This window comes from Salinicoccus hispanicus, assembly GCF_009831115.1.
Lineage (GTDB): Bacteria > Bacillota > Bacilli > Staphylococcales > Salinicoccaceae > Salinicoccus > Salinicoccus hispanicus.
Window position 1 is genome coordinate 288,358 of sequence record NZ_WUUK01000001.1, and the last position, 115,343, is coordinate 403,700.

Below are 115,343 nucleotides of genomic sequence, written 5' to 3' on the forward strand. Positions count from 1 at the left end.
CAGCAATGACCTTTGAACAGGTCAAGGCAGCGGCAGAATTCGTCTACGCTGACAAGTTCATATCAAAGCTGCCGGGTGACTATAGCCATAAGGTGATCGAAAAGGGCAGTGCCTTCTCAAGCGGAGAGCGTCAGCTCCTCGCCTTCGCACGCACCATGGCAATCGATCCGAAAGTGCTGATTCTTGATGAGGCAACAGCCAATATCGACTCCGAGACGGAGGAGCAGATCCAGCATTCTCTTGAGAGGATGCGCAGAGGCAGGACAACACTGGCCATCGCCCACCGGCTGTCGACCATCCAGGACGCAGACCAGATTCTCGTTCTCAATAAGGGTGAAATTGTGGAGCAGGGCACACATGATTCACTGATCCGCTACGGTGGCATCTATCATAAAATGTACCAGCTTCAGAACGGACAGCAGTAAATGTCATAGAAAGTTCTAAAATAATAGCTTAATGTATGCATGTACCTCCATCATGTCTGTTAGAATGACATCTGAATGGAGGTATTTCTATGGGTAGCGAAGTCACTTTTCTCCTCGCATTCGGAGCCGGCGTACTGAGTTTCGTCTCACCGTGCGTACTTCCGGTTTTCCCAGCGTTCATCTCCTATATAACAGGGATGAGCTATAATGAAGTTGAAAGTCAGAAATTCAATTTCCGTGCAATTCTTCATACATTATTCTTTCTAGTCGGTTTCAGTCTTATCTATATTGCGCTCGGATTCGGTACGGCATTCTTTGGCGGCCTGTTCATCGAGCATTCAAATCTGATCCGTCAGCTCGGCGCGATACTGATCGTTATATTCGGGCTGATCGTCACAGGTGTGCTCAACTTCGATTTTCTGATGAAGGACAGGAAAGTCCATTTTAAAAATAGGCCATCCGGCTTCATCGGCTCCATCCTGATCGGCATGGCATTCGGTGCCGGCTGGACACCGTGCAATGGCCCGATCATCGGTGCCATATTCGCCATGAGTGCAACCGAGCCGAATAATGCACTGATGCTGATGGTCGTATACTGCCTCGGTTTCGGAGTACCTTTCTTCACATTGAGCTTCTTCGTGTCGAGAACCAGGTGGATGTTGAAGTACTCGAACCATATCATGAAAGCCGGCGGAATCGTCATGATTCTGATGGGTATATTGCTCTATTTTGATGGCCTGACACAGATCATCATCTGGCTGCAGCCGCTCTTCGGCGATTTCCAGGGGTTCTGATCATGAGTATCGAAAGCATACTGTTCACTGCCGCCTCCATCATGGCGGTCATCATGGGACTCATTGCAGTTTTCGTCAGGCAGAAGGCGGCCAAACGGCCGCTGACACTGCCTAAAATCATCATTCCGCCGGTCATGATGTCGACCGGTGCACTGATGTATGTATTTCCGTACTTCAGGCTGACGCCATTTGAAATCGGAGAAGCGATTGTCATGGGTCTGATCTTCTCGATTGTACTCGTCGTCACCACCCGCTACGAAGAGAAGGATGGCAGACTCTATGTCAGACAGTCCAGAATGTTCCCGGTCATACTGATCGGCCTTCTCGTCCTGAGAATCATATTAAAAGCAATACTCTCCCTGAGCATTTCACCGGGAGAGATTGGTGGCATGTTCTTCCTTCTGGCGTTCGTCATGATCGTCGTCTGGAGGATATCGATGTTCATCCACCTGCAGACATTCAATAAGCAGCAGATCAAGTCACTTTGATCTGCTGCTTATTTTTTCTGTCTGTTCAAATATGGAGAATTTCTGCTTTTCATCATCTGCATACTGGAAGAGATCCTCGTACGGCGTGTAGTCGATTTCGAGTTCATTCAGCTTCTTCTTCATGAACTTATGATCCCTTTTCGGGGTCGCGATGATATAGCCCTTCATGATGTGGTCGAGTGTAATGTCATCTGCGCCTTCATCGAGCGCAATCTTTGATATGCGGCCGGCAATCCGTTCCTTGGCTACGTCCCTGAATATCTCGGGGACCGGCATGACCAGTTCATTCAGCAGATTTCTTGCCTCGTCGTTCCACAGGGGCAGTGCCCGGTCGATGTACAGGTCCTGCCAATCCAGTTCACTGTATCCGTCCTCTTTAGGCATGCGTTTCAGAAACTTCCGGAACATGAAATATCCGCCGATGATCATAAGACCCAGCATGACGAAAGTCCATAGCGCAATGAGCCACATGATTATATCGTTCATTCCCTCACCTCCCAGTCATTATAGAAAATATATATTCGATTGTCCATCGAATCATTTGTGACGATATATAGGGTGAAGGAGGTGAAAGCCATGCTTAAGAGTACAAACGCAAAGTTCTATTTCTTTGAAGCGGATGAGAGCGGTAAGGAAAAACTCCGTTTCAGATCCGTCAGAAACCTGGATACGACGTCAACAGACGAAGCCATCAATACACTGGCAAGCATCTATCAGAACCTGACGAATGATGTGTATCCGATTGTCGAGAAAGAACAGACCTACGTCATCAACTAATAATGAAAAGGAGGAAGAAAAATGACCAAGAAGCTTGTAATTGTATTCGACACGGATCTAAGCCGCCGTTTCACACTCACAATCAATAATCCGAAAGAAGATCTGACTGAAGCGACACTTGTGGCTGAAGCGGAGCGACTCATCGAGTTGGGCGTCCTCGCACCGATGCAGGGTAGACCGGTATCCGTGCATTCGGCGAAGATTGTAGAGCAGAACGTTACAGAGATCATCTAGCAATGGAATGGGTAACACTGGTCAGCGATGTTGGATTTCCGGCTGTGATCACATTCTTTCTGCTCCATCGTATGGAGCAGAAACTGGATGACCTCATCATATCCATCAGGCAGCTGCACTGAAAAAAACCATCCCCAAATTTACTTGGGGATGGTTTTTCTTGTATAATCATATTCAATGAGGTGGTTTAAATGAAAATTCTACATACAGGAGACTGGCATATTGGAAAACGTCTGAACGGCGTGGATATGATAGAGGATCAGCGGCATATGCTGGACCAGCTGCTGGACCATATCGATGAATCATCAGTCGACCTGGTCGTTGTGGCAGGGGATGTGTTCGACCGGAGCAATCCTTCGCAGTCCGCACTGAAACTCGTCAATGAATATCTTTATAGGATCAATATAGAAAAAGGCATACCGGTGCTTGCCATCAGCGGCAATCATGACAGCCGCTCACGGCTCGACTACGGCAGCTACTGGTTTGAAAAAAGCAACTATCATATGCGGACGTCACTTGAGGATATCACGACACCTGTAGTAATCGATGATCATCATTTCTATATGGTTCCCCATATGGATGTACTTGAGGCCAAGGTGTTCTTTGATGATGATTCAATCAGATCCCATCATGATGTCTACAAAAAGGTTACAGAGGAGATTGCCACAGTCATGGACAAGGATGCCTACAACGTGATGATCGGACATATGTTCATTTCAAATGGCAAAGCCTCCGACTCCGAGCGTCCGCTGTCCATCGGACTGTCTGAAGAGGTCGGGGCGGATCTGTTTGAAGCCTTCGACCTGGTACTGCTCGGACACCTGCATCATCCGTTTGCGATTACGCATGAACGCATATTCTACAGCGGATCGCTTTTGAAGTATTCTTTTTCGGAAGTGAAGCAGCCGAAAGGCTTCCGCATGGTCGAGACCGACAATACGAAATGCAGGTTCATTCCACTGCATCAGCAGCGGGATCTCGTCCACTACCAGGGCACATTTGAAGAAGTGATCAATGAGACAGTGATGTTCGAGGACAAGGCAGCATACTTCAAATTCGAACTGTCCGGAATGAGCCATATCAACGATCCGATGGCAAAGCTCAAGATGATCTACCCGAACGTCATGGAGCTGCGGCCGCTCGTTGAAAAGCGTGAGCATGTCCGGGCACAGATTGATGTCCACCAGTCGAGTGATCGTGAAATATTCGAATCGTTCATCGAAAGCGTGCATGGTGAGCCGCTGACAGAGTACCAGGGGCAGATTTTCAATACTTATTTCAAAGGTGATGCAGATGAAGCCGATTCAGATTAATATGCAGTACTTTGGTCCTTTCGAGAACCAGACCATAGATTTTGATGATGTATCCGACAGCATGTTCCTGATCAGCGGCCGCACAGGTTCCGGCAAAACGATGATATTCGATGCCATCACCTACGCACTCTATGGCACACTGTCGACAAGCGACCGGGCAGAAGGATCGGTCAGAAGCCAGTTCGCCACGGACGATGATATCAGCGCCATCCGACTGTCATTTGAAATACGCGGCAGAAGATACACGATCGAGCGGACGCTCTCCTACCAGAAAGCGGGCAGGAAGACGCCCGTGCCGCCGAAGGCGGTGCTCTATGATGCGGATGGGAAAGTGCTTGAAGGCAGCATCAACGGGGTAAAATCGATGATCCTTGAGATCCTCCAGCTGAATGCCGACCAGTTCAGGCAGATTCTGATCCTGCCGCAGGGTGAATTCAAAAGACTGCTGACATCTTCAAGCGAGCAGAAGCAGGAAATATTGAGGACACTGTTCCGGACCGAACGCTTCGTCAAGTTCGAACATAAGCTGAACGAACTGAAGAAGGAGAAGCTTAAAGGCAGTGAAATGGTGGAAACGAAGATCGCCGAGCGATTCAATACGATTACCGGCGAGGAGCACCCGGAGGTGGCCGAACTGCTCAAGGTCGAGTTCCCGACATTCGCCAGAAGGATGGAGACGATCGACAAGGTGCAGGCGATCATCGAAAAAAGGAAGGCAGAGGTCGAGCGGGCTCTCGTCACAAATAAAGACAGGCTCGATACATTGGGAGAGGTACTTAAAAAGAAGAAAGACAATAACGCGCGGATCGAAGAAGTGGAGAAAATAAAAACCAATCTTGCATCACTTGAAGATGACGCCTCCCGTATCCAGTCGCTCGAAACAGAAATCGAGTCCTACCGTACGATCAAGGAAATGGAGTATACACTGCGGACGGAGTCGGGTGCACGAGAACAGAAATCACGGATCGAAACTGAACTATCGGACTTGAAAACGCAGTTCTCACGTGTGGATAAAGCACTTGAAGTCATCGGGCAGAAGCACGGCGAACTGCAGGAGAAAAGTGATTTCTATCAGCGGGCGGAAACATGGCTGAATACGACGGAACGGTTCATGCATAATGAAGAGATAGAAAATATCCATGAGACGATGGCTTCACTAAAAGCACGCAAATCGGAGATATCCAAGGAGAACAGTGCAATTTCCGAAAAACTTGAAGCGGTTGCTGAAACACTTGGCAAGGATGCATGGAATCGTGAACAGTCGGAGCAGCTGAGTCGGGAGCGATACGCAGTCGACAATGAGATATCTGCACTCGAACAGGCCATTGGTACGGAGAATGAGTTGAGACAGTATGATGCTGAAAAAGCCACTCTGACGGATGTGATCAAGAAGATAGATCAGAAGCATGCACGCATCGAGTCAGAACGTAAGGAAAAGCAGGATGCTCTTAAAAGCCGCTATTCTGCAGAGGATGGTGCCCATATTGAACACCTGATCGGTCATCTCGAAGTTGGCGCGCCATGTCCGGTGTGCCAGCAGACGGTACAGGCGCTACCTGAAGCCCATCAATATCTTTCAGCAGAGGAAGAGGAGGCCTTCAGAGCGTTAGAAGCGGATCTTGAGGCACTCTCAAACGATAGAAGTGGCAAGGCGCGTCGTTTGGACGTAGTCGATGCACTGCTGGCTGATAAAACGCGCAAGGATCTGGATGCATTAAACGCCTCGCTTGAAGAGTACAGGCAGAAGGAGAAGGATCTCAAGCAGCGTATTGAGGAAGAGAAAAGGCGATTTGAAGAGAAGCAGCAGCTCGAAAAACAGCAGAACACGCTGAACAGCAGACTGAACGACAACAGGCTTGAACAGAACAATGTCGATCACAAGCTCAGCCACGCCGAGTCGCTTCTATCGGAATTCAGATCTCAGACAAGCTATGATGACTACAGGACATTCGCCGAAATGCATCATAAATGCCAACGGTCTCTCGAGGACTATAAGGCGCAGGTTAAGGAAAATGAACAGAAGCAGCTCCAATATCGCGAACAGAAATCACGGCTTGAAGAGAAGCTTTCCTATCTTCAGAAACAGCTTGATGAAGTAGCTGAGCAGCTCAGAACGCTGTCTCCGGAAATCGATGCCTTTGCAGGCAGGATGAACAGTGACCGATCACAGATGCTCACACTGCTCGAGCGCTCGGACATCCAGTCCGTGGAGCAGACGGTCAAGGAACACCATAGCCGGAAGTCACTGCTCGAAACAAGGCAGAACGTCCTGATGGAGACACTTGAAAGTGAGTCGATGCAGGATACTGCAGAAGAACAGAATGAAATTGAACAGCTCACCGCGCAAAATGAAACATTGACGAATCAGAGAGTCCGATTGGAAACCCAGCTCGAGCAAAATAGGAAGACAGCCGACTCGATCAGCAAGCTGATTGCCGAGTATGAAGCGGCACTGGGTGAGATCCAGTCGCTGATCGAACTGGTCGACGTCGTGTCAGGCAGAAACGAGCAGAAAGTCTCGCTGGAGCGCTATGTGCTTACCTACTATCTCGACCGCATACTCGATATCGCCAATATCAGGTTGCTTGAAATGACGAACCACCGTTATGAACTGAGAAGGAGTACCAACAGAAGCAACCGCAAAACTGGTTTGGATATTGAAGTGTTCGACTTCTACAACAATCGCTCCCGCCACATCACTTCACTATCCGGCGGAGAATCCTTTCAGGCGGCACTGACTCTGGCGCTTGCCATGAATGAAGCACTGCAGCAGGAATCCGGCGGTATCAGTCTCGACACGATGCTGATTGATGAAGGGTTCGGAACACTTGATCCCGAGACGCTGGATATGGCTGTGAACACACTGATCGAGCTGCAGACGAGCGGCAAGATGGTCGGCATCATCTCCCATGTTGAGGAACTGAAGGAACGCATGGAGAATATACTCGAGGTCAGTGCAGTCAACGAACGGAGTACGGCACGATTCAAATAAAACAATGGGGAACCATGAGGAAGTAGTGAAGCAATGCAAATTAGAATGGCCTACAGACCGAGCCAGAAGTCAGTATTGATCGCCACATTGATGATGGGATCGTTTCTTGTTCTGCTCAACCAGATGCTGCTTGTCACCGTCGTGCCCCCGATCATGTCGGCATTCGACATCCCATTCAGTACGGCGCAATGGCTGACGACGGGATTCTTTCTCGTCAATGGCATCATGATTCCGGTATCGGCATTTCTGATTCATAAGTTCACTTCGAGGCGCCTGTATCTGCTCGGGATGATGATTTTCATCATCGGTACGATACTTGCCGCCGTAGCACCCATCTATCCGGTACTGCTTTCGGGCAGAATTCTGCAGGGCATTGCCGCAGGCATCATGATGCCACTGACCCAAGTCATCCTGCTGACCCAGTTTCCACTGGAGCAGCGGGGCCGGGCGATGGGCTACTATGGACTCGTCATCGGTGTGGCGCCGGCAATAGGTCCACCGCTTGCCGGATACATCGTCGGCTTCTGGCCATGGCGTACACTGTTTCTGATCGTACTGCCGCTGGTGCTGGCCAACTTTATTCTGGCGTACTTTTCTATGCGCAACGTCACGCATCAGACAGATCCGAAAGTCGATATTCCATCCATCGTTCTATCCACACTCGGTTTCGGTGGCCTGCTCTACGGCTTTTCTGTAGCTGGCACAAGAGGGTGGGGCGATCCGCTTGTTCTCACATCCATCATTGCAGGTATGATTCTGGTGTTCATCTTCACCAGGCGCCAGTTCGGACTGCGCCAGCCGATACTTGAGATGAGCGTATTCAAAAACCGCTACTTTCTCATCAGTTCACTGGTCGGTGTCATCGTCTTCACTTCCATGGTCAGTGCCAACAATATTCTGCCCGTACTGATGCAGGACATGCTCGGCTACACGCCATTCGAATCGGGACTCGCACTGCTTCCCGGGGCGCTGGTGATGGGCGCGACCATGCCGATCGCCGGTGTGCTTTTCGACAAGTTCGGCATACGGATTCTGACATTCCTGGGCATGGCACTGATACTTGTCACTTCCATCCTGATGTCATTTCTGAATCAGGAGACGACCTTCACGTACCTGGCTGTCGTCTATACATTCAGACTGCTCGGGACTGGACTCACACTGATGCCGCTCACCACCTTTGCGATGAATGCACTGCATGACGATCTCATTCCGGACGGCACTGCCATGAACAATACGATGCGCCAGATCGGCGGCTCGATATTTACAGCCGTCATGGTCACCATCATGACTGGAGTAGCACTGAATCTATCATCAGGTGCACCTTCAGTCACACAGGAGATTACCGGTGTAAACATGTCCTTCGTCTTCTCGGCTGTGATGGCTGGCGTGGGACTCGTACTTACTTTATTCATGAAAGAGCAGAATTGACGTCTTAGTTCACACGATAGTAGGGAATGCGCCATACTCTTTTCACAAAATATGCCTTTTTGCATATTGTCCTCTGGAATTTATTTGATATAGTTAAAGTCAAAGAATAATCGGAGGGTTTTGAATGAGGAAGTCGATTTCCATTATATTTGTTTTAGTACTCGCATTATCAGCATGTAATTCCTCCGGAGTGGAAGTCATGTCCCGCTATGGGAATACGATCGATGATTTTGAAGTGACCAATCAGAATGAAGAGACATTTACGAAGGCAGACATGGAAGGTAAAGTATGGCTGCTGGACTTCATATTTACAAATTGTGCAACAGTATGTCCGCCGATGACAGCAAATATGACACAGGTCGTGAATGAACTAGAGGATAAAGGCATCGAGGACTACGGCGTCCTCAGCTTCTCGGTCGACCCGAAGACCGATTCACCAGAAGTGCTGACGGACTATCTTTCATATTATGACGTACCGGAATCAACAGAGTGGCAGATGGTGACAGGATACGACTATGACTTCATCAGAAACTTCGCCGAGAACAACTTCAAGACCATCGTGGCACCACCGCCGGAAGGCAGCAACCAGGTGACCCATGGCATCAGCTTCTATCTGATTGATCAGAATGGGAAGATCATCAAAGACTATGCCGGTGTTGATACCGGAGATACCGAATTCGCTCTCGATGATATTGTTTCAGATGTTGAGACACTTGTTGAAGAAGGGCCGGAATAAAAATTCCATATGAACAGAAAAGTACCAGATTCTGAACTCAGGATCTGGTACTTTTTAAATTTGTTTTAATGATAAATGTCTTTAAACAAAGTCAATATAATTATCGAATATCTGGATAGATAGACCATTTGAAGTATATCAAGAAAGCATGTTATTACCTGTTGCTATTGAAACAATGATCGTATATTCAAGAGCGAAACAAAACACAAAAAAGCACAGTTCAGAAGAACTGTGCCAACAACGTATCTTATTATTTAACTTCTAACTGAATAGATTCAGTCCGAGGGGAGAGCCCTCATCATTGTTCCGGTTTTTTTCTATCAGTATAGGTCTTCTCTTGCTCTCTCTGAAATTTCCTTCCGTTTTGAATAGATGTTGGTCACAATGGTTTTTAAAACTGCATAGAAAGGCACTGCAAGTATGATGCCCCAAATCCCGGCAATGTTTCCGGCAGCAAGTATTATTGTAATGACTGTCAGAGGGTGGACGTTCAGCGCGTTGCCCATGACATTCGGTGTGATCAGATTTCCTTCGATCTGCTGGGCAATGATCATGATGATTGTCACATATACCGCCATAATCGGGTCCTGTACCAGAGCGACGATCACTGCTGGTATGACCGCAAGATAAGGACCGAGAAATGGGATGACATTGGTCGCTACACCGATAAGCGCCAGCAGAAATGCATAATCAAGTCCGATGATCAAGTAGCCGATCAACAGCATGACACCGACACATAGACTGACAAATAGTTGTCCGACGATGTAGGACTTCAGAGTTTCATCCACATCATGCAAAGTTTTACGTAGCCATGTGCGTCTTTCTCCGGAGAAGAAATGGGTTACAAACGGTGCGAACTTCTGATGATCGATCAGAATGTAAATCAGGAAAAATGGAACCAGAATTAGCGTAAGTACCCCAGAGAACAGTCCCGTCAGGAAAGATACAATCCAAGATCCGACATTGGAAGCCATGTCGGAAAACTGTCCGGTCAGGTTGTTAGCCTGCTCCTGGACGGAGTTCGGCAAGTGGTCACGCTGACTCAGGAGAGAGCGTCCATACTCTTCAACATTCCTGATAATTTGGGGAGCATTATTCACAAAAGAATTGATCTGGCTGGAAACAATGGGTGCGATAAGAATGTAAGATAGCCAGATAAGTACTCCAAGTAGCACAAAAATCAGCAGGATGGCTGACCATTTGGGAAATCCCTTTCCCTCGAGGAAATACAAGACAGGTCTTGTCAGGTAAAAAAGTACGCCACCAATCAACAGCGGAAGAAAGATGGTTTGTGCGATCACCACAAGTGGAGAGAATATACCTTGAACGTCCATAAACAAACGGATGATCAATAATAAGAAAATAATAGCGACAGCTGTCCGAAACCATACTTTGTGTGTCATTCAAACACTCCTTTCTCTTATACTTTATACCCGAATGGCCATATCATATTTGGGCATGGCTATATTTCATCCTTGCGAAATGCTGTAATCAGGAATGAGTATACTGAATGAAACAGATCAGTTGGAGGAGAATTCGAATGGACTATATTAAGCAATTTAACCAATTGCTGCGGAAATTGGACTAATTGGTTATCTATGAACCGCATTTCTATTCTTAAAATGATTATTCATAACATTAAAAAAGATAAGGGATTATCAGATCTTTTAAAGTGCAGATTTAACCGGTTGATAATAAATGCAAACATAAGTGATGCCTAATCTAATAATAATCACTTTTGATTCATGCAGACAAATTTATTTATTGTGTCTCAAGGCCTCTTGGAATAGAATTAGTTCGGAGGTGGTCATATCAACCAGATAGACAATAATTCTATAATACATAATCCCACCGGAAAAAAACGGCTGGGACTTGCTTTACTTTTAAGTCTGCTTGGCATCATGGGGCCGTTGAATATCGATATGTATCTGCCAAGTTTCCCTGGCATTGCGCAGGATCTCGGTACAAGCACATCACTTGTACAGGTCAGCTTGACAGCATGTCTGCTCGGGCTCGCATTCGGTCAGGTTGTCATAGGGCCCATCAGTGATTCAACCGGCAGAAAGAGGCCACTGATAATATATACATCATTGTTTGTGGTCTCATCAATATTCTGTGCCGTGTCACCAAACATCTATGTGCTGATCGCAGCAAGGTTTCTGCAAGGCTTCACGGCTGCAGCAGGGGTCGTGCTGTCACGTGCAGTGGTGCGTGATGTATTCAGCGGCAGGGAGCTTACGAAGTTCTTCTCCCTGCTGATGGTCATCAATGCCATCGCACCCATGGCTGCACCGATTGCAGGGGGTGCGATACTACTGCTGCCTTTTGCCAGCTGGCATACGATATTTCTATTTCTCGCCATTCTTGGATTTATCATCGTCATCATTGTTGGTGTAGGACTCAAGGAGACATTGCCTCCTGAGAAGCGCATACCGCGTTCAACGATGGCATCGGTCCGTACAATGGGTGGCCTGTTTACCAATCGTTCATTCATCGGCTATGCAGTCATCGTCGGTTTTGTGCATGGGGGCAGCTTTGCCTATGTCTCCGGAACACCATTCGTCTACCAGGAGATCTACGGCGTTTCCCCACAGACTTTCAGTATATTATTTGGCATAAACGGTATTGCCATTATCATAGGCAGTTTCATCATCGGCCGTCTGGGCGGGATTATCCACGAAAGGCAGCTCCTTAAAACAGCTGTCATCATTGCGGTCAGTGCAACATTCCTGCTGCTTATCATGACCATTATAGAAGGACCATTGGCTGCCATTGTCATACTGATTTTCATCTATATGACGACAATGGGTATGACACTTACAAGTACGTTCACTCTCGCCATGGCCCGTCAAGGTCAGCAGGCAGGGAGTGCAAGTGCGGTTCTCGGTATGCTTCCACTCTTGATAGGTGCTCTATGTTCCCCACTGGCAGGTATTAATGAAGCATCGGCAGTACCAATGGGAGCGATACTATTCGTTACTTCATCAATCGGTCTGATTGCATTCTTTAAGCTGACTGAACAAGAATATGAATTTTAAAAAATGATTGTTCAACCATTTAATAGAATGTTGGATTAAGGATAAACAGAGTAGAGCAATCTGCTCTATTTTTTATGTCTTTTTAAATAATTGTAGATACTTTGGAAGGATAGATCGATTTGGTATTCAAACAGAAATCCAGCAAAAAGTGATTTGATGCAATTATTTCAATTAATCTCTCCCAACCGCTTTCTGTTCAATAATTTCCGGAACACTGTTAAAATGAATTGAAAACTCATATAAAAGAGGGCTGTATCATGAGTAATAGCAATAGATATAAGAAGGCACAGATTGCGACGATGATCGGCATCGGTGTCAATCTTCTACTGGCAATTCTGAAGACGGTCGGTGGCATTGTGGGCAATAGCCGTGCGCTGATTGCGGATGCGGTTCACTCTGCGTCGGATGTGATCAGCTCGGTTGCTGTACTGGTCGGCATCCGTGCTGCACAGAAGCCGCCGGACAGCGAGCATCCATATGGTCATGGCAAGTCTGAGAATGTAGCGACGCTCATCGTGGCCATTCTGCTTGTCATTGTAGGTTTCGAGATCATCTACAATGCCATCCTGTCGGTGCTTGATGGCGCTGTCGAAAGCAATACATCGATGATTGCACTCTATATCATTATATTTTCCATTGTAGTTAAAGAAGCGCTGTTCCAATATAAGTTCAGACTGGGCACGAAAATAAAGAGTCCGGCACTGATTGCCGATGCTTGGCATCACCGTTCGGATGCCATTTCGTCCGTAGTTGCACTCATCGGTATCGGACTGTCCATCGTCGGCGCCGCGTTCGGCATCCCGTATCTCGGCTACCTCGACCCGGTGGCAAGTGCGGTCATCGCGCTGATCATCATGTACATGGGCTACCAGCTTGCCAAGGAGGCTGTCAGCATGAGCCTTGAAGTGGTGCTCACCGATGAAGAGACGGAAGCGATGCGCAAGACGGTCATCGGCATAGATAAAGTAAGGCAGATCGACCGGCTCATTGCCCGTTCACACGGTTCCTATGTCATCATTGATATCAAGATCAGTGTCGACGCGGATATTACAGTTGAAGAAGGGCACCATATTGCACGCATCGTCAAACAGACACTGCTTGGAAACCACGAAGAAGTAAAAGATGTGAATGTTCACGTCAATCCATACTGATAACAGGAGATGTGTATTATGACAGCAAGAAAAGTAATATTGGACTGTGACCCGGGACATGACGACGCAATATCCATCATCATCGCTGCTTCCAGACTGAGTGATCTTGAAATCCTCGGTATTACGACAGTTGGCGGCAATGTTGAAGTGGAAAAAAATACGATCAATGCCCTGAAGGTCAAAGATCTGCTTGGACTCGATGTACCAGTTGTACAGGGAGCCGAAAGACCGCTTGTAAAGAAAAGTGAAGTGGCAACGGAAATCCATGGTGAATCGGGGATGGATGGGCCCGTACTGCCGAAGCCGAAAAGCAAGCCGGACGCGGGACATGCGGTCGATTTCATTATCGATCAGGTTTTGGCCGTGAAAGGCAAAGTTACACTTGTACCGACGGGACCATTGACAAACATAGCCTTGGCTTTGCTTAAAGCACCGAAAATAAAGCATAAAATTGAAGAAGTCGTGCTGATGGGCGGAGGCACTTTTGGCAACTGGACACCAAGCGCTGAATTCAACATCTTCGTCGATGCTGAAGCGGCCAAAGTTGTATTCGAGAGCGGTGTGCCTATAACCATGTTCGGGCTCGATGTCACGCATCAGGTCATTGCGACGAAAGAAATCCAGCAGCGACTATCCAAAGTGGACAACAAGGTAGCAAAGTTTGTTTCCGAACTGCTCGTCTTCTTTGGCGATATGTACGAAGATCACTTCGGCATTGAGGGTGGGCCGATCCATGATGCTTGCACAACGATGTATCTGCTGAAGCCGGAACTGTTTGATTTCAAACATGTCCATGTGGCGGTGGAGACAAGAGGCGAGTTCACCTACGGCGCAACAGCAGTTGATCTGCTCAATGTGACAGGGAGAATACCGAATACACACTTTGCCCACCAGGTGGATCAGGAAGCGTTCTGGAACCTTTTCGAAGCTGTACTTGAATCATACGATGAGGTGAAGTAGGATGAAACAGCCGAAAATTACTGTCATCGGCAGTATTAATATGGACCTTGTCACTGTTGCGGATGTGATGCCTGCACAGGGAGAGACTATCAGGGGAGAGAACTTCAGAACACTGCCGGGAGGTAAAGGGGCCAACCAGGCGGTGGCTGCAGCACGACTCGGTGCAGAAGTCGATATGATCGGCAAAGTGGGGGATGATCCGTTTGGATATGCACTTCAGGAAAACCTTGAGTCGCAGGGTGTAGATACGCAATCTGTAACGGTGGAATCCGGCATCTCATCCGGTCTCGCCAATATCATTGTTTCTGATAACGACAATAGGATTATCATCATTGCAGGTGCGAACAATAGAGTGGGCACTGAATATATCGACAGGTTCACAAAACAGATCCAAGCGAGTGATTATGTACTCATCCAGTTCGAGATTCCCAAATCCACTATCGAATACATACTGGAACTGTGCAGCAGTCACGGCGTACCGGTCATTATCAATCCGGCGCCTGCCATGGTGCTTGAGGACAGATTCTGGGAAATGGCAACATATATTACACCCAATGATCACGAAGCAGAAGCGCTCTTTGCCTATAATGGTGACAATCTCCCGAAATTCCATGATAAGCTTATCATCACGAATGGTGCCAAAGGGGCCTCCTTCTATAGAGAAGATGAACGGATTACCGTAGCCGGACACAAAGTGGAAGTGGCAGATACAACCGGGGCTGGTGATACATTCAATGGTGCGCTCGTTGTGGCACTCGCTGAGGGCAGGACGGTGGATGAAGCGATAGCATTTGCCAATAAGGCAGCATCCCTCTCAATACAAAAGCTCGGCGCACAGAGTGGCATGCCTCTAAGAAAAGAAATGAATGATCATTAGAGCAATACATGGTCGCTCTCCCATGTTCTTTTAGCTTGTAACACGAAGTTAATAAAACTAAATAGAAAAAAAGAAATCTGAACTGAGAGTCAAAAATCCTAGTTCAGATTTCTCTTTATATAAGTCGCTTTTTCTAACGTTTTCTAATCAGGTATTATACTCCCCATTGTAATAGACCAAAAAAACAAGAAATAATGGAAAGTAAGAAAGCCTGCATTCATCATTATCGACAAAAGAAGTGTACCTCTTCCTTCCTTTAAGATAAATAAGCAAACAATCCCAAGTATCAGAAATATGGAAGAAACTATTGATAAGAGAATAAAAGGTGAAATCGGAGATATGTTGTTGCTGTAATAAATATCTGCCGGAACTAAATGTAAAACTCTATTAGTCAAGATTAAAAAGAATACAGTCAGCATAATAAAAGTTCCTCTGGTTGCAATCATTCGCAATTTATTTTTCATCATTATTCCCCCTTCATAATATCGAAGGATCGATATGCCTCCAATACTGCAAACCAGTAGTATGATAGTTCCCTCAATCAATAATTTATCGTAGATCCCATAAATTTTAATCGTTTTCAAACCTGCTCCGTATTTCCATCCCTTTATTAATTAGCTTAATATTTTTACCATAATATATGCGAAATAAAAATTACTGGCTTCAAATTAAAATTATAAATTCAGTATTTCAGTTATTTATAACTTCTTTGTAAGATTTTTAATTTATTCTGTTATCGTTACATAAATATCAAGGTCAAACAAAATTCAGAATCAAGAATAGATATAAAAAAGTATGATTAGGCAGTAATAAGACTAATTCTCAGCTACCGGTCAATCTACGTCCGGTCGATTTAGAATATAAACAGGCAAGTGCCATCTATTGATAAACGTATATACATGGGATATACTTGTAGTATCATAAATATGCTCGGGGAGTTGATCAGTATGCATAAGGCAAAGATTGGTCATCGCGAAGCTAGAATCCGCCCTTGGGGCAATAGCCAAGGCGTCAGACTCACGCGTGAAGTTCTGAAAGAAGCAGGGTTCGATGAAAAAGATACGGTGCTTGAAGTGGAAGTCCAGCCCAATCGTATTTCGCTAGTTCCAAAGAACAAACTGACACCGTTTCAGAAGCTATTTGTCGGATACGACGGTGAAAAACCTGAAACAGAATCTCTTTGGGATGAAGCGGAACCAACCGGAAAAGAAGAATGGTAATCTATCGTTTAAAATGATGCGTCTGTACTCGACTTGTATTAAAAGAGTACAGACTTTATTTTTTGGAGGGATGAATATGACAAAGTATTTCAAGGCCGGAGATATTATAAAAATCAATATGTCACCTGCGAAAGGACATGAGCAGCAAGGTTATCGGCCTGCAATTGTAGTCTCAGAAGAAAATGTACATAGACACACAGACCTGATCTGGGTTCTGCCGATTACGAACACGGACAAAAATTATCCAACTCATGTTGCTGTCAACGGGAGAACCAAGAACAACAAAACGACTGGTTATGTACTATGTGAAAAAATCAAAGCCATTGATCCGGCGGCCAGGAGCGCAAGGTTGACAGATGAAGCCGAAAGAGAACTGCTTGAAGACTGCAAGCGGATTATCGATGCCATTACATATATCGGACCGTAACCTTAATTTATACTACGCCTTGAATGAACTTCAGCCTTATCATTGGAGTAATGCATATGATGACATAGCGTTTAAAGAGTGAGATAACGTCCTGTACTTCATGTACATTCAGTTTTCGGAGGTTCAAATATAGTCAGTACTATATACCAGTGATATACTGGTTTTTATTATTGAATGGAAGAAGAGATGAAATCATGAATGTGAATTACGAAGAAAAACCCCAGAAATACTGGATCATCATACTGCTCGGTACGCTCACTGCGATAGGGCCGCTGTCGATGGATATGTACCTTCCTGCATTGCCCATCGTGACAGCGGACCTTGATACAACTGCTTCCTTGGTCCAAATGAGCTTGACCGCCTGTCTCATCGGTCTGGCAGTTGGCCAACTCGTATTCGGACCGCTCAGTGATATAAAAGGCAGAAAAAATCCGCTACTGTTCACATTGGCTGCCTACGCGCTTGTCTCGGTGCTTTGTGCATTTACGGAAAATATCTGGATTTTCATCTTTTTAAGATTCATCCAAGGCTTCACGGGCGCTGCGGGTATCGTCATTGCCAGAGCTGCGGCGCGTGATATGTTTGCGGGAAAAGAGCTGACCAAAGCGTTTGCGCTGTTGGCACTGGTAAACGGTGCTGCACCGATATTGGCGCCGATTTCTGGCGGGTTCGTTTTGAATTTCGGAAGTTGGCCTGTTGTCTTCCTGATCATCGGTGCAATCGGGTTGCTTCTGCTTGTTTCGGTTGCATTACTGTTCAAAGAAACACTGCACTTTGATAACCGTTCGGAAGGCGACGTCTTTGCAGTTGTAAAGACTTTCGATGTGCTGTTCAAGGACAGAACCTTCATGAGTATCGCATTCATTCAGGCGTTGATCATGTCGAGCATGTTCGCCTACATAGCAGGTTCACCATTTGTGCTACAGAACATATATGATGTGACGCCCCAGCAGTTCTCACTCATTTTTGCTTTGAATGGGGTGGGGATCATTGTCGCTGCGCAATTGGCAGGAAAGCTGTCCGGTTATATGGACGAAGCTAGAATCCTTCTGATAGGTGTCCTGATTTCGCTTTTAGGAAGCATTGGTCTGATTATGATCATCATACTTGATCTGCCGCTGATTCCGATGATACTGGCTCTATTTCTTGTCGTTTCCAGTGTGGGTCTCGTATCCACAACCGCGTTCTCAATGGGTATGCAGAATCAGAGAAAATCTGCAGGCAGCGCTTCGGCACTGCTTGGTCTATTGCCTTTCATAGGTGGCGCGCTTGTATCTCCTTTGGTCGGTTTGGCGGGTGAACAGGTTGCCTGGCCGATGGGATTGGTCATCATCATATGCAGTACCGGTGCACTGCTGATTTTCAACCTGGGCATCAGGATGAAGAAAAATGTACAGCACGGCTAGCGATCATCCATTAAAGTCTGGTAGGCAGGAGGCGTAGAGATGTTTGAAGCAATCGTACATGGATTCATACTGGCACTGGGTCTGATTCTGCCGCTCGGTGCGCAGAACGTTTTCATATTCAATCAGGGCGCGAATCATCAGAGTTTCAGAATGACGCTGCCTGTAGTCATCACTGCCGGTCTTTGTGATACCATACTGATTACTGTAGCGGTACTCGGCATATCGGTCATCCTGCTGTCATTTCCGACCTTGCAGCTTGTCCTTTTCATAATCGGACTGGCATTTCTACTATACATGGCATGGTCGCTGTGGCATGAGAAGCCGGGGAACTTGGATTCCCACCGTACCATGGGGACACTCAAGCAGATCAGTTTTGCGTTTTCCGTGTCCATACTGAATCCGCATGCCATCATGGATATTGTCGGTGTCATCGGAACAAGTGCCACCGCCTACAGCGGCTTTGATAAAGTCGCCTTCACACTGACGACGATAGTCGTATCCTGGATATGGTTCATCGGTCTGGCGATTGCAGGTAAAACGGTCGGCAGAATCGATACGAGCGGCAAGTACCTGGTCATGCTGAATAAAGTATCGAGCATCATTATTCTGATTGTCGCAGGCATCATCGTTAAAAATATTATTGAACTGATCTGGTAAGAATATAAAAAGACAATGTACATGATATATGATCATGTACATTGTCTTTTCTAATTGAATCAACATTATAATTTACTGTCACCGTCAAACAGTTGATCATACTCGTCCTTCAGTTCAGCGAACTTTGTATCCAGGAAGTCAACCCGCCTGAAAGTAATGAAATTCAGAAATCCAATCATAATAAGCTGAAGGATGATCAGTCCCATCAAGGTTTTCTTCTCGATGATCCCCATGTAGAACACTCCTCTCCAGAAGTTGAATAGCGATCTATGCCCTTATTATTACTGGTGATTCAATTCTACTATAATAGATATGGATAATGGAATATTTGTAAGCAACTGTTTTTGTATAAGAAAAATGCCTGCAAAGCAGACTGAAGGTCTGACTTGCAGGCATCGTTTTATTTCTTACCGTTGAACTTGGCAGGATCTGAACCGATACGCTGATCTTTATTCAAGGCGTTGATTCGATTGACTTGTGCATCACTCAGAGAAAAGTCGAAGACATCGATGTTCTCTTCGATTCTTTCCGGTGTGACGGATTTTGGAATTGTAACGAGACCATTCTCAATATTCCAGCGAATGACGACCTGTGCTGGTGTCTTGTTGACTTCCTGCGCGATTTCTTTGATGGTCTCATCGTCAAGAATCTGAGCATTCATCAGTGGTGACCATGATTCCATTATGATCTTGCGAGATTCCAGATACAGTTTCAATTCGCTCTGAACGAGGTAGGGGTGGAACTCAACCTGATTGATTACCGGTTTGACATCCGTTTTCTGGGATAACCTCTCCAAGTGCGAGATGTTGAAGTTGTTGACGCCGATATTTTTGACTTTATCATTATTATACAGGTGCTCCATCTCATGCCACGTTTCAATCATCAGTTCCTCGTCCGTGCCGGGCCAGTGTATGAGATACAGATCGAGATAATCGAGATCGAGCTTCTCGAGGGATGTATTGTACGCATCCTCTACGTTGCCACGGCCGAAATCATCAAGCCATAGTTTGGAGGTGATGAAAAGGTCGGAACGCTCGATATCTGCATGCTTCATGCCTTCCTTGATTCCTTCACCGACACTTTCTTCATTTTTATATATCATCGCTGTATCGATACTGCGATAGCCATTTACAATCGCATGGGCGACTGCATCTTTGCATCCTTCGCCATCTTCCACTCTAAATACACCGAGTCCGATCTGTGGCATCGTATTACCGTTGTGAAATTCAACATTCTTCATTTTATGTGCTCTCCTTATTCCTGAGGTTTGGCCTTCTTGGCATGGTTCGCCGCTTTGACAGGCTCAGGTGTTTTTTTATTTTCTTCTGCTTGCTGCTTCGTTTCTTCATCACCACAGATGACGTGATCGAGTCCGTTCATCAGTGCTTCATAGCCCTGCTTCGCAACTTGTTCCTTTTCATTCTTGATGCTGTCGTCACCAAAGTAGGTGGAATCCATACCAGCATTGTGGTGGAAGTCTGTATTCGTTGCACCAGGGAGCATCGCTGTTACATTGACGCCTGTATCTTTAAGTTCCTCTCTTAATGCCTCGGCAAACATGAAGCCGAACGCTTTCGAAGGACCATAGACCGTTTCATACGGCGTAGGCAGTGTGGCGGAAAGGGAAGAGACGATCAGAATGTTTCCCTCACCATTCGGTACCATATGATTCACGACCCGTTTGGCAGTGTGGACAGTCCCTGAAATATTGATATCGATCAGTTTCAGTTCTTCTTCAAGGTCATTATCAATGAAAGAACCGCCAAGACTGACCCCGACGTTCAATACAGCTGCATCCAGCTTGCGATTTTTTCCCTCTACAAACTTCCAGAAGTCTTCGACCCCTTCATAGGTGGATGCATCCGCTTGAAGCGGGTAGGCCTCGACACCCAATTTTTCGATTTCCTTGGCAGACTCATAAATCTTTTCACTGGAGCCGGACATGGCCACGTCGTATTTGTCTTGTGCAAATAGTTTTGCCAGTTCAAAGCCGATTCCGGAAGTGGATCCCGTAATCATTACAAATTTATTTTCAGACATGATAAAACTCCTTCATAGACGAATAATATTCAATACAATTTGGCATATTTAATATTACCCAATGTGAAGTGTGGTTAAATAATTTATCTTATATTTAAATGATAGGCAACTGCAAATGCCCCTTTTGCACTTCTTAAACAGGTCGACGCATTCGTTGATCTTCAAACTTTTTTCTAAATACTATAATCTATATGATTTTATTTCTTTCACCTTTCCAGATTTTGCAGTATTACTAAACACATACACATCGCAGAAATCAATTTTTGTGCCATTTTCCAATGAAATCACACCATTAATCGAAGCAGATTTCCCGTGAGTGATTACATGGTAGATTTCCAGACAGTTAATGGTGTCTTTATTTACATCCTGTAAAGTAGTAATAAGTGAACTTCTATTTTCAATTTTCCTGTCATCTTTTAATTGATACCAGATAACAGATGCTTCCGCATATTCTTTAATGATTTCATTCTTCTGTTCTAATAGAGCGACTGTAAAATCAATAACTATCTGTTTTCTCGGAGCATTGTCACATCCTGTTGGAATGATGAGCTTCATTTCATTTTGGGAACTTTCCACTTAAAACAACCTCCTCTAAAAATAAACTCGCTTTCCTTGCGGCTACTATCTACCATTTCATTTTATACTATCGTAGTGAATATATACCATGATTACCAAAACAATAGATCTCGATATTTCTGTCATAGCAAAAAAATATTATGCTAAGGACAAGGTAGTCTACTGATATAATGGTTGAGACAATGAACAGTAAAGTAATACCGCTGGTTTCTGGCATGTTAACTTTTTCTCAGAAAATAGGAGGCGTTCAAAATGAGAAATGAAGAAGAGATGTTGGAATTGATTTTAACTAAAGCTATGATAAGTGACAATATCCGGCTAGTGGAGATGAATGGCTCTCGAGTAGATTCTTCCCTTAAACCAGATCCTTTTCAAGATTACGATATCGTCTATTATGTTAAAGACTTGCAGTCTTTTTTAAGAGATCATTCCTGGGTAGACTACTTTGGAGAAAGAATCGTCATGCAGATGCCTGATCAAATGGTAATTCCTTCTGCTGATAAAACCAGACAGAGCTTTTCTTATCTAATGCTTTTTAAAGACGGTAATCGAATTGACTTGACCCTGACACCTGTAACACTAGCAGAGGAATGTTTAAGAACAAAAGAACCTCGTAAAATCTTATTGGATAAGGACAATAGAATCAAACTGACAAGTATCACACCTGAAGAAACATATCTAATAACTAAACCTGACCAGAAAGCATTTCACGATTGTTCGAATGAGTTCTGGTGGGTCAGTACATATATTGCCAAGGCGTTATGGCGCGAAGAGCTTATCCTTGCCAAGAGCCTCATGGAAGGGCCAGTAAGAGATATGCTGTTGATCATGTTGAATTGGCATATCGGGATTCGGACAGATTTCGCAGTCAGTACGGGAAAAGGCGGCAAATATATTGAACAGTATGTTGAGAGCGATGTATGGAAAAAGTTGGTCCTCACTTATCCTGATGGCAACTATGAAAATATTTGGAAAGCATTATTTAATATGTGCAATCTTTTTGAGCAACTATCCATTAACATTGGTCAGGAATTGAATATCGAGTTACCTGATTATCGAAATAATGTACTGGATTATTTAAAACATATTGAGAAGTTGCCAAAGATCAGTGAACAGATTTATTGATTTGATTTTAGATAAACAAGTGATGATTTTCATCATGGCTTGTGGAGAGAAGATATAATATTTAAGAAGAACTGTCTGAAAGGGATGAAGTGGACTTGACTATATGTCATCAATCTTATTTTGGCAATGATTTACTGCAAACAGTATAGAATAATCAAGTATGGGGATAGTGCCAAATACAATCCACTACTAAGCAGAATGAACAATGTTGATTAAGTCACTATCCTTTTGTCTTTTGCGATATTGATCTGAATCTATTTTTAAATGTAATATATTTGTTGATTTCTTCTGCTTTATCCTCAATTTTATGTGAAGGATAAAAAAACAGCTGTTTTCATTTAGAAACAGCTGTGAGCGAGAATTATCCAACTTCTTATTGTTTGTTTAAAAGGGCTCTGCATAGAACTCTTCTCTTAACAATCCATAGTAGGCCAGATCATGATATTGACCAAAACGAGCGACGTGCTGTTTTAGAGTGCCTTCGTATTTCAGTCCTGCTTTCTCCATTATCCTCCAAGATCCAGGATTGGAAGTGAATGATGCTGCAAAAACCTTGTTCAAGCGCAGGTGATTAAATCCATAATCCACTAACTTTCTGGCAGCTTCTGTTCCGTATCCTTTACCCCAGTACTCTTTTCCAATCCAATATGCGAGTTCTCCCCGGTCGAAAGGTTCTGATAGGTTTAAATTTATAAGCCCAATCAGAAGACTTGTTTCTTTCTCGATAATGCCAAAAGCTGCAACTTTATTATTCTTTTCAGCGCTTAGAATATGCTCAATGAATTTTTTTGCCGAACCTTCAGGGTAAGGGTGAGGAATGTTCAAGGTGGACTTGGCCACTTCATAATCACTCGCCAGTTTTTCAATTATTGGTGCATCATCGACGGTTAATGATCTAAGCAGTAATCTTTCGGTAATTAACTTTTTCATATGAAAATACCTCATATCTGTATCATTTCAAAAGCTTGTAGTAGACATGACCGTCCTTGTATTCACCGAACGAGTCCTGTGAATAGGCCGGGACTTCACCAATGAGCTGATAGCCTTCTGATAGATAGAGTGCATTTGCAGGACCGTCTTTTTCAGTATCCAGCATAAGCAGCCATCTTTGTTCTTCCGTAGCGGCCTGTTCTGCATGCCTTAACAGTGATCTGGCGACGCCTTTCCTCTGAGCATCCGGATGTGTCATCAGTTTGGCGATCTCCGCTCTATGCTGCCCGTTCTCCTTGTCACTGAGATGGAGCTGTACGGTACCCACAATCTCCTCATCCAATATCGCAACAAACAGCCGATTATGGTCCGATAGTACACCGGCCCAGTAGTTCATTGCTGTTTCGTGATGCATCGGATGGAAGTAGTTCATCGGTGCACCGGTAGCCACAACGTCCTGAAAAAGTCGTGATAATGCTGCCTGGTCATTATGTATTTCTTGTATTTCTCTGATCTGCATCTTGTTCGCTCCTTTCGTCTCTTCCCATTATAAAGTAAAAAGATCAACTAAAGAATATCTGTTTAGCTTTTCAATGAAGTGGTATGTAGAAGGTAACTTAAAATTATCTAGGAGGCATTTAAATGAGTGAGCTTGATAAACAGACACTTATGTCTGATGGTGTAAAACCACAGACACAGGATAAGCAGCCCGGAGTGGAAAGTGAAATGACACCTGAGCCGGTATATGAACTCGAAAGTCATGTCGGTTCCGGAAAACTGAAGGGGAAAGTGGCACTGGTTACTGGAGGAGATAGCGGCATCGGCAGAGCAGTCGCAATCGGTTATGCGAAAGAGGGCGCCCACGTTGCGATTGCCTATCTGGATGAGCATGACGATGCTGAAAAGACAAAACAGCGCATCGAACAGGAAGGTGTCAATTGTACGCTTCATGCCGGTGATATCGCCGATGAATCATTCTGCTTCAACGTCGTGGAAGAAGTGGTTGAAAAGCATGGCAAGCTGAACATTCTGGTAAATAATGCTGCACGCCAGGAAGTGAAAGAGAGTGTTGTCGACATCAGTGCAGAACAGCTGAAACGTACGTTTGATGTCAATTTCTTTGCGATGGTGTACTTTACAAAAGCGGCCATTCCACATATGGAAGCGGGAGACACTCTGATTTATACCTCTTCCATCAACGCATACGTCGGTAATCCATCACTGATAGATTATACGTCCACTAAAGGTGCCATTGTCGCGTTTGTCCGTTCCGTAGCACAGGAGCTTGCGAGCAAGGGCATCCGTGTGAACGGTGTTGCGCCAGGCCCAATCTGGACCCCATTGATTCCAGCGACACTGCCGGAAGATATGCAGGAGTCATTCGGTGTGTCTTCACCGCTTGGACGTCCTGGACAGCCTGCAGATCATGTTGAACCATACGTTCTGCTTGCATCTGAAGGATCTGCCTATATGACTGGACAGTTCATCCACATCAATGGTGGCATGTACACATCCTCATAATCAATGTCAGTAGAATAATAAGTGTGAATTACACCTGCAGAAAAGTGAAATATAGACTTTTCTGCAGGTTTTATCATTTGATTTAGGAGGAATATCCATATGAAGCATTCTAACGGGGAAGCCATAGACTTCAGAAGCGAAGCGGATTTGAAAGAGCAGGTATTCAAAATTCTCAACTTCTACTATCCTGCATGCATCGATCATGAAAAAGGCGGCTATATCAATGGATTCCTGGATGACGGATCAATCAACGATACGACGACAAAGCATCTGGTGGCGACGAACCGCTACATTTATATTTTCAGTATCGGTGCCATCCTCGGTGGACCCGACTGGTGTCTCGAATCCGCAAGGCACGGTATCCATTTCCTGAATGAACATCATCTGGATCATGAAAATAATGGCTACTTCTTCGAATTGAATGGCAACGAAGTGGAGAACGATTCAAAGATGGCCTACGGTCATGCCTTTACATTGCTTGCTTCAGCAATTGCGTATGAAGCGGGTATCGAAGAAGCGAAAGACGTGGTGGATAATGTATATGATGTACTGGAGACGCACTTCTGGGATCAGGAACATGCCCTTTACAAGGATGAGTGGGATGCTGAATGGACGTCACTGTCCTCCTACCGCGGACAGAATCCGAACATGCATCTATGTGAAGCCATGCTGACGGCATATGAAGCGACTGACGACCAGAAATACCTGGATCGCGCGTATACTTTGGCGGACTCTGTAACACAAAAATTGGCGGGGCGTTCCGGTGGTATGGTCTGGGAGAACTACACACCGGACTGGCAGCCGGACTATGAGTTCAATAAGAACAATACAAAGGCTGAATTCCGTCCGTATGGCTTTGTTCCCGGACATCAGCTCGAGTGGAGCAAGCTTCTGATGTGGCTCGATCGCCATAGGTCTGAAGACTGGATGCTCGAGACATCCGAAGATCTTTTCCGGAAAGGATGGGAACTGGGACACGATTCCGAGCATGGCGGCATTCTTTTTGCACTCTCGCCACAAAAGGAAGTCATCGACGATGACAAGAACTACTGGGTGATGGCAGAAGCCATCTCTGCGGCTTCTCTTCTGGCTGCAAAGACAGACAACAGTTTCTATTGGAATATCTACGACCAGCTGTGCCAGTATTCATCTGAACACCTGATGGATCACGAACACGGCGGCTGGTACAAATTGCTGAATAGGGTAAATGAACCTTATAGTGATGTAAAAACATCACCCCCTAAAACAGACTATCATCCAGTGGCGGCGTACTACCAGTCGATACTGGCGTTCAGCTGATCCTCAAAGTACAGTTTCAAGCAAAAGAAATACGCCCTCCAAAGTAGACACTTGAAAAAGTGAAGACTTTGAAGGGCTTTTTTTAGTGATATGAGTCCAAGATTCTCTTAATGGTTATGCACTGCTTCAGTCGCTATATCCACTGTGCCATATTTCTACAAAGTTTCATCCAGGGTAGCAACTTATGTTAATGTCCTTTTACTTAAGGAACAGGCCATTTTATTATTTCTTCAAAAGCAGAGAGTTTTTACTATCTTCCGTCTGTAGAATTATAGAAAGTCGGGTCATCAGGAGGTTCGACAGATGTTTCTGTTGCTGCCTCTGAATCATCCTCCTCAGGAACATCGGCAGCACCTGCTGTTCCAATTTCTCTATCTTCATCCCATATACCTCGAGGGTCAATTAAAGTAATATACTGCCAGGCTGTGGAGGCTACCGCAGGCCATACATGTAGTTTATAAGGGAGAGGGGCATAACCTTGATTGGTATAGGCCAAGCCGCCTTCTGGATCCGCATTCTGCATGGCGAACATTGAATCTACTAAATGACTGACGTCTTTCCCTTGTCGCATGAATAGGTTGATGACACCCCAGGTGCCTTCCGTCCAGACGACATCTGGAGCACCGGGATAACCTGCACCATAAGGCTTGTAGCCGAAAAGTGGGGCAGAGGTCTGATAGGACATATTATATGAATTCGCGTCACTGCTCAACGACATGGATGCATTATTGACTTCGAACTGGTCAATATAGGCGGTTGCTGTTTCGGATAGATCATATCGTCCTATCGCTTCAAGGAATATTGCACCCCATGAATTGGTGTCCAGTGCAGCTGCCGGATCGCCGATGCCCTGGTTGAATCGCTGTTCCCCGTGGTTCCAATGATGATTCAATAAAGCATTTTGAATTTCATTTGCCGTGTTCATATAGTTTTCATTTCCAGTAAGATAACCAAGATTTCTGAAAAAGAAGTAAGCATCGATGTTGTGTTCAGTGGAATACCATCCAACATCTGGTCCACCCTTGATGCTTCCAGTACTCGGATCCTGCTGTGTCAGCAAGTAATCGGCAATACGAGTCGCCAGTCCCCTGTACGAGGCATCTCCGAAAGTCTCTTCGTATTTAATGACAGCGTCTCCGACCCATGCGATTGAACCACTTCTTTTTGTTGTATCCAGTGGCCCCGAGTAGATATCATAGGAAAAGGCCAGAGAGCCATCTGGATTCTGCAACTGTGTGAGTGAAGACAGTATGCCAGAGGCTCTGCCATAGTCTCCTGCCATGGAAAAGGCCATGACCGCCAAAGCATCATCGTAGATCCAGCTTCTGCTGTCTATGCCTGATGTATTGTCGGGGTCATCCATCGGCACGTGATAGGAGCGGATCAATTGGTATTTAGGCAGTGCCGTTGTTCCGAATACTTTTTCATCTGCAACCCGAACAACTCTCGCAATCTTTTCACCTGCATTGACACCATAGAAAACACCATTTTCCCGGTTATTCGATAGCGCTTCGGTTGAGAAGTTCCCGTTCATCTCGATTGGGACTTTTGCCTGAAGGTATGGCATATCCGATATCGAGTAGATCCATACTTCATATTCATTGATGATTTGTTCCTTAGGATTCGAATCTGCGTAAGCAATAATTGTGTTTTCAGAGTCAACAAGCACAATAGTCGGGATACCGTTGATTCTCAGCTTACCTGTATTCCAAGTGCCATCCTTCTTCAATCCAACTCTGGCTATCTCATAATCTATGTCCGTCTTATCATAGACAACGACTGAATAGTTTTCTGGCGACTCGACATTTGTCCAAACACCACTTAGTTTTCCTCTATAGCCAGTACTATAGTTCTGATTAGTCCGAATGAGTGGGACGTCCTCTGACATATAATTAGGCAAAGAAGGTAAATCGATAGTACCTGCAACGTGTCCCGTGTAATCGTAACTATAATTTTGCGCAAGTGACAACTGTACCGGATAAGAGGGTGGATCCGTCTGTTTCTGCAGCCAAGCAAGAGATTTGTAAAGATTACTTTCACTCGCAGAAGCTGCAGGTAGTGTATAAACAGGTAATAAAGACATCAGCAAGGTGAAGATTGGAATGGCAATGATGAATCTCTTCTTTATTTTTATTGTCATGTACGTACTCCTCATTTAAGTTTTGACCTCTTAAATTATATACATTTTACATGAAAAAGGGGTAGGTTAATATATTTATTTAATAAATTTTTCTAAAAATAAAAATTTTGGAAGTTGATGTTTTTTTTTAGGAGGTTAATCTGAGTGGCTGAATTTTGATTTCCTGTATTTACTCTTGTAAAAATAATATTGATCACCATTAGTTTTGCTTAGTTATATTACAATAAGGTAGTAGTGCGCATTCTGTCATTAAATCTGTAGTACAAAAACTCAACTACTTTTATCAATAATGTACTTAGATAATTATACGTATTTTTGTACTTAAAAGCTTTATCAATGCCACAGACAATCTAGCTGCCTAAAATGGTTCAATAAACGGTCGTTATTTAGAACATTACTTATCTTTCTAAAATAACAGTGATTCCCAAAAAAATACTATTTTTATTGAGTTAAAGTAAGTACGTAACTAATATAAATATGTTATATTAAAAATAGATTATTCAGTATTTTCTATATAATTTTTGACAATAGTAATTTGTAAAGGGGTAGGGAGAGTAATGAAGATAGACTTACATTTACATACTAAAAAATGTAAACAAGGAGATAGTTCTAAAAGAAACGTCGATGTTACAAGATTTATTCGAGAAATGAAAGAGAATGACGTTGGAATTTGTTCGATAACAAATCATAATCATTTTGATATAGAACAATATGAAAAGATAATTCAAGAAGCACCTGAGTTATTAATATTTCCAGGCATTGAGTTAGATATAAAGTATGAGGACGAGCATTATCATATAATTGTTATGTGCAATCCAAAGAAAAGAAAAGAATTTTATAGTTATTTCGACAATGATTTAGATAGAGATTATAATACCTTTTTCCTTGACTATAAAAAATTTATATCCTTGATTAAAAACTTCGAGTCAGGAGATATTATCGTTTTTCCACACTTTTTAGATAAAGATAAAGAACGTTCATTGAATATGAATGCTAAAGAAAAGTTGCGTGAAGACCTAGAAGGATTTTTAGTAATTCTAGAGCCTGGAAAAATGCAAACTATGGGAGTTATAAATGCACACAACGAACTTTCATTAATAGGAAGTGACGTGACAGATTGGGACAAATATTTTCAATATGAACTACCCGAAATTAAATTTAGAATAAGTTCATTTGAAAATTTTTATGAACTAGCTAGCAACCCAAGTTTATTTGTTAATAGGTACCTGAAAGATACGAAAAAATATATGGTACCTGTAAAAGTAAAAGAAGAATTACTAAGTAAACCTGTTGAAATCTATAAAGATATAAATATAATCTTTGGCGAAAAAGGTTCTGGAAAAACAATTTTATTAAAATCTCAAATTTATAGGTACTTAAAGGAAGAAGGATTCAATGTATTTCTACATGAAGGCAAAGATTATAACGAACAGTACAACAATCTTATAAATAATTTTGAAAAATCGGTTGTCGGAGATGAAACTATATTAAAAAGAATAGAAGAAAACTTCAAATTTATTATAAATTATCAAGAGCAAAAACCTTTTAACTTCTTAGAAAAAATTAAAGCATACCACAGTAACAAGAGTGCCAATAAAAATGCAAAAGTTATTAAAAAAACAGATTCACAATTTAGTAATAATGAAACTAAAAATTTTAAGGATATTATTGGAGATTTAGAGACAGATCTACGTAAAGTAAAAGATGTAAAAGATATCAATACTAAAATAAGAAGTGTAACCGAAAAAAATGGTATTGCACTTACTGAGCAACTAAATTTATTAAATTTAGACCTTGTTAGTGCTTCAATTAATAATTATAAGACTATCTTTAGCGCAGAAAACACTGAACTTTTTTTAACGATATTAAAAGAATCCGTGCAGAAAAAGACAGGCAAAGAATCAAAGCCAAATAATATAGGGTTTGCTAAGTTGGTCTCACAACGCTTAGCTAGACTAGAGGCCAATCAAATCTTGATTCAAGATTTAGAAGATGTTAAAAATTCTAAAACTCATAGATTAGGATCAATACCAAACAAAGGTAAAGTCAGCATGACAACTAGCATTGAAGTACTAGAATCAGATGAAAGTTATAATAAAAAGAAAATATTTGATAGAAGTAAAATCGTTAGGAATAGAGAACTAATGAAGAAAATAAAAGAGTTTAACTTTAAAGATTTTAGGAAGATAAACGACTACTTTGAAGTGGAGGAGAAAATTAGTTCTTCAGAGTTTTCTAAGGATATGATTAGAAAAAAAAGTGTTATCAAAATAGATGGAAATAATGATTACAATCCTTCTGAAGGTGAAAGAGCTATTATTACAATTAGTGGATTATTGGAAAATGATAGCTATGATTGTTATTTATTTGACGAAATTGAACGTGGGTTAGGACAAAAGTACATAACTGACTATATTGTACCGAAAATTAAGGAACAAAGAGATAAAGGAAAAATAGTAATAATCTCGACTCACAATTCCAATGTAGCCATAAATACTCTACCAAGCCAAACGATATACTGTGACTACAGTGTAAATACGAAAAATATTTACTATATGGGCAATCTTTACACGAACCAATTAATTGGTATCGATGAAGGCAACGAATTGATTTGGAAAGAGAAAGCATTAATTCATTTAGAAGGAAGTAAAGAAATGTTCGGGAAAAGGAGAAATATATATGGAGTTTAATACGGAGTTAGACAAAGTTGAAATGAAAATTAAAATTGAAGAATTTAAAAATGAAAGGTCTGAAAAAGTAGTTAATCTTATAGTGGAAGATTTAGATTCAGCCACAGTGGATTTAAGTAATAGTAGTGTAGACGAGGTAAAGGAACTGTTCGATAGTATATATGAGTATATAATTTCGAATGAAAAGTTAATTGTGTTTGATTTAATAAATACTGATAATAATTTATTTGTTGAAGTTGCTAAAGATTTGGTAGAACACTTAAACCACGAGATAGAACAGTCCGAAGAAAACTTTTTACAATTAATACGTATACAAAAAGATACAGTAATAGAGGCTTAAATTAAATATGTTGTATTCGCATTAATAAAATATATTGCAAAATAAAGTTCATAATTGTAATAGTAACTCTGCTCAGGGGTTTTGCTACAAAAGAAACTCACATTACAAGGTAAACAATATATAGAATTAAAAGCGAATTGGTTAAAATTATACTATAAAGTAGCAAGTTCCTTTAAAATGAGTCGTGTGATAGAATGATAACGGTCATCTAGTTGACTTCTGTGCTGATAGCATGGAAGGAGGTGACATCATGCATGGCATTCTGTTTGAATTGTTGATTGCACCCATTATTGTTGGTGTAACCATCACACTGTTCGCTTATTGGTTGGACAGTCGTGATAAATGACTAGATGACTAAAACCAATACACCATATAAACCCCCCAATCTACTGCCATAGATTGGGGGTTCGGTGTTTCATGCATAGCATTCTGTTTGTTATGAGTATTATATCATTTTTACTTTAAATTATCTAATTAAATCTTTTTACATTCTCGTTGGTTTCATTCTTTGTCTATTCCCAGTTTTGTATCTCGATTATATTTCCTTCAGGATCTTTCGCATATACAACCGTCAAGACACCAATGGATTCATATACTTTCCTTTCCACACTTCCGTACCGGTCGCCCCCATGTGCTATCAACGCATCTAACACAGATTCAACGTCATCTACCACAAAAGCAATGTGCCCGAATCCCTGGCGGCTGATATTGGATGTTTCGACTGCTTCTCCTTGTGGTTGGTATTGAAAGATCTCCAATGTTGGCCCTTGATCATAGCCTGGCAAGGCAAGATGTATTCCTTGAATACGTACATTCGGAATGTTGGTGACGTTCATTAACTACTCCCCTGAGAGGTCTCTTTCAGACAACACAGGTTGGCACTGAAAAACTTTTATGTAAAAGTCGGCTAATTTGCGCCAGTCTCAAGCTACGATATTGGTATGTGCATATTTAATTGCCATTCTTATCACTGCTTTCCATAGTAAATTATGTATTATTCTAATCTTTAGCAGATATAGATGCAATATTTACTATTTAAAATTCAAAGTTCACAAGAAAATAGCTGCACTGATTTGAAAAGGTAAGTATATACTCGAAATTGGACAAGATTTTTCGAATTGTTACGTAAAGAAATATTGATGGTATAAAATCTCTTCATATAATGGGGTATGGCTGATACTAATCTATCCGCATCAGCCATATCTTATATTTTAGTAACTACCGATCAGTTAAAATAGGTTAACTTATAAAAAGCTGTTTTTTTAATAATCCAATCGAATAATATTATCAAACACTATTATTATTCATGATTTTTATAAATCTTTAGAATGAGTCAAACAAAAAATAACTCAAATAGAGTTATTTTAAATAGTGTCTTTTCTCAATTGCGTTTTCTTCCAGTTTCCAACTTTCAATAATTTCTATATTTCGGATTAATAAATATGGAAAGTAAAGGTCCTGCCAACTTCTTGAATAACTTGGAGTATTCCTGTGGTGTGACATCGCCACCCTTGGTCAGCACTTCAAACCAGTTTTTTCCTGATTTAACCAAGTAGCCGTTATTTTTATATCCATTCTTCAAGTAGAATCTCTTTCTCTTAATTCTTTGTTCGTTGTTATTTGCCTGTTCATCAATTGCTTCGATGTTGAGGATTATTCGGTTTTGAGGGTAAAGGTCTCTAATCTTGGAAAGTGTCAAACCACCGTATCCCTTCGATCTTTGTTTATCATCTATCGCCAGATAAAAAACGAATGCTACATCTTTGTCAGAGATTAAATAGGTAAAGCCAACTAATACGTCTTCATCATAAAAAGCTGAAAAGTCGATGTATTTTTTTCTCGCCTTCCATAATAGAAACCAGAAAGGTATCTGTTCATTTGCAGGAAATGAATTCTTGTATAGCTGTTTTATTCTAGTTGAATCTTTTGAATTTCTTTTGACTGGTTCTACTCTTAAACTCATTTTAAACTGCCTCCTGATTTTTAATCATCGGTTCCAAAATGCTCTTTTCTATGATTTTTTTCAAGCAATATATAGATATTGTCTCAGCAAGACAATTGAGAAAGACTGCGATGAATCTAGTCCGATGCATTGCGTTACTCTCATTTCTCTTTTGCCTGTTCTGCCAGGATGACTTCATAAATCTTATTCACTGCCTGTTCCAGCTGATCTATTACGTTTTCATCCAACTTAGCGTAGTAGGTCATCGCAATTTCCTCTTCCACTTTTGCATATAACTCATACAACTTGTTCCCATTTTCACCAAGCGTCACAATGATTTCTCGTCTTGAATCCGGATTGATTGTCCGCTCAATGTAGTGTTCCTTTTCAAGTTTCGTCAACAATTGGCTGACGGCACCTGGTGTGACATTCATTTTTTCAGCCAGTTCATTCACCGTCAATCTGCGATGTTTCTGCACATGCTCAACAACCAAAGACTGTTTTGGTGTGAGTTTGTGTTCTAGAACATCCTCATAGTGATGCAGCAGTGCATAATTGATTTGATCAAGAGTTTGGAAGATGTCACTCATTCGTTTCAATATCTTAATGTCCTTTCAATACGTTAGTTTTTTAAATATTTTAGGATTCTAAAGTTTTAGTTGATTATACTTTAACCCAAAGTAAAATCGAAGGGAAGCAATAGTCGCTGATTATATAGAGTCATATGACGGAACACGCAATCAGTACAAATTAAAAGGATGACTCCGATACAGTATCGAAGTCATCTGACAGCAGCTTGTCTGTGATGTGTTTTTTACAACTATTCTGCTGAGTGGAGCGCAGTTCAAACGTTGTAGACTGGTAATTTTTTTCGTTTCCCGTTGATGGAATGAAGTTTCTATTAGCATGATCCCTTCAAATATCCAGTGGACAAGCACCTGGCTTCCTTTCGTGCAACAGAATAAACTTCCCGCATTTTTCAGAAACAGCACTGATGACTGAAGTAGTTGATTGTATCAGGGATGTAGATATCTTGAATTTCATGAGACTGCTCGTTGAAATCATCATAAAGTTCAGTCACAAGAATAACTGGAATTTCTGTCATGTTGATTCAGTTGAGATAAGCCTGCATTTTTTAAATTCTTTCGTCCTTATTATGTGCATTGTAGGTAAGGCAAACATGTCTCCCGTCCGGAGTATGGCTGAAGAAGTATTCATTTTCAGATTTAAAATGTGTTGGATCATCTCCACCTGTTACCGTTATACCAATGTTCGTAAATAGTGATATTTATTTTAGATTGATGCTATATCGAAAACTTCATACGGTGTTTTGATTTCCTGTAATAATCCAGTCGATCTTCGAGTGTACCGGTATGCAATTCCAATTTATGTCCATCGGGATCGGTGAAATAGATGGATTTCCTGTCTCCATCACTTCGTTCTCTTCCTTTAAGTATGTTGACCGCTTTTGATTCGAGCCACTGCTGCCAGTCACCAAAATCCGATTCACTGATGCTGAATGCCATGTGGGTGTACGAATGCTGTATCTCGTTTCTAGGTATATCCTTTTCTTCATTCAACGCAACCCATAGGCCGCCGATATCCAAATATGCAGTCGTACGACCTTCAACAAGTACTTTTCCTTTCAGGATATCCCGATAGAATGCGATGGAGTCGCTGAGGTTCGAAACAGAATAGCAGACGTGATTGATGGAATGAATCATTCAGGTTCCTCCTATTATGATAAGATGGGAAACGATCGATATGTGTCACACTAATTATACCGGACAAAATGATATATTAGAATCTGTCATACTCAAAGTAGAGGAATGATCTACCCGATATACATAAATACTTAGTCGACAACATAGGCTGAGTGCATTGGAAAGGAAGAAGCCTATCAATATCGTTGCATGGATTGGGCTGACCTCGGTACTCGCATTTACACTGGTCCCCCTGATGTTCAAAAAAGTAAAAACGGATGAAGAAAAACGCAGCGCAAGAAGAATCCTCTATATTCTGCTCGGGATCGTCATTGCTGTCATCATCTTCAGAATGAGTCTTATCACTGCATTTATCATCGGTTTTATGGCAATAGTTTTTGTTCAAAGAAAAAATTATACAAAGAAGCAGCTGGTTATTTATACGACTGTTGTTCTGCTGCTACTTGCTACAACATATTTTATATTGGGAACAAATTCAGCTTTCGTTCAAAGTCATTAAACTATCATATTTCTGAAATAGTTTAAATTGCATCCGTTGCCGTATCATTTACTGAAGAATCGGTGCATTTCTTCATACGTCTCATCCGGTGCTTCTTCTGCCAAGAAATGCCCGCACTCTATGCCACGGCCTTCAACGTCATCTGTCCAGTCCCGCCAGATGGACAGCACATCATACCATTCCGGCAGTTCGCCTTGTGCACTCCATAAAGCGAGGACGGGACAGCTGATCTTTTTGACACCTCGATCCGCTTCATCCAGCTCATAGTCGATGGAGGCCCCCGCACGATAGTCTTCGCACATGGCGTGGATGGTGCCGGGCTGATGGATGCAGCGAAGGTATTCTGCAAGTGCTTCAGGGTGGAATATGGATCTGTCGCCGCGAAAATAGAAGTTGTCCGGGTTTTCACCAATCATTCTCTCCGGCAGGTCGTAGGGCTGCGCCATAAAGAACCATCCCCAGAACTTTGTAGCGAAATCCTTACTGGTCCGCCTGAATGCTTCCCCGGTCGGAATGATGTCGAGTACTGCAAGTCTTGTAACCGCTTCAGGAAAATCCAATGCCAGTCGGTAGGCACATCGTGCGCCTCTGTCATGCCCGGCAACCGCAAACTGTTCAAACCCCAAAGCTTTCATTACCGCAATCTGGTCTCTGGCCATCGCACGCTTCGAGTAGGTGGCGTGGTCACTGGTCGTCTCGGGTTTCGAGCTGTCGCCATAGCCTCTCAAGTCCGGCATGACCACTGTGAATTCCTCAGCCAGAAGTGGGGCGATGCGATGCCACATCATATGGGTTTGAGGGTGGCCGTGCAACAGAAGGAGCGGGGGACCTTCACCACCATAATGCAACCTTATTTTTACTTCACCTGTATCTATCGTTCTCATTTGAAAATTCTCGAGCAGCATATTCTCTCTCCTTAAATTACACATTTGGAATGTATATACCCTATACTGGAAATAGTTGAGTAACTTATTCAAGATATAATATCGAAATATCCCTTTTAAAATGTTCTTTGATTAATAGCTAAATTGTAAAGTGGGGTTGAATGTATGGAAATAGTTCGTCAAAGTGTATTGAATCAGATTAAAATAGGGGTAGATACATTAATAGAAATAATTGATACATTAGAAGAGTCTGATCTGCAGAAAAGACCAACAGAAGGTAAATTTTCAATCGGTGAGATGCTTGAACATATTGCTTTGATCTGTGAAGCGGATTGGCGTATTTCCAATAGTGCTACGTATCAGGAGATGGAAGAGTTTTATAGGAGTTTTTCTCTTACGAGCTTGGCGGCTATAAAAGAGGAGTTACTACATAATTATGATTCGCTGGAAAAGAATTATTTAAACTTATCCGAGGAGCAACTTCTTGAAAAAACTTCTGCGTATTGGGGAGTGACTTATACTCGTTATGAGTGGTTATTGGAAATCTTAACTCACATATTTCATCACAGAGGTCAATTGCATGCTATGCTGGTGCATTATTACGCAAAAGATCCCAATCTGATGCTCTTTGAATAATGGTGCCAAGTAGATTAGAAACACACTGAAGAATCTTTGGTATACAGCTAGTTGATATGATGTATTCGTGAAAGAATCGTTCAGTTCAGTCTCTACTTTATGTTTTTATATATCTAATAGGAGAGTGGCTTATGAAAAACGTACTGATTACTGGTGCTTCAGGGCGCATTGGAACAAATGTGGCTGAACATCTTAAGGGGAAGTATCAACTGACTTTGGCCGATATACAAGATGGATCGTCAAAGGGTTCCGACAGTGATGGAATAAAAAATATAACTCTGGATATTACAGACCTTGAGGTCTGCCGTGAAGCTTTCAGAGGAATGGATGTCGTCATCCATCTCGCAGGTGATCCATCACCGGAGGCAGATTTTGAATCAGTGATGCGCATCAACATCGAAGGCACCTACAATGTATTCAGAGCAGCTCAGGAAGCGGGTGTAGACCGTGTGATCTTTGCGAGCAGTGTACACACGGTGAAAGGATATCCCGAAGATGTACAGCCGCACCCAGAGATGCCGGTGCGACCGAAAAACCTGTATGGAGTGAGCAAGGTTTCCGGGGAAGCATTTGCCTCGTACTTTGCCTACCAGGAAAATCTGCCCATCATTGCACTTAGAATTGGGGGATACGATGCAGTGGATCTGGCAGACGGCAATCTAAGTCCAAGTGATATGAGCATTTATCTGAGTCCAAGAGATATGAATCATCTGATGGAACAGTGCATTACGATGCCTATGGAGAATCCGTTTGAAGTGATCAACGCAATTTCAGACAATAGATTCAAAGGACTTGATATACAGAAGACCAGAGAGCGTTTCGGTTACGAACCTGTGGATGATGCGTTTGAGAAATGCGGGCATACATTTGATGGTTGAATAAACTGTAATGAATATAGAAACGCCTACAGAGACTAGAATTCAGAACTGGTTTCTGTAGGCGTTTTAATTAATCATCATGTTCCAGGCATACATTCATTTACATTTGATTATCTGTAGACATTAGATTTCTGCGAATAAAGTTGGCAGTTACAGGCTCCATGTCCATTTCCCGTGCCCAGATGGAGAGCTGACCCATATGATGGAGTTCGTGAGCAATCACGTGATGAAGTATTTCAATGCGTGTAAATTCCTCTTCATCCCATGGGACAGATACAATCCTATCTTCAGTTTCCTTCAACTCGACGTCCAGATGATCTGCAACTTCTTTTCTTAATCTATCCGACAGTTCTTTTACTTTTTCGAGGCTATTGTGGTCTTCGAAGTTGTACACGATATCCTCCTTACCTCGAATACTGCGAATCCAGCTCTGTTCCACATCGATGATATGGAACAAGGTATATAATATGCTGCCCGGACCTCCAGTTCGTTTTTCCATCAATATCTCATCAGAAAGCTGACTGCATCGATCCATCCACTCATCCCTGACCTGCCAATTATACTTGAAAAAATGAATCATTGAATCCCTCCTGTCCATTTCCATTATACTTAAATTTATTCATTAAAGAATCAATAAGCCAATTAAATGAGTTGTAACTCAGCCGACAGGCAGAAGGGTATTCAAGTCGTCTCAATTGATAGAACGTATTATTTTTGATAAAATTGTTTAACGTTGGACAACAAATATCCAGTTTAACCTGAAGGGAAGTGATGATGGACATGAAAATGAAAACAGGCGTCGAACAGTCGGTCTATGCTGCACTGCTTTTGAATCTGCTGCCGGATGGTGCAGTATTGCATAGCAATGAGATCAGTAGGCAGATCGGGGCCTCACCGACGTATTTTCAGAAGCTCCTGAGAAAGATGGCGGGTGCAGACCTGATTACTTCCGTCCCTGGCACCAAAGGCGGATTCAAGTTGAAGCGAAAGCCCGAGTCAATCCGGGTCTACGATATATATGTCGCCATCGAAGGACAGCAATCCATCTATACACCGAGCGGTATTCTGGGGGATATGCTGGCGCTGGAAGGGGACGACCGCTGCTGTTTTCTCGGAAACCTGATGGCAGAGGCCGAGACATCGTGGCAGTCCGTGCTGAAGCGCGAGACCATCGCGTCGCTGACTGAGAAGATACAGTCGGACCAATACAATGAACAGCTGAATACACTTGAAAAGTGGCTGGATGAAAAAATGGTCATCTAGCAATGAACATTTCAATATAGTACTGATGAATCGAATAAATGAAAGAAGTGAAATAGAATGATAGTAGGATTGGATCGAATCAATGAACTGGCAAACAAGCAGAAATGGGACGGACTGACCAAGGAAGAAAGAGCTGAACAGATGCAGTTGCGCGAAGACTATATGCGACAGTTCCGTGGACAGATACTGGATACTTTCGCAAACTTGACGGTCATAGATCCAGAAGGTAATGATGTGACACCTGAAAAACTGAAAAGAGAACAGCAGATCAATAATCTGTTCAACCAATAAATATACAAGATAAAGGATGTTTCAAATGAGATTAAGTGTACTGGATCAGGCACCTGTGACTAAAGGCAACACCGGCGTGGACGCTCTGAAGAACGCCGAGGAGCTTGCGATACTGGCGGATGAACTCGGCTATCACCGCATGTGGATGGCTGAACACCACGGCATCGGTTCCGTTGTCAGCTCTGCACCGGAAATTACGGCAGCACGGTTGGCATCAAAAACTGAAAATCTGCGCATCGGTACAGGCGGTGTGATGATGATGCACTATTCACCACTCAAGATGGCGGAAGTGTTCAAGACATTGAGCGCCTTTTCACCAGGCAGAATCGATTTCGGTGTCGGCCGTGCACCTGGTGGAGATGGCAATGCCATCTATGCACTATCTGAAGGCATGAGACCCGGCATGGATAATATGTACGAAAAATTCCAGATTGCCATGCAGCTGATCAGTGACGAGAAACCGGAAGGGCGCCTCTACGGTACAACACCGGCAGTGCCGGAAGACATCACACTGCCTGAAGCATGGATGCTCGGATCCAGCGGCAACAGTGCAATTGAAACTGCCAAGATGGGCGCCGGATATTCATTCGCACAATTCTTCAACGGACAGCTCAGTAAAGGCATCCTTGATGCATACAGAGATAACTTCGAACCATCCACACTGATGGAGAAGCCTGAAATCAACGTCTGCTATATGGTGACAGTAGCAGAAACGAGAGAAGAAGCGGAATACCAGGCACTGCCGCAGGACATCTCCGGACTCTGGCTGTCCCAGGGCAAGATCGGCCAGTCACTGACACCGGAAGAAGCAAAAGACTATCCACTGACTGAAATGGATAAGATCAAGATCCAGCAGAGAAGACCCATGCACATCGTCGGTTCCGCAAAAGAAGTTGCGGATAAGCTCAGAGCAGAGCAGGAGAAATACGGTTTTGATGAAGCCATGATCGTCAGCATTCCGCATGCGCAGGAAACACGCCTCAATGTCTATAAGTTGTTGGCAGATGAGTTGCTATAAAATATATTGAAACCAGGATATCATTTCTTATCCTGGTTTTTTTATTGCTATTTCTACAATGTTTAGAGGGAGAAAACCCTCTGTGCAATAGGCATGGTTATAAAAGTATCAATTATTTTTCTTAACATGACACGCAGTTGTCTTATTAAGAATGGTACAGTAAGTTCAACAAGATTAGAGGAGGCAGCAATCAATGACGCAATGTCTATGGCCACAAAGCAGTCCACTCATGCAGACCTACCATGATGAAGAATGGTGCAGACCGAGTTATGATGATCGGTATATTTTCGAGATGCTCACGCTGGAGGGCGCACAGGCGGGTTTATCGTGGAATATTGTCCTAGCGAAAAGAGAAGCGTATCAGGCAGCTTTCAACAACTTTGATATAGAGTATTGTGCTGGACTCAGTGATGAAGATCTGGAAGCAATAAAAGAAAACTATACTGTCATCAAGCATCTTTCGAAGCTTCAATCGGTGCGCACCAACGCTCAGGCAGTATTGAAGATTCAAAAGGAGTTCAGTAGTTTTTCCGACTTCCTATGGCGCTTTGTTGAATTTGAACCAATTATAAATAATTGGGAAAATGACACGCAAATTCCCGCACAATCTCTTCTGTCCGTCCAGATCAGTAAAGATCTTAAAAAGAGGGGTTTCAAATTCGTAGGACCAGTAATCACATATTCTTTTCTGCAAGCGATCGGTATGGTGGATGATCATATTAGATCCTGTAAGTTTCATACTTTGAATAGATAGCTGAAAAGGGGACTTTAAATGGAATTCAGACAAGCAGTCGACCAATCAATAGAAATCAGAAAAGCTTACCATAAGCTGGAGGAAATGCATCACGGGTCCAGATGGTCAGTTCAGGAAGATGCGCTGGCATTCTTGACTGATGCTGCACGCGTCGGACGATTAACGATGGCTCGAGAAGAAAGATGGCCAATGGGCAATAATCCTGAATCTGAACTTACTCATAAGGTTGGGGAGTCGATCTGGTGGCTTATAGTTTTAGCAGAACGGATGGGCATTGATAGTAATGACGCTTTGGAAAGTTTTTTAGAGAAAAAGAAAAGTGATTTTTTGTAAGTGAGATGTGGTGAATTTAAAGTCTCTGACTTGTTTTTAAAAATAATGATCATTTTAACTTTTTTCAAGATTTGATTTCAGCTCATCGAGCTTTTTTACCAAGCGTTCACGTAATAGCACAGGATGAACCTCTTCTATCAATGTACCGAAAGACATAAGGTAACTATCAAGCCATGTTCCAATTGGAAGATTTGTTGATACAGTATAGGAGCCGTCTGCATTCTTCGAAATCATATGCGCGTCAAATTCATCATAGATTCTGTACGCTCCCTGACTGGAAACCTTAATCTCTATGGGAATGGAAGACTCTCCAGCTTTTATTTCTGCTTCTTTTAACGAATTTGTTATTGGACTCATGGTGACTGTCTGGTCCAATACACTTACTTGAGCCATCCGGCTGATTTTAAAAAACCGATAATTCTTTCGCCATAAACAATATCCGGATAGATACCAGGCATTTTCTTTGAATATTAACTGAAATGGTTCTACTTCTCGTAAAGTCTGTTCACCCTGTGAGTTGAAGTAGCGAAATTGAATGACGGATTTTTGGATAATTGCATCTCTCAATAAGGTAAACAACTGTTTCTTCTTTTTCCCGCTTCCCCAGGGAGAAAAATCAACATCAATCCAGTTTCCTGTTTCTTTTTTAAATAAACGAGCCACTTTCTCTAAGATGATGTCTGTATTTGGAAAATTGGTGGCTGCTAACGTTTGAAGCCCGACCAATATGTCTTCTTGTTCATCATTTGTTAACATGGAAGCATTGAAAGAGTATCCTTCTAATAAAGAAATTCCGCCACCTCTGCCCTTATTGGCATAGATTGGAATTCCTGCTCCACTCAGAACATCCATATCTCGATAGATCGTCCTTGTAGATACCTCAAAATGATCGGCAAATTCCTTCGCAGTAATCACTTTTCTATCCAATAAGAGGTAGATGATTTCAAAGTGTCGATTAATGGTCATATGAAATCCTCCTGTTTTGTTTTCTTAATGGGATTGGGCGATTCTTTGAACTATCTTCACCAACGTTTCTCATTACTGGCTAAAAAATATGTAATCAATGTGTTTTCAGAAAAAATTACGTATAAGAACAATTACGTGCTTTTTAATATATATTACCATATTAAGTGTTTTCATCTTCTACAGGTTTCAATCAGACAATTTTCATGAACATTTCAAAGTGTAAAAATATACACCTCCTGTATCATGGTCTTGGTTGTACTCGTAAAGCATTGCGACAAGAAACAGAGCAGCAAAACTGCTTTGGTTATTCTCTTCACGATTTTCATTGATATATGAGATATATTATAATAAGTAATTGTTAAAGAACTATAAGAGGTGAAAGAAGTGGAGCAGAGACAGCTCGAAAGATACGCTGATGACTTTCTTAAAAGAGAGTTTGATATGCCGCTCGGCATACCCCTCCGTATTTCAAAGCGGATGAAGTCAAAACTTGGTGCATTCCGGATCAAGTATGTCAGAGGCAAGAAGAATCCACAGGGCATGGAAATTGTCATGTCCGATGAATTCATAAAGAACAATCCTGTCGAAACCATCCTTGATGTCCTATATCATGAATGTGTCCACTATGCATTATTCGTTACTGGCCAGCCGTATAAAGATTCGGATCCAGTGTTCATCAGAACACTGGATCGGTTGGGAATATCAAAGACACGTACCCATATGTATAAAGGGCAGAGCCATCTATATGAGTGCAGAAGCTGCAGGTATCAGTTCAGTAAGAACACGAAAGGGTATGAGAAGCGGTATATCTGCCGAAGATGCCGTGGGAAGTTTAGTTACGTAGGAATGACTTCGAGAAAATACTGATTGAACACTATCTGCTAGGAGTGTACAGTACTTCCGATGTCCGGTCTTAAGTGTGATCCACACTGATGATTATCCATAAATTTTTAAAGAAAAAGAACTTCAATCGAAGTTCTTTTTTATACTTGGTGTTATCTTGTCATATCGATGCCTTATAAATATGGATCTTTGAAGAAGGGTAACTCATCTCCCCTAAATGTACATAATAGTTTTTATTTCTCATTCATTTTTTTGATTTCATCCAAGTAGCTGTATACAGTAACTCTTGATATGCCAAGCTTTTCTGCCACCTTATCCACTGACCCCTTGATCAGGAAAATTCCCTTTTCATCCATGAACTCGATGAGTTTGATTTTCTCTTTTCGTTTCAGCCCTTCGGTCCTGGAGTTAGCAACAATTCGATCGATCAGATCATCAGCGATCTCGACTATGTTTTCCGTAGGTTCGGTATTTTCATCCGCTTTTTCCTCTTTCACTTCTTGCGCGCCACCCACAAAATCATCCAGGAACTCCTTGAAATGAACCATGCTCTCCAGATTATAGTTGACGCAGAGTGCGCCGATTACCTTTTCATTTGAATCTCTGATCAGGGCTGTGGATGATTTTATCTCCTTTCCTTCATCGGTCTGGATTTTATAGCCAGCCAAATAATCGTTTTCAAACTGACTGGACAGCAGTACTTGTTTTATCAGGTGATCGAAAGGCTGTCCGACTTGTCTGCCTGTCACATGATTATTGACAGCATAGACAACTGAGTTTTGAGGAACCGTCAAATCGTGGATGACAACCTCGCAATTCCTCCCGAAAGTGCTGGCAATCAGATCGGCAATCGGTATATACCTTTTTAGTTCTCTATTATCCATTTTCATGAGATGACCCTTTCTCTACAATTCTCTTTTTTATGTACTCCAAAAATTAAAGCGCATGATTTATAATAAATTATTTATTTTATTGAATATTATATAATTTATTATATAATATAAGCGTAATATATGTTTGGTAGCTAATTTATATATGTTTTTATATATGATAATTCATATATGTATAAAAATGTTGGCTGAATCATTTTTCCTTGCATGAATAAATGCTTGTTCACCATTCTACCTGAATCAGTGCGTTCAAACACTCCAGTCAAGCGCAAACAAGATTATACTCTTTTGTTGCACGCATATCAAAATTTAAAGGGGTCTTTAAAATGAATTATTATGAATTGGATACACCCGCACTGTTGATAGATCGAGAAATAATGATGGAAAACATGCACTTCATGCAGAACTACGCGGATCGACACAAAGTAAACTTACGTCCCCATACTAAAACTCACAAGATGCCGAGACTTGCCAGAATACAGGACGAACTTGGTGCCGCTGGCATTACAGTCGCCAAAGTCGGCGAAGCTGAAGCCATGGCCCGTGGCGGCTTGAAGGATATCTTTATTGCCAATGAGATTGTCGGCAAACTGAAACTTCAAAGGATCAGGAAATTGGCTGAAACCATCAACATCTCATTCGGTATTGATAACACGTACCAAGTGGATGAAATTGAAGCGGTGTTCGAAGGTGCGGAGAAAAAAGCACAAGTGCTTGTTGAAATCGAAGTCGGGGAGCAGCGGTCAGGCATTATCGAAGAAGATGATTTCAGAGCACTACTGGAGCACGTAAAGGCCTGCAGCAATGTTGAACTTAAGGGGATCTTCTCGCATGATGGACATTCCTATAAGGCTGAAGATATCGAAGCGTGCAGAAGACTCTACCTTGAAAGTGTAGATCGTACTTTGCATTTCGGAAAAATAGCAGAAGAGATGGGGATGAAATCTGAGGTCATAAGTATCGGTTCGACACCTCCGTTCATGCTTGATTTCGACATTCCAGGCGGTGTCACCGAGATCAGACCGGGCACCTACATCTTCATGGATTCCTCACAGGCAAACGTCATCGGCACATATGACCGGTGTGCAGCATCAGTGCTGACGACAATTATCAGCAAACCGACCCATGAACGGGTCATCACAGATGTTGGCGCAAAAGGGATCACTGCACAGACGAGAAGCAAAGGCCATACGACAACAAAAGGGCTTGGACGTATAAAGGAATTCGAAGATGTCTATATTGATGGCGTTTTCGACGAGCACGCAATCATATACAATACCACGTTCCATGATCAAGTAGGCATCGGAGACAAAGTACAGATCATCCCGAACCATATTTGTCCGGTGTGCAACTTATACGAGAAGGCCTACCTGCTTTCTGACGGAGAAGTTGTTGAAGAAATCCCGGTGGATGGGCGGGCGAAGCTGCAGTAGATGCTTCAGAATTCCCGTATTATCAGTTCGATGATTGGATGGATAGCGCTTCAACATTTTGAAATGGAAAATCTCTTAATATCTACCAGTGATATGATTTAGGTCAGTTGAGCAGAAAAATATAGATCCGAATCGTTAGTTATGAGACGACAGTTGAAATCATCAGCTGTCGTCTTTATTAAATATGTCAGAGTCGACAGGAACCCACAACACATTGAGATCGGTATGATCCAAGAATACTTTTAATAAGAAATTGAAAAGGACTTGAAGGATAATTGCGCATCGACATGAAGTCTTCTACACGGAATTTCACAATTTTGTACAAACCATCTAATTGAGAAGTGTTATCAACTATAGTATATTAAAGTCGAATCAAGAAAACAAATGACTGAAGGAGAGAATAGAATGCAGATCTACTGGACAAAAATCAATGAAATCATACAAGAAGCACCTGAGGTCAGAACATATCTGATGGAACGTCCCGAAGACTTTGTATGGGAAGAAGGTTCTCATACACACTTCGCACTGGAAGGTTTCAATGCAGATGACAAACCAAATCGTGATCTTATTCGCCATATGTCAATTTCAACAATGCCGAATGAAAACCTGATTGGAATCACAACACGTATCAAAGCGGAGTGTTCCATATTCAAGACAGCCCTTAAAGACCTTGAGGTCGGTAATGAAGTTGCGATCTTCAAAACACGTTCCAACGTACCGCTTAAAAGAGAAGGTAAAAATGTCTATCTTCTATCTTCAGGTGTCGGTATCGCAACCTACCGTCCGATCGTACTCAGTTACTTTGAAAATGCGGAAGGCGTCAACCAGATGCATTCCTTGAACATTGATTCTTCCAAAGCTTTCTTGTTCACTGACGTTTTCAAAACTGAAGCTGATAAGAACTTTTCAGCACAATTCGTTGATACCCGCAGCGACTATTACGAGCAGGTAAGAAAAATTGCTGCAGATGAGAATGGACTCTTTTATGTTGTCGGCAGCGATGAATTCCTGGTACAAAATATCAGTGTACTTGTTAAGGAAGGTGTCGAACCCGAAAACATAATGCTCGATAAGTATGAAGAATCGCGTGCTGAGCTCTTATCGTCGGAGCTGTCAGTTTAAACACGGACCTCTATTTTGAATGAGTGCTCTGAGTAGAGATATCAGCTCAAACACTCTTTTTTCTTAACACACTTTATGCATAGAACTACCTTATTGACCCTCCTCTTACAGGAGGGTTTATTATATGGAAAGATCCTATAAAGGTCGTCAATATAAACATATAATTAAAGGAGAATAACGATGTCTACATTTACAGAACTACTGGAAAAACGCCGTTCAATCTACGTATTGGGAACAGAAAGCAAGTATTCAACACAGGAAATATCCGATCGCATTGGAGAGGTTGTCAAACAGGTGCCTTCAGCTTTCAATAGCCAGACGACAAGAGTGGTTGTCTTATTCGATGAAGCGAATCATGCGTTTTGGGATCATATCTACGCTGTTCAAAAGGATATCTTGGAGGGCGAGATATGGGACATGATGTCAGGTGTCATGACAGGGGCTAAAAATGGAGTGGGCACCGTTCTATTTTTTGAAGAACTCGATGCAGTCAAAAAAATGCCGACCAATGTAGTGCGTCAAGAAGCTTACAAGCAAAACAATAACGCAAACGCCCAGTACGCTGTATGGCTGGCTTTGGCAGAAATGGACCTCGGCGCAACGTTGCAGCATTTCAATGTTGGTTATGAGCAAGGTTTCGATAAGGGGACGAAAGCATTGTTCGACCTGCCAGAGTCTTATGAAATGCTTGCCCAGATGCCGTTTGGTTCAGTTGAACAGGAAGCGGGTAAAAAAGAACATATTGAGACAAATGTCCAGACAAGAGTGATCTCTACGTTGTCTTAATACTTTTACTCAAAATCGACAAGAAAGAACAATCAAAATGGAGGAATTGTGATGAAATTGATCAAATTGAACAATGAATTAGAAATTCCGGTAGTCGGTACAGGCACAAATACGTACGGCAAAGAAGGGAACGCGTTCAAAGGAGAGTTAAGAGGAGATACCGAGGAAGTTGACTGGGCAGTTGAGAATGGATACCGCCATTTCGATGCTGCTCAAATCTACGCCAACGAAGAAGTCGTCGGCAAAGGACTCAATCAATCAGGAGTCAAACGTGAGGATTATTTCATTACTACCAAGCTGAATACGAATGAAGGATATGTCAGCCGTGATTGGATCGATGCTGAAATTAACAAAAGTCTTGAGAAACTGCAAACGGACTATATCGATTTGTTCCTGATTCATTTCCCTTGGGACAATAGCGATGAAATTGTAGAAGTTTGGCATGTTTTAGAAGAGTATTATAATCGTGGGATATTTAAATCCATAGGTGTTTCCAACTTCGAAGAAAAGCATCTGGATTTAGTACTTCAAAATGGAACAGTCAAACCAGCTGTCAACCAGATTGAATCTCACGTTGGAAAATGGAATGATGCACTGATTGATTACAATAAATCGAACGATATCGCCACTGTTGCCTGGTCACCGCTCGCCGGTATAGAAGATGACGCGAAGCAGGTGCTGCAGGAAATAGGCGATCGTTACGGTAAGACATACGCACAAGTCGTCCTGCGCTATCAGATTGAACGGGATGTCATTGTCATTCCGAAATCCCACAATAAAGAGCGACAGGCCCAAAGCCTGGATATCTTTGATTTTGAACTTACAGCAGATGATCGTGAACGTATTGCTGCACTGTAATTAAAAGAGATACGAGGGTGCTGCACCCCAAAAATTGAACCACTACGAAAGGTATGTCCCCTGTAATAAGGGACATATCTTTTATTTTTGTTAAAAGTCATCTGTATACTTATGAATACACTAAATTAAGTATAAAATATAAGTTAAGATGAATTCCATGCTGGTTGAAGACCATATATTCTTGTTTGGTTGATTTATAATTGGTTCAGGATATAACGCACTGTTTGAAGCGACAAATAATTAAGGAGAAATATTAACATGAATAAAGTGACTGGATTTCCTGTTCTTGAAACGGATAGATTGATACTTAGACAAGTAACGCCTGAAGATGCTGGTAGTCTTTTGAAGTATCTGTGCAGTAAAGATGTGACGAAACATATGGGGCTGGAGCCATTTAAAACCATTGATGATGCTTTGGACGAGATTTCATGGTATCAATCGATACTTGAAAAGAATACTGGAATTAGATGGGGAATCACGTTGAAGGGTCAAAGGGAGGTCATCGGGAGCTGTGGCTTTCTGAATATGGCTTCCAAGCACCACCGTGCAGAAATTGGGTTTGAACTGAGCAAGGATTACTGGGGACAAGGAATAGCAGGTGAAGCACTTAAAGCGGTGAGTGAATATGGATTTGAACGTATGGACTTGCAACGGATTGAGGCATTAATAGAACCACTTAATATATCTTCTCAAAAGCTGACAGAAAGACATGGGTTTGTCAGGGAGGGCCTGTTGAGAAGCTATGAATTCACCTGTGGCAAATTTGACGATCTATATATGTATTCCTTGTTGAAGCAAGATTTCAATTTCAGTTGAACATTTAAAAAATCATGCACTAGATAGGCGATGTAGTATTTTCGAAAGCTTATTAGAGCGAAAGGGGAAGGATACATAATTAATTTTATCGACTTTATGAATCAAAGCTTATCAAATTTGGAATTGAAGATATTCACGAAGATTTTATTCCCAGATGAACTAATTGATTTAATATAGACAAGCATTCAATTATTTCATAGAAAATTTAAATTGGATGATATCAGCGAAGTGGGGACTCAAGCCCCCACTTCGTTTTTTATTTGATCAGCTGACAACAAGAAATACATAATATTAATTTTATGAAACCCCTTGCAAATTGAAAGCGGTTTCCCTATTATCTTATTTAGATACAACATAAATCTATGTTAAATCTATGTGAGGAGCATGTAAATGGATAACAGATTACTACTAACATTTTACGGTGATGATTTCACTGGCTCGACAGATGCCATGGAAGCGCTGCACCAATATGGACTAAGGACACTTCTTTTCATGACACCACCTGACAAAGCGCTTCTTGACCAATTTGAAGGCGTGCAGTGCATCGGCGTGGCTGGTACTTCAAGGGCAAAGGATCCTGAAGGAATGAAGGGGGAACTGACACCTGTATATGAAGCGTTTCAGAAAATGAATCCTTACTTCGTACACTACAAATTGTGTTCGACTTTCGATTCTTCACCGACGACCGGCAGTATTGGTTATGCAGCGGACCTGGCCAGAAATTATTTTAAAGATGGCATATACCCATTACTTGTTGCAGCACCAGCACTCGGCAGATATACAGCATTCGGAAATCATTTTGCGAAGTTCCATGGAGAGACGTATCGATTGGATCAGCATCCTGTCATGTCGCGCCACCCGGTAACACCGATGGATGAAGCGGACTTGAGCATTCATCTCTCAAAGCAGACGGATCAGCAGGTAGGTAAGTATTCTGTAGCGGATATGGCTGAAGAGAAACCCTTTGATATCAAAGAGATGAATGCCATTACATTATTCGATGCTCTGGAGCAAAAGCATATGGAGACATTCGGGAAAATGGTGTGGAACAGCAGGCATGATGATGCGACTTTCCTGATCGGTTCTTCCGGTGTGGAATACGCACTTGGTGAGACATGGAAAGACAATGATTCGGTCAACCAGAACAGTCTTGGCCTGAAACCGAACGCCATTGATGAAATGCTGGTTGTTTCCGGCAGTGTGTCGGATGTCACAAAGAGACAGCTTGAGGAAGCGGAGAGCAATGGTTTCCATACGGAACGCGTACCTTATGAACTGCTTGCGAGTGACGATATGCCGACGGATTATCTGGATGGCATCATCAAACTGATCCGCAACGAGAAAAAAGTTGTGCTCTACACAGCGAGAGGAGCAGATGACCCAGTTGTTGAAGAGACAAGGGCGTATTTCACAGAAAATAATGTAACCGGTTCCCACGGAAACCATATCGGACAGCAGCTCGGCAGATGGACAAAGTACATCATGGATCACACGGATATCCATCGACTGGTCGTCTCGGGCGGGGATACTTCCGGATTCGTGACATCACAACTCGGCATCTACGGCATGGAAGTCATTGAATCGATTGCACCGGGTGCGCCGTTGTGCCTGGCATACTCAGATCAGGAACGCTACAACCATCTGGAGATTGCACTTAAAAGCGGTCAGCTTGGTGGGGAAGCTTTCTACGGAAAAGTTTTCGAAGCGGGAAGAAACACGAGAGTTTAAAGGGAGTTGAGAACATGCTATTAAAAGACATTGCCTACGACAGGATCAAACAGAAAATACTGAATGAAGAATATACACCGGGTAAATTTTTATCCGAACGAACGCTCATCGAAGACCTCGATATGAGCAAGACACCAATTAAGAACGCATTGATTCGACTTGAAACCGAAGGGTTCCTTACAGTGTCTTCCAAGCAGGGCATCTTCATCAATGAACTGTCTGTAGACAAGATCAACGACATGTATAACCTCAGGATTGCTCTGGAAACGTTCAACTGCAAGTTTCTGCATAACAGAATTACCGACTACCAGCTGGACGAGCTGAAGCAGATACTCGATGTCACAAAAGAAGTGACAGACAACCTCGATATCAACAGCTTTGCCACTTATGATCACGAGTTCCATCTGGCTATCAGTAATATGGCGGGCAACATGGAAATCACCGAGATTCTGATCAACAGGCAGGATCACTTGCGTAGAATCACTTTGAAACACTTGAGAAAGGATCCTGAGAGAGTAAAGATTTTCTATCAGGATCACCTGCAGATATATGAAGCATTGAAAGAACATCAGACGGATAGTGTTCGACTGATGGAGGCGCACCTGGAAAACTCGAAATCAATATTGTTCAGATAATAGGAGGAAGAAGCATGAAAGCAGTTTATGTAGATGCACCAGAAAGCATCAAAGTCAAAAAAGTGGAAATACCCGCACTGAAAGAAAACGAAGTACTAATTAAAGTCAGGGCCGCAGGCATCTGTGGTTCGGACATTCATACGTATAAAGGACTGCACCCGTTCAGAAAACCCCCTGTAATCATCGGACACGAAATCGCCGGAGAGATTGTCGAAGTTGGTAATAATGTTAAAGATTTTTCTGCAGGGGACAGGGTCACTGTCGAACCGCAGATTGGTACAGGTGAAAGTGAAGGTGTCATGACAGGTAACATTAATTACTCGGATGAAAGACTTGCGCCTGGAATCGGAGAATGGCTCGGTGCGATGGCGGAATACTTTATTTCCCCTGAATCACAGGTGATCAAGTTGCCGGATTCCGTGGATTATGACAGAGGCGTCCTTGTTGAACCGTTGGCAGTCGGCGTCCATGCTGCCTATAAAGCGGATATCAAACCGACGGATAGAGTAGCAGTCATCGGCTCCGGTCCAATCGGTCTATTGACACTGGCAGCTGTGAAGCATAGAGGTGTGGAAACGACACTCGTTACAGATGTGCTCGACTATTCACTCGATGTAGCCAAAGAGATGGGTGCAACACTGACAGTCAATAGTGCGCAGGATGAGAACTGGATTGAAAATGCCAAAAATGAACTTGGTGGCTCTTTTGACAAGGTATTCGTTACTGCCGGTGTACGCGGTATCATCGATCAGTCTCTGTCACTGCTGCGCAAAGGTGGCAAGGTCATCACAGTCGCAATGTTCAATGGCTCGCAGGAAGTGAACATAGAAAACCTGCAGCAGAATGAAAAGGAAATCATCGGATGCATGACCTACAACAGACCAGATACCGAAGAAGCAGTAAGAATCATCGAAGAAGATAAGATTCCTGTCAATAAAGTGATTTCCCACAAACTATCCTTGGACGAAGCAGATTATGGCTTCAAGATTGTCGATAAGAAAGAAGATGAGTCAGTAAAAGTACTGGTTAAATTTGATTCTTAAAATGGAGGGGCACAAGTGAATATATTCAAATACAGAATTCTATTATTCCTGGGACTTACCGCCTTGCTGCTGTCTGGTTGTGGCGGCAGCACAAAAGCAGAGGATGTTACTGTCCTAAGGATGGGGCATATCCAAAGTGAATCCCATACTTGGCACAAAGGATCAGAAGAATTTGCAAGACTGGTGGAAGAAAAGACGAACGGTTCCGTCAAAGTGGACATCTATCCGAGCTCAACGCTCGGCTCGGATAGAGATCTGCTGGAAGGGATGCAGATCGGATCAGTCGATTTTGCGCTGGTTGCCGGTGTCATGTCCAATTTCTACGAACCATATGCAATTCTCGAGTTGCCATACCTATTTGAAGACCAGGATCACCTGGAAGCATTCCTATACGGTGAAGAAGGCCAGAAACTGAAAGATGAGACACTTGAAGCGACGGGTATCCGGGGGCTCGAGTTCTGGCTTCGGGGACCACGGGAACTGACCAGTAATGTCAAAGTGGAGACGCCGGAAGATCTAAGAGGTCTAAAAATCAGAGTGCCGAACATAGAAGCCTCTGTCAAAGGCTGGCAGGCGATGGGCGCCAATCCGACACCGATGAACTTTGGAGAGGTCTACTCATCTCTGCAGACAGGAGTCATTGATGCCCAGGAGAATCCACTTTCATTCTCAACAAATGCAAGAATTCATGAGGTCCAGGATTACCTGGTAATGACCGACCACGTTTTCGGTTACGTGCAGCTTCTGACAAGTGAGAAAATGTTTGAAAAACTGACAGCTGAGGAGCAGCAAGCTGTAGAGGAAGCGGCGACTGAAGCGACCGAGTATCAGAACGAACTGGTCTTGGAAGAGGATGAAGTGGCGAAGCAGAGCTTCCTGGATGAAGGTGTGGAAATCGTCGAGGTGGATACAGAACCATTCATGGAACTGGTTCAGCCTGTACACGATGAACTCGCTGACAAGTATGGCCGAGAACTCTACGACTCGATCATCGATTTGAAATAATAAGGAGTTATTAGATGAAAGCATATATTAATTTTATGGACACTTTGAATTCAGGTCTGAGGTACATCGTTTCCACCTTGTTCATCATCATGGTTTCACTCGTTTTTCTTCAGGTGCTGACACGGTTCGTCATCAACTATCCAATCAGCTGGACAGAAGAGATTTCAAGATATCTAATGATCTATATCGTGTTCCTCGGTTCCGCACTGCTGGTAAGGAAGAGTGCACATATCGCTGTCGATTTCCTATTGGAAATTGTAAATCCCAAAGCTAAAGGCATTCTTGATATGATTGTCCTGATTGCGAGCATCATCTTCTTCGGATTACTAATCGTTTTCGGAACGCAGTTGACTTTTATTGTAGTCGGACAGGCAACACCAAACTTGCAGTTTTCCATGGCATGGGCCTATGCAGCAGTACCGATCGGCGCTCTACTGATGTTTTTGAATGCGCTTGCAGTACTGTTTGAAAAGATGCAGAACAGAGGAAATGAAAGGGAGGAACCACTCACATGATCGCAATACTCATCATCTCACTATTGATTCTATTCCTTCTCGGGGTACCAGTGGCAATATCACTTGGTCTCTCATCCGCTCTGGCACTTTTCATAGCTGGCGACATGCCTTTGGCGACAGTTGCACAGAGAAGCTTCGTTGCGCTCGATTCATTTCCACTCATGGCGATTCCGCTGTTTATCCTTGCTGGGGTCATCATGGAGTACGGTGGTATTTCACAGAAGCTCATCAACCTAGCCAATGCACTGACCGGTCATGTTACCGGCGGGCTGGCGATCGTAACAGTCATCACGACACTATTCTTCGCGGCTATCTCGGGGTCCAGTGTCGCAGCAACCGCAGCGCTTGGATCAATACTTATTCCTGCCATGATCAGACGCGGCTACCATAAGGAATTCGCCGGTGGTGTACAGGCTGTTTCAGGTACACTCGGCATCATCCTGCCACCAAGTATTCCATTGATACTGTATGGTGTTGCCGCAGGTGCCTCAATTGGAGATCTATTTGTCGCTTCCATGCTTCCCGGGATCATCATCGGACTTGGCCTTGTTGTTACTGTATTTCTTATAGCCAAAAGAAGAGATTATACTAAGGAACGTAAAGCAACCGGAAAAGAACTTCTAAAAGCATTTTGGGAAGCGATTCCAGCCGTCATCATGCCTTTCATTATTCTCGGTGGCATATACAGTGGAATATTCACCGCGACAGAAGCCGCAGCAGTGGCAGTCGTCTATGCGTTCATCATCAGCGTGTTCGTCTATAAAGGTATCGGCCTGAGTAATATCAGAACTGTACTGACCACAGCAACAGAGACGACAGCTTCCATCATGTTCATTCTGGCAACAGCCGGACTGTTCAGCTGGATTCTGACGATTGAAAATGTACCGCAGCAAGTGGCGCAAAGTATTACATCAGTAACAGACAACACAGCAGTCTTCCTGCTACTGGTTGTTGTACTATTGCTATTCATCGGAATGTTCATGGAGACCAACGCCTCCATCATCATCCTTGCACCAATCCTTGTACCGATTGCGTCGGAAATCGGCGTCGATCCTGTACACTTTGGTGTAGTCATGATCGTTGCACTGGCACTTGGAATGGTGACACCGCCACTCGGTTTGAACTTGTTCATCGTCGGCAGAATCGGCAAGATAAGAATCGATCAGTTGACTCGCGCACTCATTCCATTCTATATTGCAGTCATCATCGCAATTGCGCTCATCACATTCATTCCTCAGATCGCTCTGGGGCCGGTACAATTCTTTGATACCAAATAAGGAGATGTCATTATGAATAAAGAAGATCTGCTCCATGACCTTAAAAGAACTGGAGAATTCATGGGAAACAATAAACTCGTGTGGGGGACTGCTGGAAACATCAGCGCAAGGCTCGATGACAACCAGTTCTATGTATCCGCGAGCGGCACATACTTGAGTGAAATTACAGAAGAAGAATTTTCACTATGTGACGAAAATGGACTCGTAGAAGGCAAGAAGCCATCGAAAGAATATATCATGCACCAGGGCATCTATGAAAATAGGCCGGAGATCAATGCGATACTGCATTCCTCACCGTTCTACAGTACGCTGGTCGCCAATTCCGATATAGAACTGCCATCGAACTACTTCGTTGAAGCCATGTACTATCTGGAGAGAGTCGTCAGAGTTCCTTACTATCATCCAGGGAGCAAGGAGCTGGCAGAAGCGGTGAAGGAGAAGTCCAAAGAAGGTAACATCCTGCTGCTTGAGAACCACGGCATCATTGTTTACGATACCAATCTGAAAGAAGCAAGGATGGCACTCGAAACACTCGAGTATACTTCAAGAATGCATATTACTGCATTGCAGAACGGCATCAATATGCAGGGGCTTTCAGATGATAAGGTCGAAGACTTTCTTAAGAATTCCGGATACAAGCCGGTGAGAAAATGACCAGAGTAAAAATTAAGAGTAACAATTAAATAGAAACTTATAAGATGGTAGCTGAAAAATTCAGCTACCATCTTTGCTTTTAGGATTTTGTATGGAATTAAACTTTTCTTTTCTCTATGAAATTGGCGCGTATAAACAAAGAAATGAGAATACGGTTTGCTTTTATGCACAGTGTTACTATATCCACCTCAAATTCAACATATTTTCTTTTTTCTGCTTTTTTTACAGTACGGAAACTTGTAGGTAATATTACGATAGTAGAGGAGGGACGAAATGATTTGGATATTGCTTTTAGGAGGTATATTAGCATCATTTACGTACGTTATGGTATCTGCCAACAATATTGACTTCTTATACAGGAGAAGCTATTGCGACTCTTGCCACTATACTCTGAAGTGGGTGGAACTCATACCACTTTTTAGTTTTATCTTTCTAAGAGGTAAATGCTCACAATGTGGTGCGAGCATTGATAGGGGGGCTTTCATTTGTGAGGTATTGTTAATCTTTCTATATAGTTTACCTTTATTATATGATTTTTCTTTAAAGGACTTCACATTATATTATCTCGTAATAACGCTTCTCATACCTATTTCAATAAATGATGTAAAAACATATAAAATACCTAATCATATGAACCTTATTTTTCTCTTCACAGGGCTCTATTTAACCGAATTATTATACGTAGATTTTATGAAAGACACCATAATAATCCTTATACTACATCTCTTCTATATTCTCTTATCTGATTACATGAGACCGTCAATAATTATGTGTAAATGGATAAAGTCTTTTCTCGTATGTAATCACCGTGCGCCTATTCTTTGAACATCGCCGTCAGTTCTGCCCGTGCCTGGTCGAATCCCAAATGGCAACGGGTGGAAAAGCTCTGATTATAGATTTCAAACTGGGAGACCAGGAAACGATCCAATGAATCTTCGATCGGGAACTGCTCTTTGCGCTTACTGCATTTCTTCACCTCATTCTTGAATGACTCGATGAGGTTCGTTGAGTAGATGCTTCTCCAAATGAATTTTGGGAAGTCGTAGAAGGTGAAGATATAGGGATTGGATACCAGCCATTGCGTCACTTTCGGATAAGTCTTTTTCCATTTGTCGACAAAGGCTTGTAGCGCTTTTTCGCCCAATGCCCGGCTCTCTGCGCGGTATACTGACTTGAAGTCGTCACAGATTTCATCCCGATCAGCAACACGCACTTTATGTGAGATGCACGGGAGAGGTGTACACAGCACGCTTGGTACCGGGCGTCTGGAAAGACCGCAGAGATCCGGTCGGTGATGCCTTTCAAACCGTCAGAAGTGAACAGAAGGATGTCTTCGCCCCCACGCGCTTTGACATCCTGGAGGACCTCCTCCCAGACAAATGCAGATTCTGTTAGGGCAACGGTATAGGCCAGCACTTCTTTCGATCCATCCTCCCGGATGCCCACAGCGATATAGACGGCTTCTTTGGATACCGTGTCGCGTTTGAGGGCGATGTAGGTCGCATCCAGATAGATACAAGCATAGCGTGCAGCCAGCGGGCGGTGCTTGAACGCATCCAACTGTTCACTCATCGCTTTCATCATATTGGAAACGGTCTGAGGCGTGTAGTGATGACCATTCATCTTCTCAATCAGATCCGAAATCTCCGACATCGTGACGCCTTTTTGAAACATATGGATGACAAAGGATTCCAACGTATCGTTCGCACGCTTATACGGAGCGACCGTCTGCTGGCTGAATTCGCCATTTCGATCCCGGGGCATCGACAGCACCAGATTCCCATATTCCGTATGGAGCGTCCGGGTGTAGGTGCCGTTCCGTGAGTTCCCAGAGTTGAAACCGATACGGTCATATTTTTCGTAATCCAGGAAAGCAGAGAGTTTTGTTTGAAGGAGCGTATTGACCGCCGTCTCCAGATGCGTATGGAAAACTTCAGAGATGTCTTCTTTTTTTACTAGAGCCTGCATGATATCTGTTGTAAACTGAGTCATAGGGGAGGTCTCTTTTCTATGAATTCGTTGTGGTTACTTAAATCTACAAGAAAAGGGCTTCCTTTTTCCATTTATTCATTTATACAAGATATTTTACGCTCTCGGGAGTAGTTAAAAGGTTTAATAATAATAAAATTTTAAAATTATAAAAAAAGACTTTAATTTAACTCCTTTAAACTTCGCCAGTTGGGGGTACGTGCTCAAAATTCTGGTGGTCAATATTTACATGACTGTTTAGGGATTTCTTGGACACATATGAACAGATATAGAGAATTTGAAGATCCATTGTTAAATGAAATGGTTACAGATATGGACTAACTTACATTCATTTAATCGTTTATACTAGATATATTGCTATAATATACTCTAAAATGGGCGATATAATGAGTAAAATATAATTTGATCAAGCTTATAAAGACGTCATAGTCGAATTATACTTAGAAGGAAAAGCTATAAAAGATATTATTGAGGAATATGAAATACCAACATCTTCATTATATAAATGGATATGAGATTATCAAACAGCTAAGAACAGATCATATTTATCATAAGAAGAATCAGCGTATTTTGATAACTTGATTGAGAACGTTAAATTAAAGAAAGAAATTGCTATCTTAAAATCAGCATTAAGAACAACGCATATTAAATAGTCTAGTGGAGGAACATATGTCTAGTTTATATAAAAATGAATTATTAGAAAAACTAAGAAAGAATTTCCCTGAATTTTTCTCTGATGAGGATAAATTTGATTATAAGAAATTTGAAGACCATCTAAATGACAATGAAATTGCGACAGATTTAGAAGGCTTCAATTTAAAGTTTTTAGGAAAAGAGTATTCTAAAATTATTACAGATCAGCCACCTAATACAATCATAAAACCCGACTTATCTCATAATAAAGAAATTCAAAACAGAGATAGTGAAAATCTATATTTAGTAGGAAATAACTTGGAAGTACTCAAACACCTACGAAGAAGTTATCATGACAAGGTTGATTTGATATATATCGATCCACCTTATAACACTAAGAAAAAAGATTTCGCATATAATGACAAATTTGAATTTGATCTGGAACAACTTAGTGAGTTAGTTGCTGATCAAGAAAAAGCAGAAAAAATCTTTAGGTTAAAAAACAAATCAAGTCATTCTGCATGGCTTACGTTTATGTATCCGAGATTAAAATTAGCACATTCATTATTAAATGATAATGGAGTTATCATCGTATCAATCGATGATAATGAACAGGCAAATTTAAAGTTAATACTAGATGAAATATTTGGCGAGGATAATTTTCTTGGACAAATTATTCATAAAACAGCAACAGATAATAACCCAGGTCAGTTAAAGGTTGAGCATGAATACTTTACGATTTATGCTAAAAATAAAAATGAGCAGGATGACTGGATAGGTGAAAATCTCGCTGCTAAAACTATTAATGAATACTATCAAGTGCTGAAAAAGAAGCATAATGACAACATAGCAACTATACAGAAAGAACTTAGGTCTTGGATTAAAAAGAATGAAAAAGATTTGTCTAAATCAACACATTATGACAATGTTGATGAGCGTGGTGTCTTCCATGATGGAGATGCTCAGAATACTAAATCTGGTGGATATGAATATGATGTTATTCATCCTGTTACCAAAAAAAAAGTAAAGCAACCTACCAATGGTTATAGATTCCCAAAGAGTACATACAATGAAATGCTTGAGCGTGGTGATATTGTATTTGGCAAAGACGAAACAACATATATCAAGCCGAAGAAACGAATTGAAGATGCAAAATCGTTACTTAGATCTATCATATATGAGGACGGAAGAAGTTCATCTAAAAGAGTGGACACATTAGTAGGAAAGGATGTATTTCCACATCCAAAGTCTGATACAGTCTTAAAGTCAATTATTGAACATATTATCAATAAAGATAGCCTAGTATTAGACTTTTTTGCAGGTAGTAGTACAACTGCCGACGCAGTTCTACAATTAAATTACGAGAAAAATATGAACTTACGATACATTATGGTTCAACTTGCCGAAAAAGTTAAAGAAAAAAGTATGGCATATAAAGCAGGATATAGGACCATAGATGAAATTGGTAAAAAAAGAATCGAAGCCGTCATTGAACTGTTAAAAGAAAATGGCGATTTAGAGATCAATAAATATGGATTTAAGAAATATGATTTTGTTGAAAGTGAAAGCATGAAACTGGATAACATTATCGATTTTGACGAGGACTTATTCAAACAAGAAAGTTTCTTGTTTGAGAATATACTAGACAATTATGGTAATCACGAAAAAGAAGGACAAAATACTATATTGTCTACATGGTTGAATCAAGACGGTTTCGGACTTGGAGTTAATCCAAAATTAGTAGACCTAAAAGGCTATGACGCTTATAGATATAAAAATAAATTATATTTAATTAACAATGATTTTAATACACACAATCTAGAAGATATGTTAAATAAAATTGATAATAAAGATTTAAATATTAATAGTATTGTCGTTCTATCAGAAAATTTCAGTTTCATCAGCTTAAAAGAATTAGATATAGCTATTAAAGCGAGAGCAGGTATTAACATTGAGAGGAGAAGATTTTAAATGATAAAATTAACTCAACTCGATTATCAAATAGAAAGTATAAATTCAGTTGTTAATGTTTTTAAAGGAGTACCTTTAAAAAGGTGTGAAAATACATCAAACCCTGTTTTTGATTTAAAAGACAAATTTGTTGAGCAGACATTCAAAGAAAATATTTTAGGAATACAAAAAGATAATAAGATTATCGATGATAATAGCACAACAACTTTTGAAGACTATCTCGAAATAGATGTGAAGATGGAAACAGGTACAGGTAAGACATATGTTTATTCAAGATTAATGATGGAATTGAAAAAAGCATATGGTTTTAATAAGTTTATTATAATAGTACCAACAACCCCTATTAAAGAAGGAGTAAAATCTTTTATTGAATCCGACGCATTTGAAGAACATTACAAGTCCTTAAATGGAATGGAGAACTATAAAATCGATTTTGCTTCTTTAGAATCTCAGAAATATAGTAAAAGTAATAGGAAATACCCTCCCGTAGAAGTAAATAGTTTTTCTGACGGAAGTGCCTTCGCTAAAAATACAATTTACAGTCTTTTAATGGGCATGGGTATGTTAAAGACAGGTAAGTATTCAACTTTAGACAGAGATGATTATGATCAGTTAATGTTAGGAGATACACATAGACCTGTTGAAGCTCTAGCTAATACTAATCCTATAGTAATAATTGATGAGCCTCACAAATTTAGTAAAAACAACAAGACGTTTAAATATATAGAAGATAACTTAAATCCTTTAGCAATTATAAGATTTGGAGCAACCTTTCCATCACATGATGGGAAAAGAGATTATAACAATTTAGTTTATGATTTATCGTCAGTAGAAGCATTTAACAAAGATTTAGTTAAAGGTGTTTCGTTATTCAATCCAGTCGAAGAAGAATGGGATAATTTAAAGTTTACTTTGATGAAAATAGATAAAAAGAATAAACTAGTAAAGTTTAGAAACGAAAATAATAAGCAGTTAACAGAATTAAATACTTCAGATTCGCTATCCAAACTAGATTCTAGATTTTCAGGTATTCAAGTTTTAGAGATTAATAAGGTTGATAGTGAAAACTGTATAAAATTATCTAATGATAAAGTGTTGTTTTTAAAAGATACTATAATACCAGGAGTATTTTCAGAATCATATCAGGAACTTATGCTTAAAAAAGCTTTGGATTTACATTTTGATACTGAAATGAAATATTTTTTAAATGCTGATCCAAGATATAAAGCTCTATCACTATTTTTTATTGATAGTGTGAACTCCTATCGTTTAGAAGATGATACAGATGGTTATTTGCGTTTGAAGTTTCAATCACTACTTAAAGGTAAAATGAAGAATATAATAAAAGATTTTGAAAATAAATCAGAGATTACAGCTAGAGAACTAGAGTACATAGATTTTCTAAATGCTTCTTTAAATGATATTAGAGAAACTAATGGTGGATACTTCTCGAAAGATAATGATACAAATGACGAATCAATTAAAGAAGAAGTACACAAAATTTTAAGAGATAAAGAGTCACTTCTTTCATTTAAAGATAAAAATCAAAAATGGAATACAAAACGGTTTATTTTCTCGAAGTGGACTCTCAGAGAAGGTTGGGATAACCCTAATATATTTACGATTGCGAAATTAAGGTCATCAGGAAGTGATAACTCTAAAATCCAAGAAATAGGTAGGGGATTAAGACTACCTGTTGATGAGTTTGGACAAAGAGCTGAACCTAGAAAAGAAACGTTTTACCTAAACTATTTAGTTGACCAAAGTGAAAATGGCTTTGTTGAAGAGATATTTGAAGAAATAAATCAAGAAAATACTCATTATAAAAATATTAGAAGTTTAATTGAAAGTGTAGCTAAAAAGCTCAATATCAGTATTGGTAATTTAGCTGGAAAACTTATGTTAGAAGGTTACATTGATGAGGATTATAATATTTATCCTTCTAAACGGAAAGAATTGTATGAAAAGTATCCAGATTTTAATGTAGGTGTTAAAGATAACAAGATTGTCAGTGGGAAAGCAAAAAGTATAAAGATAAGACAGAAAAATTTCGATAAAATTAAAGATGTATGGTTTGAAATAAATAATAATTTTATGATTGATTTAAATGAAATAGATAATGATATTTTATTTGAAGGAATAGAAAGTTCAATCGATAATTCAATGTTCCAGGAAAAGACTACGCATTTTCAAAATAAAAAATTAATTTTTGAGAATGGCGAAGGGAAAATTGAAAATAGCATTGTTGATAGTTCCTATCATTATGAAAATAAAATGCCGTACGGTGAATTCTTAAAAGAATGTTCTATAATGACAAATTTACACATAACCTTAGTCCACAAAGCTATATGTAATTATTATAAAAATAATAATATAGAACAAATGGTTTTCTCAAATAGTAGTGTTAATATATTCGTTCAAAATTTTAATGAATGGTTTATAAGGTATTTTGAGGATAAATACAGCTTTAGAAAACTCGTGAAAAAAGATAAAAAAACCAGTCTTACAGATGAAAACGGGGTAATTATTAATGAAATCAATCAAAATGATATCGGGACTAAGATTGATTCACTAAGACCTCCTGAACAATATTTATACGAACTTACGACTTATGACAGTGATCTTGAAAGAGATAATATTGTGTATTCTACCTCAAAAGATATTAGTGCTTATGCCAAATTACCTAGGCGAAGTATAAGAGTCCCATTATATTTCGGAGGTACCACTAGTCCTGATTTTATATATATGCTGGAATCAGAGGATTCAAGAACTAATATAGTTATTGAAAGTAAAGATGTTGAAAATTCTTCTAGTATCAGGGACATTGAAAAAAAGAAAATAACAGCAAGCAAGAAGTACTTCAATTTATTTAGTGATGACAATGAAATGCATTTTAGTGAACAATACAATACATTAGATATAAACACACTTCTTAAGAATCTTCAAAATAGTAAAAAAAGAGATTAGGTAACTTATTCCTAATCTCTTTTTTATTATTACTTTATAAAATTAAGTGTTATCAACTTAACTAACTTCAACATTTCCATCCTAGTGGAGACCCATCACCGTCCAGGGAAGACATAGAAGTGACCAAGAGGCTCCATGATTGCGGTGAGATGATAGGTGTAGATTTTCTTGATCATATAATTATAGGTGCTGGAAAATACATCAGTTTAAAAGAAATGAACTTTATAAAATAAGGGGGAGTTTTATGGGTCTCGATATGTATTTGTACCTGCAAGAAAAGGAAACACAGGAAGTAATAGAATATAGCTACTATAGAAAGTTCAATGCATTGCAAGGATATTTTGTGAGAAAATATGAAATCGAAAATTGTGGAAAGATTAAAATCTCAAACGAAACAATCAATGATCTTTACCTTACGTTGAATGAGGTACGGCACTCTCCGGAAAAGGCAAATCTTCTTATGCCCGTCTTTCCAGGCCCTTTTTTTGGTTCCTATGAATATGATCGCATATACCATAACTACATAAACCAGGCTGCTTGCGATTTTTATCATGCAAAGTTCATCAACTATGATAAGTATGATCTTTACTATACATCAGATTGGTAATGCTAATGCCAAACATTACAATAGTATTACAACCCTGTAATAATTGTAAATTATGTTGAAAACCGAAATAATGTACGTTATGATTTATGTATCTTATAAATTACATAACAAGGAGGACAATTTCATGCTTACTGTAACTAACTTCTTCGAAAAACAACTGCATAGTGTTGCCTCCTTCGATAGATTCTAACCACTCCTGGTTCTAATCTAGATATCATATATATTATTTCTTATCTGTTAGGGGAGGCGCAAGCCTCCCTATTTTTATGCCTGATATCAGTGTGCACATTAATAGTGCGCACTTTTTTTATTGTAATTTATAAGAATATTTCGAACTCTAGGGGTGATGATATGCCAAATTCAAAATGCAAAAGACAGCCTGATGCAATGACAACAACGAAAATTTCAACAAAGACTACCAGTGGATGCTCTCGACTGTAATTGTGGATTGAGTGCCCTGGTAAGAACAGGGTGGTGTTATCATGTTTGAGTTTCTATGGAAACTGAAATGGTATTTTAAAGAAAATAAATGGAAGTATATGATAATTGTTGGTGTACTTCTGATAGCGAATGTACTGGAAGTGATTCCGGCACAACTGATTGGCCGGACGATCGACTTCATCGGCAACGGTGAAATGACGGAGCGGCTCATGTGGCAGCTGGTCATTATTTTCCTTGTCGTCACTGTATTGACCTATACAGCGACTTATATATGGTCCTACCTGCTGTTTGATGGAGCGAAGAAGATTGAAGGCATCATCCGTATGAAGCTGATGCGCAAGTTCCTTCTTTTGTCACCAAGCTTCTATGAACGGAATAAGACAGGCGACCTGATGGCCAAAGCGACAAACGATCTGCGCAGCGTCAATATGGCTTCAGGCTTTGGGCTGCTGACACTGATCGATGCCACGTCATTCATGCTGACGATCATTCTCGTCATGGGCTTCACGATTTCCTGGCAGCTGACTTTATTTGCGCTTCTGCCTTTGCCGATTCTGGCGATCGTGGAGCAGCGTCTCGGCAAGAAGATCAATGCGGCGCACAAGGAAAGCCAGGCGGCATTCGGTCTGATGAATGACTCGGTTCTGGAAATCGTCGAAGGGGTCAGATTGACCCGAAGCTATGTGCAGGAAAAAGCGGAGAATAACCGCTTCCGAGGCATGACCGACGATTATCTGCAGAAGTTCATGAAAGTCGAGCGTCTGGATGCGCTATTCAGGCCGCTGACCATCATCGTCACGACATTCAGCTTCATGGTTGCTTTCGGCTATGGTGCGGTACTTGCCAATCGGGGTCTCATATCGGTCGGAGATATTGTCACCTTCAACATCTATCTGAACATGCTGATCTGGCCGATGTTTGCAGTCGGCATGCTGTTCAATGTAATGCAGCGTGGAAATGCGTCACTCACTCGGATTGACACGGTTCTTGACACTAAAGACGATGTGCTGCATCAGGGTGACATGATGATGACGAACGCAGGTATGGATTTTGACCAGCTGTCATTCCAGTATCCGCTCAGCACACGAACAAACTTGAAGGATATTTCGTTCGAGCTCAAAAGTGGCGAAACACTCGGTATCGTCGGCAGAACCGGCAGCGGGAAATCGACGCTCGTCAAACAGCTGCTGAAATTCTATCCCGAAGGCCAGGGGGGCCTGGTCATCGATGGTAAAAGCATTGCAGAACTTGATAAAAAAGCATTAAGGGAGAAGATCGGCTACGTGTCCCAGGAGAACATCCTTTTCTCAAGAACTGTCAGAGAAAATATCCTTTTCGGCAACCCGGGAGCGACTGAGGCGGAGTTGGAAGAAGCCATTGCACTCAGTGCGCTTGATACCGACTTGAAACGTATGCCGGAAGGTCTGGATACGATGGTCGGTGAAAAAGGCATTGCGCTCAGTGGTGGTCAGAAACAGCGCATCTCCATTGCGAGAAGTCTGATCCGCGATCCCGACATCCTGATATTGGATGATGCACTCAGTGCTGTTGATGCGAAAACCGAGAAGCGGATCATCGATGGCATCAGACGAAACCGTACCAGCAAGACGACGATCATCGTGACACATAGGCTTTCTGCAGTACAGCATGCAGATAAAATTGCGGTGCTCGACGATGGACAGGTTGTCGAAATGGGTACACACGAAGCACTATCAGCAACCGGTGGCTGGTACAGCCAGCAGAACGACTACTACCGGACTGGAGGTGAAACAATATGAAAGAACTTAAAAGATTAGTCGGCTATGCCATGGCATTCAAGGGCTGGTTTGCTCTTGGCATCACATTGATGATACTGATGGTCAGTTTTGAACTGCTTGGACCAGTGATCGCAATGATCATTCTGGACCGGCATATCCAAGGGGGAGGAGGGCAGATTGAAATGCTGCCGATCTATCAGCTGCTCGCAGTATTCCTTGGGATCAAGCTGCTGCACGCTGTATTCAGCTACTTCCAGGAAGTCGTCCTCCAGAACTCCGGGGCGCTGGTAGTACAGAAAATGAGAAACGACGTATTCCAGCATGTTCAAAAGCTGCCGATCCGTTATTTCGATGACCTGCCGGCCGGTAAGGTGGTCGCGCGGATTACGAATGACACAGAATCAATATTGCACATGTTTTCTGTCGTGCTCCCATTGTTCCTGGTCAGCAGTCTGACTGTCGGCGCCATTACTGTCATTACGCTTTTCATCAATATCTGGACCGGTCTGGTCATGCTGTTATTCGTACCCATCATCATTGTGTGGATGATACTCTATCGAAAGTACTCGAATGATTTCAACCATACCAGAAGAGAACGGAACAGTGACATCAATGCGATGATCAATGAATCCATCAGCGGCATGCCGATCATCCAGGTCTTCAACCGTGAAGAGCAGATTACACGGGAATTTGAAGCGCTGAATGATGACTACCTTAAAAACACCGGCAGTCTGATCAAGCTGGAGAGTGCTTCCGGCCAGAACCTGATGGGGACACTGAGGTCACTTTTATTTGCAGTGATGGTCTATATTTTCGCATCCAGTTTTCTGGATGCACAGACGGCACTGTCTGTCGGTACGATGTATATACTTGTGGACTATGTCACACGCTTTTTCAATCCACTCTTCAATATCATCGGAGAGCTGGATATATACGAGCAGGCACGTGTCGCTGCAGTGAAAGTATTCGAGCTCCTGGATGCAGAGATCGAAGCAGAAGAGGAAGACCACCTTGGCAGCTTCAACGGTCATATTGCGTTCAATGAGGTCAGCTTCTCCTATGATGATAAGCACACAGTACTTAAAGACATCAGCATCGATGTGTCGCCGGGTGAAACCGTGGCACTTGTCGGCCATACCGGATCCGGCAAGAGTTCAATCATCAATCTGCTGATGCGCTTCTATGATCCTGTTCGCGGAAAGATACTGTTCGATGGCAAGGATACGAGAGAGTTCAGCAAGCAGTCGCTGAGACACCACATGTCGATCGTACTGCAGGATCCTTTCATCTACAGCGGGTCTCTGCTATTCAATCTCAGGCTGAATAATGAAGAGATTTCAGAGGAAGAAGCGAGGGCGGCAATCATCAGTGTCGGCGGTGGCGAAATGCTGTCGCGGATGAATCAGGGCATGCACACTGAGCTGACAGAACGTGGATCTACACTATCGCTTGGCGAACGCCAGCTCATCTCATTCGCACGCGCAATGGTATTCAATCCGAAGGTGCTGGTGCTGGATGAAGCTACCAGCAACATCGATTCCGAAACCGAGCAGATGATCCAGCATGCCATGAAGGTTGTCAGTGCAAACCGTACGACATTCATCATTGCCCACAGACTTTCCACCATCCAGCATGCAGATCAGATTCTGTTGCTTGATAGCGGTCGTATAGTTGAAAGCGGAAATCACGAAGAACTGCTTGCCACAGGCAAGGAGTATGCCAAGATGTACACCATGCAGCTCGGCCAGCCACGTGTCATGAATGCGTAAAAATGCTGTTCTGATTTTGAATTTAACTTGTGAAACTTCAAAAAACCATCTGCTACTGAGGCAGATGGTTTTTATTTTTTATACTTGATCATTTTCCATCATGATCAACCGCAAAGCTGAAAACCAGCTTCAATATATATAAAGCGAGCAGACCATTCAAAATGAGATGTGTATCAGCGAGCAGCATCAGGATGCTCAAGCCTACCAGTGCGGATGCCATCCCTGCAGTACGCTGCAACCTTCTTTCTCCTATTCTGGTAATAACCAAAACAGTTATTATGGAAAAGATCCAGATGATCGTACCCAGAAGTAGATTACCAAGGATCCAGCCTAGTATGAGTGGCTGGACATGGACGGCCAGAAAGACCAGTCTGGCTTTATGATTTGTCTGATAGTATTCGTTCGTACCTTTTGTAACATTGGCGACAACACCACCGGTGATATCCAGCGTCAGTATTACCAGAAGTATTTCCTGCCATACTGCGAGATCCGACCATTCGTCATATGCGTGAAAAAGCAGTAGGGAGGAAAGAAGGATGCAGCTTATCAGAACAATGGCTAATTCCACCTTCGTTGTCCTTCTGCCAAACAGTTCATGCAGAGATTTTGGGACTGGAAAAGTCTTATCAGCAATCCTTTTATTCATTTTTCAACCACGCTCCTCCATACATTGATAATGGTCCTGGGCTTGTGAATAGTTATCAGTTTACCGAGAAACTCGTCATGGATTATATCTTAAATAACCTACTGGTGTAATATACGGTTATAATATCTTATTATATAGCAAATTTATCAAATGTACTGGAGATGGTTATTCATGTGTGGGATTTAAAAGTAGACATTCAGAAAGAGATTCAAATCTACCTAAAAGCCGCGAAATAATATTGAGTAGGGCCATGGAAGACCTGACAGCTGACCCTGACGTTCTAGCAGTTTACCTGGGCGGCTCTCTAGCAAAGGGGGACTATGATAACTACTCCGACATTGATCTGCATACAATTGTAGCACCTGGAAAAAGGGTTGAATTCATCAAAAATAAGCGTGTCAGGGCTGAAAGATGGGGAAATATTCTATTCCATGAAGATGCGAATCCTCTTGGACCGGTAGTGGTTACTCATTATATACCCTTTATCAAAGTCGATAGCTGGTATCATGCGCCTGAAGAAATTGTTCCTTCCATCTGGTTAAAAGGGGTGGACGTACTTCACGATCCAAAAGGGATTATAAGCAATACCATTAAAGAATCATCAAATATCTCTTATATACTTTCCACCCAGGAAGTAGAGGTCTGGAAAAGTAAAATACTGGCTTTTGCCCATGAAACCTACCGCGCTGTCATGAGGGAAGAAATATACCATGCAGAATCTAATCTGGATAAGATGCGCTGGCTTGTTGTTCTAGGCTGGTATATGGAAGAGGAGAGGCATTTTGATGCATCTTACGGCAGCTGGTCGAAAATCGAGGGCAGAAGAAGTATATTAAATGAAAGACAGCTGACTCTTCTTAGAAAGTGGAAATGCGGGAAAGTTGAAGCGGAAATCATGAACGTACTGGTTGGTATGACGCCTGAAATCCTCAGGTTAAACGAGGTACTGAGTGAAAAGGTTGAAATCAAAACCGACCAAGAACAATTTAAAAGCATTTTAGAGATGAGCCATTGAAAAATCCTATCAAGGTGGTATTACGATAGCTGCATCAGTTGCCAGTAATGAACGATAAATCGAACTATTTGAAAGTTGACATTTCTTGGACACTCATGTAATGTTATGAACATTCAATTGAATACTTTTATCCAGAGAAGTGGAGGGATTAGGCCCTTTGAAGCTTCAGCAACAGGTCCCAGGGTACTGTGCTAAATCCTACAAGCGCTCGCTTGGCAGATAACCGTAAAACCATTTGCCATTTCGGCGGATGGTTTTTTTATTTTACATAAGGGATGTGATCGAATGGCCATTGTATTGGAAGATGTATCGAAGACCTATGAAGTGAAAGGCAGAAAAGTGGAGGCGCTCAAACGGCTTTCTCTGACTGTCGAGGAAGGCGAGATATTCGGCATCATTGGTTTCAGTGGGGCTGGCAAGAGTACGCTGCTCAGGCTGATCAATCTGCTGGAGCAGCCAAGTTCCGGGAGCGTCAGTGTAAACGGCACCGAACTCGGTGCGCTGTCCGGTGAGAAGCTGAGAACAAAAAGAAAGAAGATCGGCATGATCTTCCAGCAGTTCAATCTGATCGAGTCGAAGACGGTGTATCAGAATATCGAGTTCGTGCTGAAGGCGAGCAAGTATGAAAAGAAGGAAGTGAAGTCACGTATCGAGGAACTGCTTGCGCTTGTCGGATTGAGCGACAAGGCGGACAGCTATCCTGGAAACTTGAGTGGCGGTCAGAAGCAGCGGGTCGGAATCGCTCGGGCGCTTGCTAATCATCCTGAAGTGCTTCTGTGTGATGAAGCGACGAGTGCACTTGATCCGGACACGACAAAGACGATATTGAAACTGTTGAAGAAGATCAACAGGGAGCTTGGCATCACCATCGTTCTCATCACGCATGAAATGGAAGTCATCAAGGAAATCGCCGATCGGGTCGGTGTCATGACGGCGGGTGAGATTGTGGAGGAAAGTGATGTCTACAGTATATTCAGCCATCCCGGGCACGCGGTGACAAAAGGGTTCGTCCAGGACATCTATGATTTTTCCATCCCTCCGCACATTCAACTGAATGATAATTCGGATGTCATTACAATCAAGTTTCTGAATGAAAATGCAGAGGCCAACTACGTCAACCAGCTCTACCGGCATTTCGACTGTGATATCAGCATCCTGAACGGACGTATCGAGTATATTCAGGATATGCCCCTTGGTTTCCTGATGCTGCATGTCCAGGGAGAGGCTCAAGAAATTACGAGACTCAAGGCGTTCATCGATGAATCCAAAGGGATAGAAAGGGCTGAAATCTATGCAGAGACTATCTGAAATCACACCGCTTTTATATCGCGCACTGCTTGAAACAACACTGATGGTATCGATCTCCATATTCTTTGCGGTCCTGATCGGACTGCCGCTCGGCATACTGCTGTACATTACGGCAAATCCGCTGCTGTTCAGAATCAAACCGCTGAACCAGGTTCTTGGTGCCATCACCAACGTCATTCGCTCGTTTCCTTTCATCATCCTCATTGTTGCCATCATGCCGGTGGCAACGTGGCTGACCAATAGCTCCCACGGGCCTGTATTTGCCAGTGTCGCGCTCTCGATCGCAGCCATTCCGCTTTTTGCCAGGCTGGTGGAAACAAGCTTCAATGGTGTGGGCAGGGGAGTGATCGAGGCAAGCATTGCAGGCGGTGCTTCCCTGATGCTTATCATTACGGATGTGCTCATTCCTGAAGCGCGTCGCGGCATCACCCAGGGGATTACCCTGACAATCATTTCCATCATCGCCTTCAGTGCCACTGCAGGTGTCGTTGGTGGTGGCGGCATCGGCGATCTTGCCATCCGCTACGGATATTACCGCTATGACACAGTGACAATGATTGCCACTGTCGTCGCCCTGATCATCATTGTACAGCTTGTACAGCTGATCGGGGACTTTTTGACCAGAAGACAGGAGGGGAACTGATATGCGTGGAATCATTATATTTCTGGCTTCGACTCTGGCTGTGATCATCGGCTCCAGTGCATTGCTGTATGAGGGAGAAGGGGAAGTCATTACGATCGGGGCCTCGACCGGTCCCTATAGTGACATGGTCAATTTCGCATTGAAGCCGGCGCTCGAAGATCAGGGATACACCGTGGAAATCGTCGAGTACACCGATTACATCCAGCCGAACAATGCACTGCACAATGGCGATCTTGATGCGAACCTGTATCAGAATAAATCCTTTATGGCAGATTTCAATGAGGAGAATGGTACGGACTTCACCAATCTCATCCAGGTACCGACTGCGCCGATGGGGCTTTATTCCAGTGAATTCGATTCAATAGAAGAAATTGAAAATGGCAGCGAAGTGGCATTGCCGCTCGATCCGGTCAATTCATCCCGGGGTTTCCACACACTGGTGGATGCAGGACTGATCGAAATTGCTGAAGATGCCAATATGCTGGCAATTGAAGAATCTGATATAATTCAAAACAACAAGAATCTGGAATTCGTCTATCAGGATTCTGGACAGCTTCCAAGAAGCGTGGATCAGATCGGATTATCACTTGTACCCGGCAACTTTGCATTGGCAAGCGGCATGGATCTTGCAGATGCACTGCAGCTTGAGAATATGAGTGAAAACTTCAGAAATCAGATTGTCGTCAATGCCTCCGATGCGGACAGCAAACTTGCGGATGATCTCATCCGAGCAGTGGAGTCCGAGCACTTCCAGCAGACGATAGACAGTCAGTTCCAGGGATTCGATAAACCGGAGGGACAGTAATGGCAAATAGACTACTTGACAGCATACCGGAAAGCTATTTTAAAACCGCAATGTCGACCGAACTGAAACCGGGACCACTGCCACTGATCAATCTGGCCGTCGGCATCCCTGATGGGCGGACACCGGAGCCGATACTTGAAGCAGTTTCAGAGTCGGTATATAAGGAAGAGAATCAGCGATATGTCAGCTTCAGGGGAAAGCCGTCCTTCAAAAATGAAATCAGAACCTTCTATAAGAAGCATTATGATGTAGACCTTGAAGATGATAACATTACGCTCCTCTATGGTACGAAAAGTGCGCTGGTGCAGTTTCCGATGATCTACATCGAGCCGGGGGAAGGGGTCTTCCTGCCGAACCCGGGCTATCCGGACTATGCCCCTGGTGTGATGCTGGCACGCGGAGAAACATACGATCTGCCGCTGCTGCCAGAAAACGGCTACCTTCCGGATTACGGCAGTCTGCCGGAAGACGAGCTCCGGAATGCGCGATTGATCTACTTGAACTATCCTTCCAACCCGCTCGGTGCGGTGGCCGATAAGGATTTCTTCGATCAGACTGTGGAGAGGTTCAAAGGGACGCGCACCAGAATCGTCCATGATTTCGCCTATGCGACGTTCTCATTTGATGGTCCCCACCCGAGCATACTGCAGAGCGATAGGAACCTTGAATGCGCCATTGAAATCTATTCGCTGTCGAAAGGCTTCAACATGTCCGGTTTCCGCACCGGTTTTGCGGTCGGGAACAGAGAGATGATCGAGGCGATCAATACGTACCAGGACCACACGCAGACTGGCATGTGGGGCGTGACCCAGGATGCTTCAGCTGAAGCGCTCAGAAATGAAGCGGATATTCTGCCTGGCCAGCAGGAGAAGTTCAGACGCCGGAGCGTCATGGTGACGGATGCATTCACTGAAATGGGCATCCCGATCAATCCGATCAAAGGGGGCATATTCGGCTGGATCAAGGTGCCTTCCGGATATGACGGCGAAACTTTCAGGGACCATCTCATCCAGGAGCTGTCGATTCTTGTCACACCCGGGTTTCCATTCGGCTCAAGAGGGCAGGAGTACATCCGGATTTCCCTCGCTGTCGAAGATGCGGTGCTGGAAGAAACAGTGTCCAGGTTCAAAAGTATCAGCTATTTATGGAAGTAATGGAAGAAAATAAATAAATTTTCGAAAGTACTTGATATTAATATCAATAGCATGTAACATTATAGATAACATAACAGGTCACAGAGTAGTGAATGTTCATGAAGGTGACCTCCGATAGAACAGTGCAACATGTTCTAGATATCATATATATTATTATCTTATCTGTTATAGAGAGGCTGCCGCCTCTCTATTTTTTTATTTTACATATGCTTATCACAATCGCCCGAGTGTGGTATTCTTTTAATCAGATATTAAGGACTAATTGGAGGCGTTGGATAGTGAACAGGCTTTTCAACCGGAATCGCATGCTGATCATTCTGTTTGGCATCATCATTTTAATTTTACTTATCGGCTTTTCCATGACGGATCGTGATTCGACGACTCGTGCTGAACAGTTCACTGCCGATGCAGCTGCAGGTTCACAGATGATCATCAATGCACCATTCGATTTTGTCGGAAGTCTTTTCGGCACAATCTCCCGCAGCTTCAATGCGGTTGAGGAAAATGAAACACTCCGGGCACAGCTTGAGATGCTCCCTCAGATGCAGGCGGACATCGAACGGCTTGAATCTGAAAACGCGGAGCTCAGGGAAGCATTGGATGTCAGCTCCAAACAGTCCTATGAGAGCATCAACGCACGACTGATTTCACGTTCGCATGACCAGTGGCTTAACAGCTTCACAATCGACAAGGGAGAAGCGGACGGACTGAGCCAGGGTATGGCGGTAATGACGCCTGAAGGACTGATCGGCACAGTCACACGGGTCAACGGGGGCACGAGCTACGTTGAAATGCTGACGACTTCGGTTTCCCAGAACAACTTGTCCGTTGAGATACTTCATGATGGCTCGCCGGTCTATGGGAATGTCCAGAAGTATGATAAGGAAAGAAATCTTCTGGTCGTTGAAAATATAAAAAATCGCAGTGGACTCGCAAGTGGGGATGAAGTCTTTACAAGTGGTCTTGTCGGCAATTATCCCGAAGGCCTTCTGGTCGGCACGGTGGTCGAAGTGGAAAATGATGAATATGGTCTGAGCCAGAATGCGTATGTGCAGCTCGTGAGCAATACGGATGATATCGATATGGTCTTCGTCATCGAAAGAAGTCCGGAATCGATGGAGGACTAGCATGAGAGCAATCATTATATTTCTCGTCTCATTTCTGCTGATGTATGTGGACTTCGCATTCGCCCGGTTCAGTCCGATCACCGTCAGCAATGTCGAAGTCTATTTCGTCCCGCGTACACTTCTGATGTTCATTCTGCTGCTGTCGATCTATACAGGTTATAAGACGAGCATACTGCTGGCTGTCGTGTTTGGCACCATGCTCGATTTCTACATAGGTTCGGTGTACGGCATCCATGCTTTCGGCATGGTGGCCTTCGTTCTTTTCATGCACGCCGCATTCCGGGTGTTCTATAAGGATTTCGTTGCCATGGCTTTCGTCGTGCTGCTGCTGACGCTGCTCTATGATATATACATCTATCTGCTCTATAGCATTCTTGATCTGGTGGATAAGCCGATGTTCGACTACCTGGCACTGCGTGCGGCACCGAGCCTGCTGCTCAATGCACTGCTGTTCATTGTGGTGTTTGTCATCGCCCTGAAAACTTCCAGGGTAAGAAAAGAGGTACTTTCAAGACATTGACACCGCATGCGGGTGCTGATATAATGCAATAGTTGGTGATAATGTAGACATCAACCGCTCAATTACAGGTTCAAGTGATGCAGATCCACCTGTAGATGGCGTGTCTTATTTTATATTAGGAGGTGTAAGTATGTTTGCAATTATCGAAACAGGTGGTAAACAGATCAGAGTTGAAGAAGGTCAGACGATCTACGTTGAAAAAATCAACGCAGAAGCTGGAGAAGACTTCACTTTTGATAAAGTTCTCTTCGTAGGTGGAGAGTCCGTCAAAGTCGGTGTACCTACAGTTGAAGGTGCGACTGTATCCGCTAAAGTTGAAAAACACGGCCGCGGCAAGAAGATCGACGTAGTAAAATTCAAACGCAGAAAGAACTACAAGCGTAAACAAGGTCACCGTCAGCCTTATACGAAGCTGACAGTTGGAAAGATCGACGCGTAATGATCAATGTTGAATTCAATATAAACGATAAGGGACAGGTGTCATCTTTCGAGATGGCAGGTCATGCCATGTTCGATGAATATGGCAAGGACATTGTCTGTGCTGGAGCCTCAGCTGTCGTTTTCGGTTCTGTAAATGCTATTTTAAACATGACCGGGTCAAACCCGGCGATTGAAATGGACGAAGATTCCGGATTACTCCGATTCAAAGCGGATGACCCGGATAATGATAAGATGCAGATACTGCTTGAAGGCATGATCATTTCATTAAAGACGATAGAAGAAGAATATGGTGAACATATCACATTAAATTTCAAGTGAGGTGAAAGCAATGCTTAAACTGAATCTTCAATTTTTCGCATCCAAAAAAGGTGTAGGCTCGACTAAAAACGGTCGTGATTCCATATCCAAACGTCTTGGTGCCAAGAGGCAGGATGGTCAGCACGTTACAGGCGGATCCATTCTTTTCCGCCAGCGTGGTACCAAGATCCACCCGGGTGAGAACGTTGGACGCGGAGGAGATGACACTCTTTTCGCCAAAATCGACGGCGTTGTAAAATACGAACGCATCGGTCGCGATAAGAAACGCGTTTCCGTATACAAGGAAGCAAAATAAAGAACTGAGTGGACATCAGCAAAGCTGGTGTCCTTTTTCATTAAATAGGATAAATCGATTATGCTATAATATTAGAGGATAGAGGTGAGACGATGTTTATAGATCAGGTAGATATATACTTGAAAGCCGGCAATGGTGGTAACGGCATTGTTGCATACAGAAGAGAGAAATATGTACCACTTGGTGGTCCGTCAGGCGGCGATGGCGGCAACGGGGCGGATATCATTTTCGAAGTCGATGAGGGACTCCGAACATTGATGGATTTCCGCTACCAGCGCCACTTCAAAGCCAAGCACGGGCAGAACGGAATGAGTTCGAATGCGCACGGCAGAAACAGTGAGCCGCTTGTACTCAAAGTGCCGCCGGGTACGATTGTAAAAAGAACAGATACGGGAGAAACACTCGCTGACCTCGTACACCATGGTGCACAGATGGTCATTGCCAAAGGCGGCCGTGGCGGCCGTGGAAACTCCAGATTCGCGTCGGCACGCAATCCGGCTCCGGACTTCGCCGAAAACGGTGAACCGGGTGAGGAATTCGATGTAACGATGGAGCTGAAGCTGCTTGCGGATGTCGGTCTTGTCGGCTTCCCGAGTGTCGGGAAATCCACAATACTCAGTGCGGTATCGAAAGCAAAGGCTAAGACGGGAGACTATCCATTCACAACGATCAAGCCGAATCTTGGCGTGGTCCAGACGGGAGACGGCCGTTCATTCGTCATGGCGGATCTGCCGGGACTGATTGAAGGCGCGTCCGAAGGGACCGGTCTTGGCCACCAGTTCCTCCGTCACGTGGAGCGGACGAAGGTCATTGTCCATGTCATCGACATCAGTGGGCTCGAAGGCCGCGATCCGATCGAAGACTACAGGATCATCCGTGAAGAGATGGGTCTCTATAACGAGAGCCTGCTGAAGCGTCCGGAGATCATTGTGCTCAACAAGGTCGATCTGGTCGAGGATACCGAAATCTTCGAACAGTTCAGAGCCTCGATTGGTGAAGACAAGGAAATTCATGAAATTTCAGCAGCAACACGCCAGAATCTTGATACGGTGCTCTACCGTGTGGCAGATTTACTAGAAGAGACACCGGAAGCGGAAGAAGTGGTTGAAGAGACGGACCACCGTGTCCTGTACCGCCACGAAAAGAACCCGGATGCCTTCAAGATTTCAAGGGATGATGACGGTGCATATGTTGTTACAGGAGACGCCATAGAGCGCATGTTCAAGATGACAGACTTCAACAGGGAGGCCGCCATCAGAAGGTTTGCCAGACAGATGCGCTCCATGGGCATCGATGATGCGTTGCGCGCACGTGGCATACAGACGGGCGACACTGTAAGAATACTTGGTGGAGAATTCGAATTCGTAGAATGATGGTGATTTGATGTATCAGTATATTATCGGTGTTTTGAAAGAAGTAGAACCACAGCATATTACTGTGGAATCGAATGGTATCGGCTACCTGCTCATGGTGCCGAATCCATTTCGTTTTGAACATGAAAATGGACAGCAGATACAAATATATACCGAACTCATCGTGAGGGAGGACAGCCATACATTGTATGGCTTTAAAAACAGGGACGAGAAGACGCTATTCAAATCCCTGCTTCAGGTAACAGGCATCGGGCCAAAGAGTGCCCTTGCCATACTTGCTGCCGCGACACCTGCAGAGATCATAGGCGCCATTGAAGCGGAAGATGAGAAATTCATGCAGAAGTTCCCGGGTGTCGGCAAGAAGACGGCCAGTCAGATCATTCTCGATCTGAAAGGCAAGCTGGGATCTGTGGATATCGCAGCCCACCCACCGGTGCAGGATGACAACAGCCACTTCATCAATGAAGCGATGCTTGCACTTGAAGCACTCGGCTACAGCAGCCGTGAACTGAAGCGCATAGAGAAGCATCTTGGCAAGGAGTCGTTCGAGTCGGTGGATGCCGCTGTAAAACGCGGATTGAAATATCTAGTTCAGTAATGAGGTGCTATTATGGATGATCGCATTTTAGATGAAGGAAAACAGCCATACGAAGAGAATGTGGAAATGTCACTGCGCCCGGAGTTTCTGAACCAGTATATCGGTCAGCAGACACTGAAGGACAATCTGACCATTTTCATAGAAGCAGCACGGATCAGGGAAGAGGCGCTTGACCATGTCATTCTTCATGGTCCTCCTGGACTTGGTAAGACGACGCTTTCCAATATCATCGCCAACGAGCTTGGTGTGAACATCCGGACGACGTCAGGCCCCGCCATAGAGCGTGCGGGTGACTTGGCAGCCATCCTGTCGAGCCTTGAAACAGGAGACGTGCTGTTCATCGATGAAATTCACCGTCTGCCGCGGGCAGTCGAAGAAATACTGTATTCGGCAATGGAGGATTTCTTCCTCGATGTGGTCATCGGCAAGGGTGAGGAGGCGAGAAACATCCGTATCGACCTGCCGCCATTCACTCTGGTCGGCGCAACAACACGATTCGGCAGCCTGTCTGCACCGCTCAGGGACCGTTTTGGTGTCCAGCTGAGACTCGAGTACTACGATCTCGACAGTCTGATCACCATCGTCAACCGTACTTCCGATATTCTTGAGGTCGCAGTCGATCCGGACAGTGCGATGGAACTCGCCCGCCGTTCACGTGGTACGCCGCGGATTGCCAACCGTCTGCTCAGACGTGTCAGGGATTTCTCCATCGTAAAGAAGGAATCGTCCATCACACTTGAGACGACGAATCATGCGCTGAAGGTGCTTGAAGTCGATCCGAGCGGACTCGATCCGATAGACCACAAGATCATGAACACGATCATCAATACGTATAATGGTGGGCCGGTAGGTCTTGAAACGGTAGCCGTATCGATCGGCGAGGAAGTCATCACGCTCCTTGATGTCTATGAACCGTATCTGATCCAGCAAGGATTTCTGGAGCGGACACCGAGGGGAAGAAAAGCGACGGCGAAGAGCTATGACTACTTCAATGGCGACCCCCACATTGATATATTTAGAAATGAGGAATAGTTTTGAAACTCGATGAATTTGATTTCGATCTGCCTGAATCACTGATAGCTCAGACACCTCTTCTGGAGCGGGCGGAAAGCAGGCTGCTTGCTCTGGATAAACGGACAGGCAGCGTGTCGGATACAAAATTTGAAAATATTACAGCATACCTGAATCCGGGTGATGCGCTTGTACTGAATGATACGAAGGTACTGCCTGCAAGACTTTTCGGCATCAAAAAAGAGACGGGTGCCAAAATAGAAATGCTCTTGCTCAAGCCGATAGAAGGCGGATATGAAGTGCTGATCCGTCCGGCGAAACGCGTCAAGCCGGGTACAGAAATTGATTTTGGAGACGGCCTCTTGAAAGCAGTATGTACAGATACATTCGATGAAGGCATCAGACACGTGTCCCTCCATTACGATGGCATCTTGGAAAATGTGCTGGATGAACTGGGTGAAATGCCGCTGCCGCCCTATATCAAGGAGACGCTTGAGGACAAGGACCGGTATCAGACGGTGTATGCGAAGCATACGGGATCTGCAGCAGCACCGACGGCGGGCCTTCATTTTACAGAGGCGCTGCTTGATGAAATCAGGCAGAAGGGTGTACATATCAGCTATATCACCCTGCACGTCGGGTTGGGCACGTTCCGCCCGGTCAGTGAAGACAATATTGAAGACCACCGGATGCACTCCGAGTTCTACATCATGACGGCGGAAACAGCAGAGACGCTGAACGCGGTCAAGGAGAGCGGCGGTAAGGTCGTCAGTGTCGGAACGACGAGTACTCGGACGCTTGAGACGATCATGCGGGATCATGGACAATTTGTCGAAGCCAGTGGTTTTACGGATATATTCATCTATCCCGGATTCAATTATCAGGCAATCGACGCGCTGATCACGAATTTCCACCTGCCGAAATCCTCACTGATGATGCTTGTCAGTGCATTCAGTGATAAGGAGACGATCATGAACGCCTATCGTCATGCGATCGATGAGGAATACCGCTTCTTCAGCTTTGGAGATGCAATGATTATATATGAGGATGAAGAGTAGATGGCAATCAGATATGAACATATAAAGACATGCAAACAGACCGGTGCACGCATCGGCAAACTGCACACGCCGCACGGGACAATCGATACACCCATTTTCATGCCTGTCGGCACGCTGGCGACCGTCAAGACGATGACGCCTGAAGAACTGGCTGATATCGGCAGCCAGATCATCTTGAGCAATACGTACCACCTGTGGCTGAGGCCGGGCAGTGATATCATCAAGGAAGCAGGCGGACTTCACAAGTTCATGAACTGGGATAAGCCGATTCTGACCGATTCCGGCGGTTTCCAGGTTTTCAGCCTGAGCGACAGGCGCAAGATTGAAGAGGAGGGGGTTCACTTCAGAAGCCATCTCGATGGCTCGAAGCTGTTCCTGAGTCCGGAAAAGGCGATGGACATCCAGCATGACCTCGGGTCGGATATCATGATGGCTTTTGACGAATGCCCGCCATTCCCGGCAGAGAAGAAATACGTCAAGGATTCGATCGAGCGGACGACACGCTGGGCAGAGCGTTGCCTGGACCATCATGTCAAAAGCGGACATGATAAGCATCAGGCGCTGTTCGGCATCGTGCAGGGGGGAGAGTACAAGGACCTCAGAGCTCAGAGTGCGAAAGAGCTCGTGTCCATGGATTTCCCCGGCTATTCCATCGGCGGACTGTCCGTAGGTGAACCGAAACCGATCATGTACCGTGTACTTGAAGAGACGATTCCCTACCTGCCTGAAGACAAGCCCCGCTACCTGATGGGTGTCGGCTCTCCTGATGCGCTGATCGAAGGCGTCATCCGCGGTGTCGACATGTTCGACTGTGTGCTGCCGACCCGTATCGCGAGGAACGGCACGACGATGACTTCGCAGGGTCGTGTCGTCGTCAAGAACAAAAAATTCGAACGTGACTTCACACCGCTTGATCCGGCATGCGACTGCTATACATGCAAGAATTATACAAAAGCCTATCTGCGTCATCTTTTCAAAACGGATGAAATTCTCGGATTAAGGCTTACTACTTATCATAACCTGTATTTTCTGCTAAAATTGATGGAAGATATTCGAACTGCGATTTTAAATGATCAGTTGATGGACTTTAAAGAAGCGTTTTTCGAATCATACGGATTGAATGTCGAAAATCCGAAAAATTTCTAATAGAGGAGAAGATTCATAGATGGAATTCTTTATGGCCATCCTGCCGTTTCTGGTACTCATCCTGGTAATGTACTTCCTGATGATCCGTCCGGCACAGAAGAAACAGAAAAATGTACAGGATATGCAGGCGAACATGCAGAAGGGTGATGAAATCATCACAATCGGCGGGCTTCACGGAACTGTCGAATCCTTCGACCAGAAACATATGTACATCCGTACAGATGCAGCCGGCAGTGCAGTACTTAAATTTGAGCGTGTCGCGCTCAAGGAAATTGTAAAATAGTAGTGCAATGAGCTGACTCCACGAGTCGGCTCTTTTTTTAATTTTAATTTACGGTGCCAACAGTTATAATTGAAACGTTGAGGATTTCCAAAATAATCGAGGTGTGTTTTTTGAAAGTAGATAAGAGTAGAATCATCATCACCATTCTGCTGGTCATCGGCATATTGACGACCGTTGGACTGACAGCGAAAGATCTTGTCAAGGACGTCAATCTTGGACTGGACCTGCAGGGTGGATTTGAGGTGCTGTACGAAGTTGAGCCACTTGATGAAGGAGACGAAATAGACGACTCTGCTGTGCGAAGTACTGCACAGACATTGGATTCGAGGGTCAATGTACTGGGTGTCTCCGAACCGAATATCCAGATAGAAGAGAACGACAGGATCCGAGTCCAGCTGGCCGGGGTGGAGGATCAGAATGAAGCCCGAGAGCTGCTCAGCACCCAGGCTGAGCTGACCATCCGGGATGTTGACGATAATGTGCTCCTGTCAGGAGCGGATCTGGTCCAGGGCGGTGCCAGTCAGAACTTTGATGAAATGAACCAGCCCATGGTCTCACTGCAATTGAAGGATCCGGATAAGTTCCGTGAAGTCACTGAGGAGATTTCCCAGAGGCCGGCCGGTGAAAACCTGATGGTCATCTGGATGGACTTCGAAGAGGGCGAAGACAGCTTTGCAGAAGAAGTTCAGAAAGCAGATCCGAAGTTCATCTCGGCGCCTAGTGTTTCCGGACCGATCAATTCATCCGATGTCATGATATCCGGTGGATTCAATGGAGAAGAAGGGCTGGAGCGTGCGCAGAACATTTCAGCACTTCTCAATTCGGGTGCACTGCCGGTCAAACTGACAGAAATATATTCCAACTCCGTTGGTGCCCAGTTTGGTGCCCAGGCACTGGATGAGACGGTGACTGCCGGTCTGATCGGTGTCGCACTGGTATTCATATTCATGATTGCTTTCTATAGACTGCCGGGTGTCGTAGCAACAGTTACGCTGACCGCGTATATCTATCTCACGGTGCTCGGCTTCAACCTGATCAGCGGTGTACTCACCCTGCCGGGTATCGCAGCCCTGATCCTTGGTGTCGGCATGGCGGTGGATGCAAACATCATCATGTACGAACGTATCAAGGATGAACTCAGGATCGGCAGAAATCTCAAGCAGGCCTACAAGCGTGCATCGGCCGCTTCCCTATGGACGATCATCGATGCCAATATCACAACGATGATTGCAGGTGTCGTTCTGTTCATATTCGGAACAAGCAGTGTCAAAGGTTTCGCGACAATGCTGATCCTATCCATACTGATGAGTTTCATTACGGCCGTATTCCTGACACGTGTTGTACTTTCGCTGCTCATCAGATCAAACTTCTTCAACAAACGACTCGGCTGGTTCGGTGTCAAGGAGTCCGACAGGTTCAACATCAATGAAGGCAAGGATATCGAGCATCTGACAACACCATGGGACAAGCTTGATTTTGTCGGGCATGCACGGAAGTTCTTTGCATTGAGTCTTGCGCTCATTCTGGCCGGTCTTGTCATCCTGTCCATATTCAGGCTGAACTTGGGCATCGACTTTACGTCCGGGACGAGAGCCGATATCCAGACGGATGGCGAAGCGACAGTGGGGCAGGTCGAGGAGCAACTGTCGTCCATGGACATACCACCTGACAGCATTACAACGTCAGGGGAGGATATGGTTGTCGCCCGTTATGTTGATGACTTGTCTCAAGAAGCAGTGACGGATATGCAGCGCACATTTGAAGAACAGTTCGGCAGTCAGCCTGCGATCAGTACGGTAAGTCCCGTCATTGGACGGGAGCTGGCACGGAACGCAGTCATTGCGCTCGCCATCGCATCACTCGGCATCATTCTCTATGCTTCCATCCGGTTCGAATGGCGCATGGCGCTGCCAAGTGTGCTGGCACTGATCCACGATGCATTCATCATGGTTGCAGTCTTCTCCATATTCAGGCTCGAAGTGGATATCACTTTCATCGCCGCTGCACTGACAATCGTCGGGTATTCGATCAACGATACCATCGTCACGTTCGACAGGGTGCGTGAAAACTTGAGGAAGACACGGGTGATCCATGAAGAATCCCAGATTGATATGATTATAAACCGTTCGCTCAAACAGACGCTCACCCGTTCGGTCAATACGGTACTGACCGTCATCATTGTGGTTGTACTGCTTGTATTCATGGGCAGCACAGCCATACTGAACTTCTCGATTGCACTGCTCATCGGTCTAATCAGCGGCATCTATTCATCGCTCTTCATTGCGCTGCAGCTCTGGGGCATATTGAAGAAGCGACAGTTCAGAAAATCCGAAGGCAGCCTGACCGTATATGAAGAAAAGAAGAAAGACGAAGAAAAAATACTCGTATAATTCTAGAACGCCCGGGCAACCCCTGGGCGTTTTGCAAAGGATGTAATATATGTACCAGTCAAAGTATGAGTGGAAAGTACGCCGTAAAGATTCCGATATGCCGGAAGCGCTGATCGAAAAGTTCAAGCTCAACCCGCTCGAACAGACCATACTCGAAAACCGGGGGTATACTACGAAGACGGATCTCGAGAAGATCTATCATCCGAGGACGTATGACGCTTCCCTCGTCTACGGCATGGCGGATGCAGTCGCACGTATCGAAGCCGCTTTTTCAGCTGATGAACGTATACTCATCTACGGTGATTTTGATGCGGATGGCATCACAAGCACGGTGCTGCTGCTGAATGCCCTCAGAAGAAGGATTGAAAATGTGGACTATTTCATTCCGAGCCGGATCGAAGATGGCTATGGTCCTAATATGGCGGTGTTCGAGGAACTTGTCGTAGGCCAGTATGATCTTGTGATTACAGTCGACAATGGTGTTTCAGGTGGTGAGGAGATTGCATTCCTCAAGTCGGAAGGGATAGAGACGATTGTTGTGGATCACCACGCGTTTGGTGACAATGTGCCGGATGCGACAATCATCCACCCGGATCATCCCGATGGCACCTACCCATTCCGATCACTTGCGGGTGTCGGTATCACCTACAAGCTGGTCCAGGCTCTGGGTCTTGAAGCTAAAGAGGATATCGGCTGGGTGGCAATCGGTACAGTTGCCGACCTCGTACCCATGATCGATGAAAATAAAAAGCTGGTCATCGAAGGCTTGAAAATCCTGAATGATGCCCCGCCGGTCGGGGTGCATACACTGCTCAGAAGCGCCGGACATGATGGGCATATGGATGAGGAGACGATCGCCTTCACGCTGGCGCCGCGCCTGAATGCAACCGGTCGGCTGGGTGAAGCGGAAATCGCGGTCGAACTTCTGCTTGAGTCGGACACCAACGTTGCCTATGAACAAGCCATGGTGGTCGAGAACATGAACATTGAACGCAAGCAGCTGGTCGAAACCATATTCGATGAGGCAAAGGCACAGGTCGATTCCGACAAACAGATCAATATCGTTTATCAGGAGGGCTGGCACCCAGGGGTGCTTGGAATCGTCGCATCGAAAATCGTCGAGCAGTATGGCAAGCCGGCAATTGTCCTCACACTCGATGATGGCATATACCGTGGATCTGCACGTTCAATCGAAGGGGTGGATCTGCATGGGGTCCTGTCCGAGCATTCAAGTTTCCATTACCGCTTCGGCGGTCATGCGCAAGCGCTCGGTGTGGAAGTCATGGCAGCGGACATCGAAACCTTCACGCAGGAGCTTGCAGACTATTTCGATCGGCTTCAGCTCGATCTCAGACCGGTCAAGTATATCGACTATCAGATCAGGCATGGGAACATGACGATGAAGGCATTCGAACGGTTCGATCGGCTGAAGCCTTTCGGCCAGTCGTTCCAGTCACCGGTATTTCTGATCAGCAATGAGAACATCAGTGCCATCCGACAGGTAGGCAAGGATAAATCCCATATCAAACTGTCGATGGCCCAGGTCGGCATGGATGTCATCGGATTCGGCTATGGACACCTGGTCAATGAGGTATCGCAGGGAGATGCCATAAGCCTGGTCGGCACGGTCAATGTCAATGTGTTCAACCAGAGCCGCACACTCCAGATCATGCTGCAGGACGTAGGTGTAGACCGTGTCCAGCTCATCGATATGCGGAGCAGGACCGACCAGCGTTTCGACATCATTTCAGCGGACGATATTTTTGTCATTGCAGAAGGCCGGGAGAAGAAGGGTGAGAACTACTACCATTACGGCGAAGTGCTCCCCTTTACATCAAAGACGGTCGTACTCCGTGATCTGCCGGAAAGCGTCGATAATATGGCGTATTCCCTGGGCGGCATCCATGCATCGAAGATCATCTCCATCTTCAACCAGAAGGAGGAGCTGTTCTTTACAGGCATACCGAGAGCCGAGACCATCGATCAGCTGATGCAGCTGATCGAAGCTGCCGATGACGGGTCGATCAATCTGGCGAAGCATGCGCCGGCACTTGCCGACAGGATCGGCATCAAGATGAAATTCCTCAAAATGTCGATAGATATTATGACAGATCTAGAGATTATCCGAGTGGAAGATGGTATAATATATAAGGATCAGGACGATAGCGCATGGAGGCTCGAAGAATCAGTGCACTATCAGACCCTCAGGAACCAGCTGGAAGCTGAGAGACTCCTGAAAATGTCATCTTCATCTGAGCTGAAAGACTATCTCAGAACATTAATTTCGAATTGATTGGTGGAATCTAAATGGATTTAAAACAATATGTATCAGAAGTACCGGACTGGCCGAAAAAAGGTGTCAGCTTCAAGGATATTACGACAATAATGGACAATGGACCGGCATACAAGTATGCAACAGATCAGATTGTGGAGTATGCAAGGGAGAAGGAAATCGACATCGTCGTCGGCCCTGAAGCACGCGGATTCATCATCGGCTGCCCGGTGGCATACAGTATGGGCATCGGTTTTGCCCCGGTAAGAAAAGAAGGAAAGCTGCCGAGGGAGGTCATCAGGCATGAGTATGACCTCGAGTATGGTTCCAATGCATTGACCATGCATAAGGACGCAATCACTCCCGGACAGCGTGTACTGATTACGGATGACCTGCTGGCGACAGGCGGCACGATCGAAGCGACGATCAAACTCATCGAGTCGCTCGGTGGCGTTGTGGCAGGCATTGCATTCCTGATAGAACTTGAATATCTCGATGGCATGAAACGGCTTGAAGGATATGATACACTTTCACTGATCACCTACGAAGATTAGTCTACTCAAAAGTCTGTGCAAACAGGCTTTTTTTGGTCATTTATTTATTTGAAAGAGGTTTTATAGTATGATGATTCTAACTAGTGTAGAGGGAAAGCGGTGAGGTCATGAACAAGGAGTATCCATACAGCAAAGACGATGTCATTCGCATGTGTGATTCTTATATGGGTGAATCGGACGTGAAGATGGTCCGGAGGGCATATGCCCTGGCACATGAGGCGCATGAAGGACAGTACCGCAAGAGCGGACAGCCATATATACTGCATCCTGTCCAGGTTGCAGGCATTCTGGCAGAACTGAAGCTCGACTGTCCGACAATCATTGCCGGATTCCTTCATGATGTCGTCGAGGATACGGAGTATACATTCGACGACCTGAAAACCATGTTCAATGAAGAAGTCGCAGTGATCGTGGATGGGGTGACCAAGCTCGAGAAGGTCAAATACCGCTCGAGGCAGGAGGAGCAGGCGGAGAATCACCGCAAGCTGTTCATAGCCATCGCCAAGGACATCCGGGTGATCCTGGTCAAACTCGCCGACCGTCTGCATAATATGCGTACACTGAAGGCAATGCCTGAAGACAAGCAGATCCGGACGTCGCAGGAAACGCTTGAAATCTATGCACCTCTGGCTCACCGCCTCGGTATTTCAAGCATCAAATGGGAGCTTGAGGATACAGCACTCCGGTATATCGAGCCGCAGCAGTATTTCAAGATAGTGAGTTCCATGAAGAAAAAGCGGAGCGAACGCGAGGTCGTCATCAACCAGGCCATCGACCGCATCCAGTCTGAAATGGATCACACCGGCATCAGGGGACAGCTGTCCGGACGGCCGAAGCATATATACAGCATCTATAAGAAGATGACGAAGCAGCAGAAGCAGTTCGATCAGATTTTTGATCTGCTCGCAGTCCGTACGCTTGTAACAAGCATCAAGGACTGCTACGCGGTCCTCGGTGTCATCCATACCATCCGGAAACCGATGCCGGGCCGCTTCAAGGACTATATCGCCATGCCGAAGCCGAATATGTACCAGTCGTTGCATACGACTGTCGTCGGTCCGAATGGTGATCCGCTCGAAATACAGATCCGTACGTTCGAGATGCATGAAATAGCAGAACATGGTGTCGCCGCCCACTGGGCATATAAAGAGGGCAGAGAGGTCAAAGAGGAACCTTTCCTCGACAAGCGCATCCACTGGTTCCAGGATCTCATCGACCAGGAGAATTCCGCCTCTGATGCCGAAGAGTTCATGGAATCCCTGAAAAATGATCTTTTGAGCGACAAGGTCTATGTATTTACTCCGAACGGTGATGTCGTCGAACTGCCGAAAGGTGCCGTGCCGATAGACTTTGCCTACCAGGTGCATACCGAAGTCGGCAACAAGATGATCGGGGCGAAAGTGAACGGCAAGATCGTGTCGATCGACTATGAGCTCTCAACCGGTGAGATTGTGGAGATCCGCACAAGCAAGCAGTCCTACGGACCGAGCCTCGACTGGCTCAAGCTCGTCAAATCGTCAGGGGCGAAGCATAAGATCCGTGCGTTCTTCAAAAAGCAGGATCGCGCAAGCAATATAGAAAAAGGCCGATTCGCTGTAGAGCATGAGATAAAGAATCGGGACTATAAGCCGGATGATGTCCTGAAATCCCAATATATGACGCCGGTCCTTGAACGCTACAATATCAGCCACGAGGATGACCTGTATGCCATGGTCGGTTTCGGCGGTGTCACTGCACAGCAGGTGACAAACCGTCTGATGGAGAAATTCAAGGTTGCAGAACAGAAGAGCAACGTGATAGAGGAAATCGACAGGACGCACCACTACAAGGAAATCTCCACCGAGTCCGGCGTCTATGTCCAGGGCATGGACAATATGCTGATCAACCTGTCCAAGTGCTGCAACCCGCTGCCGGGTGATGACATCATCGGATTCATCACGAAAGGGCATGGGGTGAAGGTCCATGTGGCCACTTGTCCGAACATCAGAAATGAGACGGAACGTCTGATAGATGTGGAATGGGTGAAGAACAAGAACAAGGACCGCAAGTATCAGACGGACCTCGAGATCACCGGATATGACCGCCAGGGTCTCGTCAATGAAGTGCTGAATGTCGTCTCAAGCACCAAGTTCCCGATTACGCGCGTCAATGGGCAGGCGGACGTCGACAAGCATGCAAAGATCAGCCTGTCGGTCATGCTGCAGAATGTGTCAGACCTCTACAGAGTGGTCGATAAGATTAAACAGCTTCCTGATATATACAGCGTAGAACGCGTTTTTAAATGAGGTGTAGAAATGAAAATCGTATTACAAAGAGTATCCAGCGCCACTGTCCTAAGTAATGAATTTTTCAATGAAATCGGTCCAGGCTACTGTCTGCTGGTCGGTGTATCGGAAGCTTCAACGGAAGAAGATGCACTGAAGCTTGCAGAGAAGGTTGCGGCAAGCCGGAATTTCGAGGACGAGTCCGGAAAGATCAACCTGTCGATCAAGGATGTGGAGGGCGAAGTATTAAGTATTTCCCAATTCACCCTCTATGCGGATGTAAGAAAGGGGAACCGGCCGAGTTTCACGCAGGCTGCCGGCAAGGATCAGGCCAACAGGCTCTACAAGCTGTTCAATTCCCATCTCCAGTCTTTCGGACTGACGGTGAAAGAAGGCTTCTTTGGTGAAATGATGCAGGTCCAGATCAATAACGATGGTCCGATTACGATACTTTATGAGTCCGTGGATGGCAAGATCCAGTAATGGGACAGTCGGAAAAAGGGCCACTTGGCATAATGCAGAGCATCATGAATTTCTTCAAGTTCAAAAAGCACCTGTACATGGCACCGCTCTGCTTTCTGCTGCTGGCCGGAGGCATCATTCTGGTGTCTGTCATGCTCTATGACCGCTTTCTGAATACAGAGCATGAGCCTGTCCGGATGGACCTTGGTGCTACGGATTATGACTTCAGCGGGCAGACGATCGTCATAGATCCCGGACATGGCGGGAAAGACCCGGGTGCAACAAGCATATCGGGTGTTACAGAGGATCAGATTGTCTTCGCCATCGCAAAAACGCTTGAAGCACGGCTCACTTCAAGCGGCGCGGAAGTCATCCTGACACGTGACCGCGATACATTCGCTTCTCTGGACGATAGAAAAGTCGATGGAGATCTGTTCATAAGCCTGCATAGCGATGCGATGGACGATCCATCGATTTCGGGGTTCACCACATATTACACCCATCCTGAGCAGAAGGGGTTTGCTGAATCGATCAATAGTGCCCTTGACCAGTATTCCTATTTCTATAACCGCGGTGTGGGAACGATGAACTACCAGGTCACGTGGCAGCTCGACTATCCGGCAGTGCTGATAGAGCTCGGCTATCTGAGCAACGAGGTGGATGATATGTCACTGACAGAAGCTAGGTACCAGAGTATGATGACAGAAGGCATAATTGAAGGAATTGATGATTATTTGAACTGAGTGCTTGACTTGGTTGCCGATAGACCATATCATATTAAATAATCGAAAGAATGATTTCAGTGATCCGTTGAGGTGGATAGGATGGACCCGAGAGAGACCTGCCCCGGCTGCAAGCAGGTTGCCCATCCGTATCCGGAACCGACACTTCGGTAGAACCCTGCAATGCAGGCGGTGGCAGCCGTTAATATGCGAGAGGGCCTTTCATAGGCTGAATCAGGGTGGCAACGCGATTTACTCGCCCCTTATATCCGTATGGATATAAGGGGCTTTTTTATATTTCAGAAACGGAGTGGAGCAGATGATACAAATTCCAAGAGGTACACAGGACATACTGCCTAAAGACACATATAAATGGCAGTACATTGAGCAGAGACTGCACAAAATTGCACAGAACTACAACTACAAGGAAATCCGGACACCTGTATTTGAATCGACGGAGCTTTTTGTAAGAGGTGTCGGCGGTTCGACGGATATCGTCAACAAGGAGATGTATACATTCAAGGACAAGGGTGACCGCAGCATGACCCTGAAGCCTGAAGGAACTGCACCTGTAGTGAGAAGCTATATTGAAAATAAGATGCAGCATGATGTCAATCAGCCGGTCAAAGTTTACTATCAGGCACCGATGTTCCGCTATGAAAGACGGCAGAAGGGCAGATACCGCCAGTTCGTCCAGTTCGGCATCGAAGCGATCGGTGTCGAGGATCCGCTGATTGATGTGGAAGTGCTGAGTATGCTGATGCATATCTACCAGTCGTTCGGTCTTAAAAACTTGAAGCTCTACATCAACTCGATCGGAGACCAGAACAGTCGGGCGGCCTACAACCAGGCGCTGGTCGATCACTTCAGACCATCCATCCATGAATTCTGTTCGGACTGCCAGGTACGGATCGACACCAACCCGATGAGAATTCTCGACTGCAAGAAGGACAGGGATCATCCGCTGGTCCAGAATGCACCTGTCATCTATGACTATCTGAATGATGAATCAAAAGCTTATTTCGAGGAAGTGAAACAGAACCTGGATGCACTCGGCATTCCATACGAAGTCGACTACAACCTTGTCAGAGGACTCGACTACTATACGCATACTGCATTCGAACTGATGAGTGATGCTGAAGGCTTCGGGGCCATCACGACACTGTGCGGCGGGGGCCGTTACAACGGGCTGCTTGAACTGCTCGATGGTCCTTCCGAGACAGGTATCGGTTTTGCGCTCAGCATTGAAAGGCTGCTCCTGGCGCTTGAAGCTGAAGGACTCGAGCTGCCGGAACCAGAAGGTATCGACCTGTATATCTGTACACTTGACGAATCTGCGAGCACTGCAGCCGGCCGCCTTGTGCACAAACTGCGTACGGAAGGCATAAGCTGTGATATGGACTACAAGCACAGGAAGCTGAAGGCGCAGATGAAGGATGCGGACAGGAAGGGTGCCTCCCATACGATTGTCATCGGCGAAACAGAGCTTGATTCAAACGAAGCGGAATTGAAGAACATGACAACAGGAGAATCGAAAAAAATCAGTCTCGGTGATGTAGAAGAAATCAGGACGATAATTGAGGAGAAGTGATCATGAGGAAATATACACGAGAAATTACAGAAGCACTGACAGGAGAGACGGTCCATCTGAAAGGATGGGTACAGAAGAGGCGTGACCTTGGAGGATTGATCTTCATCGATCTGAGAGACCGCGAAGGTCTCATCCAGGTCGTCTTCAATCCTGAAGTATCGGGGTCAGCACTTGAAACGGCTGAACGCATCCGTTCCGAGTTTGTAGTCTCGGTAACTGGCAAAGTACTGGAGCGTGACCCGTCCCAGTATAATGACAACATCCCGACCGGCAAGATCGAAATCATGGCCGACACAGTGGAAGTGCTGTCGAAAGCCAAAACACCGCCGTTCCAGGTCATGGATGAAACTGTCAGTGAAGACGTCGGTCTCAAGTACCGCTACCTCGACCTCAGAAAACCGAAGCTGCAGAATATACTGAAGCTTCGCCACCAGCTCAATCGCAGTGTCAGAAACTTCCTTGACAACGAGGATTTCATCGATATCGAGACGCCTGTACTTTCCAAATCTACACCGGAAGGTGCGCGTGACTATCTTGTACCTTCCCGGGTGCATGAAGGGGAGTTCTACGCTCTGCCGCAGTCACCGCAGATCTATAAGCAGCTGCTGATGCTGTCCGGTATGGAAAAGTACTATCAGATCGTCAAATGTTTCCGTGATGAAGACCTCAGGGCCGACAGGCAGCCTGAGTTCACCCAGATTGATATCGAGATGTCATTTACGGATGAAGAGCAGATGCTTGCGCTGAATGAGCGGATGATCACTCAGGTGATGCGCGATGTCAAAGGCATTGAAGTGACGACACCTTTCCCGAGGATGACCTATCATCAGGCCATGTCTGAATATGGTGTGGACAAGCCGGATACACGGTTTGATCTGAAACTGAATGACCTCAGTGCATTTGCTGAAACCATCGATTTCAAAGTGTTTCGTTCTGCTGTTGAGAATGGTGGCATGGTCAAGGCGATCGTTGTCAAAGGAGAGGAGAGCAATTTCTCCCGAAAAGACATCGATAAGCTCGAGGGATACGTCAAGACATATGGCGCCAAAGGACTTGCGTGGCTGAAAGTGAAAGAGGATGCACTGAATGGACCGATCGCCAAGTTCTTCAACGAACAGAACCAGGCTGATCTTTTTGAGACACTGTCTCTTGAAAACGGTGACCTCATCCTGTTTGTTGCAGATTCGGAAAAGGTCGTCCATGCATCACTCGGCAACTTGCGAAACAAGCTTGCCAGAGACCTCGACCTCATTCCGGAAAACCAGTTCAACTTCCTGTGGGTGACGGACTGGCCGCTGTTCGAGTACGATGAAGATGCCGGCCGCTATTTTGCAGCTCACCATCCATTCACCTCACCAAAAGCCGAAGACGTCGAAAAGCTCGACGAAGCGCCCGAGCAGGTGCTCGCCAATGCATATGATATTGTGCTGAACGGCTACGAACTCGGTGGCGGTTCCATCCGTATCCACGATGCATCGCTCCAGGAGAAGATGTTCAAGGCACTCGGTTTCACAGATGAGGAAAGAGACGAGCAGTTCGGCTTCCTGATTGAAGCCTTCAAATACGGAGCACCACCGCATGGCGGCATTGCATATGGCCTCGACCGTTTCGTCATGCTGCTTGCAGGTACGGACAACATCCGGGACGTCATCGCCTTCCCGAAAACGGCAAGCGCCGGGGACCTGATGATGAATGCACCATCGGAAGTATCAAAACAGCAGCTCAAGGAGCTGCATATAGACGTAGATATTGAAGAATAAAAAAGTGTTTTTTGTTTCTTTTTTCAAAAGGGTATGCTATTATACTTGTAATAGGAATATCTGAGAAGTGCGTGATGTGTTGAATTATATTTTGACCTAACACTTTTTTTAACGGGAGCCCGCTTGTTTTCCTACAAAAAACATGCCTGCTTGACAGGACGTTTGGAGTAGGGAACAGGGCACCCACCTGCAAATAGCAGGCCAAAATAATCAACAAATACACACGGCTTACGCTCGGATATTTCGAAATAAGTACCGAATTATTATAATTCGGTACTTATTTTTTTTATAGTTTTTTAAGTTTATCGTATATATCTCCAAGCTGCTTTTCGTATTTGGAGACATCCGATTTCTCATAATAGGATGAGTTGACAAGGGGATCCGGCAGATACTGCTGGCTGACTACATGATTCGGGTAGTTGTGTGGATATTTGTAGCCGATGGCATTACCGAGCTTCTCGGCACTTTTATAGTGCCCATCACGCAGGTGTTTCGGAATGCTGCCTGTCTTCTTCTTCCTGATGTCGGATAGTGCACCATCGATGCTTTTGATGGCACTGTTCGATTTAGGAGAGAGCGAGAGTTCGATGACAGCCTGCGACAGCGGGATGCGTGCTTCAGGGAAGCCGAGACGCTCAGCAGACTGGATGGCATCAAGTGTTCTTGAAGCGAGCTGCGGATTGGCGAGTCCGATGTCCTCATAGCTGATGACAAGAAGCCGCCTGGCAATTGTGACGAGGTCGCCGGCTTCGACAAGTCTGGCCAGATAGTGTAGGGCGGCATCGACATCACTGCCCCGGATCGACTTCTGGAAGGCACTCATTACATCGTAGTGCTGATCGCCGTCCTTATCATAAAGGAGGTCCGACTTCTGCATGCACGCTTTGGCATCCTCCATACTTATGTGAATCGTCTCCTGTTCACCTGCTTCAGTACTCAGTGCAGCAAGTTCGAGTGCATTCAGTGCACTTCTGACGTCACCCTGGCTGGTATGGGACAAGTATTTCATTGCATCCTCGGAAATCTCGATCTTCATTTTTCCGAGCCCCCGTTCCGTATCACCGATGGCACGCTTCAGCGCTTCCTCGACTTCTTCAGGATCCAGCAGCTCCAGTTCGAATATCTGGCATCTGCTCCTTATTGCCGGATTGATGGCGTGATATGGATTTGAAGTGGTAGCACCAATCAGGATGATGTTGCCGTTTTCCAGATGCGGGAGCAGGAAATCCTGCTTCGCCTTGTCCAGACGGTGGATTTCATCAAGCAGCAGAATGACACTGCCGCTCATCTTTCCCTCTTCGGCAACAGGCTGCATATCCTTCTTTGTGTTGGTGACGGCATTCAGCACTCTGAATTTGAAATTTGTGGATCCGGCAATGGCGCTGGCTATGCTCGTCTTGCCGATGCCGGGTGGACCGTATAGGATCATCGAAGACAGCCTTTTGGCCTTGACCATCCGTCTGATGATGCTGCCTTCACCGACCAGATGATCCTGGCCGAGTACTTCGTCTATGGATTTAGGTCGCATCCTGTAGCTTAATGGTTGAGTAGTCATATTTTCACCTGTTTCAGTCTTATGGTATATTTATTAATACTATAATATAAATAGAAATGAACTTAAACTAAGAGGTGCTTTATGAAAATTACTACACGGGGAAGATACGGACTCTATTTCATGCTGGCGCTTGCCAGAAATTACGGTGAGAAGAAAAGAAGTGTAAAATCAGTGGCGGAGGAAAGAGGCATCAGCGACCTTTATCTGGAGCAGATTGTTGCGAGTCTTAAAAAGGCTGAGCTCATCAAAAGTACACGGGGGGCATACGGTGGATATGAGCTCAATCGTGCGCCGGATGTGATTACTGTCGGACAGATTTTCAGAACGCTCGAAGAAAATATCGTTGCGGTCGAGGGGGATGAAAAGGATACGGATACGGAACGCTATCTATGGGGGCGCATCCGTGATGCGCTTCGAGATGTGCTGGATCATACGACACTTTTCGATATGCTGGAGCATGATGAAGACGAAGTCGACGACTATATGTTCTATATATAAAAAGCAGATTAATATTGTTAATAATCAACCACATGAACATTTCTGTCTTCCTCTTGCATAATGCATATGACTTTTATGAGGAATGTACATCTCCTTCTTTACGGAATATCTATTAAAAATCTAAGCGGAGAAGATAACAATGGATCTTGCAATCATTGGGATGAATTCGATAGGCATCGATCTGTACCTCACTTTGAAGAAAAAATGTTCCAGAGTTTATCTTATTGGTAAAGAAGATGAACCGGGGATGGCAATCAATCAACATGCCATAACCTTGAGAAAAAATGATGTGAATAATATCATCAGCATTGTCAATGAAAATATCAAAAGTCGTTGTATTCTATACTTCACAAACGATATCTATACTGATCTGATAATGGAAGAACATATCAGGGAAAATATATGGTTCAATGAAAATATCATATATTACGGCATTGATTATGCATTCTATTCGAAAATGCGGAAGAAGGAAAGTTATCATGGATTTTTGGAGAAATATGGACTGAATACACCAGCGAGTTACGATTCACCCAGTCTGGCCGGTGAATTGGAATTTCCCATCATATGCAAATATAACGGAATCGGCAATGAAAATTACAAGTATAAAAATAAGTTGATCATGACCAGGGCTGAATTTGAGAAGGAAATCACTCAAGATCATATCAGCGCCTACATCTTTCAAAAATACTATCCGAAAGAAGACTATTCCCAATACAGTTACGGCTGTTTTGTCAATGGCGGCGAAATACTTGCAGATATATATGTCAGACAGGTAGGCCAGTATCCGAAAGGTGTATCCACTTTGGTGATCGAGGAAAAAGAAAGGCCGGATGATTTCATCATTTCGGTAGGAAATCTCCTCAGGGCTGAAGCGTACAGCGGTTTCATAGAGTTTGAAATTCTGAGAAATGAAGACAATATAGTCGTGATAGATATCAATCCGAGACCGTGGGGATGGTTCTACATACTCAACTTCAAATATAGGAATTTCCCTGAACTGGCATCGATGACTTCGCTGATACCTGTTGAATTCAAGAAAACAGGCATCGTATGGGTGAACTATAACCGAATGGCCGCTCAGCTGGTCACAGAACGATCGTTCGGAATAGTGAAGCACATCAGAATCAATCAGAGTCTATTCAACAGCCTGTATTTTGCCGGCCTGTTCCTCAAAAGAAGACTGGCTGCCAGGTTGTAGAGCATTTCCATGCGTACACTCTCACGGAAACTTCATCAGTAAACCCACATGGAGTGGATAGATCAGAAAAAGACATGAAATGGCGCCTCATCCGAATGCCCGGATGAGGCGCCATTTTTCTTCATTTTCAATAACGTGCATTTCTATGCACTTTTTAAAATCTGCCCGATCGGAATATGGAATAAAGCATCCCAACGAACATTATGACAGCCACGATGGACCCGATTTCGATGGCTGGGAAATTGAACAGGATGGTCGACCGGCCGGACAGGGCGGAGCTCATGATCAGTCCTGCCATTATGATGCTGAAGGACAGCAGCACAATACTGAAGGTCAGCCGGTTACCGATTCCATCGATGCGTTTCATGAACTGCTCACTGCGACGCAGCTGGATTTCGACAGGCACTTTCTTGTCTTTCAGACCTTTTGAAAACTCATGCAGATTGCTTGAAGTATCTTTGAAGTCATCGCTCAGATCAAGCCATTGGTGCCACGCCTGATCTGCGATATTCCTCGGATCGAACCGTTCCTTCAGCAGCTGCTGTCCGAATGGTTCTGCAACATCGACAATGCTGAATTCCGGATCCAGCTGTCTGACGATGCTTTCCAGCGTCAGAATGGTCTTGCCGAGCATGGTGAAGTCGGTCGGCAGCTTGATGCGGTGTGTATTGGCAATGCCGAAGATGTCCTGTACCGCTTCCCCGAGGTTCATGCGGCCAAGAGGGACATCATAATATTTATCTCTCAGCAGCTCTGCATCTTTTTTCAATGCCTTCATATCCACTTCATCCGGCACCACTCCCATCCGGGTGATCGCTCTGACAACACCATCCGCATCTTTACGCATCATTGCGATCAGCAGGGAACCGAAGTTTGCTTTCATTTCCTTCGTCATCTTGCCTACCATGCCGAAATCAAGGAAACCGATGGTTTCTCCTTCCAGAATGGTGATATTGCCTGGGTGGGGATCGCCATGAAAGAACCCTTCGATCAGTATCTGATGGAAGATGGCATGGGTCAGTCTTTCTGCCAGCCGTTCTCTGGAATACCCTTTGGCATCCAATGCATCGAGGTCGCTGATCTGAATGCCATCAATGAACTCCATGACGAGGATATTCTTTGTGGTCACATCCCAGTATACTTTCGGAATATGGACTGTCGGATCCGTGTCGAACTGTTTGCCGATCTTTTCGACATTTCTGCCCTCGATGGTGTAGTCGAGTTCTTCTGCAATGGCTCTTGAAAATTCTTCAATCATATCGACCAGCTGGTACTGCCTTGCCCACTGCATCCGTGACTCGGCGAGCATGGCAAGCTGATGGAGAATCTCCAGATCGTTGCGGACAGTCTTCTCTATATTGGGGCGCTGGACTTTGACAGCCACTGCTTCACCGGTGATGAGCTTGGCTCTATGCACCTGGCCGATGGAGGCGGAGCCGATTGGCGTCTCCTCGAAAGTTTCAAAGATATCCCCGACTTCTGCCCCGAGAGCTTCTTCTATTGCTTCTTCAGCTTTTTCATATGAAAAGGGAGGAACATGGTTCTGAAGCTTGGACAGTTCATTGATGATGTCTTCAGGTACAAGGTCTGGACGTGTACTTGCCACCTGGCCGATTTTGACAAAAGTCGGTCCCATCTCTTCAAGGAACAGCCGTATGCGTTCCCCTCTGGTTTTTTCAATATGCTCCTCGTCCCGTCTCAGAAGCAGTCTTTTCGGCAAGGAAAGAACCTCGTCCAGCCCCAGCTCCTCGACAATGTAGCCGAATCCGCTTTTTGAGGATGCCAGAGCGATTTCCCTGTACCGCTTCATGTGCTGCAATCGTTTTTCAAATAACATGCTGCCCCTCCCATTTCTTCATACAGTATCTCTATATACCAGTATACCCTGTGAGGCAGATTCAATCACCTAATTACTATACTTTGACTTCCTTGAAGTAGTTGCTGTAGATGGCACGAAGTGCTTTATGGGCATCTTTGATGTCGATTGCAAACATCATGCTGATCTCAGAGGCACCCTGGTTGATCATCCCGATGTTGACGTCGTTATCGCTCAGGGCAGTCGTCGTCTTGGTGGCGATGCCGACATGCTCCTTCATCCCTTCACCTACAATGACAAGCAGTGCCAGGTCATCTTCTACATACATGGAATCCGGCTCGAGCTTATCTTTGATGTCAGCCATCACATCCTCGAGCTTCGAGTTTCCTTCAAACTGCCTTGTGCGCAGAATGACGGATAGGTTATCAATACCTGATGGGATATGTTCATAGGACAGGCGGTGGTCCTCAAGGATCTGCAGCAGTCTTCTCGTAAATCCGATCTCCCGGTTCATCAGATACTTGTTCATTGTGATTGAGGTGAAGCCTTCATCACAGCTTATGCCGATGACAGGCATTTCAGGTATGAACTCACGGTCCGAGACGATCTTCGTGCCTTCGACGTCGGGATCATTCGTATTTCTGATCATGACAGGGATGTGCTTTTTGAAAACCGGTTCGAGTGCTTCATCATGGAAGACGCCGAACCCTGCATATGAAAGCTCCCGCATCTCACGGTAGGTGATCTCACGGATGGCATGGGGACGATCGATGAGGCCCGGATGTGCCGAATAGATGAAGCTGACATCGGTAAAGTTTTCGTACAGCTCCGCTTCGACACCACGCGCAACAATTGCGCCTGTAATGTCCGAGCCGCCTCTTGGGAAGGTGACAATGGCATCATTTTCGGAACAGCCATAGAAACCTGGAATGACCAGTACGTGTTCGGTCGTCTTCAATCGGTTCAGGGCATCATACGAGGATTCGATCAGCTGGGCATTCGATGGTTCATCCGTAACGAGTATGCCGGCTTCTTTTGGCGACATGTATGCCGCACGCACACCGATCTGGTTCAGATATGCGCTGACCAGCTGGGCGTTGAAATCCTCTCCGCATGACTTCAATGCATCGAGCAGCCGGTCCTTGCTGTCGATCGTTTCAAGATAGTGGACCAGCGTCTGTTCAAACTGTGCGAGCAGTGCCGGATCGATTTCCAGATCTCTGATGATGGATGCGAAACGTTCGATGATGCGGCTGATGGCATCTTCCGTATTCAATCCGGCCGTATGGTTGACATGCAGGGCAATCAGCATGTCCGTCACCTTGGTATCACCACTGGACCTTTTGCCCGGTGCAGAGACGACAGCAATCCGTCGTTCTGCATCACTTCTGATGATGTCGGCTACTTTTCTGATCTGTTCTGAGCTGCATAGCGAGCTGCCGCCAAACTTGACTACTTTCATCTTCTCACACCTTCATTTCTGAAATTTAAAAATAATAATACAGGATAGCCGGAGGCTTGTGTACCTTTTTTTAAATTATTTCTTGAATTTTTGCAGTTTTCTCTCTAATATAAAGGCTTATACTATTAAATCTATGCAGGAGGGTGTGCACGTTATGAATTTGGCAATACTTGGAATGGGGACTGTAGGGTGTGGCGTCATGGAAGTGCTCTCTATGAACAGGGAGAAGATTACAGGACTCATTGGCGAAGAGATTACAGTCAGTCATGTGTTCGTCAGCAACGTCGATAAAGAGCGGGGCGTTGATCTCGGGGAGGCCATTGTGACTGATGATATCGATTCACTGCTGAATTCTGACGAAATAGATGCAGTCATAGAAGTGATGGGCGGCATGGAAACGACACGGGATGTGCTCAGGAAGTTTCTTGAAAAAGGCATTCATGTCATCAGCGCCAACAAGGATATGCTTGCAAAGTATATCGATGAACTGGCTCTGGTGGCCGAAAATAATGGTGCCAGCCTGCTGTATGAAGCAAGCATCGCCGGCGGCATACCGATTGTGAATGCCATAGAGCATGGCCTGAATGCCAACCGGATACATAAGGTCATGGGGATTCTGAATGGTACGACGAACTATATTCTGTCCAAAATGACGAAGGATGGCTGGGATTATGCACGTGCGCTTGATGAAGCCAAGGAGAAAGGCTATGCAGAAGCGGACCCGACGAATGATGTTGATGGCATTGATGCAAAGCGCAAGATTGTTCTGCTGTCACGGCTGGCCTATGGTCTCAAGGTGGATATCGACGAGGTGCCGGTTGCAGGCATCCGCGATGTATCATTGAAGGATATCGAGAATGCCATGACTGCAGGGTTCAAGCTGAAGCTCGTCGGCAAAAGCGAATTCGATGGCGCCGGCATGTCGATTGAAGTGGCACCGGTGCTGCTGCCGGATGATCATCAGCTGTCATCCGTGGAATACGAAAAGAACGCGGTATACGTGATGGGCAATGCAGTCGGTGAGACGATGTTCTACGGACCGGGCGCCGGAGGGCCGGAAACTGCGTCAGCAGTAGTCTCCGACTTGATCAACTGTATGAGGAACCGCGGTGTTGCGCAGCGAAGCGCCAGACCGGAACAGTCTGCACACATTAAAGTATCGAATGTGGAATCCGGCTATTATATCCGCTTCGGCTCGGACCAGGAGAGCGTCAGCGAATATCTTGCAGAAAAGAACGTCGACTATAGACTGATCGATGCAACAGACGACACGACAGTGATTACAGGACCAATCGGGCAGGAGCAGCTGGAAAGACTGAAAAATGATGCACAGCATGGCATCCGCGCACTATATCAGGTGGAAGGGAATTGATAGCATGGTAAACTGGCAAGGTCTGATCAATGAATATACTGAACTGCTTCCCGTAAATGAGAATACACCGCGGCTCACACTGCATGAAGGGGATACGCCGCTGATCCGGCTTGATACACTGAGTGAAAAATTCGAGGCGGAACTCTACGCCAAAGTCGAAGGCGTCAATCCGACCGGTTCATTCAAGGACCGCGGCATGGTCATGGCAGTCGCCAAAGCGAAGGAGGCAGGCGCCCATACGGTCATCTGTGCATCCACCGGAAATACTTCAGCATCCGCCGCGGCCTACGCTTCTCGTGCCGGTCTGAATACGATCGTGGTCATCCCGGAAGGAAAGATTGCTCTTGGCAAGCTCGCCCAGGCAATGATGTATGGTGCGAAAATCGTCTCCATTGAAGGGAACTTCGATGAGGCGCTCAAAATTGTCCGCGGGATTGCCGAGAAGCGGGAAGATATCACGCTCGTCAACTCAGTCAATCCATACAGGCTTGAAGGCCAGAAGACGGCTGCATTCGAAGTGGTCGACGCGCTTGGCAAGGCGCCGGACTACTTGACGATTCCAGTCGGCAATGCAGGAAATATTTCCGCCTACTGGAAAGGGTTCAAGGAATATGATGAAAAGCACTCATGCGGTCTGCCCAAGATCTTCGGCTTCCAGGCCGAAGGATCTGCAGCCATTGTCAAGGACGAGATCATTCCGCATCCTGAGACGATTGCGACGGCCATCAGAATCGGCAACCCGGCAAGCTGGTCGCTGGCTGTTGCCGCCCGTGACGAATCGGGGGGCGTGATCGAAGCGGTCACCGACGATGAAATTCTTGAGGCCTACGAACTGCTTGCGGGTACTGAAGGTATTTTCGCAGAACCGGGTTCCAATGCAAGTGTCGCCGGTATGCTCCGCTCCTTGAAGTCAGGCAAAATTGAAAAGGGGTCGACAGTCGTTACTGTATTGACAGGCAATGGCCTGAAAGACCCTGAAACTGCAATCAACCAGATTACCCAGAAACCGAAGGTGCTGCCAAATGATGAAAAACAGATCATCGAATACATTGAAGCCATTTCACACGATGCCAGTCCATCAGTTTAAAGTACCGGCAACCAGTGCAAATCTCGGTCCAGGCTTTGATTCGATGGGACTTGCGCTCAGCAAGTTCCTTCATATTGAAGCTGCAGAAAGCAGCCGATGGAAGGTCGTTTTCGAAAAGGAATTTCTGGAGGTTCTGCCAGCGGATGAGAAGAATCTGGTCATCAGAACAGCCATCTGGACTGCGGAAAAATACAGCAAAGTGATGCCTGAGCTCGAAATCAGGATGGATAGCGAGATTCCTTTAACCCATGGACTCGGCAGTTCAGCAAGTGCCATCATCGCCGGAATTGAACTTGCCGACCATTTCTGTAGTCTCGGACTGTCCGACTTCGACAAGGTGCTGTGCGGCAGTGAGCTTGAAGGACATCCCGACAATGTCGGACCGGCCATCACAGGTGGCCTGTTCGTGGGCTTCTATGGCGCCGGCAGACTCTATTACCATACATTGGCGTTTTCCGGTGTTGCTGCCATCGTCAGTGTGCCGCCGTATGAAATCGATACGAATGAAGCAAGAGCGGCACTGCCCGAAGCCTACAGGAAATCGGATGCGGTGGATCAGAACGCCATCAACAACGTCATGCTGCTGTCGATCATGAACAGGGACTACCGCTCCATGGGCGAGCTGATGATGCGCGACCTCTATCATGAGCCATACCGTAAGCCGCTCATACAGGAATATGATGAAATACGGTGCATTGCCCTGTCGGAAGGTGCCTATGCTACCGTTATCAGTGGGGCGGGCCCAAGTCTTCTGACGTTGTGTGATGCTGCCGATGCAGACAGAATTGTTGAGGCGCTCGGCAAGGTTTCAGGATGCCTGCATGAAAAAGTGGATATTTTTGAAAGTTAATAGAAGAAGCCCCCATCTGAGATCGATACATCTCGGGTGGGGGCTTCAATACTACTCTCCGTTATACTTCCTGACGACGCTCTCGAAGATATCGTAGGAGCGCTTCTGTGCATCCGTATCATATATATAGCTGACCGCCATGATTTCATCCACGCCATACTGGCTCTGGAACAGTCTCAGCTTCTCGAGTACGGTATCTTCACCGCCCATGAGGGCGACAGGGAACCGGCTCTCGACAACCTGCCTCTCCTGCGGACTCCACAGGGCGGACATGTCATCCACCGGCGGCTGAAGTTTATTTCTGCCACCGCGTACAACATTCAGTACGAACTGCGACATGGTTGTGGAAAGGTATTTCGCTGCCTCATCCGTGTCTGCACAGATGACGTTCAGGCATGCAATCTTGTACGGGGCATCAAGCTGATCGGACGGCTTGAATTCCCGTTCATATATTTTGAAGGCTTCATCCATCTGTCCTGGTGCAAAATGGGCTGCGAATGCATAAGGCAGGCCGAGGCGTGCAGCAAGGTGGGCAGAATCAGTCGATGAGCCGAGTATATATAACGGGATGTTCGTGCCATGGCCTGGAAAGGCGGTGACTTTTGTCGGTTCATCGGACAGGTACTGTCTGATCTCCTCGACTTCCGATCCGAATGTATATACGCCATCATGGTTGTTGCGCCGGATGGCACCCGCTGTAAGCATGTCCGTACCCGGTGCGCGGCCGAGTCCGATGTCGAGCCTGTCACCGAAAATGGCATGCATGGTGCCGAACTCTTCCGAGACGATCAGCGGAGAATGGTTCGGCAGCATGACGCCACCACTGCCGACACGTATATTTTCTGTATGGTGCAGTATGTGCTGGATGAGCTGGCGTGTCGCAGAGGAGGCGATCGAAGTCGTATTATGGTGCTCAGCCACCCAGTACCTGGCATAGTCGGAATGATCCACATGCTGTGCAAGTGCGACCATATCGCTGAATGCTTCCCTGGCGTCCTTGCCTTCGCGTACAGGTACAAGATTCAAAATGGATGGTGTCAGTTTCTTTGTCATTGGTAAATCCTCCTATTCTGCAACAATTATCGGCCATACGAATTATTTTGTCTAATAAACGGTTCGGAAAGTATAAAAATTTCATGTGGCATGTTAAAATGCTATATTGTATTAATAAAGCTATTTCGGAGACAGGGTGATAAAAGTGGCAATATATGCAGACTATGCGGCAACAACGCCGGTGGACAAGGAAATTCTAAAAAAGGTGATCGACAGTGCGGATGTATTCGGAAATCCTTCGAGCATCCATAAGTTTGGCAAGCAGGCCAAGGCCATTCTTGAAAAGTCACGGCGGGATGTTGCGTCACTGCTCAATGCATCCCCCGCTGAAATCATTTTTACGAGCGGTGCCACCGAGGCGAACAACATGGCAATAAGAGGTGTTGTTGCGCGTCACCATCGGCCACATATCATTACGACCGAGATTGAGCATGCCTCTGTACTCAATACTTTCAAATCATTGTCGGCTGAAGCCGATGTAACCTATCTGCCAACCCATGAAAATGGTGTCATCGATACTGGAGTATTGAAAAGTGCGCTCAGGGAAGATACGGCACTCGTATCGATCATGCTGGTCAACAATGAGACAGGTGTCATGCAGCCGATCTATGAAATCAGGGAAATTCTTGCCGGACATGATGCACTGCTCCATATCGATGCAGTCCAGGCATTCGGGCATATGGCAGTCGATGTCAAGGACCTTGGTGCAGACCTGCTGTCATTGAGCGCACATAAGCTCTATGGTCCAAAAGGAATCGGTCTGCTCTACAAGTCCAAGGATGTCAGGCTCGACCCGATGATCACAGGCGGTTCTCAGGAACGTGATGCAAGAGGGGGCACCGAGAACGGACTGTGGATCCAGGCGATGGCTGAAGCCATGAAGCGTGCATCGGATGAATCGACAAGGAGAAGCCTCAAGGAAATGCAGCTGAAGGAACGCTTCCTGAACACGCTGACAATGGCAGAAGTGCCGTTTGAAGTGAATGGAGACGTCAACCAGTCGGCGAGCCATATCATCAATCTTCATTTCCCGTGGTCCCAGGCAGAGTTCCTGCTGACGGCACTGGATATGGCGGACATCTATCTGTCTGCAGGCTCTGCCTGCCATGCAGGTACACTGGAACCATCGCATGTCCTCGAATCGATGTATGGCAAAACGGAAAGAAGCACAAAATCCATCCGCTTCAGCTTTTCATACTTGATGGCGGATGAAGACATAGAACATATTGTGGAAGCGCTGAAAGAAATATATGAAAGACTCATGAAGTAAATGGAGAGGAATGATCTGATGGATAATTCAAATATCACTGTCGTCGTTGGCATGAGTGGTGGGGTGGACAGCTCGGTTACAGCCAAACTGCTCAAGGACCAGGGCTACAATACCATTGGGATTTTTATGAAGAACTGGGACGATACCGATGAGTTCGGCGTCTGTACCGCAACCGATGACTACGAGGATGTAAGGCTTGTCGCCGAGGAGATCGGCATCCCGTACTACTCTGTGAATTTCGAGAAGGAGTACTACGACCGTGTGTTCCAGTACTTCCTCGATGAATACAAGAAAGGCAGGACACCGAACCCGGATGTCATGTGCAACAAGGAGATCAAATTCAAAGCATTTCTTGATCACGCGATGAAGCTCGGTGCCGACTATGTTGCAACCGGCCATTATGCGCGCGTCACCCATGATGAAAACGGTACAAGCATGCTGAGAGGGGTCGACCGCAACAAGGATCAGACTTACTTTTTGAATCAGCTGTCACAGGAACAGCTGTCCCGCGTCATGTTCCCACTCGGGCACATGGACAAGACGGAAGTAAGGAAATTGGCCCATGAGTATGACCTGGCAACGAAGGATAAGAAGGATTCCACCGGCATCTGCTTCATCGGCGAGCGTGATTTCAAGGAATTTCTGAGCGGCTATCTGCCTGCCAATCCGGGCCGCATGATCAACATGGATACGGGTGAGGACAAAGGACAGCATGATGGTCTGATGTACTATACGATCGGCCAGCGCCAGGGACTCGGAATCGGCGGAGACGGCGGACCTTATTTTGTTGCCGGCAAGAACCTTGAAACGAATGAACTCTATGTCGTTTCCGGCTATCATAATGAAGCACTGTACTCCTCAAGCCTGGAAGCGTCCGACATCAACTTCATCACTGAAGTACCGGACCACTTCGAGTGTACGGCAAAATTCAGGTATCGCCAGGAAGATGAACCTGTCACCGTGACCAGGATGGACGATGGCAGACTGCACGTCGAATTCAAAGATGCAGCCCGTGCCATCACACCGGGTCAGGCAGTTGTATTCTATGATGATGAAGTGTGCCTTGGCGGTGCGACGATCGACCGTGTCTTCAAGGAAGCAAGAGAGCTGGAGTACCTCGGCTAATGTCTATCGGATATGAACAGCTGATCAAGGAAGGCAGAATTGAAGAAGCGCTTACGGAGATCTTCCGGGAGATAGAAGAGAATCCGGACCAGGAGGCCCATCATATCAATGCGGGCAACCTGCTGCACCAGGCCGGACGGGACGAGGAAGCGGAACGCTTCCTCCAGAAGGCGATCACGCTCAACCCGGGCAGTACAAGTGCATACTATACACTCGCCAACATCTATTACGACAATGAGCGGTTTGAGGAGGCTGTGAGGCTCTATCTTCTGGCATACAGCCGTAACCCTGAAGATGCGGATCTCAACTTCATGCTTGCCATGTCGCATGTGCACCTCGGCGGATCTGAACGGGCACTGCAGTTCTTTGAAGCGGCACACAAGGCTAAGCCGGAAGACCTGGAAGTCACATTCCAGTACGGGCTTCTATGCTGCCAGATCGGATTGTATGATCCGGCTGAAAGGCTGCTCGGTGAAGTCGTCGACAAGGGCGGGAATGCAGATGCCGAATACAATATGGGGCTTCTGACAGTGATGAAGTATGATGATAAGGAACAAGCCCTCGAGCATTTCCACAAGGCAGTGGAAATCCAAGGGGACCATCATCTGGCACATCACGCCATCAGCAAGTTCGAAATGGAAGATTCAGAGCACCAGGGACGGTGATTTCAGTTGGCACAATCAACAATATATGATGAAACCTATATCGTAGGAGAGGTGGAGCGCGTCATTTTCTTAAGTGAACAGACGCGCTTTACTGTACTTAAAGTACTGATCGGCGAAACGAATACCCACTTCAGTGATGAAGTGATTGTTACCGGCTATTTTCATGCAATCGCTGAAGGTGAAACCTACCGTTTCACCGGCAAGATAACGAGTCATGCACGGTTTGGTGAGCAGTTCAGTGCAGAAACTTTCAAGAAGGAGCAGCCGACGACAGTACGCGGTGTCATCCAGTACCTCTCCGGCGAAACATTCCCGGGCATCGGGGAAAAGACCGCCAAGAAGATCGTGGAGACACTGGGTGTGGATGCGCTGAAGAAGATCGCCGACGACCGCACGGTGCTTAAGGGCATCGAAGGCCTGTCTGCTAAAAAGCAGGAGATGATCCATAACCGGATCCTTGAAAACAGCCAGACCGAACGGCTGGTCATCAAACTCACCGAGTACGGCTTTGGCGCACGCATGAGCGCCAAAATCATGAAGACCTATCAGGATCAGGCACTGCACGTCATCGAGAAGGATCCCTACAGGCTGGTCATGGATATTGAAGGTGTGGGCTTCCAGACCGCAGACCGCATCGCCTATTCCGCCGGTATCGCAAGAAATGATGAAACCCGCCTCCAGGCAGGCATCATGTATATCATGGAAGGCATCGTCATGTCGGATGGTCATACGTACATGGATTACACTACACTCGCTGAAATGACCGGCGATCTGCTCAACCAGGACGGTCAGGAATATTTCACGCAGAAGGATGTCGGTGCCACAATCGACGCACTGTCGGATAATGACAAGCTGGTGCAGTATGAGGACCGGATCTATATCCCTTCGCTGTTTTATTCCGAGTACAAGTCCTCCGAGCAGATATACCGTATGATCAATGACCGCACGGATGTGGCCGTCAGCGGGGAGAAGGCCGGGGAAGTCATCGGCGAGGTCGGGGAACGGTTCGATATCCACTACAATGCCAAACAGAAGTCTGCCATGATTGCCGCGCTGACAGAGAAGATCTCAATCATCACAGGGGGTCCTGGAACAGGCAAGACGACCATCGTCAAAGGCATCATCCGTGCATATCACCAGCTGCATGATCTGAAGGACCATGATGAATATGACAAGGATGAGTATCCCATCCGACTCGTGGCGCCGACGGGCCGGGCATCGAAACGACTCAGTGAAACTGCCGGCATTCCAGCATCCACCATCCATAGGATGATCGGCTGGGGCATGGATACCGAAAAGGATGAAATGATCGATGCTGAAATCGATGCCGATCTGATCATCATCGATGAGATGTCCATGGTCGACACCTGGCTCTTCTATCAGCTGATGCGCAATGTTCAACCGTATACGAGCCTTGTATTCGTCGGAGACCGTGATCAGCTGCCATCAGTCGGCCCAGGCACTGTATTCAAGGATCTGATTGAATCGGAAATCATTCCAGTGACAGAACTGGATACGATATACCGGCAAGGGGAGGGGTCCTCGATCATCCGTCTGGCCCACGAAATCAAGGAGCAGAGGAAGATGGACATCACCCAGAAGTTCAAGGACCGACTGTTCATCCCGGCAAAAGTGAACCAGATTCCGGAACTTGTCGACAATGTCGTCAACAAGGCGGTTTCCAAAGGATACGACATGCGGGATATCCAGGTACTCGCACCGATATACAAGGGCAACGCCGGAATACTGAAGCTGAATCAGATTCTCCAGTCCATACTTAATCCGCAGGATGAAGATAAAAATGAAATCGCCTTCGGTGATGTCATCTTCAGGGAAGGCGACAAGGTCATCCAGCTCGTCAATCGGGCCGAAGACAATATTTTCAACGGGGACTCCGGCATCATCGATTCGATTCTTTTCAAAGATCAGGACCAGGCCGAGAAGGATTCGATTCTGGTGGACTACGACGGCATCCATATCGCCTATGAAAGAAAGGAACTGACCGAACTGGCACATGCCTACTGTACCAGCATCCATAAGGCGCAGGGCAGCGAGTACCCGATCGTCATCATGCCGGTGGTGAGAAGCTATCGTCATATGCTGATGAAGAATATCGTCTATACAGGGATTACACGTGCCAAGGAATCGCTGATTCTATGCGGGGACCCGGACGCGTTCTACGAATCACTCGAAAAAGAGGGGATAGAACGCCGTACATCCCTGTATGAGATGATCCGTCTGCTGTTCGGCAGGACATCCGGGGAAGCACCGGCAGAACCAGGTGAAATGCCGGAGGTGCTGAGTGAGGAGACGATGTTCAACATACCGGCGATGATCAACATGGGTGACGCCACCCCCTACGATTTTGATTGACATATGAAGTGAATATTTCTATAATCAAAGCAAGTTTGATCAAGAGGGAATCTTGAACGGATGTCATGCGTATTCAGAGACATTGTGGCTGGTGAAAACAATGATGCATCCATCCGTGTGCTATTTTCCACTCCATGTAAATACTCTTTGAGTGATGACGATGTCATAACTTGGGTGGTACCGCGGTAAAGACCGTCCCATTATTTTGGGAAGGTCTTTTTATTTTTCATAAAATGAGGAGTGACAGTAATGAAACGATTGACAGGGAATGAAATCAGGGAACTATTCATCAAATACTTCAACGAACACGGGCATATGGTCGAGCCGAGCGCACCACTCGTACCGATCGATGATGATTCACTGCTGTGGATCAATTCGGGTGTGGCCACACTGAAAAAATACTTCGACGGCAGGGTCATTCCTGAAAACCCGAAGATTGTGAATGCACAGAAGGCGATCCGTACAAATGATATCGAGAATGTCGGCTTTACAGCACGCCACCACACGTTCTTTGAAATGCTCGGAAACTTTTCGATCGGCGACTACTTCAAAAAGGATGCCGTCAAGTACGCATGGGATTTCCTTACCAATGACGACTGGATCGGCTTTGATGCCGACCTGCTCTATGTCACGGTGCATCCGGAAGATGAGGATGCCTACGAACTGTGGAGAAATGAAATCGGACTGTCACCAGAGCGCATCATCCGCATTGAAGGCAACTTCTGGGACATCGGTGAAGGCCCATCCGGCCCGAACAGCGAGATCTTCTACGATCGTGGACCTGAGTTCGAATTCGACACACCGGCCGAAGAGATGTATCCGGGCGGAGAGAATGAGCGGTATCTCGAAATCTGGAATCTGGTATTCAGTGAATTCAACCACAATAAGGATGGCACATATACACCGCTGCCGAACAAGAACATTGATACCGGCATGGGTCTTGAACGCATGGCCAGCATCACCCAGGAAGTGCCGACCAACTTCGACACGGACCTGTTTACACCGATTCTTGCCCGCATTGAAGAGATCAGCGGATACAAGTACGGAGAAGATGAAAATAAAGACGTGGCATTCAAAGTCATCAGCGACCACATCCGTACAGTCAGCTTCGCCGTGGCGGACGGTGCACTGCCATCAAACGAAGGACGCGGCTATGTACTGAGAAGACTGATCCGTCGTGCAGTGCGGTTCAGCAAGGAGCTCAATATCGCTCGTGCATTCATGTATGAACTTGCCGATCCCGTGGCTGACGTCATGCATGGCTTCTACCCGAATGTCAGCGAACGCAAGGCATTCATCAAGGAAGTCATCAGAAAAGAAGAGGAGCGCTTCCTGGCGACACTTGATGAGGGCATCCAGATCTATGACCAGGTCAAGCAGAAGGCAGCAAAGGACGATGGCATCATCAGCGGTTCCGACGCTTTCAGGCTGTATGATACGTATGGCTTCCCTTATGAACTGACGAAGGAATATGCAGAGAATGACGGGCTCGAAGTCGATGAGGCTGGATTCAGGAATGAAATGCAAGCGCAGCGGGAGCGCGCCAGGAACGCACGCAAGTCCGGCGATTCAATGCAGGTCCAGTCGGAGACACTTGCCGAGATTACTGAAGAAAGCACGTTTACGGGTTATCAGTCCTTGAATGAAGAGGCACGACTGCTCCATATCATCAAGGAGGATAATTCGGTTGCACAGGCAGAACAGGGCGCGCAGGTTGAACTGATATTCGACCACACACCTTTCTACGCAACAAGCGGTGGACAGGTTGCCGATAAGGGATATATCAGAAGCAGCAATGCGTCACTCGCTGTTCAATCGGTCTACAAGGCGCCGAATGGCCAGAATGTCCATGTGGCGACGGTGGAATCCGGTACAGTGACTGCCGGCGATACGTACAGCCTCGAAGTATTGGAAGAAAGCCGCAATTTCATCACCAAAAACCATACAGCGACACACCTGCTCCACCAGGCATTGAAGGATGTTCTTGGAGACCATGTCAATCAGGCCGGATCCCTTGTCGAAAAGGAGAGGCTGCGCTTTGACTTCTCGCATCTTGAAGGTCTGACAGATGAAGAGATCGCCAAGGTCGAGACGATTGTCAACGAAAAGGTCTACAGCAATATGCGTGTAGAGATTGCAGAAATGCCGATCAGCGAAGCCAAGGAGAAGGGTGCAATGGCGCTGTTCGGGGAAAAGTATGGAGATATTGTCCGTGTGGTCGATATCGACCAGTATTCCGTCGAGCTGTGCGGCGGCATCCATGTCGGCAGCACGGGAGAAATCGGCCTGTTCAAAATAGTTTCCGAAACCGGCATCGGTGCTGGCGTCCGCCGGATCGAGGCGGTGACAAGCCGCTATGCCGTCAACCTGTTCAAAGAGAAGGAAGCAGCCCTCCAGTCCATTGCAGGACGACTGAAAGTCAAGGAGAACCAGGTGGACAGACGGGTCGATGCGCTCCTCTCGGAGAAAAAGGATCTCGAGCAGCAGATCAGAAAGCTCAAGGAATCCGGCCAGGCGGATAAGCTCGCAGACATGACGAATGAAGTGAAAGATATCAGCGGCATCAAAGTACTTTCAAAAGAAGTGCCGGCAAACGATGCCAAGGAACTGCGCGAGATGATGGACAGCCTGAAATCCCGGGCACAGGACACGATCATCGCCCTTGGTGCGGTCAACGACGGCAAGGTGTCGCTTGTTGTGACGGTGCCATCGGCGCTGACAGACCGTTTCAAAGCTGGAGAGATCATGAAAGGCATGGCTTCGACAGTCGAAGGCAAGGGCGGTGGCAGACCTGATATGGCTCAGGGCGGCGGAACGGCCCCCGAAAATATAACAAATGCATTACAGTTTGTTGAAGACTATGTTAAAAGTTCTCAATAGAGGGCAATGGATGCTATAATATATGGAAAGGCAAGCAATGATGGGAGTGCTGGATTTGAATCAATTTGACGAAACCATGAAGTTCAGTGTCGACGACACTAAAGCACATAATGTGAAAGAGATCATGACGACTGTCTACAGGACGCTCGAAGAACGCGGATACAACCCGATCAATCAGATTGTAGGGTATCTTCAGAGCGGTGATCCGGCCTATATTCCGAGGCACAATGAAGCAAGGAACAAGATCCGTCACATCGACCGGGACGAGATCATGGAAGTACTCGTCAGAACCTACATCGAGAAGGAAATCCATGAATAGGATACTTGGACTCGATGTCGGAACAAAAACCGTTGGTGTCGCGTTGAGCGATGCACTCGGGTGGACAGCACAGGGGCTGACGACACTCAAGATCAATTACGCTGAAGAATCATACGGTATTGAAGAGGTTTCCCAGATTGTCAGGGACAATAATGTCAGCAGGATTGTGGTCGGCCTTCCGAAGAATATGAACAATACCGTCGGCGAGAGTGGCGACAGATCCATCCATTATAGTAAATTGCTTGAAAAGAAACTGCCAGATGTTAAAATAATATTATGGGATGAGCGTCTTAGCACTGTCGGCGCAGAGCGATCGCTCCTTGAAGCGGACCTCTCCCGAAAAAAAAGAAAAGCTGTAATCGATAAAATGGCCGCAGTGTTCATATTGCAAGGCTATCTCGATAATCCAGTTAAAGGAGACTGAATTATGAGCCAAGAAGAAATGGATTTTAACAATGAAGAAGAGCTTCTGACACTGTACGACGAAGAGGGGAATGAAGTCCTCTACCGCAAGATGCTCGAGTTTCACCATCCCGGATTCGAAAAAGATTATGTAATTCTTGCTGAAGAAGGCAATTTTTCAAATGATGATGAAGAAATAGAGCTCATTCCGATGATCAACATGCCGGATGATGACGGTGAAGGCGGCAAATTCATGCCAGTTGAAACTGACGAAGAATGGGACATGATTGAAGAAGTGGTCAACACTCAGATGGATGAACCTGAAGAGTAGAAATTCTCAATGAATAAGGAATGGCTTCCAATATACATTGGAAGCTATTTTTGAGATAGGAGTAATATATGAGTAAATACGACGATATCAGATTTTCAAAAAATGTTTCATCCTACCTTTCAATATTCATTATTGCAGCATTGGCTGTTCTTTTCATATTGGGTGCTTTCTTCATATACATGTACATCAAATCGGGTTCCGAGCCACTTGATCCAAATTCTACAGAAGTGAAGGAAGTGACCATCGAGCAGGGCTCATCTTCGGGCTTGATCGGTGATCAGCTGGAAAACGAAGAGATCATCAGAAATGGCACGATGTTCGAATTCTACCTCAAGCTGAACAGCATATCGGACTATCAGGCGGGATCATATGAACTTTCGCCATCCATGAATTTCGAGCAGATTGCGAAGACGCTTGAAACCGGAAGTGTATACGAAGAGATTCTCGGTCGTCTGACGATTCCTGAAGGTTTCACCATCGATCAGATTGCTGCCCAGATGGCACAGCAGGAGCAGTTAAGTGGGCAGGAGGACCGGTTCCTTGAACTTATGGAGGATGAGGCATTTCTCAATACGCTGATTGAGGAGTACCCGGATATGCTCTCTGACGAAATACTTGGCGAGGATGTCAAATATGCGCTTGAAGGCTATCTGTATCCAGCGACATATGATATCACCGAAGAGGAGCCGGATATCGAGAGCCTCATCAGGCGGATGCTCGATGCAACAAGAAACAATACACACACTGTGTTCCAGTCGAGTGATGGCTACTCCATCAGCTTTGAAGGAGAGACACAGGAGCTCTCATTCCATGAGTTTCT

Annotated in this window: 113 protein-coding genes, 1 other RNA gene, 2 pseudogenes, 1 riboswitch and 1 other annotated feature (2 of these 118 only partly in view); of the genes and pseudogenes, 91 read left to right on the forward strand and 25 right to left on the reverse strand. The window is 44.8% G+C overall.

Going from position 1 to position 115,343, the window contains the following annotated elements; genetic code table 11:
• The 3 genes from GQ671_RS01365 to GQ671_RS01375 all read left to right on the forward strand — a co-directional run.
• Positions 1 to 425, forward strand: partial view of an ABC transporter ATP-binding protein gene (locus GQ671_RS01365; protein ID WP_160651579.1) — the end only. 1,348 nt of this gene lie to the left of the window's left edge; 425 of the gene's 1,773 nt are visible here — the last part of the coding sequence; its start codon lies off the left edge, out of view; its stop codon occupies positions 423 to 425.
• Between the two features lie 89 nt (positions 426 to 514).
• A complete protein-coding gene (locus GQ671_RS01370) occupies positions 515 to 1,219 on the forward strand; it encodes a cytochrome c biogenesis CcdA family protein (RefSeq protein ID WP_160651582.1) in 705 nt (234 codons plus the stop codon).
• 2 nt (positions 1,220 to 1,221) lie between these two features.
• On the forward strand, positions 1,222 to 1,707 hold the full coding sequence (locus GQ671_RS01375; RefSeq protein ID WP_170288599.1) for a CcdC family protein: 486 nt from the start codon (positions 1,222 to 1,224) through the stop codon (positions 1,705 to 1,707).
• Here GQ671_RS01375 and GQ671_RS01380 read toward each other — a convergent pair.
• Positions 1,699 to 2,193: a DUF2621 family protein gene (locus GQ671_RS01380; RefSeq protein WP_160651585.1), complete on the reverse strand. Its 495-nt coding sequence runs from the start codon at positions 2,191 to 2,193 to the stop codon at positions 1,699 to 1,701. The genes GQ671_RS01375 and GQ671_RS01380 overlap by 9 nt on opposite strands.
• Positions 2,194 to 2,283: 90 nt before the next feature.
• Between GQ671_RS01380 and GQ671_RS01385 the strand changes: the two genes are divergently transcribed.
• The 7 genes from GQ671_RS01385 (at position 2,284) to GQ671_RS01415 (ending at position 9,187) form a co-directional block, all read left to right on the forward strand.
• Positions 2,284 to 2,484: a DUF1659 domain-containing protein gene (locus tag GQ671_RS01385; RefSeq protein ID WP_160651588.1), complete on the forward strand. Its 201-nt coding sequence runs from the start codon at positions 2,284 to 2,286 to the stop codon at positions 2,482 to 2,484.
• Between the two features lie 21 nt (positions 2,485 to 2,505).
• On the forward strand, positions 2,506 to 2,718 hold the full coding sequence (locus GQ671_RS01390) for a DUF2922 domain-containing protein (RefSeq protein WP_160651591.1): 213 nt from the start codon (positions 2,506 to 2,508) through the stop codon (positions 2,716 to 2,718).
• Positions 2,719 to 2,720: 2 nt separating this feature from the next.
• A complete protein-coding gene (locus GQ671_RS01395; protein WP_160651594.1) occupies positions 2,721 to 2,840 on the forward strand; it encodes a YvrJ family protein in 120 nt (39 codons plus the stop codon).
• A 69-nt stretch (positions 2,841 to 2,909) separates the two neighbouring features.
• Entirely contained in the window at positions 2,910 to 4,031 is a 1,122-nt protein-coding gene (locus tag GQ671_RS01400) for an exonuclease SbcCD subunit D (protein ID WP_160651596.1), read from the forward strand.
• A complete protein-coding gene (locus tag GQ671_RS01405; protein WP_160651599.1) occupies positions 4,012 to 7,023 on the forward strand; it encodes an AAA family ATPase in 3,012 nt (1,003 codons plus the stop codon). The genes GQ671_RS01400 and GQ671_RS01405 overlap by 20 nt, the downstream gene beginning before the upstream one ends.
• Positions 7,024 to 7,056: 33 nt before the next feature.
• Entirely contained in the window at positions 7,057 to 8,451 is a 1,395-nt protein-coding gene (locus GQ671_RS01410; protein WP_160651602.1) for a DHA2 family efflux MFS transporter permease subunit, read from the forward strand.
• A gap of 199 nt (positions 8,452 to 8,650) precedes the next feature.
• The gene (locus tag GQ671_RS01415) at positions 8,651 to 9,187 is read left to right on the forward strand and encodes an SCO family protein (protein ID WP_246153080.1); all 537 of its coding nucleotides are present in this window, start codon (positions 8,651 to 8,653) and stop codon (positions 9,185 to 9,187) included.
• 320 nt (positions 9,188 to 9,507) lie between these two features.
• On the opposite strand, the gene GQ671_RS01420 is transcribed toward GQ671_RS01415, so the two are convergent.
• Positions 9,508 to 10,590, reverse strand: a complete 1,083-nt coding sequence (locus GQ671_RS01420) for an AI-2E family transporter (protein WP_160651607.1) — start codon at positions 10,588 to 10,590, stop codon at positions 9,508 to 9,510.
• 432 nt (positions 10,591 to 11,022) lie between these two features.
• Here GQ671_RS01420 and GQ671_RS01425 point away from each other — a divergent pair, with 432 nt between their 5' ends.
• The 4 genes from GQ671_RS01425 to rbsK all read left to right on the forward strand — a co-directional run bounded on the left by GQ671_RS01425 (position 11,023) and on the right by rbsK (position 15,213).
• The gene (locus GQ671_RS01425) at positions 11,023 to 12,225 is read left to right on the forward strand and encodes a Bcr/CflA family efflux MFS transporter (RefSeq protein WP_160653449.1); all 1,203 of its coding nucleotides are present in this window, start codon (positions 11,023 to 11,025) and stop codon (positions 12,223 to 12,225) included.
• 257 nt (positions 12,226 to 12,482) lie between these two features.
• A complete protein-coding gene (locus GQ671_RS01430; protein WP_160651610.1) occupies positions 12,483 to 13,376 on the forward strand; it encodes a cation diffusion facilitator family transporter in 894 nt (297 codons plus the stop codon).
• A gap of 18 nt (positions 13,377 to 13,394) precedes the next feature.
• Positions 13,395 to 14,336, forward strand: coding sequence for a nucleoside hydrolase (locus GQ671_RS01435; RefSeq protein WP_160651613.1), 942 nt, complete (start codon positions 13,395 to 13,397; stop codon positions 14,334 to 14,336).
• A 1-nt stretch (position 14,337) separates the two neighbouring features.
• The gene (gene rbsK, locus GQ671_RS01440; protein WP_160651616.1) at positions 14,338 to 15,213 is read left to right on the forward strand and encodes a ribokinase; all 876 of its coding nucleotides are present in this window, start codon (positions 14,338 to 14,340) and stop codon (positions 15,211 to 15,213) included.
• A 143-nt stretch (positions 15,214 to 15,356) separates the two neighbouring features.
• Here the strand turns inward: rbsK and GQ671_RS01445 are convergent, their stop codons facing one another.
• Complete coding sequence (locus GQ671_RS01445; protein ID WP_160651619.1) at positions 15,357 to 15,677, reverse strand: hypothetical protein; 321 nt, start codon at positions 15,675 to 15,677, stop codon at positions 15,357 to 15,359.
• 483 nt (positions 15,678 to 16,160) lie between these two features.
• On the opposite strand from GQ671_RS01445, the gene GQ671_RS01450 reads away from it, so the two are divergent.
• The 4 genes from GQ671_RS01450 (at position 16,161) to GQ671_RS01465 (ending at position 18,923) form a co-directional block, all read left to right on the forward strand.
• Positions 16,161 to 16,433 carry an AbrB/MazE/SpoVT family DNA-binding domain-containing protein gene (locus GQ671_RS01450; protein WP_160651622.1) on the forward strand — a complete coding sequence of 91 codons (273 nt, stop codon included), beginning with the start codon at positions 16,161 to 16,163 and terminating at the stop codon, positions 16,431 to 16,433.
• A 76-nt stretch (positions 16,434 to 16,509) separates the two neighbouring features.
• Entirely contained in the window at positions 16,510 to 16,860 is a 351-nt protein-coding gene (locus GQ671_RS01455; protein ID WP_160651625.1) for a type II toxin-antitoxin system PemK/MazF family toxin, read from the forward strand.
• A 194-nt stretch (positions 16,861 to 17,054) separates the two neighbouring features.
• Positions 17,055 to 18,266 carry a multidrug effflux MFS transporter gene (locus GQ671_RS01460; protein ID WP_160651627.1) on the forward strand — a complete coding sequence of 404 codons (1,212 nt, stop codon included), beginning with the start codon at positions 17,055 to 17,057 and terminating at the stop codon, positions 18,264 to 18,266.
• A gap of 39 nt (positions 18,267 to 18,305) precedes the next feature.
• Positions 18,306 to 18,923, forward strand: coding sequence for a LysE/ArgO family amino acid transporter (locus GQ671_RS01465; protein WP_160651631.1), 618 nt, complete (start codon positions 18,306 to 18,308; stop codon positions 18,921 to 18,923).
• Between the two features lie 65 nt (positions 18,924 to 18,988).
• On the opposite strand, the gene GQ671_RS01470 is transcribed toward GQ671_RS01465, so the two are convergent.
• The 4 genes from GQ671_RS01470 to GQ671_RS01485 all read right to left on the reverse strand — a co-directional run bounded on the left by GQ671_RS01470 (position 18,989) and on the right by GQ671_RS01485 (position 21,539).
• Entirely contained in the window at positions 18,989 to 19,156 is a 168-nt protein-coding gene (locus tag GQ671_RS01470) for a hypothetical protein (protein ID WP_160651634.1), read from the reverse strand.
• Between the two features lie 167 nt (positions 19,157 to 19,323).
• The gene (locus tag GQ671_RS01475; protein ID WP_160651636.1) at positions 19,324 to 20,163 is read right to left on the reverse strand and encodes an aldo/keto reductase; all 840 of its coding nucleotides are present in this window, start codon (positions 20,161 to 20,163) and stop codon (positions 19,324 to 19,326) included.
• Between the two features lie 14 nt (positions 20,164 to 20,177).
• Positions 20,178 to 20,963, reverse strand: coding sequence for an SDR family NAD(P)-dependent oxidoreductase (locus GQ671_RS01480; protein ID WP_211364872.1), 786 nt, complete (start codon positions 20,961 to 20,963; stop codon positions 20,178 to 20,180).
• A 180-nt stretch (positions 20,964 to 21,143) separates the two neighbouring features.
• Positions 21,144 to 21,539: a hypothetical protein gene (locus GQ671_RS01485; protein WP_160651639.1), complete on the reverse strand. Its 396-nt coding sequence runs from the start codon at positions 21,537 to 21,539 to the stop codon at positions 21,144 to 21,146.
• Between the two features lie 252 nt (positions 21,540 to 21,791).
• Between GQ671_RS01485 and GQ671_RS01490 the strand changes: the two genes are divergently transcribed.
• Positions 21,792 to 22,664 (forward strand): aminoglycoside 6-adenylyltransferase, encoded by an 873-nt coding sequence (locus GQ671_RS01490; RefSeq protein WP_160651642.1) that lies wholly within the window; start codon positions 21,792 to 21,794, stop codon positions 22,662 to 22,664.
• Between the two features lie 384 nt (positions 22,665 to 23,048).
• Here the strand turns inward: GQ671_RS01490 and GQ671_RS01495 are convergent, their stop codons facing one another.
• Entirely contained in the window at positions 23,049 to 23,594 is a 546-nt protein-coding gene (locus GQ671_RS01495) for a GNAT family N-acetyltransferase (protein WP_160651644.1), read from the reverse strand.
• Between the two features lie 22 nt (positions 23,595 to 23,616).
• A complete protein-coding gene (locus tag GQ671_RS01500) occupies positions 23,617 to 24,114 on the reverse strand; it encodes a GNAT family N-acetyltransferase (RefSeq protein WP_160651647.1) in 498 nt (165 codons plus the stop codon).
• A gap of 122 nt (positions 24,115 to 24,236) precedes the next feature.
• Here GQ671_RS01500 and GQ671_RS01505 point away from each other — a divergent pair, with 122 nt between their 5' ends.
• On the forward strand, positions 24,237 to 25,115 hold the full coding sequence (locus tag GQ671_RS01505) for an SDR family oxidoreductase (protein ID WP_160651650.1): 879 nt from the start codon (positions 24,237 to 24,239) through the stop codon (positions 25,113 to 25,115).
• A 99-nt stretch (positions 25,116 to 25,214) separates the two neighbouring features.
• Positions 25,215 to 26,414 carry an AGE family epimerase/isomerase gene (locus GQ671_RS01510; RefSeq protein WP_160651653.1) on the forward strand — a complete coding sequence of 400 codons (1,200 nt, stop codon included), beginning with the start codon at positions 25,215 to 25,217 and terminating at the stop codon, positions 26,412 to 26,414.
• A 250-nt stretch (positions 26,415 to 26,664) separates the two neighbouring features.
• On the opposite strand, the gene GQ671_RS01515 is transcribed toward GQ671_RS01510, so the two are convergent.
• Positions 26,665 to 28,554: a hypothetical protein gene (locus GQ671_RS01515; protein WP_160651656.1), complete on the reverse strand. Its 1,890-nt coding sequence runs from the start codon at positions 28,552 to 28,554 to the stop codon at positions 26,665 to 26,667.
• A gap of 557 nt (positions 28,555 to 29,111) precedes the next feature.
• Here GQ671_RS01515 and GQ671_RS01520 point away from each other — a divergent pair.
• From GQ671_RS01520 to GQ671_RS01530, 3 genes are all read left to right on the forward strand, one after another.
• Positions 29,112 to 31,244, forward strand: coding sequence for a hypothetical protein (locus tag GQ671_RS01520; protein WP_160651659.1), 2,133 nt, complete (start codon positions 29,112 to 29,114; stop codon positions 31,242 to 31,244).
• Entirely contained in the window at positions 31,234 to 31,584 is a 351-nt protein-coding gene (locus tag GQ671_RS01525) for a hypothetical protein (RefSeq protein ID WP_160651662.1), read from the forward strand. The genes GQ671_RS01520 and GQ671_RS01525 overlap by 11 nt, the downstream gene beginning before the upstream one ends.
• A gap of 250 nt (positions 31,585 to 31,834) precedes the next feature.
• Positions 31,835 to 31,930, forward strand: a complete 96-nt coding sequence (locus GQ671_RS01530) for a type I toxin-antitoxin system Fst family toxin (protein WP_160651665.1) — start codon at positions 31,835 to 31,837, stop codon at positions 31,928 to 31,930.
• Positions 31,931 to 32,096: 166 nt separating this feature from the next.
• Here the strand turns inward: GQ671_RS01530 and GQ671_RS01535 are convergent, their stop codons facing one another.
• From GQ671_RS01535 to fosB, 5 genes are all read right to left on the reverse strand, one after another.
• On the reverse strand, positions 32,097 to 32,420 hold the full coding sequence (locus GQ671_RS01535; protein WP_211364873.1) for a VOC family protein: 324 nt from the start codon (positions 32,418 to 32,420) through the stop codon (positions 32,097 to 32,099).
• Between the two features lie 575 nt (positions 32,421 to 32,995).
• Complete coding sequence (locus GQ671_RS01540; RefSeq protein WP_160651667.1) at positions 32,996 to 33,547, reverse strand: GNAT family N-acetyltransferase; 552 nt, start codon at positions 33,545 to 33,547, stop codon at positions 32,996 to 32,998.
• 140 nt (positions 33,548 to 33,687) lie between these two features.
• Complete coding sequence (locus GQ671_RS01545) at positions 33,688 to 34,116, reverse strand: MarR family winged helix-turn-helix transcriptional regulator (RefSeq protein ID WP_160653455.1); 429 nt, start codon at positions 34,114 to 34,116, stop codon at positions 33,688 to 33,690.
• A 389-nt stretch (positions 34,117 to 34,505) separates the two neighbouring features.
• A complete protein-coding gene (locus tag GQ671_RS13050; RefSeq protein ID WP_281354826.1) occupies positions 34,506 to 34,631 on the reverse strand; it encodes a hypothetical protein in 126 nt (41 codons plus the stop codon).
• Between the two features lie 199 nt (positions 34,632 to 34,830).
• Positions 34,831 to 35,250: a metallothiol transferase FosB gene (gene fosB, locus GQ671_RS01550; protein ID WP_160651670.1), complete on the reverse strand. Its 420-nt coding sequence runs from the start codon at positions 35,248 to 35,250 to the stop codon at positions 34,831 to 34,833.
• A 157-nt stretch (positions 35,251 to 35,407) separates the two neighbouring features.
• Between fosB and GQ671_RS01555 the strand changes: the two genes are divergently transcribed.
• Positions 35,408 to 35,749, forward strand: coding sequence for a hypothetical protein (locus GQ671_RS01555; RefSeq protein ID WP_160651673.1), 342 nt, complete (start codon positions 35,408 to 35,410; stop codon positions 35,747 to 35,749).
• A gap of 44 nt (positions 35,750 to 35,793) precedes the next feature.
• On the opposite strand, the gene GQ671_RS01560 is transcribed toward GQ671_RS01555, so the two are convergent.
• Positions 35,794 to 36,633: an alpha/beta fold hydrolase gene (locus GQ671_RS01560; RefSeq protein ID WP_246153084.1), complete on the reverse strand. Its 840-nt coding sequence runs from the start codon at positions 36,631 to 36,633 to the stop codon at positions 35,794 to 35,796.
• A 165-nt stretch (positions 36,634 to 36,798) separates the two neighbouring features.
• Between GQ671_RS01560 and GQ671_RS01565 the strand changes: the two genes are divergently transcribed.
• Together GQ671_RS01565 and GQ671_RS01570 are read left to right on the forward strand one after the other, a co-directional pair.
• Entirely contained in the window at positions 36,799 to 37,269 is a 471-nt protein-coding gene (locus GQ671_RS01565) for a DinB family protein (protein WP_170288600.1), read from the forward strand.
• Between the two features lie 131 nt (positions 37,270 to 37,400).
• The gene (locus tag GQ671_RS01570) at positions 37,401 to 38,147 is read left to right on the forward strand and encodes an NAD-dependent epimerase/dehydratase family protein (RefSeq protein ID WP_160651676.1); all 747 of its coding nucleotides are present in this window, start codon (positions 37,401 to 37,403) and stop codon (positions 38,145 to 38,147) included.
• Between the two features lie 100 nt (positions 38,148 to 38,247).
• Here GQ671_RS01570 and GQ671_RS01575 read toward each other — a convergent pair whose 3' ends face one another.
• Complete coding sequence (locus tag GQ671_RS01575; protein ID WP_246153086.1) at positions 38,248 to 38,727, reverse strand: DinB family protein; 480 nt, start codon at positions 38,725 to 38,727, stop codon at positions 38,248 to 38,250.
• Positions 38,728 to 38,927: 200 nt separating this feature from the next.
• On the opposite strand from GQ671_RS01575, the gene GQ671_RS01580 reads away from it, so the two are divergent.
• The 5 genes from GQ671_RS01580 to GQ671_RS01600 all read left to right on the forward strand — a co-directional run bounded on the left by GQ671_RS01580 (position 38,928) and on the right by GQ671_RS01600 (position 41,806).
• Positions 38,928 to 39,410 (forward strand): RrF2 family transcriptional regulator, encoded by a 483-nt coding sequence (locus GQ671_RS01580; protein WP_160651682.1) that lies wholly within the window; start codon positions 38,928 to 38,930, stop codon positions 39,408 to 39,410.
• A 57-nt stretch (positions 39,411 to 39,467) separates the two neighbouring features.
• The gene (locus tag GQ671_RS01585) at positions 39,468 to 39,701 is read left to right on the forward strand and encodes a DUF896 domain-containing protein (RefSeq protein ID WP_160651685.1); all 234 of its coding nucleotides are present in this window, start codon (positions 39,468 to 39,470) and stop codon (positions 39,699 to 39,701) included.
• Positions 39,702 to 39,726: 25 nt separating this feature from the next.
• Positions 39,727 to 40,719, forward strand: a complete 993-nt coding sequence (locus GQ671_RS01590; RefSeq protein ID WP_160651688.1) for an LLM class flavin-dependent oxidoreductase — start codon at positions 39,727 to 39,729, stop codon at positions 40,717 to 40,719.
• Between the two features lie 193 nt (positions 40,720 to 40,912).
• Positions 40,913 to 41,473, forward strand: coding sequence for a DNA-3-methyladenine glycosylase I (locus GQ671_RS01595; RefSeq protein WP_160651691.1), 561 nt, complete (start codon positions 40,913 to 40,915; stop codon positions 41,471 to 41,473).
• A gap of 18 nt (positions 41,474 to 41,491) precedes the next feature.
• Complete coding sequence (locus GQ671_RS01600) at positions 41,492 to 41,806, forward strand: nucleoside triphosphate pyrophosphohydrolase family protein (protein ID WP_160651694.1); 315 nt, start codon at positions 41,492 to 41,494, stop codon at positions 41,804 to 41,806.
• 54 nt (positions 41,807 to 41,860) lie between these two features.
• Here the strand turns inward: GQ671_RS01600 and GQ671_RS01605 are convergent, their stop codons facing one another.
• Positions 41,861 to 42,772, reverse strand: a complete 912-nt coding sequence (locus tag GQ671_RS01605; protein WP_160651697.1) for a helix-turn-helix transcriptional regulator — start codon at positions 42,770 to 42,772, stop codon at positions 41,861 to 41,863.
• A 384-nt stretch (positions 42,773 to 43,156) separates the two neighbouring features.
• Between GQ671_RS01605 and GQ671_RS01610 the strand changes: the two genes are divergently transcribed.
• On the forward strand, positions 43,157 to 43,639 hold the full coding sequence (locus tag GQ671_RS01610) for a SprT-like domain-containing protein (RefSeq protein WP_160651700.1): 483 nt from the start codon (positions 43,157 to 43,159) through the stop codon (positions 43,637 to 43,639).
• Between the two features lie 209 nt (positions 43,640 to 43,848).
• Here the strand turns inward: GQ671_RS01610 and GQ671_RS01615 are convergent, their stop codons facing one another.
• Complete coding sequence (locus GQ671_RS01615; protein WP_160651703.1) at positions 43,849 to 44,505, reverse strand: helix-turn-helix transcriptional regulator; 657 nt, start codon at positions 44,503 to 44,505, stop codon at positions 43,849 to 43,851.
• A 326-nt stretch (positions 44,506 to 44,831) separates the two neighbouring features.
• Here GQ671_RS01615 and GQ671_RS01620 point away from each other — a divergent pair, with 326 nt between their 5' ends.
• From GQ671_RS01620 to GQ671_RS13130, 13 genes are all read left to right on the forward strand, one after another.
• Complete coding sequence (locus GQ671_RS01620) at positions 44,832 to 45,938, forward strand: D-TA family PLP-dependent enzyme (protein WP_160651707.1); 1,107 nt, start codon at positions 44,832 to 44,834, stop codon at positions 45,936 to 45,938.
• A gap of 405 nt (positions 45,939 to 46,343) precedes the next feature.
• Positions 46,344 to 47,060: a ferredoxin reductase domain-containing protein gene (locus tag GQ671_RS01625; protein ID WP_160651711.1), complete on the forward strand. Its 717-nt coding sequence runs from the start codon at positions 46,344 to 46,346 to the stop codon at positions 47,058 to 47,060.
• A 180-nt stretch (positions 47,061 to 47,240) separates the two neighbouring features.
• Entirely contained in the window at positions 47,241 to 47,846 is a 606-nt protein-coding gene (locus GQ671_RS01630; RefSeq protein WP_160651716.1) for a nitroreductase family protein, read from the forward strand.
• Between the two features lie 51 nt (positions 47,847 to 47,897).
• A complete protein-coding gene (locus GQ671_RS01635; RefSeq protein WP_160651719.1) occupies positions 47,898 to 48,704 on the forward strand; it encodes an aldo/keto reductase family protein in 807 nt (268 codons plus the stop codon).
• A 258-nt stretch (positions 48,705 to 48,962) separates the two neighbouring features.
• On the forward strand, positions 48,963 to 49,520 hold the full coding sequence (locus tag GQ671_RS01640; protein ID WP_160651722.1) for a GNAT family N-acetyltransferase: 558 nt from the start codon (positions 48,963 to 48,965) through the stop codon (positions 49,518 to 49,520).
• Between the two features lie 390 nt (positions 49,521 to 49,910).
• Complete coding sequence (locus GQ671_RS01645) at positions 49,911 to 51,248, forward strand: four-carbon acid sugar kinase family protein (RefSeq protein WP_160651725.1); 1,338 nt, start codon at positions 49,911 to 49,913, stop codon at positions 51,246 to 51,248.
• Positions 51,249 to 51,262: 14 nt separating this feature from the next.
• Positions 51,263 to 51,883 carry a GntR family transcriptional regulator gene (locus GQ671_RS01650; RefSeq protein ID WP_160651728.1) on the forward strand — a complete coding sequence of 207 codons (621 nt, stop codon included), beginning with the start codon at positions 51,263 to 51,265 and terminating at the stop codon, positions 51,881 to 51,883.
• Between the two features lie 14 nt (positions 51,884 to 51,897).
• Positions 51,898 to 52,926, forward strand: coding sequence for a zinc-dependent alcohol dehydrogenase (locus tag GQ671_RS01655; RefSeq protein ID WP_160651731.1), 1,029 nt, complete (start codon positions 51,898 to 51,900; stop codon positions 52,924 to 52,926).
• A 15-nt stretch (positions 52,927 to 52,941) separates the two neighbouring features.
• On the forward strand, positions 52,942 to 53,931 hold the full coding sequence (locus GQ671_RS01660; RefSeq protein ID WP_322789449.1) for a TRAP transporter substrate-binding protein: 990 nt from the start codon (positions 52,942 to 52,944) through the stop codon (positions 53,929 to 53,931).
• A 14-nt stretch (positions 53,932 to 53,945) separates the two neighbouring features.
• Positions 53,946 to 54,446, forward strand: coding sequence for a TRAP transporter small permease (locus GQ671_RS01665; RefSeq protein WP_160651733.1), 501 nt, complete (start codon positions 53,946 to 53,948; stop codon positions 54,444 to 54,446).
• Positions 54,443 to 55,723: a TRAP transporter large permease gene (locus GQ671_RS01670; protein ID WP_160651734.1), complete on the forward strand. Its 1,281-nt coding sequence runs from the start codon at positions 54,443 to 54,445 to the stop codon at positions 55,721 to 55,723. Before GQ671_RS01665 ends, GQ671_RS01670 begins: the two co-directional genes overlap by 4 nt.
• A gap of 12 nt (positions 55,724 to 55,735) precedes the next feature.
• Positions 55,736 to 56,377 carry a class II aldolase/adducin family protein gene (locus GQ671_RS01675; RefSeq protein WP_160651736.1) on the forward strand — a complete coding sequence of 214 codons (642 nt, stop codon included), beginning with the start codon at positions 55,736 to 55,738 and terminating at the stop codon, positions 56,375 to 56,377.
• 273 nt (positions 56,378 to 56,650) lie between these two features.
• Positions 56,651 to 57,202, forward strand: a complete 552-nt coding sequence (locus GQ671_RS13130) for a prepilin peptidase (protein WP_160651739.1) — start codon at positions 56,651 to 56,653, stop codon at positions 57,200 to 57,202.
• On the opposite strand, the pseudogene GQ671_RS01685 reads toward GQ671_RS13130, so the two are convergent.
• A pseudogene (locus tag GQ671_RS01685) lies at positions 57,192 to 58,369 on the reverse strand (IS256 family transposase). The gene GQ671_RS13130 and the pseudogene GQ671_RS01685 sit on opposite strands and share 11 nt — an antisense overlap.
• 666 nt (positions 58,370 to 59,035) lie before the next feature.
• Here GQ671_RS01685 and GQ671_RS01690 point away from each other — a divergent pair.
• From GQ671_RS01690 to GQ671_RS01715, 6 genes and pseudogenes are all read left to right on the forward strand, one after another.
• Positions 59,036 to 60,970 (forward strand): site-specific DNA-methyltransferase, encoded by a 1,935-nt coding sequence (locus GQ671_RS01690; RefSeq protein ID WP_160651742.1) that lies wholly within the window; start codon positions 59,036 to 59,038, stop codon positions 60,968 to 60,970.
• Positions 60,971 to 63,937, forward strand: a complete 2,967-nt coding sequence (locus GQ671_RS01695; protein ID WP_160651745.1) for a type III restriction-modification system endonuclease — start codon at positions 60,971 to 60,973, stop codon at positions 63,935 to 63,937.
• A 71-nt stretch (positions 63,938 to 64,008) separates the two neighbouring features.
• A pseudogene (locus GQ671_RS01700) lies at positions 64,009 to 64,170 on the forward strand (JAB domain-containing protein); the annotation flags it as partial.
• A gap of 11 nt (positions 64,171 to 64,181) precedes the next feature.
• Positions 64,182 to 64,544 (forward strand): hypothetical protein, encoded by a 363-nt coding sequence (locus GQ671_RS01705; protein ID WP_160651748.1) that lies wholly within the window; start codon positions 64,182 to 64,184, stop codon positions 64,542 to 64,544.
• A 482-nt stretch (positions 64,545 to 65,026) separates the two neighbouring features.
• Positions 65,027 to 66,763, forward strand: a complete 1,737-nt coding sequence (locus GQ671_RS01710; protein WP_160651751.1) for an ABC transporter ATP-binding protein — start codon at positions 65,027 to 65,029, stop codon at positions 66,761 to 66,763.
• Positions 66,760 to 68,511, forward strand: a complete 1,752-nt coding sequence (locus GQ671_RS01715; protein WP_160651754.1) for an ABC transporter ATP-binding protein — start codon at positions 66,760 to 66,762, stop codon at positions 68,509 to 68,511. Before GQ671_RS01710 ends, GQ671_RS01715 begins: the two co-directional genes overlap by 4 nt.
• An 88-nt stretch (positions 68,512 to 68,599) precedes the next feature.
• On the opposite strand, the gene GQ671_RS01720 is transcribed toward GQ671_RS01715, so the two are convergent.
• Positions 68,600 to 69,157 (reverse strand): hypothetical protein, encoded by a 558-nt coding sequence (locus GQ671_RS01720; protein WP_160651756.1) that lies wholly within the window; start codon positions 69,155 to 69,157, stop codon positions 68,600 to 68,602.
• Positions 69,158 to 69,407: 250 nt separating this feature from the next.
• Between GQ671_RS01720 and GQ671_RS01725 the strand changes: the two genes are divergently transcribed.
• The 25 genes from GQ671_RS01725 (at position 69,408) to ssrS (ending at position 94,512) form a co-directional block, all read left to right on the forward strand.
• Entirely contained in the window at positions 69,408 to 70,172 is a 765-nt protein-coding gene (locus GQ671_RS01725; RefSeq protein WP_170288601.1) for a nucleotidyltransferase domain-containing protein, read from the forward strand.
• 124 nt (positions 70,173 to 70,296) lie between these two features.
• Positions 70,297 to 70,398: riboswitch (SAM riboswitch) on the forward strand.
• Between the two features lie 59 nt (positions 70,399 to 70,457).
• A complete protein-coding gene (locus tag GQ671_RS01730; protein ID WP_160651761.1) occupies positions 70,458 to 71,480 on the forward strand; it encodes a methionine ABC transporter ATP-binding protein in 1,023 nt (340 codons plus the stop codon).
• Positions 71,464 to 72,123 carry a methionine ABC transporter permease gene (locus GQ671_RS01735; RefSeq protein WP_160651763.1) on the forward strand — a complete coding sequence of 220 codons (660 nt, stop codon included), beginning with the start codon at positions 71,464 to 71,466 and terminating at the stop codon, positions 72,121 to 72,123. Before GQ671_RS01730 ends, GQ671_RS01735 begins: the two co-directional genes overlap by 17 nt.
• A 1-nt stretch (position 72,124) precedes the next feature.
• Positions 72,125 to 72,928 carry a MetQ/NlpA family ABC transporter substrate-binding protein gene (locus tag GQ671_RS01740; protein ID WP_160651766.1) on the forward strand — a complete coding sequence of 268 codons (804 nt, stop codon included), beginning with the start codon at positions 72,125 to 72,127 and terminating at the stop codon, positions 72,926 to 72,928.
• The gene (locus GQ671_RS01745) at positions 72,928 to 74,082 is read left to right on the forward strand and encodes an aminotransferase class I/II-fold pyridoxal phosphate-dependent enzyme (protein ID WP_160651769.1); all 1,155 of its coding nucleotides are present in this window, start codon (positions 72,928 to 72,930) and stop codon (positions 74,080 to 74,082) included. Before GQ671_RS01740 ends, GQ671_RS01745 begins: the two co-directional genes overlap by 1 nt.
• Before the next feature lie 278 nt (positions 74,083 to 74,360).
• Positions 74,361 to 75,209 (forward strand): rod shape-determining protein MreC, encoded by an 849-nt coding sequence (gene mreC / locus GQ671_RS01750; RefSeq protein ID WP_160651773.1) that lies wholly within the window; start codon positions 74,361 to 74,363, stop codon positions 75,207 to 75,209.
• A 1-nt stretch (position 75,210) separates the two neighbouring features.
• Positions 75,211 to 75,729 (forward strand): rod shape-determining protein MreD, encoded by a 519-nt coding sequence (gene mreD / locus GQ671_RS01755; RefSeq protein ID WP_160651776.1) that lies wholly within the window; start codon positions 75,211 to 75,213, stop codon positions 75,727 to 75,729.
• Between the two features lie 42 nt (positions 75,730 to 75,771).
• Positions 75,772 to 75,845: a sequence feature (ribosomal protein L21 leader region), on the forward strand.
• A gap of 14 nt (positions 75,846 to 75,859) precedes the next feature.
• Positions 75,860 to 76,168: a 50S ribosomal protein L21 gene (gene rplU / locus GQ671_RS01760; RefSeq protein WP_160651779.1), complete on the forward strand. Its 309-nt coding sequence runs from the start codon at positions 75,860 to 75,862 to the stop codon at positions 76,166 to 76,168.
• The gene (locus tag GQ671_RS01765; RefSeq protein WP_160651782.1) at positions 76,168 to 76,488 is read left to right on the forward strand and encodes a ribosomal-processing cysteine protease Prp; all 321 of its coding nucleotides are present in this window, start codon (positions 76,168 to 76,170) and stop codon (positions 76,486 to 76,488) included. The genes rplU and GQ671_RS01765 overlap by 1 nt, the downstream gene beginning before the upstream one ends.
• 10 nt (positions 76,489 to 76,498) lie before the next feature.
• Entirely contained in the window at positions 76,499 to 76,783 is a 285-nt protein-coding gene (gene rpmA / locus GQ671_RS01770) for a 50S ribosomal protein L27 (RefSeq protein ID WP_160651785.1), read from the forward strand.
• Between the two features lie 92 nt (positions 76,784 to 76,875).
• Positions 76,876 to 78,156 (forward strand): GTPase ObgE, encoded by a 1,281-nt coding sequence (obgE, locus tag GQ671_RS01775; protein ID WP_160651788.1) that lies wholly within the window; start codon positions 76,876 to 76,878, stop codon positions 78,154 to 78,156.
• A 10-nt stretch (positions 78,157 to 78,166) separates the two neighbouring features.
• The gene (ruvA, locus tag GQ671_RS01780) at positions 78,167 to 78,754 is read left to right on the forward strand and encodes a Holliday junction branch migration protein RuvA (RefSeq protein WP_160651790.1); all 588 of its coding nucleotides are present in this window, start codon (positions 78,167 to 78,169) and stop codon (positions 78,752 to 78,754) included.
• A 12-nt stretch (positions 78,755 to 78,766) separates the two neighbouring features.
• Positions 78,767 to 79,786, forward strand: a complete 1,020-nt coding sequence (gene ruvB / locus GQ671_RS01785; RefSeq protein ID WP_160651793.1) for a Holliday junction branch migration DNA helicase RuvB — start codon at positions 78,767 to 78,769, stop codon at positions 79,784 to 79,786.
• Between the two features lie 2 nt (positions 79,787 to 79,788).
• Positions 79,789 to 80,823, forward strand: coding sequence for a tRNA preQ1(34) S-adenosylmethionine ribosyltransferase-isomerase QueA (gene queA, locus GQ671_RS01790; RefSeq protein ID WP_160651795.1), 1,035 nt, complete (start codon positions 79,789 to 79,791; stop codon positions 80,821 to 80,823).
• Entirely contained in the window at positions 80,824 to 81,969 is a 1,146-nt protein-coding gene (gene tgt / locus GQ671_RS01795) for a tRNA guanosine(34) transglycosylase Tgt (protein ID WP_160651798.1), read from the forward strand.
• Between the two features lie 19 nt (positions 81,970 to 81,988).
• Positions 81,989 to 82,252, forward strand: a complete 264-nt coding sequence (gene yajC / locus GQ671_RS01800; protein WP_160651801.1) for a preprotein translocase subunit YajC — start codon at positions 81,989 to 81,991, stop codon at positions 82,250 to 82,252.
• A 110-nt stretch (positions 82,253 to 82,362) separates the two neighbouring features.
• Positions 82,363 to 84,642, forward strand: coding sequence for a protein translocase subunit SecDF (secDF, locus tag GQ671_RS01805; protein ID WP_160651804.1), 2,280 nt, complete (start codon positions 82,363 to 82,365; stop codon positions 84,640 to 84,642).
• 49 nt (positions 84,643 to 84,691) lie between these two features.
• On the forward strand, positions 84,692 to 86,935 hold the full coding sequence (gene recJ / locus GQ671_RS01810; protein WP_160651807.1) for a single-stranded-DNA-specific exonuclease RecJ: 2,244 nt from the start codon (positions 84,692 to 84,694) through the stop codon (positions 86,933 to 86,935).
• Between the two features lie 14 nt (positions 86,936 to 86,949).
• Positions 86,950 to 87,468, forward strand: coding sequence for an adenine phosphoribosyltransferase (locus GQ671_RS01815; protein WP_160651811.1), 519 nt, complete (start codon positions 86,950 to 86,952; stop codon positions 87,466 to 87,468).
• Between the two features lie 149 nt (positions 87,469 to 87,617).
• Positions 87,618 to 89,753, forward strand: a complete 2,136-nt coding sequence (locus GQ671_RS01820; RefSeq protein WP_380645455.1) for a RelA/SpoT family protein — start codon at positions 87,618 to 87,620, stop codon at positions 89,751 to 89,753.
• A 9-nt stretch (positions 89,754 to 89,762) separates the two neighbouring features.
• Positions 89,763 to 90,215, forward strand: a complete 453-nt coding sequence (gene dtd, locus GQ671_RS01825; RefSeq protein WP_160651817.1) for a D-aminoacyl-tRNA deacylase — start codon at positions 89,763 to 89,765, stop codon at positions 90,213 to 90,215.
• A complete protein-coding gene (locus GQ671_RS01830) occupies positions 90,215 to 90,937 on the forward strand; it encodes an N-acetylmuramoyl-L-alanine amidase family protein (RefSeq protein WP_160651821.1) in 723 nt (240 codons plus the stop codon). Before dtd ends, GQ671_RS01830 begins: the two co-directional genes overlap by 1 nt.
• A gap of 298 nt (positions 90,938 to 91,235) precedes the next feature.
• Positions 91,236 to 92,507 carry a histidine--tRNA ligase gene (hisS, locus tag GQ671_RS01835; protein WP_160651824.1) on the forward strand — a complete coding sequence of 424 codons (1,272 nt, stop codon included), beginning with the start codon at positions 91,236 to 91,238 and terminating at the stop codon, positions 92,505 to 92,507.
• Positions 92,508 to 92,509: 2 nt separating this feature from the next.
• Positions 92,510 to 94,267, forward strand: a complete 1,758-nt coding sequence (gene aspS, locus GQ671_RS01840) for an aspartate--tRNA ligase (protein ID WP_160651827.1) — start codon at positions 92,510 to 92,512, stop codon at positions 94,265 to 94,267.
• 54 nt (positions 94,268 to 94,321) lie between these two features.
• Positions 94,322 to 94,512, forward strand: a non-coding RNA gene (gene ssrS / locus GQ671_RS01845) — 6S RNA.
• 41 nt (positions 94,513 to 94,553) lie between these two features.
• On the opposite strand, the gene GQ671_RS01850 is transcribed toward ssrS, so the two are convergent.
• Complete coding sequence (locus GQ671_RS01850) at positions 94,554 to 95,822, reverse strand: replication-associated recombination protein A (RefSeq protein WP_160651830.1); 1,269 nt, start codon at positions 95,820 to 95,822, stop codon at positions 94,554 to 94,556.
• Positions 95,823 to 95,903: 81 nt separating this feature from the next.
• On the opposite strand from GQ671_RS01850, the gene GQ671_RS01855 reads away from it, so the two are divergent.
• Positions 95,904 to 96,320 (forward strand): RrF2 family transcriptional regulator, encoded by a 417-nt coding sequence (locus tag GQ671_RS01855; RefSeq protein ID WP_160651833.1) that lies wholly within the window; start codon positions 95,904 to 95,906, stop codon positions 96,318 to 96,320.
• Positions 96,321 to 96,459: 139 nt separating this feature from the next.
• Positions 96,460 to 97,518: a hypothetical protein gene (locus GQ671_RS01860; RefSeq protein WP_160651836.1), complete on the forward strand. Its 1,059-nt coding sequence runs from the start codon at positions 96,460 to 96,462 to the stop codon at positions 97,516 to 97,518.
• Between the two features lie 154 nt (positions 97,519 to 97,672).
• On the opposite strand, the gene GQ671_RS01865 is transcribed toward GQ671_RS01860, so the two are convergent.
• Together GQ671_RS01865 and GQ671_RS01870 are read right to left on the reverse strand one after the other, a co-directional pair.
• A complete protein-coding gene (locus tag GQ671_RS01865; protein ID WP_160651839.1) occupies positions 97,673 to 99,355 on the reverse strand; it encodes an ABC1 kinase family protein in 1,683 nt (560 codons plus the stop codon).
• A 76-nt stretch (positions 99,356 to 99,431) separates the two neighbouring features.
• A complete protein-coding gene (locus tag GQ671_RS01870; RefSeq protein ID WP_160651842.1) occupies positions 99,432 to 100,796 on the reverse strand; it encodes an aspartate kinase in 1,365 nt (454 codons plus the stop codon).
• Between the two features lie 154 nt (positions 100,797 to 100,950).
• On the opposite strand from GQ671_RS01870, the gene GQ671_RS01875 reads away from it, so the two are divergent.
• From GQ671_RS01875 to thrB, 3 genes are read left to right on the forward strand one after another with little or no spacing between them, the layout of a single operon-like run.
• On the forward strand, positions 100,951 to 102,168 hold the full coding sequence (locus GQ671_RS01875) for a homoserine dehydrogenase (protein ID WP_160651845.1): 1,218 nt from the start codon (positions 100,951 to 100,953) through the stop codon (positions 102,166 to 102,168).
• 4 nt (positions 102,169 to 102,172) lie between these two features.
• Positions 102,173 to 103,255 carry a threonine synthase gene (thrC, locus tag GQ671_RS01880; RefSeq protein WP_160651848.1) on the forward strand — a complete coding sequence of 361 codons (1,083 nt, stop codon included), beginning with the start codon at positions 102,173 to 102,175 and terminating at the stop codon, positions 103,253 to 103,255.
• The gene (gene thrB, locus GQ671_RS01885) at positions 103,194 to 104,105 is read left to right on the forward strand and encodes a homoserine kinase (protein ID WP_246153089.1); all 912 of its coding nucleotides are present in this window, start codon (positions 103,194 to 103,196) and stop codon (positions 104,103 to 104,105) included. The genes thrC and thrB overlap by 62 nt, the downstream gene beginning before the upstream one ends.
• A gap of 51 nt (positions 104,106 to 104,156) precedes the next feature.
• Here thrB and GQ671_RS01890 read toward each other — a convergent pair whose 3' ends face one another.
• On the reverse strand, positions 104,157 to 105,158 hold the full coding sequence (locus tag GQ671_RS01890; protein WP_160651851.1) for an LLM class flavin-dependent oxidoreductase: 1,002 nt from the start codon (positions 105,156 to 105,158) through the stop codon (positions 104,157 to 104,159).
• A 145-nt stretch (positions 105,159 to 105,303) separates the two neighbouring features.
• Here GQ671_RS01890 and GQ671_RS01895 point away from each other — a divergent pair, with 145 nt between their 5' ends.
• The 9 genes from GQ671_RS01895 to mltG all read left to right on the forward strand — a co-directional run.
• Positions 105,304 to 106,428: a cysteine desulfurase family protein gene (locus GQ671_RS01895; RefSeq protein ID WP_160651854.1), complete on the forward strand. Its 1,125-nt coding sequence runs from the start codon at positions 105,304 to 105,306 to the stop codon at positions 106,426 to 106,428.
• 18 nt (positions 106,429 to 106,446) lie between these two features.
• Positions 106,447 to 107,553, forward strand: coding sequence for a tRNA 2-thiouridine(34) synthase MnmA (gene mnmA / locus GQ671_RS01900; RefSeq protein ID WP_160651857.1), 1,107 nt, complete (start codon positions 106,447 to 106,449; stop codon positions 107,551 to 107,553).
• Positions 107,553 to 108,218, forward strand: a complete 666-nt coding sequence (locus tag GQ671_RS01905) for a tetratricopeptide repeat protein (protein WP_160651860.1) — start codon at positions 107,553 to 107,555, stop codon at positions 108,216 to 108,218. The genes mnmA and GQ671_RS01905 overlap by 1 nt, the downstream gene beginning before the upstream one ends.
• A 6-nt stretch (positions 108,219 to 108,224) precedes the next feature.
• Positions 108,225 to 110,591, forward strand: coding sequence for an SF1B family DNA helicase RecD2 (recD2, locus tag GQ671_RS01910; protein WP_160651863.1), 2,367 nt, complete (start codon positions 108,225 to 108,227; stop codon positions 110,589 to 110,591).
• Positions 110,592 to 110,840: 249 nt separating this feature from the next.
• Entirely contained in the window at positions 110,841 to 113,471 is a 2,631-nt protein-coding gene (gene alaS, locus GQ671_RS01915) for an alanine--tRNA ligase (RefSeq protein WP_160651866.1), read from the forward strand.
• 55 nt (positions 113,472 to 113,526) lie between these two features.
• Complete coding sequence (locus GQ671_RS01920) at positions 113,527 to 113,790, forward strand: IreB family regulatory phosphoprotein (protein WP_160653471.1); 264 nt, start codon at positions 113,527 to 113,529, stop codon at positions 113,788 to 113,790.
• The gene (gene ruvX / locus GQ671_RS01925; RefSeq protein ID WP_160651869.1) at positions 113,783 to 114,214 is read left to right on the forward strand and encodes a Holliday junction resolvase RuvX; all 432 of its coding nucleotides are present in this window, start codon (positions 113,783 to 113,785) and stop codon (positions 114,212 to 114,214) included. Before GQ671_RS01920 ends, ruvX begins: the two co-directional genes overlap by 8 nt.
• A 3-nt stretch (positions 114,215 to 114,217) precedes the next feature.
• A complete protein-coding gene (locus GQ671_RS01930; protein ID WP_160651872.1) occupies positions 114,218 to 114,523 on the forward strand; it encodes a DUF1292 domain-containing protein in 306 nt (101 codons plus the stop codon).
• Positions 114,524 to 114,591: 68 nt separating this feature from the next.
• Positions 114,592 to 115,343: the 5' portion of an endolytic transglycosylase MltG gene (gene mltG / locus GQ671_RS01935; RefSeq protein WP_160651887.1), read on the forward strand. It continues 382 nt past the right edge of the window; only the first 752 of its 1,134 coding nucleotides appear in the window; it begins with the start codon at positions 114,592 to 114,594; its stop codon lies off the right edge, out of view.

What these genes read in the sequence shown, in the direction of transcription:
- GQ671_RS01765 (WP_160651782.1), top strand. Translation starts at nt 76,168, where the DNA reads ATGATCAATGTTGAATTCAATATAAACGATAAGGGACAGGTGTCATCT.
- GQ671_RS01515 (WP_160651656.1), bottom strand. Translation starts at nt 28,554, where the DNA reads ATGACAATAAAAATAAAGAAGAGATTCATCATTGCCATTCCAATCTTC.
- GQ671_RS01490 (WP_160651642.1), top strand. Translation starts at nt 21,792, where the DNA reads ATGAGAAATGAAGAAGAGATGTTGGAATTGATTTTAACTAAAGCTATG.
- GQ671_RS01510 (WP_160651653.1), top strand. Translation starts at nt 25,215, where the DNA reads ATGAAGCATTCTAACGGGGAAGCCATAGACTTCAGAAGCGAAGCGGAT.
- GQ671_RS01745 (WP_160651769.1), top strand. Translation starts at nt 72,928, where the DNA reads ATGGCAAATAGACTACTTGACAGCATACCGGAAAGCTATTTTAAAACC.
- thrC (WP_160651848.1), top strand. Translation starts at nt 102,173, where the DNA reads ATGGTAAACTGGCAAGGTCTGATCAATGAATATACTGAACTGCTTCCC.
- GQ671_RS01520 (WP_160651659.1), top strand. Translation starts at nt 29,112, where the DNA reads ATGAAGATAGACTTACATTTACATACTAAAAAATGTAAACAAGGAGAT.
- GQ671_RS01525 (WP_160651662.1), top strand. Translation starts at nt 31,234, where the DNA reads ATGGAGTTTAATACGGAGTTAGACAAAGTTGAAATGAAAATTAAAATT.
- alaS (WP_160651866.1), top strand. Translation starts at nt 110,841, where the DNA reads ATGAAACGATTGACAGGGAATGAAATCAGGGAACTATTCATCAAATAC.
- GQ671_RS01730 (WP_160651761.1), top strand. Translation starts at nt 70,458, where the DNA reads ATGGCCATTGTATTGGAAGATGTATCGAAGACCTATGAAGTGAAAGGC.
- GQ671_RS01655 (WP_160651731.1), top strand. Translation starts at nt 51,898, where the DNA reads ATGAAAGCAGTTTATGTAGATGCACCAGAAAGCATCAAAGTCAAAAAA.
- GQ671_RS01480 (WP_211364872.1), bottom strand. Translation starts at nt 20,963, where the DNA reads ATGTCTGAAAATAAATTTGTAATGATTACGGGATCCACTTCCGGAATC.
- GQ671_RS01850 (WP_160651830.1), bottom strand. Translation starts at nt 95,822, where the DNA reads ATGACTACTCAACCATTAAGCTACAGGATGCGACCTAAATCCATAGAC.
- GQ671_RS01560 (WP_246153084.1), bottom strand. Translation starts at nt 36,633, where the DNA reads ATGAGAACGATAGATACAGGTGAAGTAAAAATAAGGTTGCATTATGGT.
- ruvX (WP_160651869.1), top strand. Translation starts at nt 113,783, where the DNA reads ATGAATAGGATACTTGGACTCGATGTCGGAACAAAAACCGTTGGTGTC.
- GQ671_RS01875 (WP_160651845.1), top strand. Translation starts at nt 100,951, where the DNA reads ATGAATTTGGCAATACTTGGAATGGGGACTGTAGGGTGTGGCGTCATG.
- GQ671_RS01815 (WP_160651811.1), top strand. Translation starts at nt 86,950, where the DNA reads ATGGATTTAAAACAATATGTATCAGAAGTACCGGACTGGCCGAAAAAA.
- GQ671_RS01740 (WP_160651766.1), top strand. Translation starts at nt 72,125, where the DNA reads ATGCGTGGAATCATTATATTTCTGGCTTCGACTCTGGCTGTGATCATC.
- GQ671_RS01385 (WP_160651588.1), top strand. Translation starts at nt 2,284, where the DNA reads ATGCTTAAGAGTACAAACGCAAAGTTCTATTTCTTTGAAGCGGATGAG.
- GQ671_RS01375 (WP_170288599.1), top strand. Translation starts at nt 1,222, where the DNA reads ATGAGTATCGAAAGCATACTGTTCACTGCCGCCTCCATCATGGCGGTC.
- GQ671_RS01450 (WP_160651622.1), top strand. Translation starts at nt 16,161, where the DNA reads ATGCATAAGGCAAAGATTGGTCATCGCGAAGCTAGAATCCGCCCTTGG.
- GQ671_RS01545 (WP_160653455.1), bottom strand. Translation starts at nt 34,116, where the DNA reads ATGAGTGACATCTTCCAAACTCTTGATCAAATCAATTATGCACTGCTG.
- GQ671_RS01860 (WP_160651836.1), top strand. Translation starts at nt 96,460, where the DNA reads ATGGATCTTGCAATCATTGGGATGAATTCGATAGGCATCGATCTGTAC.
- GQ671_RS01455 (WP_160651625.1), top strand. Translation starts at nt 16,510, where the DNA reads ATGACAAAGTATTTCAAGGCCGGAGATATTATAAAAATCAATATGTCA.
- GQ671_RS01705 (WP_160651748.1), top strand. Translation starts at nt 64,182, where the DNA reads ATGGGTCTCGATATGTATTTGTACCTGCAAGAAAAGGAAACACAGGAA.
- GQ671_RS01695 (WP_160651745.1), top strand. Translation starts at nt 60,971, where the DNA reads ATGATAAAATTAACTCAACTCGATTATCAAATAGAAAGTATAAATTCA.
- GQ671_RS01420 (WP_160651607.1), bottom strand. Translation starts at nt 10,590, where the DNA reads ATGACACACAAAGTATGGTTTCGGACAGCTGTCGCTATTATTTTCTTA.
- GQ671_RS01870 (WP_160651842.1), bottom strand. Translation starts at nt 100,796, where the DNA reads ATGAAAGTAGTCAAGTTTGGCGGCAGCTCGCTATGCAGCTCAGAACAG.
- obgE (WP_160651788.1), top strand. Translation starts at nt 76,876, where the DNA reads ATGTTTATAGATCAGGTAGATATATACTTGAAAGCCGGCAATGGTGGT.
- GQ671_RS01865 (WP_160651839.1), bottom strand. Translation starts at nt 99,355, where the DNA reads ATGTTATTTGAAAAACGATTGCAGCACATGAAGCGGTACAGGGAAATC.
- GQ671_RS01600 (WP_160651694.1), top strand. Translation starts at nt 41,492, where the DNA reads ATGGAATTCAGACAAGCAGTCGACCAATCAATAGAAATCAGAAAAGCT.
- GQ671_RS01435 (WP_160651613.1), top strand. Translation starts at nt 13,395, where the DNA reads ATGACAGCAAGAAAAGTAATATTGGACTGTGACCCGGGACATGACGAC.
- GQ671_RS01395 (WP_160651594.1), top strand. Translation starts at nt 2,721, where the DNA reads ATGGAATGGGTAACACTGGTCAGCGATGTTGGATTTCCGGCTGTGATC.
- GQ671_RS01390 (WP_160651591.1), top strand. Translation starts at nt 2,506, where the DNA reads ATGACCAAGAAGCTTGTAATTGTATTCGACACGGATCTAAGCCGCCGT.
- GQ671_RS01565 (WP_170288600.1), top strand. Translation starts at nt 36,799, where the DNA reads ATGGAAATAGTTCGTCAAAGTGTATTGAATCAGATTAAAATAGGGGTA.
- GQ671_RS01725 (WP_170288601.1), top strand. Translation starts at nt 69,408, where the DNA reads ATGGAAGACCTGACAGCTGACCCTGACGTTCTAGCAGTTTACCTGGGC.
- GQ671_RS01710 (WP_160651751.1), top strand. Translation starts at nt 65,027, where the DNA reads ATGTTTGAGTTTCTATGGAAACTGAAATGGTATTTTAAAGAAAATAAA.
- GQ671_RS01605 (WP_160651697.1), bottom strand. Translation starts at nt 42,772, where the DNA reads ATGACCATTAATCGACACTTTGAAATCATCTACCTCTTATTGGATAGA.
- ruvA (WP_160651790.1), top strand. Translation starts at nt 78,167, where the DNA reads ATGTATCAGTATATTATCGGTGTTTTGAAAGAAGTAGAACCACAGCAT.
- GQ671_RS01720 (WP_160651756.1), bottom strand. Translation starts at nt 69,157, where the DNA reads ATGAATAAAAGGATTGCTGATAAGACTTTTCCAGTCCCAAAATCTCTG.
- GQ671_RS13130 (WP_160651739.1), top strand. Translation starts at nt 56,651, where the DNA reads ATGATTTGGATATTGCTTTTAGGAGGTATATTAGCATCATTTACGTAC.
- dtd (WP_160651817.1), top strand. Translation starts at nt 89,763, where the DNA reads ATGAAAATCGTATTACAAAGAGTATCCAGCGCCACTGTCCTAAGTAAT.
- GQ671_RS01640 (WP_160651722.1), top strand. Translation starts at nt 48,963, where the DNA reads ATGAATAAAGTGACTGGATTTCCTGTTCTTGAAACGGATAGATTGATA.
- GQ671_RS01475 (WP_160651636.1), bottom strand. Translation starts at nt 20,163, where the DNA reads ATGAAGAATGTTGAATTTCACAACGGTAATACGATGCCACAGATCGGA.
- GQ671_RS01370 (WP_160651582.1), top strand. Translation starts at nt 515, where the DNA reads ATGGGTAGCGAAGTCACTTTTCTCCTCGCATTCGGAGCCGGCGTACTG.
- GQ671_RS01630 (WP_160651716.1), top strand. Translation starts at nt 47,241, where the DNA reads ATGTCTACATTTACAGAACTACTGGAAAAACGCCGTTCAATCTACGTA.
- GQ671_RS01620 (WP_160651707.1), top strand. Translation starts at nt 44,832, where the DNA reads ATGAATTATTATGAATTGGATACACCCGCACTGTTGATAGATCGAGAA.
- GQ671_RS01890 (WP_160651851.1), bottom strand. Translation starts at nt 105,158, where the DNA reads ATGACAAAGAAACTGACACCATCCATTTTGAATCTTGTACCTGTACGC.
- rbsK (WP_160651616.1), top strand. Translation starts at nt 14,338, where the DNA reads ATGAAACAGCCGAAAATTACTGTCATCGGCAGTATTAATATGGACCTT.
- GQ671_RS01470 (WP_160651634.1), bottom strand. Translation starts at nt 19,156, where the DNA reads ATGGGGATCATCGAGAAGAAAACCTTGATGGGACTGATCATCCTTCAG.
- GQ671_RS01830 (WP_160651821.1), top strand. Translation starts at nt 90,215, where the DNA reads ATGGGACAGTCGGAAAAAGGGCCACTTGGCATAATGCAGAGCATCATG.
- fosB (WP_160651670.1), bottom strand. Translation starts at nt 35,250, where the DNA reads ATGATTCATTCCATCAATCACGTCTGCTATTCTGTTTCGAACCTCAGC.
- GQ671_RS01530 (WP_160651665.1), top strand. Translation starts at nt 31,835, where the DNA reads ATGCATGGCATTCTGTTTGAATTGTTGATTGCACCCATTATTGTTGGT.
- GQ671_RS01405 (WP_160651599.1), top strand. Translation starts at nt 4,012, where the DNA reads ATGAAGCCGATTCAGATTAATATGCAGTACTTTGGTCCTTTCGAGAAC.
- GQ671_RS01445 (WP_160651619.1), bottom strand. Translation starts at nt 15,677, where the DNA reads ATGAAAAATAAATTGCGAATGATTGCAACCAGAGGAACTTTTATTATG.
- GQ671_RS01590 (WP_160651688.1), top strand. Translation starts at nt 39,727, where the DNA reads ATGAGATTAAGTGTACTGGATCAGGCACCTGTGACTAAAGGCAACACC.
- GQ671_RS01535 (WP_211364873.1), bottom strand. Translation starts at nt 32,420, where the DNA reads ATGAACGTCACCAACATTCCGAATGTACGTATTCAAGGAATACATCTT.
- rplU (WP_160651779.1), top strand. Translation starts at nt 75,860, where the DNA reads ATGTTTGCAATTATCGAAACAGGTGGTAAACAGATCAGAGTTGAAGAA.
- GQ671_RS01540 (WP_160651667.1), bottom strand. Translation starts at nt 33,547, where the DNA reads ATGAGTTTAAGAGTAGAACCAGTCAAAAGAAATTCAAAAGATTCAACT.
- GQ671_RS01820 (WP_380645455.1), top strand. Translation starts at nt 87,618, where the DNA reads ATGTGTGATTCTTATATGGGTGAATCGGACGTGAAGATGGTCCGGAGG.
- GQ671_RS01615 (WP_160651703.1), bottom strand. Translation starts at nt 44,505, where the DNA reads ATGAAAATGGATAATAGAGAACTAAAAAGGTATATACCGATTGCCGAT.
- GQ671_RS01675 (WP_160651736.1), top strand. Translation starts at nt 55,736, where the DNA reads ATGAATAAAGAAGATCTGCTCCATGACCTTAAAAGAACTGGAGAATTC.
- GQ671_RS01465 (WP_160651631.1), top strand. Translation starts at nt 18,306, where the DNA reads ATGTTTGAAGCAATCGTACATGGATTCATACTGGCACTGGGTCTGATT.
- GQ671_RS01625 (WP_160651711.1), top strand. Translation starts at nt 46,344, where the DNA reads ATGCAGATCTACTGGACAAAAATCAATGAAATCATACAAGAAGCACCT.
- GQ671_RS01505 (WP_160651650.1), top strand. Translation starts at nt 24,237, where the DNA reads ATGAGTGAGCTTGATAAACAGACACTTATGTCTGATGGTGTAAAACCA.
- GQ671_RS01585 (WP_160651685.1), top strand. Translation starts at nt 39,468, where the DNA reads ATGATAGTAGGATTGGATCGAATCAATGAACTGGCAAACAAGCAGAAA.
- GQ671_RS01570 (WP_160651676.1), top strand. Translation starts at nt 37,401, where the DNA reads ATGAAAAACGTACTGATTACTGGTGCTTCAGGGCGCATTGGAACAAAT.
- GQ671_RS01715 (WP_160651754.1), top strand. Translation starts at nt 66,760, where the DNA reads ATGAAAGAACTTAAAAGATTAGTCGGCTATGCCATGGCATTCAAGGGC.
- GQ671_RS01380 (WP_160651585.1), bottom strand. Translation starts at nt 2,193, where the DNA reads ATGAACGATATAATCATGTGGCTCATTGCGCTATGGACTTTCGTCATG.
- GQ671_RS01855 (WP_160651833.1), top strand. Translation starts at nt 95,904, where the DNA reads ATGAAAATTACTACACGGGGAAGATACGGACTCTATTTCATGCTGGCG.
- yajC (WP_160651801.1), top strand. Translation starts at nt 81,989, where the DNA reads ATGGAATTCTTTATGGCCATCCTGCCGTTTCTGGTACTCATCCTGGTA.
- hisS (WP_160651824.1), top strand. Translation starts at nt 91,236, where the DNA reads ATGATACAAATTCCAAGAGGTACACAGGACATACTGCCTAAAGACACA.
- mreD (WP_160651776.1), top strand. Translation starts at nt 75,211, where the DNA reads ATGAGAGCAATCATTATATTTCTCGTCTCATTTCTGCTGATGTATGTG.
- GQ671_RS13050 (WP_281354826.1), bottom strand. Translation starts at nt 34,631, where the DNA reads ATGACAGAAATTCCAGTTATTCTTGTGACTGAACTTTATGATGATTTC.
- GQ671_RS01575 (WP_246153086.1), bottom strand. Translation starts at nt 38,727, where the DNA reads ATGATTCATTTTTTCAAGTATAATTGGCAGGTCAGGGATGAGTGGATG.
- GQ671_RS01595 (WP_160651691.1), top strand. Translation starts at nt 40,913, where the DNA reads ATGACGCAATGTCTATGGCCACAAAGCAGTCCACTCATGCAGACCTAC.
- recJ (WP_160651807.1), top strand. Translation starts at nt 84,692, where the DNA reads ATGTACCAGTCAAAGTATGAGTGGAAAGTACGCCGTAAAGATTCCGAT.
- GQ671_RS01650 (WP_160651728.1), top strand. Translation starts at nt 51,263, where the DNA reads ATGCTATTAAAAGACATTGCCTACGACAGGATCAAACAGAAAATACTG.
- GQ671_RS01645 (WP_160651725.1), top strand. Translation starts at nt 49,911, where the DNA reads ATGGATAACAGATTACTACTAACATTTTACGGTGATGATTTCACTGGC.
- GQ671_RS01665 (WP_160651733.1), top strand. Translation starts at nt 53,946, where the DNA reads ATGAAAGCATATATTAATTTTATGGACACTTTGAATTCAGGTCTGAGG.
- GQ671_RS01670 (WP_160651734.1), top strand. Translation starts at nt 54,443, where the DNA reads ATGATCGCAATACTCATCATCTCACTATTGATTCTATTCCTTCTCGGG.
- GQ671_RS01905 (WP_160651860.1), top strand. Translation starts at nt 107,553, where the DNA reads ATGTCTATCGGATATGAACAGCTGATCAAGGAAGGCAGAATTGAAGAA.
- GQ671_RS01400 (WP_160651596.1), top strand. Translation starts at nt 2,910, where the DNA reads ATGAAAATTCTACATACAGGAGACTGGCATATTGGAAAACGTCTGAAC.
- GQ671_RS01460 (WP_160651627.1), top strand. Translation starts at nt 17,055, where the DNA reads ATGAATGTGAATTACGAAGAAAAACCCCAGAAATACTGGATCATCATA.
- GQ671_RS01430 (WP_160651610.1), top strand. Translation starts at nt 12,483, where the DNA reads ATGAGTAATAGCAATAGATATAAGAAGGCACAGATTGCGACGATGATC.
- tgt (WP_160651798.1), top strand. Translation starts at nt 80,824, where the DNA reads ATGGCAATCAGATATGAACATATAAAGACATGCAAACAGACCGGTGCA.
- GQ671_RS01500 (WP_160651647.1), bottom strand. Translation starts at nt 24,114, where the DNA reads ATGCAGATCAGAGAAATACAAGAAATACATAATGACCAGGCAGCATTA.
- GQ671_RS01930 (WP_160651872.1), top strand. Translation starts at nt 114,218, where the DNA reads ATGAGCCAAGAAGAAATGGATTTTAACAATGAAGAAGAGCTTCTGACA.
- GQ671_RS01410 (WP_160651602.1), top strand. Translation starts at nt 7,057, where the DNA reads ATGCAAATTAGAATGGCCTACAGACCGAGCCAGAAGTCAGTATTGATC.
- rpmA (WP_160651785.1), top strand. Translation starts at nt 76,499, where the DNA reads ATGCTTAAACTGAATCTTCAATTTTTCGCATCCAAAAAAGGTGTAGGC.
- GQ671_RS01635 (WP_160651719.1), top strand. Translation starts at nt 47,898, where the DNA reads ATGAAATTGATCAAATTGAACAATGAATTAGAAATTCCGGTAGTCGGT.
- GQ671_RS01690 (WP_160651742.1), top strand. Translation starts at nt 59,036, where the DNA reads ATGTCTAGTTTATATAAAAATGAATTATTAGAAAAACTAAGAAAGAAT.
- ruvB (WP_160651793.1), top strand. Translation starts at nt 78,767, where the DNA reads ATGGATGATCGCATTTTAGATGAAGGAAAACAGCCATACGAAGAGAAT.
- thrB (WP_246153089.1), top strand. Translation starts at nt 103,194, where the DNA reads ATGAAAAACAGATCATCGAATACATTGAAGCCATTTCACACGATGCCA.
- GQ671_RS01580 (WP_160651682.1), top strand. Translation starts at nt 38,928, where the DNA reads ATGAAAATGAAAACAGGCGTCGAACAGTCGGTCTATGCTGCACTGCTT.
- GQ671_RS01495 (WP_160651644.1), bottom strand. Translation starts at nt 23,594, where the DNA reads ATGAAAAAGTTAATTACCGAAAGATTACTGCTTAGATCATTAACCGTC.
- aspS (WP_160651827.1), top strand. Translation starts at nt 92,510, where the DNA reads ATGAGGAAATATACACGAGAAATTACAGAAGCACTGACAGGAGAGACG.
- GQ671_RS01415 (WP_246153080.1), top strand. Translation starts at nt 8,651, where the DNA reads ATGTCCCGCTATGGGAATACGATCGATGATTTTGAAGTGACCAATCAG.
- mnmA (WP_160651857.1), top strand. Translation starts at nt 106,447, where the DNA reads ATGGATAATTCAAATATCACTGTCGTCGTTGGCATGAGTGGTGGGGTG.
- GQ671_RS01735 (WP_160651763.1), top strand. Translation starts at nt 71,464, where the DNA reads ATGCAGAGACTATCTGAAATCACACCGCTTTTATATCGCGCACTGCTT.